This is a genomic window from Paenibacillus catalpae (assembly GCF_900112695.1).
Taxonomy (GTDB): Bacteria; Bacillota; Bacilli; order Paenibacillales; family Paenibacillaceae; genus Pristimantibacillus; species Pristimantibacillus catalpae.
In genome coordinates, this window is record NZ_FOMT01000004.1 from 288,357 (window position 1) to 403,699 (window position 115,343).

A 115,343-nucleotide genomic window follows, 5' to 3' on the forward strand; every position below is an offset into this window, starting at 1 on the left:
TTCCTGTCGACATTCACCTGAGAAGCATAGCTCGGATAATGATCCGGGTAGTAGTGATTGGATACGATATCAATGGCATCGTCAGTAAGAGAAGCGTCGTCGATGCCGTATTTGCCGTCGAGCACCAGATGGTTGCCGTCAATGCTTTTAATATAAGCTGCCATATCGTGCGTCCATGTCTTAGACTGCGGTACCAGCTCATTGCCGGTCTCCCAGGCGAGAATCGCAGGGTCATCCTTATAAGCAACCCCGGTGAACGTGTTCACGCGGTTAAGCGTGTAGTTAATGACCGATTTGAAATCGGCGATCAGCTGCGGATCGGTCCAGAACGCGTCTTTGCTTTTGCCGCGGAAGGCCGCATATTCCGTGATCCCGCCCTGCCATTGATATTGGTCAACAAACGGCAGCAGCAGCTTAATGCCGTATTCGCCGGCCAGCTCAATCATTTTATCGTAAGCGACAAACGCTTCTTCATTAAAGATCAGCTTATCATCGGAACCAACGCCCATAATGTGGCGCACCATGTCGGCAGGATCATCCGCTTTACGGACCGACAGGACATACGGCCTTGTTACCGTACCGCCCATCTGGACCAGCGTCTTGAATGCATCCTCCTGTTCCCACTCGCTTGGCGTCCGCCAGTAGATATCCTCTACCATCGACAAGGTTGGTACGTTAGCCGAAATAAATCGGAACTCCTGATCGCCGTCCATCAGCTTATCGCCGCTGCGCGTGATGAAAGAAGCCGCAGCCGCAGGGGCCGCAGCTTCCTCCGCATACGCCTTGGATCCCTGGATCCCCGGCATGCAGGCGGAAGCCGCGACGAGTACCGCGAGGCTCAGCGAGAGCATCTTCTTGCGTATTAACATAAGTCCACTCCTTCAAAGGTAATAGTGACTTTAGGTTATTTGACCGAACCGCTGACGATCCCCGAGAAGATGAATCGCTGCATGAAGAGATACAGGATAGTCGTCGGAATAAGGATGATGAGCAATGCCGCACATACCACATTCCACTGCGCGCTGTTGACGCCAACGAAATTCATGAGCCCCGTCGAGACAACCCGAAGCTTTTGCGATGGCATGTACAGATAAGGAATATACATATCGTTGTAGATCGAGATGCTCTTGAGAATTATCGCTGTCGCTGTTGCTGGTGCAAGCAAAGGGAATATAATCGAGCGGTAGATCCGGAAGAGCGAAGCGCCTTCGATCATGGCATTCTCGTCAAGATCGTATGGAATATGGCGGATAAACTGCAAATACAGGTAGATCTGAACGACGTCCGTTCCGATATACAGCAGCACCGGACCGTACAAGGAATTAAACAAACCAAGCTCTTTAATAATGCCAAAGGTAGCTACCTGGGTCGTGACGGATGGAATAAGCGTCGCTGCAACGTACGCGCCAAGAATCCATGATTTCAGCTTGAAATTAAACCGCCCGAGCGCAAACGCCACCATCGTGCCCATGAGCACATTGCCCAGAACGGACAAGACCAGAATGGTCCCCGTGTTCATAAAAGCGTTCAGCATATCCCCGCGTTGAAACACCGTCGAGAAGTTATCGAGATAAGCAAAGGAATGAGGGAACTCGAAGACACTGGATTTGGCGTATTCGTCATTTCCCTTAAATGCATTCAGGATGACCACATACGGCGGGAACAGAATGACAAAGACCGCTGCCAGCAGAACCGCGTATTTCAGTAGATTAGCCAAAGTACGGGACATATTTTACTCCTCCCCCCGTAAAATCAGCTTCCGCTGGATAAAGATAACTAACACTACGATTAACAGGAGTACCATCCCCATCGCGGAAGCAAGACCGTAATTGCTGAAGTTAAAAGCGGTCTCGACGGTCTGCGTTACAAAGGTCTGGCTGGCACCTGCCGGTCCGCCCTTGGTCATGACAAACGGCAGATCGAACACTTCAAGCGCGCCGCTGACCGTAAGCAGCATGCTTAGCTCTACAATCTTGATAATGCTCGGCCATGTAATGTAGAAGAACGACTGGAACGGACCTGCTCCGTCAATCTTTGCCGCCTCATACAGATCACCCGGGATTGATTGTAAAGCCCCTAAATAAATAACCATATTAAAGCCCATGAACTTCCACATCGAGATAAAAGCCAGCGAATAGTTAACAATGCCGGCGTCTCCAAGCCAGCTCTTAATCCACGATTCGAGTCCGACAGAAGTAAGCAGCGCATTAAGCGAGCCGTTCTGAGCGTCATAGACATAGGTAAACATATACGCAATCGCAACGCTGTTCATAATGTAAGGCAGGAAGAGCAGGGCACGGAACGTGTTGCGTCCTCTAAGCCGCGAATTCAGCAGCACCGCGAAAATCAGAGCTAGAATGTTCTGAACGATCCCGCCTATGAAGTATACGAAGTTATGGGAAAGCACCTTGAAAATATCCGCATTCGTAAAAATTTCCTTATAATTGCTGAAGCCTACCCAAGCTTTATCCGGGCTGTAGCCGTCCCACGAGGTAAAGCTCAGCCATGCGAGGTAAACGGCAGGATAGAAGGAAAATACCGCAAGCAGCAGCAGCGGAAGCGTAAGAAAAGAGAATAATATGACATAGCGCTGTACCTTGTAACTCATTGCAAACATCGGCAACCCTTCTTTACTCCTTGATAAGGAGGAAGAGAAAACGTTATCGATTCCGCCGATAAGCATCTTCTCTTCCCGTTAACCTGCTATTAACCTTATTTCCCTACTGCCGCCTTCGCGTCTTTCCACTTCTTGTTATAGGACTCGAACACGGTCTTCATGTCTTTGCCCATAATCGCATCTTGGGCAAAAGCACTTGTATCGAACTGCATTTTGTTCGCAATGGCCAGGTAATCATCGTTCTCGGCAGCCATCTCAATCACTTTTGGATTCGTAGCCATAAACTCGTTCAATTGAGCCAGCTTAGGCTGCTTATCTTTCAAGACAGGAATGAAGCCCGCATAATCGTCATAACCGGATTCTTCGATCAGGAATTTCAGGAATGCTTTTGCAGTGTCCGGATTGTCGCTGTTTTTATCAATACCATAGTAGTAGTCGGAAGCCAGAATGACCTTCGCTTCTCCGCTGTTGTCGAGCGGCAATGGGAAGAAGCCAACATCTTCCGCTGCTGCACCGTTATCCACCACTTGCGGCACAACCCAGTTGCCGAGGAGGAACATAGCGATTTTGCCGGAAGCTACGTCTTTCTTCGAACCTTCCCAGTTCGTTGACATCAGGTCTTTTTCCACATAACCGCTGTCTACCATCTTCTTCAGGATGGAGAACGCCTGCCAGTGAGGACCATCAACCGCAAATGGCTCATCTTGCGTCGCCATCGTGTTATGCAGGGCCGGGTCATTGGCGAAAATAAACGCCTCTTGGTCCCAGCCGTAAAGCGGCCATTTGTCTTTAAAGTTCGTTGCGAGCGGGATAATGCCCGCTGCTTTCAGCTTCTCGGCAGCTGCAAACAGCTCGTCGAGAGTTTTTGGAACCGCCGTAATACCCGCTGTTGCAAATGCTTTTTTGTTGTACGTTACGCCCATCGCGGCACTGCCGGAGGAGATCCCGTACAGCTTGCCGTCCTGGCTGCGGTTGTCTTTGAAATAGATGCGGTCGTTCAGACCCAGATCATCAAGCGGCATGTAGAAGTTCGGGAGATCCGAGTTTTTCACCGTGCCCGGAATGAGGCTGATGTCCGCTAGTTCATTTGATGCCATGCGGATTTTTGTCGTTTGGTCATAGTCTTTAATGGCTTCAATCTCTACCGTTGCATCCGGGTATTTCTCATGGAATTTATCCGCATAGTTCTTAAGCTCCGTATCCACCAGGTCCGTCCGGTTTGTGGTGAATACAACCTTGCCCGCAATCTTTGGAGCAGCCGGTTCCTCGCTTGCCACTGCGTTTGTCGCTGCTGCATTATCGTTTGTTGCCGCAGCGTTAGTAGCCTTGTTATTGCTTGCTGCCGTGCCATCGTTGTTGCCATTGTTCGAGCCGCAACCTGCTGTCATTGACATTGCCAGACCCAGAACAGCCATTGTGGAAAGTAACTGCTTTTTCTTCAAACCCGACTCCCCCTCGAATATGTGTTGAATGTGCTTGCTTACAAAATTGATTATAGAGAAAGCGCATTCATAATTTAATGTCACGGATTTTTGTTTATGGTCTTCTTTTTGGATAAAAACACTTTTTGGCCAAATATTTTTCATAAGAAATAAGTGGCCAAAAAGTTAAGCGTATGCTTCCGATGTACATTTCTGCAAACGACGCAGAAAAGTTAAGCTTATGCTTCCGAGGCACTGCGAAAAGTTATAGATTCCTATATTCCTTAGGAGTAACGCCTACCATTTTCTTGAACACCTTATTGAAATAGATAGAGTCCGGGTAGCCTACCTGCTCGCCAACCTCATAGACCTTCAGATCAAGCCGCTTCTTCAGCAGCTCCTTCGCCTTCATCATCCGCAGTTGAAGCACATACTGCGTAATCGTCTGTCCCATCTCCTGCTTGAAGAGCGTGCTGAGATAACTCGGATTAAGGAATACCTTCTCCGACAGCTCGGTCAGCTCGAGTTCTTTATCATAATCCTGCTGGATCAGCTGCTTTACCGTCTCAATAACACGATTGCCTTCCTTCCGCACGGAAGCCAGCCGGTACAGCGACAGTTCGAGCAAATGCAAGATTCGTTCCTTCATCTCCGTTAAGTTGAAAAAGTCAGCGACAGACTGATATACCCCCACGCCAGGCGGCGTCAGCTTCACCAGCTCATCAAGCAGTCCGTCCACCTTTTGCACTGCGGTATACAGCAGATTTGCCATAAACTGCACAAGATCCGCATAAGACGGTCTAACCCGCTCAATCTCCACGAACATATGCTGAACAGCCGTTCCGATTCCGTCCGCATCAAGCCGCTCCAATGCCCGGGAGAACTCCCCCTCCATCAAAGCCGTGAAGAAAGCCGGATCCGCCGGAGTATTTGGCCCCTCTTTTCCCGTTACGATCGCAAAAGCTTCCCTTTTGTAAATACCGGCATACGATAACGCCAGCGCTTCCTGATAGGCAGCAGCTGCCGCATCGCTTCCCTTAAACGTGCCGCCGATCCCAATGACAAACTTGCCCTTGGCGGCAAACTGCAGATCATTCATTAGGCATAGTGCGGTTTTATGAGCTAATCTGCCCGTCTCTTCCTCCTTCGGGGAAGGAACGAGCAGCGCGATAATTTGCGACTCCATCGCCACGCTCTCCAGACCCGTAGATGCCTTCGTTCTTCCCCATTCCAGCAGCTGTTCCTTCATGCCTTGATTCGAAGCCCGGACGGCCAGCACGGCATAGTATTGCTCAAATAAGAGAGGCATGGACAGGCTCTCCGATTCAACAGCTATCGGTGCATCTTTATCGCCGCCCAGCAGCCTGCGCAGCTGCTGTTCCCGCAGCAAGAGATCACTCATCTGTGCTTTTTTACTCAGCAGCTGCTCCTTTACTTTCTCCTGCTTGGCCGCTTTAATCTCCTCATGAATCTGTGCCAGGTTGGCAACCAGTTCTTCCTTGTCTACCGGCTTGATTAAGTAGTCCTTAACGCCATATTGCATAGCCGTACGCGCATAATCGAAATCATTGTAGCCGCTTAAGATCAGACAACGCGTGTCCGGCAGCCTGCGCCGAAGCTCTTCTATAAATTGCAGCCCGTCCATATAGGGCATCTTGATATCCGTAATAACCACGTCCGGTGCGAGACGGTCCAGCTCCTGCGAAGCTTCAAAGCCGTTTGAGAAACTGCCGACAACAACGTATTCCTCATTCAGCTTGGAAATAATCTTTTCCAGTCCGCGGCGGATCAGATCTTCATCGTCGATAATCATAATGCTCAGCATATGTCAGTCACCATGCCTTCTTGGAAGTTTTAGATAGACGGTTGTTCCTTCTCCCCACTTGCTTTCAATCTCCAGACCGTACATTTCTCCGTAATGCAGCTTAATCCGTTCATTCACATTTCGTAAGCCGACACCGGTCTTCGAGCCGGCCGCCTCCCTCGTACCGTTCATCGATTGACGAAGCAGATCCAGCGTCATCCCGTCCATACCCGCACCTTCGTCTTTAATAGAAAAGATAATCAGCTGCTCCTTCAGCTCGGCGGACAAGCGGATCGATACTTCATTGGGCTTCCCCTCCATGCCATGGAGAATCGCATTCTCGACAATCGGCTGGAATGTCAGCTTCATCACAGATAAAGCCATCAATTCCTGCGGAATATCAAAGGTAACGACAAAACGGTTGCTGAACCGGTAACGCAGCAGTTGAAGATAACGCTCCAAATGCTGAAGCTCCTCTCTCAGCTCGACCGTCTCCCGCCCCCGGTTAATGCTGTATCTGAGCAGCTTGCCAAGCGTGAAGGTCATTTCAGCCACTTCTTCATCATCATTAATCTCGGCCGTCATGCGGATTGTCTCTAAGGTGTTGTATATAAAGTGCGGATTAATCTGGCTCTGAAGCGCCTCCAGATCGGCTTCTTTTTTGCGCGACTGAATGACATAGATTTCGGAGATCAGCTCCTTCATCCGCCTGAGCATCCGGTTGAACTCGGTGCCTAGAATACCAACCTCGTCCTTCTGCTTCACATCGAAGCTGACGTCCATGTTACCACCGCGCACGGTACGCATCAGCTCCGTCATCTGGCGGAGAGATTTCGTCATCATAAAGGCCAATACAACCGAGACGAGCAGGGCAAAGCTGATAATCGCGATTGTTGTCGTCAGCGTCACATTCCTCGTCACCTCAGCATCGCGGTGCAAATAGTTAACGGGAATAAACGCGAATATTTTCCACCCGGTATCCTTGGACACCGAGTAACTACATATATAAGAAATGCCTTCTACCACGACATTAAAGCTGCCTTGATCGCCTATGGCTTTCTCGACAACCTCGTTGCCCGTAATATTCGTAGCGGTTAGAACATGATCACTGTCATACGTCACGTTGTTCTCGCCATCGATAATAAGCGTCTTCCCGTTTGTCACCGTATTGAGCTCCTGCACGACATCCTCAATGACCCGGATGTCCGCATCAACCGCCACAAAGCCGATATTCTCGAGCGTGCCGATATCCCGGATGCTGCGCAGCACCGTGAATAAATACTGTGGAGTCCCGTTCGCGCGCATGACCCGCTGGGTCGGAATAATAACAGGATCGCCATTGCCTGAAATCGCAAGCTCCTTCCAATGCCCGTAATGACTCATCATATCCTCGCGGATCGCATCGCTCTTAATCCGGTAGAACACGTTCCCGTAATTATCGTAAAGATACGCGGAATAAAGATCCTTCCTCATGCTGTCGAGCAGACCGATATAGAAGTCCATCTGGCGCTGCTTCTCCAGCGTCATCTCCTGATGGCTCATATATTGCTGCATGTCGACCGAATAAAGCGGGATCTTGCTGACCGTCTTCATATCTTCCAGGTGGCTGTCCAGATTCATCTGCATGTTGTTAATCAGCTCGGTGACATAGTTTTTCGTGTTCTTATTAATAGATTGGATATAGTTCTGGTAAGAAATAAATCCCGTTGCCGAGATAGGAATAATGATCAACACGACGAATACGATAATCAGCTTCTTCTGCATGGTCATGCTGCTAAAGCTGTTCATATGGAAAATCCCGCGTCCTATATTCATTTTGCGCCGGCCCCTGTTCACTCTAATATGTAAGCGTTTACTGTGATTCTGACACAGAGTTTGTCGAACTGGCAACCTTTTCTTCGTGTAAATGACAATGGCCTAAACAGAGTCCAATAAACCTAAAAATTAGCCAATAGTCAGCGGGTTGCTGATGGCGTTAGATTAATAGCACGCGGCATGCGTATTTGATGCGGGAAGGAGGTTAAGCGTTTACATTTTTGGAAAATGGCTTCGCGTGCCGAATTGCTAGAAACGGCATATGGCATGCCGTTAAGTAATCACAATTCTTTTAGGAGGTAATCATGTGATTAGATCAAAATTCCGAATGCTCTCCTACTCACTCGCTCTACTGCTCGCCTTTATGTCTTTATTGGCCGTTGTCGGCCCTCCGGCCAACAAAGCTTCCGCCGCCGTATCCGGCTTCGTTACCCGCTCCGGCAGCCAGCTTATGCTGAACGGTCAGCCTTTCCGCTACAGCGGACCTAACCTCTACTGGATCGCTCTCGATGAGAACCCTACTGAATTCCCGACTCCGTTCCGTGTGAACAACGCGCTTGAAACAGCCAAGGAAATGGGCGCTACCGTCGTCCGTTCCCATGCAGCCAATGCTTTCGGCTGCGCCAAATGTATTATGCCTACGCTTAATACATACAACGAGGAAGCCTTCCAAAAGCTTGATTACGCCATCAAGGCAGCTGGCGATCACGGACTCCGCCTCGTCCTGCCGCTAATTGACCAATACGATTACTATCACGGCGGCAAAAAATCATGGACCCGCTGGTTTGGCTATCCGGATGACGGAATCAGCTACACCGGCTACGAGTTCTACTACAAGCCGGAAATTATCAGCGCCTTCAAGCAGCATCTGAATGTCCTGCTCAACCGGACGAATACCCTTACGGGCATTAAGTACAAAGACGATCCAACCATTATGGCCTGGGAAACCGGAAATGAGCTGGGCTGGTATGACAACCCGACGGCCATGAAGAACTGGACGCAGGAAATTGCCGACTATCTGAAAAGCATAGACAGCAACCATCTCGTCATGGATGGTACTTACGGCGTCAAAGATGCCCATCTGACCATCTCCAGCGTTGACATTTACAGTGACCACTTCTACCAATGGCCTGCTGTTGGCGCTTGCTGCAAAGGCTTGTCGGTTACCCAATTAAATACGCAGGCGGACAAAGTGCAAGCCGCAGGCAAAGCGATGGTTGTCGGCGAATTCGCCTGGAACCTCGAGACTTACGGAACACTTGCCAACTTCCTGTCTGCAATCGAAGCCCATCCTGCGATTGCCGGAAGTGCCTATTGGGCACTGTTCGGACAAAAAGACGATTACGGCTACAAAGTTCATAACGACGGCTTTACGATCTACTATCCGGGCACTACGACAGATATGCGGGCCAAAGCCCAGCAACTGCGTAATCACGCCTATGCCATGCGCGGTATAGCCGTTCCTGCTGCAGGCATTCCTGGAGAACCGCTAATTACGGGTCATCAGGCCAGCAGCGGCAAGGTTCAGCTCAAATGGAGAGGTACGGCTGCAGCCGACAAATATACGGTAGAACGGGCAACCACGGCAAGCGGACCATGGACCGTCGTATGTAATCAATGCGCGACCGATAATGATACCCCTTGGACCGATCCGACTTCCATATCGGGTACAGCCTACTGGTACAAAGTGAAAGCGCATAACCTTGCAGGTGTTGCCGGAGCCTACTCTCCTGTCTATGCAACCGGCGGAACTGCGCTGCCAGCTCCGGGTGCTTTTACGCTGACCACGCCTGCAAGCGGTGCGACTAGTCAAAGCGTGCTGCCGACCTTTGCCTGGAATGCTTCCAGCAATGCAGCAAGCTATACCCTTGTTGTAGCGGATAACAGTTCTTATACGAGCCCTGTTATTAATGCCAGCGGACTGACATCAACCTCTTATACTCCGGGATCCGCCTTAGCCTATAACAAGACCTATTATTGGAAAGTAACAGCCGTTAACGGCACCGGCTCCACAACAGCGTCGAATGCCGGCCTTACCTTCACGACTGCTGCACAAGTGACGTCGCTGACGATTGACTCGTTCGACTCTTATGCTTCTGACAGCGCACTGCAAAGTGCCTATGTCCGCAATACGGACGGCGGGGCATTAACAGTCACTCGGGATACCACGAATAAAAACGGCGGCACTTACGGCATGAAGTTTGCCTATACAATCGCGGCATCCCCTGCCAACTTCGCAGGCGCAACCAGGCAGCTTGGCACTGCTGACTGGTCTGGCACAACCGGACTGTCGCTGTGGCTCAAGCCGGACGGCTCAAACCGTACCCTGACGATTCAGTTCAAGGAAACAAACGGTGAGATTTGGGAAACGTATTATTCCTTGTCCGGCACAACCGCAGGCGTCATTAATCTGCCGTTCAGCTCCTTTAACCATCCGGGCTGGTACAGCGGCGGCAACGGCGCGAAGGATTTAAACGCCATAAAGGAATATAGCCTTTACGTCAATCAGGGTTCAGGAACGACCGGCAGCAGCACCATCTACTTCGACTCCGTAACAGCGGGGCAGGTCGGCGGCGGCACACAGCCTCCAAGCGATGAGATCGACAGCTTTGACAGCTACGCTTCAAGCAGCGCGCTGCAGGCTGTCTATACCGCCAACTCTTCCGGCGGCACGATTACGCCAACACTCGATACTGTTGTGAAGAGCGATGGTGCGAATAGCATGAAATTAAGCTATAGTCTTACAACTTCAGTCAACTATGCCGGGGTCATCCATCCGCTCTCTGCGAATTGGACGGGTAAGACTGGCTTAACCTTGTGGGTGAAGCCCGACGGCTCGAACCGTACGCTGACCGTACAGTTCAAGGAGGCCGGCGGCGAGCCGTGGGAAACTACTTATGTGCTTTCCGGCACAACAGCAACAACCATTCAGGTTCCATTCAGCAGCTTTGTCCGCCCAAGCTGGTACAGCGGCGGCAACAGCACGCGTGATCTTGGCTCCATTGCCGAGATCAACTTCTACATCAATCAAGGCTCCGGCAGCACCGGCAGCAGTTCCATCAACATTGATGCGGTGAAGACGTATTAATCCTGTTTAATTGCAAAAGCCCCCTCAAATCACGGCTGCGAGCCGGTTTGAGGGGGCTTTTTTCCTAGGATACAGCTGCATATGTGAGCAGTGTCCCGATACTGCCGACCCATAACATGGGCACGCTGTTTGTAATAATGGCCGCCCGCTTGTAGCGTCTATGCAGAGCCCAGGCCACAACGGAGCAGCCGATCATAAAGACGGGGTAGACGGCTATCCCGAGTACAAACAGGATGTTCCATACGATGAAGCCGTCGTCAAAAGCTTAGAACGACATCCCAAACGTAAACACCCACGGAATCAAAAAGAGCAAATAGATGATCTGACAAATGACTAGAAACTTCTTCATTCTTTTCCCCCTGTAATCTACATGACCTTAATAATTCGTTAAGCGGAATAAATATCCTTTTGCTTGTCCGCAGGAATGTTCGCTACGGTATCCTCGTATATTTAGATGGCTATTGATTTAGACGCCTTTGCTTTCGATGCAAGAATCATCGCGAACAACTAATACGGGTTGTTTGTGTGATAATCTTTTTAGGAGGTAAATCTAATGAATGCATCGTACTCGGAACTGCGGGCCAGAGCAAGAGACAGCTTGAGAGGCAATTGGGGAAAAGCGATTGGGGGCTTTGTGCTGTCCATGCTGATGGCAGCCGTCGTTAGTCTGCTTAACTACTTGATCCCGATTCTCGGCAATCTGGTCGGCATCCTGATCAGCGGCTCCATCTCGCTTGGGCTGATCAGCTTCTTTCTGGGCATTGCGAGAAAAGAAAACCCGCCCGTATCGGAGGTCTTTAGCGGCTTCTCTCTCTTTATCAAAGCATTCTGCCTGTACTTTATGATCGGCTTATTCACCTTTTTATGGACGCTTCTGCTTATCATCCCGGGCATAATCGCTGCGCTCCGATACTCTCAAGCCTATTTTATCCTTCGCGATAACCCGGACATTGGCGTCATGGATGCCATTCGTGAAAGCAGACAGCTGATGATCGGCAACAAATGGCGCTACTTCGTGCTGCAGCTCACTTTCATCGGATGGGCCATTCTGGCCGCGATCCCTTTTGGCATCGGCTATCTATGGCTGTGTCCTTACATTAGTGTTACGCAAGCTCACTTCTATGATAATGTGACGGGCAGATCCCAGGCTCCAGCTCCTGATTCGTTCTGAAGATTATAGAAACAGAAGAGACAGCGGCACCCGCTGTCTCTTCCTGTTTGTTATGGCTATCCCTTGTACCATTTTCTAAGCAGATTAATATGAGCCTGATGATAACGACTATGATCCGCCATATGCCATAGCCCTTCCATTTTTCACCCCACCATTGGTGCGGTCTCGACATGCGTGCCTTCTACTTCGTTGCCCTCTTTGCGCCAGTACTCGATGCCGCCAAGCATCTCTTTTACTTTAAAGCCTAGACCGGACAAGCGCGCAGCCCCTTTGGTACCGCCGTTGCAGGCCGGGCTCCAGCAGTAAACGACGATCAGCTGCTCTTTCGAGAAGGCCGCGGTTGTCTCCGCTGTCATCTCTCTCGACGGCAGGTTAATGGCCCCGGGAATATGGCACTCGGCATAAGCCTTTGGACTGCGCACATCAATCAGCAGGAAATCGTTCAGTCCATGCTGCATATCGTAATGCACATCCGCGACATCCGTCTCAACGGACAGCTTGTTCATATAGTGGCGATGCGTAGCTTCAGGTGTTGCTGCAGGGGTTTCAAGAACGAGAGAAAAAGTTTTCATAATCATTGCCTCCAGTTAGGGGATTTGCCAAGTGCTTGGCTTGTTGAGAACAATGTAACACATCCCCTACTAACGGAGTTATCGATGGTTTTCGATCACTAACTTCAAAGATTCTGATGATTCCCTGCGCCAATCAAGTCCACGAAGCCAAGGAACGCTTTGGACTGCCACTTTTTCTTGGAGTAAATAAGCTGGGTATAGAACTTGCATTCCGGATGGGCAAAAGGCACCGCAATCAATTGCCGCTTCCGAATCTCGTCAGCTACCGCAATACGAGGCAATAAGGCAACGCCAAGACCATACACAACGCATTGCTTGATTGCTTCCAGATTGCCAAATTCGTATGAAGGCTTGAAGTCGATCTCGCTGCCACGAAGTACCTTAAGAAGCATCGCCCGGTACGTACAGCCATCCTCGGTCAGGATCAACGGTTCACCGGCCAGATCTTCGGCTTGAATCGCGTTCAGCCCTTTAAAGCGATGCTCAGGATTCGCGATAATAACTAGCTCCTCTTCCCGCAGCACATGCGTATGGAGCTCCGGGTCGGAGAATGGCGGATCCAGAATAATCCCCACATCAAGCGCCCCTTCTTTGACCTGTTCAATAATAATCGGCTCATTTCCCGGCTGAAGCATAATACTGATGTCCGGATACTGCTGACGGTAAGTCTGCAAATGCGGCGGCAAATAATAGGCAGCCAGTGTCTCGATGGTCCCGATGGATAGCGTACCCTTCGACTGCCTGGAGACTACTTCCTTCGATTCTTCATGCAGCCTGAGCACTTCCTTTGCATAAGGAAGCAGCGCTTCTCCGGCTATCGTCAGCCTCATGCTTCTGCCAAACCGTTCAACAAGCACTGCCCCGTAAGATTCTTCAAGACGCTGAATCTGCGTGGTAATGCTGGACTGGGCATAGCCCAGATACTCGGCGGCGCGGGTGAAGCTCCCATGCTTTGCGACTTCACAGAAGGTTCTCAAATAGGTTAGCTCCATGGCTGACACCTCCTCTCCCTAAGCTTGCTCAACCCGTTTGCGATATTGATTCGGGGGCAGACCCGTTGTTTTCTTAAATGCCGTGCTGAAATAATGCTGAGACTCGTAACCCGTCTTCTCCGCTATTTCATGGATAGCCAGATCCGTTTCATTCAGCAGCCGTATCGCTTCCTTCATCCGGGCTGTTGTCAGCATGCTGATAAAGGAAGCCCCCATCTCCTGCTTGAAAATCCGGCTCAAGTAAACCGACGACACGTTTAACTCGCCTGCGATTCCCTCAAGCGAAAGGTTCTGATCGTCATACCGGTCCGCAATGATTTCCTTCGTCCGGCGGACGAACGGACTTAGCCGGGTCTCCCGATTGACGCTGGCCCGCGCTTCCGCATAGAGCGACGGCACATTCCCGGACGAGCTTGGCTGGTAGCTGGCGACAATCTCAATCTTCAAATAACCGGCCACATCCGCTTCAATCCGTCGAAATACCGCTTCCTGCGGCTTGCCCCAGATGAGCACAACAATTAACCCTACTTTATCTCGGAAATGAACGGAAGTAAACGGCTCAAGATGCTCTTCCATAATATTCTCGATCGCGAACAATAGAAGCTGACGGTCCTTCTCGGAAAAGAACGCCTTACCCTTTGACTGCTCAGGCCATCTGATCACGCCAACATAATCCGGCTCCTCGGCCGGCATCCGAAGGAAAGACAGCTGCTCCTTGATCTCCGCTTCCCCCAGCTCTCCCTTGATCCATTCGAGGCAGAATCTTTCCCGCAGAAGCGCGAAGTTCTTATCGATCTGCTTGGAGGCCATTTGCAGCAGCTCTTCATTAACCGTTGTCTCCTCCAGCTTCTGAACGACCCGTGCCAGCACTTCCCCCAGCATCTCCGGATTAACCGGCTTCAGAATATAATCATCGACTTCCAGCTTGATTGCTTCGTAAGCATAATTAAATTCATCATGGCCGGTAATAATGACGATCTTGCACTTTGGAAGCTGTTCCCGAAGATGGCTGATCAAGGTGAGGCCGTTCATAATGGGCATGCTCAAATCGACGAGCAGAATTTGCGCCTGTTTCTCTACGGCAAGCTCCAGCGCCTCTTCCCCGTCCTCGGCTTCTCCAACGACTTCCAGCCGCAGTTCATCCCATGGTATGGAGCTGCGGATTCCTTCCCGGATTATCGACTCGTCATCCGCGATTAATACCTTCCATTTACGCGTCATGCGTGCTCTGCCCCTTCCGATGAATAATAGGATGCTTAATGACTACCGTAGTTCCGGCTTTCTCTTTGCTCTCAATGGTAATGCCGTACGTCTCGCCAAAGCTTAACCGGATCCGTTCCTGAACGTTCCTTAGTCCGTAGCTGGTCGTCTGCCCCTCCGAACGTTCTGCCGCAGCACGCTGCGCAGCATTTGTCTCGTTAACGGAGGGCACGGCGTCAAGCACAACGCGCAGTGCCTCAAGCCTGGCCTCCGTCATGCCTGCTCCGTCATCCTGGATGGCCAATTCCAGCATTTCCTCGCTAATAATCGCGCGAATGGTGATCATTCCCGGACCCCGGCGTTCCTTAATGCCGTGATAGATGGCGTTCTCCACAAGCGGCTGAAGAATCAGCTTCAGCACATAGAGGTCATCACCGTTTCCGGCTACATCGATGCTATAGTTCAGCTTATCCTTGTACCGGGTCTGCTGGATTTTCAAATAACTGCGGATATGCTCCATCTCGTCGGCAAGCGGAATCATCTCCTGCCCCTTGCTTAACCCGATCCGGAACAGCTTGGACAGAGCCTCGACCATCTCCGTTGCTTCCTTCGCGCCGTCCTTGCGGGCAAGCCATTGGATGGTATCAAGCGTGTTATACAGAAAATGCGGCTGAATATGAGCTTGCAGACTGCGCAGCTCCGCCTCACGCTTCAGGCGCTGCTCCGCCCATACCTGCGAGATGAGACGGGTCATCTGCGACAGCATCTTGTTAAAGCTGCGTCCGAGCAGGCCAATCTCATCCTCCCGCTCCTCCGGAATGCGGATGCTCATGTTGCCTTCCTCCACCTTGCGCATGAAGGAGGCCAGCTGCGAGATCGGCCGGGAGATCGAATGAGACAAGTAATACGAAGCGGCAATGCCAAGCATGCACACAATAAAGACGAAGGTGACCAGATATAAGTTAATGTCCTTAATCTCCTGCACGCTGTCCTGAACCGCAAAGACCCCTACGGTTGTCCAGTTCGTGAAGGACGATTTCTGATAAATAAATTGCAGCTTCTGGCTTTCTACGGTTTGGGAGAACATACCGGATGGCTGCTGCCCCATCATCGCCATATCCAAGCTCCCGAGCTTGGAGTTTCTTGGCGCATAGATGCTCTCGCCCTTGTCATTAATAACCATCAAGTAACCCGATTTCCCAAGCCTCACGTCGCGGACGGTTTCCGCAATCACTCGCAGCTTAAGATCGATAAGGACGACCCCTAACGTCTTCTGCGTGTCCGGATCCTGAATGGCGCGGACAACCGAGACAACCTCGTTGTCCTTGTAATTGGAGTGGGTCGTCACGTTCCGGTTAGCCGGATGACCGATGATTTTGAAGATCCCTTTGGCTCTGACAGCTTCCTGGTACCACGTCTCTTCCGTCAGACTTTCGCTTGTCCGGGCGTACATCTCATTGCTGAAGTAATCCCCGTTAGGCCGCACCACAATAATGCCCGCAACCTCCGAATAGAGCGTCGTAAAACTCTGCAGAAATTTGGACATGCGGTACTCCTCGTGGTCGTCATCAATGGCTGCTTTTCCCTCGCTTAAGAAAGCCTGGATTTCAGGATTCATCGATATAAAATAGGATATATTCTGAATATTGCCCGCGTAATAATCCAGGGACTTGTTCACATTGTCAATCAGCTGCATCGTATGGCCGTTGACCTGTTTCTCGACAATGCCGTTAACAATCCATCCCATTAACAGTCCAATAACAAGAGAAGGCAAAATGCTGATCAGCAAAAAATGCAGGATGAGCTTGTATCGGATTGACCAGTTGTTCAGTTGGAAGCTCTTCTGAAGCTGTTTGAATACCATCGTTAGCGCTCCCTTTTCCGTTACTTGGCATAGAACTGGTCTACATCTTCAGGGGTCACCACGGTAATGCCCGTATCGATATTCGTCGGCAAAGGCGGGATGCTTGAGCCCGCGTTATCCGACATCGGATTGACCATATGATTGCGGAGATGAAACAGCTGCATCAGCGACCAATACCCCATATTCCATGTGCCTTGCGCCAAAGTCGCCGAGATGGTACCGCTCTTGACCATATCGAGCGTTCCTTTATCCGTGTCAAAGCTGATAATCCGCACCTGATCAAGCTTGCCTAAGCGAAGAATCGCATTCCCTGCGCCTACGCCGCCATTTGCCTCCGTTACGAATATCCCGTTCAGATCCGGGAATCTCTTCAGCAGATCACGCACCTTCTGCTCCGAAATCATCTGATCTCCTTTACCGTCGGCAATTCCGACAAGCTGAAGGTCGGGGAATTCCTTCTCAAGCGTTTCTTCAAATCCTCTTGTCCGCTCCTGATGGTTTAGCTGCTTGGGCAGCGTCACTACGCCAACCTTGCCGATTCCCCCTGTCAGCTCCGCCATCTTGCGGGCCGCCGTTACGCCGGCGTTATAGTTATTGGTGCCAATGTAAGAATACGCTTTGCTGTTCGGAGCATCCGAGTCGAACATTACAACGGGAATGCCGGCTTCCACCGCTTTATTAATCGCCGAATTCAGAGCCTCGGAATCAATGGCGCTTACCGCTATTCCGGCGGGACTTCGCGCAATGACCTGCTCCAGCACCATCACTTCCTCCTGCACATCGTATTGCGTAGAGCCGCGGTACTCGACCGACACGCCAAGCGCTTCCGCAGCATCCTCGAAGCCCTTCAGTCCATTTTTCCAATAATCGATACCGGCCAGAAAATTCACCATTACATACTTCTCGTCGAGCGTACCGTGCAGCCCTTCCGGCTCATTCAACAGCCCGCTGTTGTCTTCTTTAACAAAAACCATATATAGATAAGCCATTAGCGTGCCGATCAGAACGATATATACGAGCAGTAGCTTTTTCAACCCGATCCCCCCGTCAACTTTCTCTATAAAACGCAAAAAATCGCTTTCATTAACATAGCAGTTAAGCGCGTCTAGACACAAGATGTGTTTAGACGCGCCGAAATACCGCTAAAGTTATTAAGCTGATTTGTTTTTGTTATAGAGGTCAAAAGCAACGGCAAGCAGCAGCACCAGGCCTTTGATGCCTTGCTGATAATCAATGCCGAGACCAATGAGCGACATGCCGTTGTTCATGACGCCCATGACAAGGCCGCCAATGATCGCCCCAATTACCGTACCGACGCCGCCGGTAGCCGATGCCCCGCCGATGAATACAGCCGCGATGGCATCCAGCTCAAAGTTCACGCCCGCCTTCGGAGTCGCCGCATTCAGCCTTGCTGCAAAGACAAGACCCGCAAGGGCAGCAAGCACGCCCATGTTGACGAATACCCAGAAGGTCATTTTTTTCGTCTTCACGCCTGACAGCCTTGCTGCCTTCTCGTTGCCGCCAAGCGCATAGATATGACGACCCATAACGGTTTTGCGCATGACGAAGGTGTACAGCGCAACCAGAACGAACAGCATGATCAGAATGTTCGGAAGACCTTTATACGAAGCAAGCACGTAAGTGAATAAATTGGTGATGATGACCACTGCCGCCAGCTTGATGAGGAAGAAGGGAACCGGCAGCAATTCAAGATTATACCGTTTCTGAACCAGGCGGCCGCGCCACTCCATAAAGATGTAGAGCACCGATAGAACGATGCCGATTAACACCGTTAGAAGATGAATGTCCCAGCCTCCGGGGAGATCAGGCAGAAATCCGGTACTCATGGAACGGAAGCCTTCCGGGAACGGAGCAACGGATTTGCCGTCCAGCACGAGCATGGTTAACCCGCGGAACAACAGCATCCCCGCCAGCGTTACGATAAAGGACGGAATCCGCACGTAGGCGACCCAAAAACCTTGCCAAGCTCCTACAATAGCTCCAAACAGAAGCGACAATACCATCGCAACCGGGAAAGACATCCCGTGCTTGACCATCATAATAGCGGAGACTGCCCCGACGAATGCCGCTATCGAACCGACCGACAGATCGATATGACCCGTAATAATGACAAGGAGCATACCGATGGCCAGAATGAGAATATAGCTGTTCTGAAGAATAAGATTCGTAATATTAAGTGGTTTCAATAAAATGCCGTCAGATAGAAACTGAAAGAGCAGCATGATTAATATTAAAGCAATGAACATGCCATACTGCCGGATATTGCTGCGAAATAATTTCAGCGCGGTTTCCATGCTGTCCTACCTCCTGCTTATCGTCATATACTTCATGAGCGTTTCCTGGCTGGCCTCGGCTCTTGGCACTTCTCCTGTGAAACGCCCTTCGCTCATGACATAAATGCGGTCGCACATGCCAAGCAGCTCCGGCAGCTCCGAGGAGATCATCAGAATGCCTTTTCCTTGCGCAGCCAGCTGATTAATAATCGTATAGATCTCGTATTTAGCCCCTACATCAATCCCACGGGTTGGTTCATCGAGAATAAGCAGATCCGGCCCGGTAAAAATCCATTTGCTCAGCACGACCTTCTGCTGATTTCCTCCGCTCAAATTGCCCGTTTGCTGATGGATGCTTGGCGTCTTAATGTTCAGCTTCTTGCGGAAGCCTTCCGCCTCGGTTATCTCTTTGTAGTCATCCACCACGAACCATTTGGAAATCGCCCGCAGGTTAGCAAGCATTGTATTCCGCTTAATATCATCCATCAAGATCAGCCCGTATTCCTTGCGGTCTTCGGTCACATAAGCAATGCCCTCGTCGATCGCTTTGCTGATGTCGGGCAGCTTCGTCTCACGGCCGTTCTTGAACAGCTGGCCGCTGATTTTTTTGCCGTAGGACTGGCCGAAGATACTCATCGCAAGCTCCGTGCGGCCCGCACCCATCAGCCCCGCAATGCCTACAATTTCGCCCCGGTTAACGTGGAAGCTGACATCATCGATCACCTTCCGTTCCGACTGCAGCGGATGATAGACGTTCCAGTTCTTCACCTCGAACAGCTTCTCGCCAATCTGAGGCTCCCGCTCCGGATAACGATGGGTTAGATCTCGTCCAACCATTCCTTTAATGATCCGGTCCTCGGTAATCTGATCTTCCTTCACTAGCAGCGTCTCGATCGTCTGGCCGTCCCGCAATATCGTTATCGAGTCGGCAACCTTCATAATCTCGTTAAGCTTGTGCGAAATAATAATGGACGTAAGGCCCTGCTCCTTGAAGGCCAGCATCAAATTCAGCAGATTCTCGCTGTCCTCTTCATTAAGCGCAGCGGTTGGTTCGTCCAGAATAAGCAGCTTTACTTCCTTCGATAACGCTTTGGCTATCTCGACAAGCTGCTGTTTGCCTACTCCCATCGTCCCTGCAAGGGTATTCGGAGACTCGGACAAACCTACCGTTTTGAGCAGCTCCCGCGTCTTCACGACGGTCTCGTTCCAGTTGATAATGCCGCGGCTTGCCTGCTCATTTCCAAGAAAAATATTCTCGGCTACGGATAGCTGCGGAATAAGCGCCAGCTCCTGGTGGATAATGACGATGCCGAGTTGTTCGCTGCTTCCGATATCTTTAAATTCGCAGGCATTGCCCTTGAATAAAATGTCGCCTTCATATGAACCATGCGGATATACGCCGGAGAGTACCTTCATCAGCGTTGATTTGCCCGCGCCGTTCTCTCCCATGAGCGCATGAATTTCGCCTTCTTTTACCTTCAAGTTGACATTCTCCAGCGCCTTAACGCCCGGAAAGGTTTTGGTGATTCCCCGCATTTCGAGCAGGATATCCGTCAAAGCTATCACCACGCCTTCAATTGATAATGGAAAATGATTTAGCAACGGCTTTGAGGCCGTCGCTAAACCATTTGGCTGCCGCAAATACTAGAGCTTGCTTATTTCAGTTCATCTTCGCTGTAGTAACCCGAATCTACCAATGTCTGCTTGTAATTTGCGCTGTCTACGGACACCGGCTCCAGCAGGAAGGAAGGAACAACCTTCACGCCGTTGTCGTAGGTTTTCGTATCGTTTACTTCAGCTTCTTTGCCTTCAATAACAGCCTGCGCCATGCCAACCGCAACCTTCGCAAGTTCACGGGTATCTTTAAAGATCGTGGAGGTTTGTTCGCCCGCAATGATCGATTTCACCGAAGCCAGCTCAGCATCTTGACCTGTAATGATTGGCATTGGCTTATCCGCCGTGCCGTAGCCTACGCCTTTGAGGGAAGAGATAATGCCGATACTGATGCCGTCATACGGAGACAATACCGCGTTTACCGTATCGCTTGCATAGTTCGCGCTCAGCAGGTTATCCATGCGGGATTGCGCGGTTGCGCCGTCCCAGCGGAGAGTCGCGACTTGTTCCATTTTCGTCTGGCCGCTTTTCACAACCAATTTGCCGTTATCGATGTAAGGCTGAAGGACAGACATTGCGCCGTCGAAGAAGAAGTACGCGTTGTTATCGTCCGGGGAACCGGCGAAAAGCTCAATGTTAAACGGCCCTTTGCCGTCTTTCAGACCAAGCTTCTCTTCGAGGTAGGAGGCTTGCAGCACGCCTACTTTGAAGTTATCGAAGGTTGCGTAATAGCTCACATGCTCGGTATTTTTAATCAGACGGTCATACGCAATTACTTTAATGTTCTCGTCCGCAGCTTTTTGCAGAACGTCTGTCAGGGACTCGCCGTCAATTGCTGCAATAACAAGCACTTTAACGCCCTTCGTTATCATGTTCTCGATTTGGGAAACCTGGTTCTCGATAACATCCTCGGCATACTGCAGATCTACCGTGTAGCCGAGCGTTTCGAATTCCTTCTTCATGTTGGCACCGTCGCCAACCCAACGCTCCGATGACTTCGTTGGCATCGAGATTCCGATTTTGCCTTTCTCCGTGCTGCCCGCATTCGTGCTTTCCGCACTGTTCGCGCCAGACGTGTTGTTCGCCGCTTTGTCATTTCCTCCGTTATTGCCGCTACTGCTGCTGTTCGCGCCGCAAGCTGCAAGCACAACGATTAATGCGCTTAACATCAGGATGGATAACATCTTTTTCATTTCTGTCTATCCCCTCTCAATGGGTTGAATGGAATGTTGATAGACAAATCATACAGGGGGTGAAGCTTCAAATCTTTGCACTTCGTCTACTCGTTTTTATAAAAAAACAAACAAAAAAGCTTAAACAGGTGAATGGTTCACCCACTTAAGCCTTATAAGGATCTTCTTGCTCTGCCTGTACTTCTTATTCAAACTATTATTAGTTAGTCCCGACCGTACGTTGGATTTCCTCCAATGAAATTAGGAAAAAAGAAAGGTCCTGGAAGCTACGTTGGATTCCATCCAGCATAAGCGCCCTCGCACAGGTCACTATCGTCCAAATTAGCGGATTATACTGTAGTCACTCCAATCTAGCTCAAGAGACCGGGCAAAAATGCTCCATTATGCTGCACAAAATCCAATGTAACTCTACATCGCTATAAATTAAGTAATCCCCTATCATTTGATTAGGACTCGCTTCCGGTGACAGAGCCAGGTATAGTAGAGATAGTTGGAAATATATTTCAGGAGGCTATTGCCATGTCACAGGAGATTTGGATCAACCTGCCGGTCAAGGATGTTCAAAGTTCGACTGCCTTTTTCAATCAGATTGGGTTTCAAGCGGAGAGCGCAAATAACGCAAGAGCAAAGCTTAGCATTGGGAATACAACGATATTGCTGTTCCCGAATGAAGTGCTTGAGAAATTTTCAGGTGCCAAAATAGCTGATACCTCTCAAAGTGCAGAAGTATTGTTTTCCCTAGGCGCTGAAAGCAAAGAAGAAGTTGATGAAATAATCCGAAAGGTAGAGCTTGCCGGCGGAACCATCTTTGGCAAACCGCAAGAAAGCCAAGGCTGGATGTATGGCGCAGGCTTTGCCGACCTGGATGGACACCGCTGGAATTTGCTGTACATGGACGAGAGCAAAATGCCGCAAGGCTAAGTTGAAAAATGACATGCCGGTAACCTGCTTTAAGGTCACCGGCATTTTTTACACCCCGTACAATCTCCTGTACGCTGTTGGCGTCATCCCTTCATGCTCCATAAACCGCTTGTTGAAATAGCTAACGCTGGGATACCCTGCTTCTTCCGCAATCTGCCCGATGTTATCGTCCTTCCTCTCAAGCAGCCATTGCTTCGCTGCTTGCAGGCGGCAGCGGGTAATGAAATCCATTGGCGTCATGCGCGTCGCGCTCCGGAACAGCTTGCAGAAGTAATAAGGCGTCACCCCTACCCGGTCTGCCCACTCCTCCAGGATAAAAGGCTTCACCGCCTCCTGCTGCATAAGCGGCAAAAGCTCCATAATCCGCTCGCTCGAAGTCCCGGTCTTGTTCCCTTGCAGCGCAACCGCGTGCTCAACAAAGATCGTCAGCAGCATATAGGTCAGCATCGACAGATGCGCAGGCCTCAGCATCCGGTGCGTCTCGGCTTCGTGTAGCAGCTCCTCATGAGCCTGTTCCCAGATTTGGGGCTGGCGAAGCTTCCATAACGGACTTTTATGAAAGCCTTGTTCGATCAGATAATCCCTCAAGCCCGTTCCTCCGTAAAAATGAAACCAGCGCACGTCCCAAGGTTCATCCTGGCTGCTGTAATAACGCTGCCTCTGCAGAGGAAAATAGAGCACCGCTTCCCCTGCCCGAAGCTCATGAACGACGCCGTCAATCTCGGCATAACCCTTGCCCGAGACGGCGTAATGAATATTGAAATTGTTAAGGGCTCCTGCCTCCCGCGTTGTGCTGTGGTCCGGATCAAACCGGTAATTGCCGACCGATTCGGGCATGCAGAAGTAAGGCATATTCGGAAGCGTAAGCAGCAGGCTTTGGCGTTTCATATCTGGCACCCCATATGACAATATTGTTCTAATGGTATACAAAATAATATCATTTTAATTTTAATTATCTTCTCCTATAATCGCAATATAGTCATAAAACAATTAGACGAAGCGAGGGTGAAGCATGAGCAAAAAGTTAAAATGGGGCATCCTGGGATGCGCCGGAATTGCAAAACGTGCGGTTATTCCAGGTCTTCATTTATCCGAGTTGAATGAAGCGGCCGCGATCGCGAGCCGCGACGGAGACAAAGCCAAACAAACGGCTGAAGAGCTTAATATTGGAGTTGCCTACGACAGCTACGAGGCACTGCTGGAAGACAGCTCGATTGACGTTATTTATATCCCGCTGCCGAACCATCTCCACAAAGAGTGGGCGATTCGGGCAGCCCAAGCAGGGAAACATATTTTGTGCGAGAAGCCTCTCGCGCTGAACGCGCACGAAGCTGCGGAGATGGCCGAAGCGGCAGATCAGGCGGGCGTCCTTCTGTCTGAAGCGTTTATGTACCGCTATCATCCGCGCTACCAGCAGATTAAAGAATTAATCGCATCCGGTGCTATCGGCGAGATTCGCGGAATCCGCAGCGCGTTTACCTTTAACAACCCGAATGACACCAAGAACGTTCGCTTCCGAAAGGAATGGGGCGGCGGCTCGATTTATGATGTAGGCTGTTACCCGCTGAACGCAGCCAGGCTGCTATTGGGTAAAGAACCGCAAGCCGTTACGGTTAACGCCTTCTTCTCCCCGCAGCATGATGATGTGGATATGATGGCGTCCGGACTTGTTGAGTTTGAAGGAGATGTAGCGCTCACGTTCGACTGCGGCATGTGGGCAGCCTTCCGCAACCCGCTGGAGGTTCTTGGTACGGACGGAATCATTGAGGTTCCTTCCGCCTTTGTTACGCCGACACCGGAAAGCAGCCATATTTATCTGACTGCAAACGGCGAGCGCCGCCAAATCGAAGTACCCTATGTCAATTCGTATACGGCACAAGCCGATTCTCTATACCACTCCATCACGAACGGAACGCCGCTAACGTTCCCGACGTCGGATGCCATCAGCAATATGAAAGTCATTGATGCTTGCTTGCTGTCTGCCCGTGAACGGACAAGAGTAACTTTATAATCTGAGGAGGTATTGCAAATGGAATTCTTAACGGTAAAAGGATTGGACAAACCGGTATCCCGCTTAATGAAAGGTACGGACTATTTCTACAACGATTCTTACGAGAAAGCTGCTGCCAACCTGGACGCTTACTTCGCTATCGGCGGCAACTGTATGGACTCTGCCCATATTTACTGCGGCGGGCAAAGCGAGGTCGTCATGGGACGATATCTGAAGGAGCGCGGCAATCGCGATCAGTGGGTTATTCTGACCAAAGGCGCCCATCATGATCAGAATGGCCCGCGCGTCAGCCGTGAAGCGATTCGCAGCGACCTGATGACCAGCCTCGAGCGTCTGCAAGTCGATTCAATTGATATGTACGGTCTTCACCGCGATGATCCAAACGTGCCTGCCGGTGAAGTGATTGAAATCCTGAATGAGCATATTAAATCCGGTGCGGTGCAAACGATCGGCGTGTCCAACTGGACCTGGCAGCGGATTCAAGAAGCCAATGATTATGCAGCGGCAAAAGGTCTCGTTGGCTTCTCGTTCAGCAGCCCTAACCTGAGCCTTGCCAAAGCAAACGAGCCGTTCTGGTCCGGCTGCGTATCTGCCGATGCAGAGACCATCGCCTGGCATGAAGCGAACCAGATGCCTCTGTTCTCCTGGTCCTCCCAGGCGCGCGGCTTCTTCACTGGCCGCTTTACTCCGGAGGATCGCAGCAATGCGGATCTGGTCCGCGTCTTCTACAGCGACGACAACTGGGAGCGATATGAACGCGCGAAGCAGCTGGCTGAGCAAAAAAACGTCACGCAGATTCAGATTGCGCTTGCTTACGTGCTTAACCAAGCCTTCCCGACCTGCGCCCTCATCGGCACTCAATCGCTCGAGGAGCTCCGCTCCTGCGACGAAGGCTCGCGAATCAAGCTGACCCGCGAAGAGATGGACTGGCTGGATTTGAGCTCGGATAAGAAGTAAGTTGATGCAAAAAGACGATGCAGGGAGTTTCTCGGCATCGTCTTTTTCTTTTTTAAGGCCTTTTATTCATAAATCTATCTGCATTTCTCCTGAACCCAAATTGCTCGTAAAGTCCATGAGCATCCAATGTACCTAACAATCCCGATAGCCCTTCATACTGCTTCACAATTAATCCAACTAGTTCCTTACCCAGCCCATGTCCTCTATGTTCCTCGTCGATAAACACATCCGCCAGATAATAGAAAGTAGCCCAGTCTGTAATCACTCGAGCGAAGCCAACCTGCTGCTCCTCCTGATAAATACCGTAACAAATTGAGTTTTGGATGGATTTTTTGATCGTCTCTATCGACCTTTGATTCGCCCAGTAGCTTCTGGCTAAGAAGGCACCAATTGTTTCTATGTTAAGCAGTGACTTATCATCGCTAATACGATAGTTTTTATACCATTGTTCCATACTTCAACCCCCATTTAATGTCTTCATAAAGGTAACCCGATGATAGCCTTTCGTAAAAAAGTCCTGCTCCTCATTAATCAAATCAAAGCCTATGTTCCGGTAAAAATCGATCGTGCCCTCATTCCCCGAATGACCCAGCGTGTGCAAAATCACTTTCTCCTCGTTTAGCTTTATCAATCTATCACAAATCGCACTAAGCAGCGCTCTTCCTACGCCCTTTCGGGCAGCACTACACCAACAATCTCGTATAGGCCAACCTCATCGTTGTAGATAAAACCTGTATGCCCACTGACTATGCCGTCCTCCTCCGCAACATAATACTCACTTTTGCGAGGAAGTTGTGAAGTATTTCCTCCACCTTACAGGATATCTGGCCACAACAAATGATGGGAATTGCAGTGGGTATTCCTCGAAAATATGAATAACATCCTGCTGATCGTTTTGCTGCAAGCGTTGGATAAGCAAAGGAATTCCTCCTAATAGGGACTGGCTATTGCTGCAATCAAATTATGAGTTAATAGAATATCACAATGGATTGTTATCCATATTTTACAAGTAACTTTCGTTAATCTCCATTACTTTCTGTAAGGCTGTTTCCGTCCAATCCACCATCTCCCCCGCCTCCGTACACCTTAACGATGTCGCACATCGTTAAGCTCATCCAAAAAAAAGCCGCCCCAGTTAAAGGGGCAGCCTTCTGAAAGTAACTCACTACATCAAATTAGAGTAAAACTATGTTACTTCGTAGTCCGCTCATACCAGTAACCTGGAATGCCGCGTTCAATCCGCATTAATGCTTCCAAATAGTAATAATCTCCCCAGATCATATAGTCATCCAGACCGTTATTCCCTCTGACATGATAGGATCCGTGCTTAAGCAAACCTTCTGCTTCTTCGCCAATTGTTGCGTACTTGCTCACAAGTGAATGCATCGTTTGATCCAATCCCTGCTTAATCCAGCTCCGATCGGCTTCGTCTTCTGGTAGAAGGTCAAGCAGCTCCAGCATCCCGCAGGCTGTGATCGCCGATGCCGAACTGTCACGACTAGTATCCGCTTCAATTGGTACATTGAAGTCCCAATAAGCGATATGGTCTTCTGGTAGATGTTCAAGGAAATATTTAAGCAGCCGTTTGGACGTTCGCAGGAAGGCGGGATCCTTCGTATAACGGTAAGAGAGTGCAAAGCCATAGATGCCCCAAGCCTGTCCGCGTGTCCATGTCGAGCCGTCTGTATAGCCTTGATGGGTACCGCCGCCAAGCGGGTCACCTGTCTCTTGGTTAAAATAAAAAGTATGGTAGGAAGAATCATCACCACGCACCAGATAACGTCTGGACAGCTCAGCCTGTTTGTAAGCAACCTCCGCATATCTCGGCTGCCCTGTCACTTCGGAAGCCCAATATAACAAGGGCAGGTTCAATAAACAGTCAATAATGATTCGGCCGCCATTCGTCTCATCTTTCTCCGGTCCCCAAGCTTGCAAGTAGCCGCCTTGCTCACGCCACCTGCCAAGCAAATGATCGGCTGCCTGCAGAGCAAGCTCACGAGCGCCGTCGTCCTTCTCCACAATCCATCCTGCTAGTGCAGACAACCCATACAGAAAACCGATGTCATGATGCTCCAAGCATACTTTCTCTTTCATTCGCCGTTTAAAATCTGCAATCTGCTGCTGAGCTTGTACTTGGAAAAAGGCATCTTGATTATATTCATAGCTCAGCCACGTAAGCCCGGTATGAAACCCTTCAATCCAGTCTTCATTCTCGGACCATGCGTAGCGCTTCTCATTCGTAATATGTGGATAAGCACCTTGATGCTGCTCCAAATTCCGGCGGATTTTGCCGATTGCGTCTTCGATTGCCTCACGCCACATTGCTGCCACCCTCTCCTACCTGTTGAGATCAAACTTATCCTGTGTGCGGTCTAACCAGCTTTGCAGTTCTTCTTCTAAAGCCATTAGCAGCTCCGTTTGCGGAAGTCCTTTCATGATAAGAGGATCGAGCTGATACGGATCTCTCTCATGATCATACAAGATGCGCTGCACCTCATCGCCTGGTGCATATCCTTGATGAACGACATAAGTATATTGCCTTGTTCGAATTCCACGCCATCCAAATCTCCGATTGTCCAAGCCCTTGGCAGCATAGCTCTCAATCGCTTCTTTTCTTCCTGGAAAAGCACTAAGAAAAGCAGAAGAAATTTCCGCATGACTCCTTCCGAGAATATCTCCGGATAAATCTAGTCCCTCAACGGCAGAAGGTACAGAAAGCCCTGCAAGTCCTAGCAAGGTAGGCATAATATCGACACTATTAAATAGCAACTCCGTACTACCCTGCCCGATCATACCTTTCCAGTTCATCAAACATGGGATGCCAATAGATTCCTCATGCCAGGAGTGCTTCGCCATTAAGCCATGCGAGCCCATCAGCTCACCGTGATCGGAAGAGAGGACAATTAATGTATTTTCCGAAAGCCCAAGCTTCTGAACCTCCTGCCAAATACGACCGAATTGCTCATCCATTCCCGACACCGCTGCGAAGTAATCCCGTGTATACCGAAGCAGTGCTTCATCCCCGCTTTCAAACGGTTCGCCTGTGTGCGCTGCAAGCTGCTCCGAGCTGATATTCGGACGCAGGCTCAGCTTCTGTCCACTGTACATCTCTTTGTACCGATCAGGTACAAGCTCGAAAGGGCTGTGAGGCGGATTCCAAGAAACAAATAAAGCAAATGGATCCTTGCTGTTATCGCTTTCTTTTGTCCGGATAAAATCCAGCGCCACATCAGTTTCATGCTCCAAGGACCACTGATCGACTTGTATCATTTCCGGAGTATCTTGCCAATAATGAGGCTTCAGATGATGATCATATGCCCCGTAGGAATACCAGAAATCAAAGCCATGCCTCTTAAGCCCAGGCGGTGTATAGGCATCCCACTCCCGTGCACCGGATTCCGGCTCCGGACAGCTATTCTGCTCAGGTAAGTCCAAATGCCATTTGCCGATATATCCCGTTTGATAGCCGGCCCCCTTCAGAACATCGCCAATACACACTTCATTTGGACTGAGCATAACATCTGCCCCATTCTTGCAGTTCGTATAAACACCAGTCGATTGCGGATACCTGCCTGTCATAAGCGCTGCTCGGTGTGGTGAGCATAACGGTGTACAAGAGAGCGCATGTTGAAACACCAGACTCTCTTGCGCGAATCGGTCGATATTGGGGGTGATAACAGGATCTTCTCCCATAAAGCCAGCAGCTTGCTTCCGCCATTGATCCGCAAATATATAAATGATATTTGGCTTCATCCTATACTCACCCTTTAACCGCTCCTGCGGAAATGCCTTCTACGAAATGATCCTGGGCCAAAAAGTAAATGAGAATGGTGGGAATAATGGCGCACACCGCTGCAGCCATTAACGGTCCATACTCCGTCGCATGCTCGGATTGGAAATGCTGCATGCCGAGCTGGAGTGTAAATAACACATCCGAATTTAAGTAGATTAACGGACCAAGGAAATCATTCCAGGAATGCATAAAGGTAAAAATCGTAAGACTTGCAATAGCAGGACGGATGAGCGGCATGATGATACGCATATAAACCCCAAACTCACTCAAACCATCAATTCTAGCAGCCTCCGACAGTTCTTCCGGTAAGGACATAAAGAACTGTCTGAACAGGAATACACCAAATGGATTAAAAGCTCCTAGTAAAATCAACGCCCAATGTGAATCGATTAAGCCGATTTTGTCGATTAAGACGAATTGCGGAATCATCATGACCTGATAGGGTACCATCATCGTTGCTACATATAAGAAGAACAGCTTATCCCGTTCTGGAAACTTCACTTTTGCAAATGCATAGGCGGCCGTCGAGCAAGTAATGATTTGCAGCAACGTGGTAAGCACAGCAATCTTGATCGTATTCAGGTAATAGGTGAAAAAGGGAAGCTCCGTCCATACCTTGCTGTAATTCGACCAGAAGAAGTGGCTCGGGATCCACTGAATCGGGAAGCTGAATATTTCCGCCTCCGACTTCACCGAAGCGGAAACCATCCAGAGGAAAGGAAGAACCATGGACAAGGCGACAACGGACACGACCACATATACCACCGTTTTTCTTACCCATTCTCCAAGCTGTGGACGTCTTTTTATCGTCATCATCTGACTTGCTTCTATTCGCGTACTCATGCTGGCTTCTCCTCTCTCACAACCCGTTAGGAATAGTTCACCCAACGTTTTTGTCCTCTAAATTGAATCAATGTAATGACAAGGATGATCGCGAACAGGACATAAGCCATCGCAGAAGCATAGCCATATTCGTAACGCTGGAAGGCCGTTTCATAAATATCGTACACAAGCATATGCGTTGAACGGCCCGGTCCTCCTCTAGTCAGAACAAACACCAGATCGAACACTTTAAACGAATTGATAATGCCCATAATAACCGTGAAGAAAATAACAGGCGACAGCATCGGCAATGTAATGTTGCGGAACTGTGAAACCTTGCCTGCGCCATCGATTTCCGCAGCTTCATAAAGATCCTTAGGAATCCCCTGCAGACCCGCCAAATACAGCACCATGTAATAACCGATTGAGTGCCAGATACTAACGACAATGACGGAAAACAGCGCCCACTCTGTAGATGCAAGCCAGGTTGGCGGATTATCAATCCCCAGACTCCTTAGAAATCCGTTGAGCGGTCCCATTGTTGGGTTATAGATGAGCTGCCACACGACAGCTACAGCAATAGTGGCTGTAATATGCGGCAAGAAAATCGCCGTTCGAAATATCTTAACGCCCTTCAGTCCTTTATTGAGGGCGACTGCTGCCAAGATTGCAAGGATTAACGTAGCCGGAACGGACACGGCCGTCATAATCAAACTGTTAAGCAGGGAGATCCGAAACGTTTCATCGCTCCATAAGCGAGTATAATTCGATAATCCGGCAAATTTAATCTCACCAAATCCGTTCCATTCCGTAAAGCTGATCAAGAAGGATGCACAGACCGGAAAGCAAATGAAAATCAGAAAACCAAGAATATTGGGAAGCAAGAATGTATACCCAGTCAAACGATTCCGCCGTAACGCTTTACTCTTCATATGCTTCACCTCTTTCGAAGCAGCCGGGCTTCACTTTTATTCCATGAAGCCCGCCCCTCTGTTCTGTCATTACTCTATTTGCCTGCCTTGTAATCGTTGGCATATTTCTCTGCCCATTCGGAGGCTACACGCTCACCGATCTTATCAATCGCTTGATCAACCGTTTCAGCGCCAGTTAAGGCCAATTCTCCTTCTTGCATATAAATGCTTTGCACCAAAATGTTTTTCACGCCCGGCAAGAGCGGATATTCCGGATACTCCTTTTGTTCTACGAAATAGTGAATATTTTTAGGCTTCAAGCTTCCATCACCAATGTAAGTCTTACGAATATCATCGTTCATATAACCTGTGAGGAAGCCTTTTGCCGCAAACTGCTTCGCACCTTTTGCACCGCTCATAAATTCAATCACTTTGAAAGCTTCTTCTTTATGCTTGGACTTGCTGTTGACCATGAGAGAAACTGGAGTGGCCAAGCTTGTATTGACGGCTACGCCATCTGGATGCGGAACTGGTACAACGTCCCAATCAAAATTTATTTTCTTCTCAGCTTCTGCTTGTCTTAGCTGCGCTACATGCCAGTCCCCGATCAGATTCATGGCCACATTTCCCTTTTGGAACGCGGAATTATAATGAGCAGAGGTCGTAATTTGTTCTGCCCAGCCCATCATGGAACCGTCCTTCTCCATATCCAATCGGAACTGAAGACCCGCCTTAAACGTGCTTAAGTCTTTATCAATAATCGAAGCGCCGGTCTGAACACCTTGCATATACCACGTTTGTGCCCATGGCTGCAGGAATGCACCATAAATTTTATCGACACCTTCGCCTTTGGTCATTTTCTTGGCCAAATCACGGAATTCATTCCAGGTCATATCATCACTTGGATATGGGACGCCAGCCTGGTCAAACAAATTTTTGTTGTAGTACAGCATCCAATTGGATTTTCGGTAGGGAAGTCCATATACCTTGCCATTCACTTTCAGCGAATCGTACAAAGGACCGTAGCCAGAGACGTCCACGCCGGCATTTTTAATCGAATCGTCCAGTGGTTCCAAGACACCTGTGTCCAAGAATACATCCATGTTACCGCCAAACAAATCAATATCATTTCCGGATGAGAGCTGCATGCGAAGCTTTTCATAATACTGCTTCTGAGGAATTGTCTCGAATTCTACTTCGATATTCGGGTTTTCTTTACTAAACTCAGCATAGGCGGTCTTGAACGTTTCCAAATCATCTGGAAGTACGGTTGCTTTCAAGTGAACCGGAGCCGCTTCCTCGCCCGAAGACGTTGTGTTTTTCTCTCCTGCCGTTTCCCCATTAGAGCCGCAGCCAGCCAGCAATCCCACCAACAATGAGCCTGTCATCGCAAGTTTTAAACTTTTTTTCATTGACACTCACCCTTTTTTTGATATGATTTGTGTGCGTTTTCTTAATTTGAATATTACGTAAAAGTAGAGCATGCCGATAGATGAATGTTTTATACCCCCATTTTGCTTCAGGATGAGGAAGTGACCTTATGCTATTCGTTATATTAGTGCTGCTCATTTTTACTATTTTGTTCACGTATCGAAAGCTGAATAATGCCTCAACCCGCTTCATGTACGGGATTATTATCGGCTGGGTGCTTTCTTTCGTAGCGTTCACCTTGTACCTCAGTAAATTCAATTACTACTTCAATGTCATTCATGGCTTCTTTGATTTCAGTCCCGGCACCTGGAATTATCTCGTGTTGACCAAATTCAACCCGGATTGGCTTATTCGTATGCTGAATGCTGGTGTTGGACTTTTCTACTGCTCTCTGCTTGGCTTCGCCATCGCCTTTACCCAAAGCCTCAACGCTTGGAGGAGGTTTGGCTATGGGTGTATCCTGCTCTTCTTTATCATTGAGACTATCTACTATGATCCTACTTTTCATATCGCTTTAAGTAACCAGATTGATAGCCAGCTATTCTTTCATGCTATGGGATTCCTATTAAAAAGCATTCGATATCTCATTCTTTTTGTTGCTTTTGGCCTGTTGCTCAATTATTATTTGAATTATCCGAAAATTAGGTTTATCAAAAACTTAACACTCTATCATGTACTTCTCTTTATTCCACTTGTCGTTATCCATCTCTTTATATTCTCATGGGCTCCGAAAGTATTGGTGAGAGAAACCTATTTGAAAGGATATTTCAACTATTTGCAGCCTCCTCTTGGCTATCAATCCATCCTTCTTCCTGTGTTTCCATACGCCATTTATCTGACCCTATTTCTGATGATTTACCTGGTTTACAAGTTTAACTCGATTGAGAATTACCGCAAAAACCGCGATATTCAAATCAATAAAAGTATCGATACAGCCACTCTTGGTACACGTGCTTTTACACATGCCCTCAAGAATCATTTGATTGGTATTCAATCTGAGGCAGCCTATCTCAAAGAACGCCACCAGGCTGACAACGAATCCATATATAGTCTTGACCTCATCTTGAAGTCGTCAGAGTCAGCGCTCAATAGTATTAACGAGGCCGCTGATAAATTAAAAAATATCAACCTGAATTTGCAGCCTATGTCGATCGACCTTCCTGTCCAGCAGGCGGTTGCCCGGCTTAGCGAGCTGAATGTCCGCTGCCAAGTCGACGTTATATCAAGCTCATCCTCTGCTAATGGCTATATCGATTCCAGTCATTTGAACGAGGCGATCTATAACCTGCTTCTTAATGCCAGCGAATCCTTACAATTCCGGGATGACGGGCGAATCGTTGTCGAACGCAGTCAGCAGAACGGCTGGGCGGTCATCCGTATTTCCGATAACGGACCCGGCGTCGCCGAGGAGCATTTGGAGGCGATCTTTGATCCTTTTTTCACCACCAAAGCTTCGGTTAATAACTGGGGAATTGGCTTGTCCTACTGTCATAAGATCATCCTTGGGCATGATGGCAAGATTGTAGTAGACAGTAAACAAGAGGTTGGAACGACCTTTACTGTGTTCCTGCCGATGATTTAAAGCCATAGACGAAAGGGGGCCCGTACAATGACACAACAACCGATTCGTATTCTGATCGCCGATGACATGGAAGCCCATCTTCGAAGGCTGGAACGAACATTCGCTGCACATGCTGATTTCTCCTGTGTGGCACGCGCTTCCTCCGGTCATGATGCAGTAATTCAAGCAGCGCTGCATCAACCTGATGTAATTCTCATGGATATCGAGATGGAGTCCCAATTTGCGGGTATTCAAGCTGCGAAGGTCATTAACGACAAATATCCGCTCATGAAAATTATCGTCCTCACGGTTCACAAGGATGAGAATTTCATCTTTGCAGCCTTCCAGACCGGCATTATCGACTATTTGTTAAAAAACGCTGCTGACATCGAAGTTATGGAAGCAGTACGCTCGGCCTACCTAAATGCCTCCCCCATCCGCCCGATGATTGCCGAGAAAATTCGGGAAGAATTTGCACGTGTGAAACGAGCGGAGAACAGTCTGATTAATATTATCCAGATTATTTCCGAACTTACACCAAGCGAATTGCAGGTGCTTCGTCTGCTGTGCGAAGGCAAGAAGCGGAAGCAGATCGCCATAGAGCGCTGCGTGGAATACGAAACAATCAAGAAGCAAATCAATTCCATTCTAAAAAAGTTCCAAATGCCCGATTCGGCGATGGTCATTCAAACGATTAACGATCTCCGCATATTCGAAGTGATGAGGAAGCTCTAACAAAAACAAGCTGATGCCCGGTCGTGAGACCGTCATCAGCTTGTGTTATTTTATAAGGCCTGCAGCAGCTTGAAGCCTTGTTTGAAATTGTCATGCGTCCATCTGATATGGTCCTGATTCTCATACTTACGGTAGGTGCATTCAATAACGAGAATAAGATCCAGATAGAAATCGTACAGCACCCGTCTTCTGCGCTCGGCTTCGGTTAGACCGTTAATACCGTAGCCAGCGTAAAATGCCTTCGACGACGCCTGCGTGAGCCGCCCGAAATAAAATTCGCATAACGGATCGCCCCAGAATGCCCGTTCGAAATCGATAAGACCGGAGATGCCCCCGTCCTTCACGAATATATTGCCATCCCACAAATCCCAATGAACGAGTGAGGCTTCTTTCACCTCCGTCAGAAGTTCACTCGACCGGGCAATCTCCTTCTCGATCTCCCCATAGGATGCAGGCAGCGTGACATCCGCGTCCTTCCCGTCGGCCAGCACATCCTCCAGCATGCCCCCGAACGTTTCCGCCCAACTATCGCCTCTCCTGCCATCAGGTTGAAGCGAGCCGAAGAAGCCGTTCTTATAGTCATTGATCATCCGGTTGTAGCCTCCAAGCTGGCGCGCGATGGCGTCCCGCTCTTCCGGTGCAAGGGCGTCTCTTATTTGATTTAACGCGGTTCCTTCTACATATTCCATGAAGAAATACTCCGCCCGGATCAGCTCACAAGTCGAATCGTACGTATAAATGCGGGGGACCGGCAAAACCGGATTGTCTGCGACAAGCCTCATCGACTCTACTTCCGTCTTCATAATATTGTTCTCATACCGCATCATCAGCTTGTCTGGAGAAGGAGCAATCTTCAGTACGGTTTTCCGGCCATCCTCCAGCACGATGGAATAAGCCATATTCGCCCAACCGTCAGTAAGCTCACTTGCAGAGGCATAGCCTTGTCCAAAGGCCTCCCGTACAATCGTTCCGATCTCCTGGTTACTAAGCCTGTATTTATTCTCGTTTTCCATATCCGCACAACAACCTCCGGTCCTTGGAATTGATGTTACCGGTGAAGCTTGTATACGCCCGCTTTGCTCAAGCGGCGGATGAGCTGCACATCTTCCTCCGTTAATGCCGGAATATCGGCGGCTGCGATATTTTGCAAAAGCTGTTCGCGGGAGCTTGCTCCCGGAATCGCCACGGCTACAGCAGGATGACTAAGAGAGTATCGGATCGCCAGCTGCGAGAGGCTCCGCCCCTCACTCGTCAGCTGCTCCAGCTGCCCGCGAAGCTGCAGCAGCTCTTCCAGCTCATAATCCGGCACAGCCTTGGACGGCTGCCTGTTGGCCGCAAGCGCACCGCTCGCAACTGGCCCACGCACGATCATGCTGATCCCCTTCTCCTCCAAGAGCGGAAGTACCGTTTCCTCCGCTCGCCGGTCCACAATACTGTATTGATTCATAACGCTTACGATCGACGATTTGGATGCATATTCCCGAATCACATTCGGACGGATCGAGGATATCCCGTATTCGCGGATAACGCCCTCCTGCTTTAATTGCTCGAACGCTTCAATCGTCTCATCAATCGGATCCTCCAGCGTACCGCCATGAAGCTGGTACAGATCAATGTAATCGGTACCCAGCCTTCTGAGGCTCTCTTTTACCGCGGATAAAATATATGCCTTCGACGGATCCCAGCCCCAGCCCTCTTGACCGGGAATTCTCCGGTTTCCGACCTTGGTCGCCAGCACAACCTGCTCGCGGCGTCCGCGAATCGCTTTGCCGACAAGCTCTTCATTCCGCCCGCTGTCATACAGATCCGCTGTATCCAGCAGAGTGACGCCCCGCTCCAGTGCTTCGTGAATAAGAGCTGTCGCTTTCTCCTCATCCGTTCCAAGCGACATGCAGCCAAGACCGATCTCCCCGACATGCAGCTCCGAACCGCCTAATCTGTTTTGCTTCATTCCTATCTCTCCTTTATTTGAAAGACGCCTTATGCGAATAGAGCCTTATTATCTTTACATCTTCTTCATCATAATAGGAATCTCCGTGCTTTTCCATAACCTAGCAAATATAAAAAGCCGCAAACACCATGGTTTGCAGCCTTCATGACTATCCATGCAGCTTAAGTTCGTTTACCTTCTTCTGCATCCTCCAGCACCCATATCCTAATACGCCAAACAGACCAACATAGAGGGTCATCATCGGAATCCCAATCGTCCACAACCGCTCTGTAAAGAAGGTATTCAGGTTAACCATGTTAATAATCATGATGAAGAGATTGAGAAACAGCATAGCCCCCATAACCCGCTGCAGCCTTTTATACAGCATCATTAACGACTCACGGTCCGTGTAGAGCTGAGGCTGTTCTCCCGGCTCCCATACTTTTCGGAAGTAATGCCATGTTGAACCGTAGGAACTGACATATTCCCAGCCTGCATCCTGATACAAATCAAGATACTCCTGGAATTTGCTGTTCCCAATCGTCTGACCCGTCTGGTAATCCAAGCGATACGTATACTGGACCGATTCATCCCGTGCGAAGAAACTGCTTATCATGCTGGCCTTCTTGAAATGCAACCCTTGGCGGGACTGATCGTTAAGCCATTGCTCTTCCTTCTCGAAATTCCAGCTCATCGTCAGCCGGCGGCGCTTGATTAACTTATCTCCCAATTGTCTCACCTCTTATTCGTGATCAGGGCTTGCCGCCCTACCTGCACAAGCTCCTCCAGCCTAGCTACCTCCGCCTCCACAACCTGCTTGCCCATTTCCGTAATGGCATACATTTTGCGCCTTGCATCAGTGCCTTCAGGGACGGGATAAAGTTCAATGAGCCCTTTATTGAGCAAAGTGTTAAGCGCCGTATATAACGTGCCCGCGCCAATCTTCACCCGCCCGCCACTCCTCTTCTCGGTATCCTGCATAATCCCGTATCCATGGGATGGCTCCGTATACAGAACAATCAGGATATAATAAAAAGCCTCCGTCAGCGGCAGCATCTCTTTCACAGCATTCAGTCCTTCCCTGTCTTCCCATATATATCGGATGTCGATATATCTTATGGCTATATATTAATACTCGATATATCGACTGTCAATATATATTTTGGCATTTTTTACATATCCGTACCCATGCAAAAGAGGGACATGCTGGAATATCCAACATGTCCCTCGTGTCATGGTCTTCCCATCCGACAGGCTATACGAACTCATGCTTTACTTTCGGACAACCGCCGCAGAAGCTTTCTTCCCCCGGTGTCGTCTGGTAATAGTAGCAGCAGGTTTTCCTTATGCGAAACGGGTCCTCATGGGCTTTTGTCCGCCTCTTCTCGGTATAGAAACGGGTTAATGGATTATGGCGTGCTTCGCCAAACAAACGGGCCGGCGCCTCTTGCACCAAGTATCGGAAGTCTTCTTCCATGCGCGCCTTCTGCTCGGCTGTCGCCCCTTCGCCCATCCGCTTCTCATAGAGCCAGAAGATATAGATCGCGGCATTTTCCCATAATACAGCAGATGAGACCGGCACGAGCTTCATTAAGGAGCGCAGAACCTTCGAAATATTGTCCGCAAAAAGCCGCTCTATAATCCAATCACGCCATTCCTCCCGCTTGCCTTCTTCAGGCTGGGAGACCGCTGCATCGGATAGTCTCAGCTTGGGAAGCCATGTATCTCCCTTATGAAAGGACTCCAGATGGCTGTTCGCCACGGAGCAATCCAGCCCTTTATTCAAGAGGCTCATCGCATATAAAACAGGAGCGGCTGTAAGAAAGCCGTATCTCTTTACAAACATCGATACGGAAGCTGTACTTAAGGAGGTGCGGAAGATCGGAGCTACACGCTCCATGTACATCCGGCTTTTCTCAGGGTCAAGCAAATCCATAACCGGCAGAGACCATTCTCGGTCCTCGGACGGTTCTACGGTCATGCGGTAATCATTTGTTAGCGTATGAATGTCATTCTGGCTAAGCACCAAGGTCATCATGCTTCTCTCCAGTACTTGTTTAGTTAATGAAAGTGAATATCATTTTCAAGTATAGGGGAGAGATGACCGGATTGACAAGAGCTGTTTGCTTATTTTCTCCGGTGCAGAATCGGGCACATTCAGGAAAAATGAGTGGATCAGGAACTCCCGGAATGGGAACGATATCAGGCTTCGGGCAGTCATGAATGGTATAAGCCGGCTTCACGCGCAAGAAGCAAGAGATAATTTATAGAAACAATTAACCCCAATATATCGTCTGATACTCTGGATTGTTTTGGCAGACTCGTATAATAAGGATGGATATCTATGAAGATGAAGCTAAAGAGATGGCAGACCATAAGCGCGGGACTACTGGTGTTGGCCGTCATTGCCGGCGTCCTGGAATTTAAGGGCATCATCTGGCATAACAGCCTGTTCGCTGCCAAGTATAAAGTAAGAGGGATTGACGTATCGCACTATCAGGGGAAGATTAATTGGCAGAAGGTTGCAAGCCGTGGCAAATGGCGCTTCGCCTATATCAAAGCAACGGAAGGAAAAGATATGACGGATGCTTACTTCAGCTCGAACTGGGAGCAGGCTCGGAATGAGGGGATGCTGATTGGCGCCTATCATTTCTTCACCACGCAAAGCACCGGGGCTGAACAAGCTGCGCATTTCATAGAAGTAGTTCCGAACGCTGCCTCCACTCTTCCGCCTGTTATCGATATTGAGATCAGTCTCGACAAAGAGGTCCGGCATATTCAGCAAGAGCTAACCGCCTTAGCCGGTCAATTAGAGCAGCATTACAAACAGCGGCCTATTCTGTACGTGACCTACGATACCTTTAATACCTATATTGCAGGCAGCTTCGAGGATTACGAAATTTGGATCAGAGACATAGTCAGGCACCCGGGACTGCGGAATGACCGCCCCTGGATCTTCTGGCAGTATAATAACCGCGGCCATATATCCGGCATTGATGCTTATGTCGATTTTAACGTCTTTAACGGAGACGAAGCCGAATTTAACGCGAGGTTTAAGAGCTGAAACGAGGAAAGGCCGATAAGCAACGGCCTTATTCATCCAGCCTTTTCCAATAATGCAAATCAGCTAATCGTTGGACAAGGCTTCCTCAATAGCCAGCTCCAGGTCTGTCGGCTGCGTCGTTGGCTCGAATCGGGCGATTACTTGTCCCTTCCGGTTAATGAGAAACTTGGAGAAGTTCCATTTTACACCGTCGCCGTCATAGAGGTCCGGGTGATTCTGCTGGAGGAAATCCTTCATCCACATCTCGCCGGAATCATCCGGATTATAACCTTGGAAAGGCGCCTGCTCCGTCAGATATTGAAAGAGCGGATGGACGTGTTGTCCCCGCAGCTCCACCTTTTCAAATAACGAGAAGGTTACCCCGACATTTCGCCGGCAATGCTCTTCAACTTCCGAATGGCTGCCGGGCTCTTTGCCATTGAACTGATTGCACGGAAACGCCAGTATTTCAAAGCCATGCATCCAATATTTTTCGTACAGCTGCTGAAGCCCCTCGAACTGCTTGGAATAACCGCATTGGCTTGCTGTGTTCACGATCAGAAGAACCCTGCCACTAAACGCAGACAGATGAATAGGCTCCCCATTAATCTCATTAACCTGAAAGTCATAGATGGACTTGTTCATCTTTATTCCTCTCTCCCTGTTTTTATTTAATCCATCATATAACCCAGAAGCCTATTTGAATAATATATAAAAACAATAATCTTCATAGGCATTTTCAATAATGTATATATTGGAAAAAAGGCTTATGAAAAACCCTCTCCCATCAGCAATTTTGCTGCTTCTTTCAGTATGATTTGATCGCGCATCAGCATAAAAAGCTTGGAATGATTACCGTCATTGTCGCTCACTGCTTTTTCCATAACATCCATTGCTTGTGTAATGGTCAGCCACTGAACGGACATGCCGAGCTGCCGCTCAGCTTCCGTAAGCGACGCCATCCCCATGCCGGGACGTGCTTTGGCAAGAAAACAGTAGGAATATTGGAGAAATCCGTTACGGTTCTTATGCTCCTCCACATAACCAAGCTCTTTAATCACCTCCGCTTCATAGCCGGTCTCCTCCCGGATCTCCCGCAGGAAGGCCGCCTCAGCCAGCTCTCCATCTTCCATTCCGCCGCCCGGCAGCTTGTAAAGATCCACTTCGGACATGAACATCATCGCAACTTGATTATCGTTATTAACCAATACTCCCCTTGCGGCATAACGGGAAACCGTATCCAGATACTCCGGACTTCCTCCAATAAATTCACTGTCGGTTAATCTTCTATTTAACGTCATGAGTTATCTCCTTTTTAACGGTAGCTTCCTATATTCGATGGGGTAATCATTTAGTGACCAGTTCTTTTCACGGGCACGTCTCCGTTTAAATAAATAATGAACTCCAGCCGCCAGCAACCCCATACTGAAGGCGGAAATGAGGCTTTCCATTAACTTATCCGGATTAAAGTGCTTTACAGATACATAAATTCCATCGCACAAATAGATCAGTAAAATAACAAACAATAACCATTTCATCCATGCAGCTAGCTTTTTAAGTCGGTTAAAGCTTAATAATGTGAAATAGATCGCCGCTACGAGAATAGCTATGATCATCAACATCCGCTTTCGCCCCCTGCCTGAACCTTCTCATAAACAACTATATTAAAAATATCCATAGCTTAAGGTAATGAAATCGATTAATATATTATCGTTATTGAAAATGCCATATTTTACATATGAAGTCACTTTCAAGGGGGTTACTATGCTTCAGGCTTATTGGTACATAACAAAGATGAAGCTGCTTACCAATCTGACTTACCGGTTTGAAGTGTTCACTTCCGTAGCAACAAATCTTATTCTGATGCTGGCCTCCGTATTCTTATGGCAGACGGCTTACAAAGGCGGTGCCGGAGCCGCAGAGGCACTTAGTCTGCAGGATATAACCACCTACACCATTCTCTCGATCACGATCTCCACCATCTTCGTCTGCGATGTGCAAAACACGATCTATTACAAAATACGGGAAGGACAGATCGTCACCGACTTCTATCGCCCGATCCCCCTTCTTGCCTGCTACTTGGCCGAAGATATCGGAGAGATGTTCAGCGCCTTATTAAACAGAGCTCTCCCGCTTGTTGTATTTGCTTCCCTCTTTTTCGGAGTTCCATGGCCCGCTTCCTTCCGGAACTTCCTGCTTTTCCTCCCAAGCTGCCTGTTAAGCTACGCGATTCTATGGCTGCTCAGCGCGCTTGTTGGACTAATTGCCTTTTGGGTGATGGAGCTTGGCAACATGGGCAATGTCAAAGACAGCATCGTCCGCATATTGTCCGGCAGTATCGTTCCGCTGTGGTTTTTCCCGGAATCCGTCCAGACCGTCTCGAAGTTCCTGCCTTTCCAGTACACCTATCAGACTCCGCTTGGCATTTATATCGGCAATACAAGTACATCCGAAGCCTTTACTTCCATGGCCGTCCAGGCAGCGTGGATTGGAATACTGTATCTCATCCTGGCAGCAGGATGGGCACGCACGAAGAAAAAAACTCTAATCCAGGGAGGCTGATGACGCCCTTATGGTTTCCACGATCAAGCATTATGTATCTGTCGCTTCCTGCTGGGCGCGCCTGGCCGTGCAGCGTCAGCTCGAATATCCGCTGTTTCTGTTCAGCTGGCTGCTTATGATCCCGATTCAATATTTCTCCGGCATCTGGATGCTCAAGATTATCGTCGACCGCTTCCAGGCGCTTAACGGCTGGGACTTCCCCCAATTGACCTTTCTCTACGGACTTGGACTAATCAGCCATGGCATCTTTGTCGTCTTCTTCATCAATACATGGAGCATGGACCATATGGTCATTAACGGAGGTTTTGACCGTCTTCTGCTTCGCCCGATGAACGTCTTCTTCCAGCTCGTTGCAAGCTACGTGAACTTCATCGGTCTAATCGATTGTATTCCGGGAGTCATCATCTTTCTCTACGGGGCGGAGATCGCCGGCTTCGACTGGTCGCTCGCCAATGTCGGCAAGCTGATTCTCGTGCTGATCGGCGGTATCCTGATTCGTGCGGCATTGTTCACCAGCCTTGGCACGATTGCTTTCTGGACGAAGCGCAACGGCTCTATGGTTGGCTTCGCCCTGACAATGCTGGAGAGAGCAACGATGTATCCGCTCAGCATGTACCCTTATTTCCTGCAAGCCCTGTTCACCTTTATCATCCCGATCGGGTTCATCAGCTTCTACCCTGCTGCGGAGTTTCTTCATGCGGACAGCGGCGGATTTGACCTTCCGCTAAGCTTTGCACTATGGACCCCGGTTGTTGGAATTATCTGCTTCCTGCTTGCGGGCGGCATCTTCAAATTCGGCATGAAAAATTACGAGAGCGCAGGCTCTTAACATTGGGGGATCTGACAAGAATGGATGCTGTTATCGAGGTTAAGGATCTCATGAAAGAATACATTATCGTAAAGAAAGAAAGCGGTCTGCGCGGATCGATCAAAAGTCTGCTGTTTCCCAAGAAAACGAAATTTAACGGCGTAAACGGCATCAGCTTCTCCATCGCTCCAGGCGAAATTGTCGGCTATATCGGACCAAACGGCGCCGGTAAAAGCACCACCATCAAGATGCTGACCGGCATTCTTCATCCCACTGCAGGCTCCATCAAAGTATGCGGCATCTCTCCGCAAGCTGACCGGAAAGCCGTTGTCCGCAAGCTTGGCGTTGTATTCGGACAACGTACGCAGCTGTACTGGGATTTGCGGCTTGGGGAATCCTTCGAGCTGCTTCGCCGGATCTACCAGATTGATCAGGCAGCGTATGAGGAAAATCTCGCGATATTGACCGATGTCCTCAAGCTGCAGGATTTCATGAATACGCCCGTTCGCCAGCTTTCGCTTGGCCAGCGTATGCGCGGCGATATCGCGGCGTCGATGCTGCATTCGCCTTCTGTCTTATTCCTCGATGAACCTACGATAGGGCTTGATGCGGACGCCAAGCATGCCATCCGTAATTTCATTAAGGAGATTAATCGGACTCGGAACGTTACCGTTATTCTGACAACCCACGATCTTGACGATGTGGAGCAGCTGTGCAGCCGGATTATTGTCGTTAATAACGGCAAAATCGTAGAGGATGGGCCAATCGGCTCCATCATTCATAAGCTTACTCCTCACCGCATGCTTGTCGTGGAGCTGCAGAAGCCTTGTCAGGATCTCACCACTCCACATGCTACGGTCGTCAAACAAGAGGGGCTTAAAATTTGGTACCAGTTCGAGAAAGAGAGCATCTCCGCCTCGGAGCTCATCGCGGCGCTTTCACAGAAACTCCCCATTCAGGATATTAGCGTCAAGGAGCCCAACGTAGAAGATGCGATTAGGGAAGTCTATAAAACAACAGCAACCGTATAAGCCAGAATAAACAAAAGCCGGGCTGCCCTTCACTTGAAGGGCGACCCGGCTTTTGTTGTTATTCAGAAATGGCCAGATCACTCGGACCAGCCAAAATCTTATTCACGACTTCATACGTCTCTCCGTCAATGACAGCTATGCCATCTTGTACAGCCACATAAATCCGGTTTGTTCTTGTGTTCACGGCAACGGCCTTTGGACAATCACCAACCGGAATCGTCTCTACAACCTTATGACTGGCTGCATCAATAACCGAGACGCTGTCGCTGCCGGAGTTGGATACGTACACCAGATTAGCGAAGGTATCTACTCCCGCAGCATAAGGATTATGGCCGATTCCTTCTGTAATGGTTGCTATTACTGTATTCGCCGCGCCATTAATAACGGTCACGCTATTGCTCTTGAAATTCGGAACGTATAAGAGATTCGCTTCCGGATGAATGGCAGCAAGACCCGGCTCGCTGCCAACCGGTATGTCCGGGAACAGTCTTGTATTGGTCCTTCCGTCTATAACAGAAAGATCATAGTCCGGTTTACCGTTAGCTACATAAATCCGGTTGGTCTCGGCATGAACCGCTATCCCGGCAGGAAGATTGCCTACTCCTACCGATGCAATAATGTGGTTGGCCTCCCCGTCCAGAACATCGACCGAATTCATCAGTGAGCTTGTAATATAGACGCGGTTGGTCTTCGCATTCACGGCTGCTAGTGACGGAAATGGACTAACCTGCACAACGGCTATAACTTCCTTGGTGCTCCCGTCCAGAACGGAAAGCTGATGCCTGCTGCTGTTAACGGCATAAATCCGGTTCGTCACCGGATTAAGCGCAATTCCCTTAACAGAACCGATAGAAGGTAAGGCAATCGTATCGACGACAGTCTCCGTCTCACCGTCTATAACCCGGATCAGATTCTCGTCATGCGAAGAGGCATAAATCAGATTCCCTCTCATCGGAGCTGAAGCCGGCTTGATTACAGAAGCTCCGGCTGGCAGCGGAGCCTTCACTTCAGCCGGAGCTTGATTGATTACGGGAACAGGAGAAGAAATACTTTTGGACACCGCTTTTGGTTCAGGTTCGAATACAGCCTTAGCTTTCGGTTTTGGTTCAGGTGCAAGTGTAGGTGCATACACATACTCATCCTCCAGCCTATCCAGCCATCCCGATACTTCCCGCCCTCTCAGCTTCCGTAACGGCTGTTTTTTATAACGTTGCTGCGGGACCATGACATTTGACTTCGTTGCAGCGGATTTCGCGGGTTTCTGCTGCTTCTTCCTGGTTTTCGCCGCCTGCTCGATGCGGCCAGGGGGACATAGAAACCCCGACAGCTTCTGAGGCAAGTACAGCAGCAGCGGTGCGGATTCTTTTTTGCCCCGGCTATACAATTTCACACGTATCTCCTCCCCAAACCTCCAACATAACAGCTTATTTATTATAAGTAGGTACGTATGGAATGGCTTGGGCACAGGCTACAACTTCATTCGGCTTCTCACCATCAAGGCGGCTCCCGTTACAACCGCGTCTTCTTTCAATTGGCCCATCGAAAATTCCGGCAAATAAGCTTCGCTGTAGTACGACTTCTTAACAGCCACATCCGTCGCCACCCGATAATACATCGGGTTTGCATTAATTAAGGCTCCTCCAAGAATGATAAGCTCCGGGTGGAACATGTTAATCAGATTCGCCAGCCCCACCCCGAAGTAGGAAGCGGATTGATGAAACATCTCTGTGATAAAGGGATCACCGGCATTGAGACCGGATGTAATTGTGTCCAGATTAACTTGCTCCGGAGCAACAGAGGAATGATTGGGCAGCAAACTTCCGCCCAGCTTTAATCGGGTCCGCACTTGTCTCTCCAAGGCCTGAACGGAAGCGAAGGTTTCAAGAGAACCGTAATTCCCCGAATCACCCAGCCTCGGGCCGTCAACATCAATGATCATTTGCCCGATGGAGCCCTCCGTATCTACCTTTCCGTATACGATCCGTCCATAGGACATCATGGCTGAGCGCAGGCTGACGCCGGCGGAGACGTATAGCGCATGCTCCACATTCTCGTGGCGAATGGACCAATGCTCCCCTACAAGCGCCGTATTAGCCCCATTCTCCAGCATGGTTGGCAGTTGAATGGCTTCTTCGAACATCAAGCATATCGGTACTTGCTCCCAGTCTTTAGCGGGAAAATATTTCGGATTAATAATAACGCCGCTGCCGGGATCGAGCGGCCCAACTGCTCCAATGCCGAGGCCCAGAACACGCTCTGGCGCAATCGCATGATCCTTCATAAAAGCAAGCATCATGCCGACGGCATGATCAACCAGGCGTTCAGGCGTCATCGTCACGTCCATCCGCCAGCGGACGACCGATTTCTGGTTCATGTTCATATCGAATAAACCCAACGTGGACGTGAATCTGGATATTTCGAGTCCAAATATATACCGGTGATCAGGATTAACCTGATAGAGCAGCGGCTTTCTTCCGCCTTTCGACGGACCTAAGCCGGTAACGAGTATAAGGCCCTCCTTGGCCATTTCATCCAATAAACGAGTCATCGTGCTGCTGGTTATATCATGGGCTTCCAGCAATTCCGCTTTCGCGACGGGTCCCAGATTAGCGATGCAATCGTAAATCAGCTGTTTATGAGAGGGGACGGAACGCGGAGAATAACTCATCGTTTCATCCTTTCCAATAGATTGACGTTCGTTTTTTATATCTGCAATTATACCCCAGATGATAAATAGGGGCTATGACGAACAATCCCATCCCACTTTATTTAACATTGAAATAAACCTAACAAAGTTCAACTGGAATTCCACCCGATTTTATTGGTATAAACAATTCTTATAAAGAAAAATCCCATACTTTAATTCAAATTGAAATAAAGTTGCTATAATAGCTTTGTTATCTTTAAAAGGAGTGTAAGCAATGAAGACAAATTGGAGAGAGCGTCTCTATATATCAGCCCAGCTATTCTGGATGTTTGTCCGGATTGGGCCTTCCACCTTTGGCGGCGGTTATGCCATGATGCCCGTCATTGAACGCGAGGTTGTTAAGAAGCGCAAATGGATTGGCGAGAAGGATCTCGCGGACGTCGTATCCTTAGCGGGTTCAGCACCCGGCGGCGTTGGAGTAAACGCGGCAGCCTTCATCGGGTACCGGAAAGCCGGCATTCCCGGAGCGGCTATGGCGGTTATCGGCGTTACCCTGCCAACCTTTATCATTGTCATTGTACTTAGTCTGTTCTATCTGAAGTTTCAAGACAATCCCAAGCTCCAGGCTGCCTTGAAAGGCGTACATGGCGCCGTTGTTGCGTTAATCGTAATGGCCGCCTACCGGATGGCCAAAGCCGCTATTTTCGATAAAGCAACCGCCGCCCTGTCGATTTTGGCGCTTCTGTCTCTGCTTGTGCTTCCTGTTACGCCGCTCATTGTCGTGGCTGCCGGTATCGTAATCGGCATCTTCCTGATCCGGGCCAAGGCGAGGGCAGGCAAGAAAGCCGATACGGAGAAGCCTTCCTCCAGCCATCCGGGTCAGGAGCTCATGTATCCGGAGTATTATATTTGATCTGTATGAGGGAGAGTTAAGCATGATCTGGGACTTGTTCCTTACTTTCTTCAAAATTGGATTTATCTCATTTGGCGGCGGTTATACCGTTATTCCGATGATACAAAATAAAGTTGTCTTACATGACTGGATGACAATCGCGGGATTTCAGAAAGCCGTCTCGCTCGCCGGCATGGCGCCGGGACCAATCGCCACCAATGCCGTCACGTTAATCGGCTACGATACAGCGGGAATACTCGGCGCTGTAGCAGCATGTGCCGGGATTGTCCTCCCTTCCCTGATCGTCGTTATTGTGCTGTCCGCCTTTTTCTTCCCGCTCCAGCATAACAAGACGATCAAGTCTGTCTTCTATGGCCTTCGGCCCGTCATCACGGGGCTCATCGCCTATGCCGCCATTCACTTCGGCGGCTTTGATAAGCCGGGTCATTATAACACGATGACCTTGTTTACTTTATTGATCTGTGCAGGCTGCTTGTGGCTGCTGGTCAAATATAAATGGCATCCCTTGACGGTTATTGCTGCAGCAGGAGTAGCCGGTATCGTCTTTCTCTAGTCCCTTTTGAATCCTGCCTGGCGATCTGTTAATCTGAGAGTGCTAACCCTAGCATGACCCGGTTACATACCAACAGGAAGGCGGGGATTTTGTTATTATGCTGGCCACCATTTCGCAAGAAAGCACAGGTTATACCGTAACTTTCGAACGCATACTCCATCATTCCAGGGAAGAAGTATGGTCTTATTTTACCGATAATGAAAAGCTTCCGAAATGGTTCTCCGAGCTGCGCGCGGAGGATCTGCGGGAAGGCGGGCAGCTCAGCTTTAATATGGGCGACGGCACCTATGAGACCATGATGATCACCGCATACGAGCTGCAATCTGTGCTTGCCTTTACTTGGGGAGATGATATGGCCGTTCGGTTCGAATTCCATGAGGTAGCCGGGGGCTGCCGGCTTCTGTTAATCGAAAGCATCTATAAACCGTCCGAGCATACGCCGAAAGATCTCGCCGGCTGGCATGTCTGCCTCGAGGTCATTGCGTCCTTGCTGGATAACGGGCGTCCTCTGGCTAACCGCCGGGAGGATTGGAAGCACTGGTATCCAAAATATGCCGATGCCCTGCAGCAGCTCAAATCGTATGTCGTTGAAGTCTCAACCGATCTGGAACAGCCGATTGCAGCGGTGTGGCGTGCAATTACCGAGGCCGAAGCTTTATCGCAATGGTATTCTCCGGGCTCCCCGTGGGAGATTACTGCATTAAGGGAAGGTGCAACCGCCCTCTTCCATCATTCGCCAAGCAAGTATCACGCCGGGACAGAAGTGACTACGCTGCAGGCTCTGATTACGGCTTATGAACCGCCAGAACGCTTTGCCTTAAGATGGGATTATACGGGAGTGAACGACGTCCCTGTCACCACTACCTTCCGGCTACATGAGCATAAGGGCAGAACAACCGTAACCATGTCGGAATCCGGTTATGAGAATGCGGAGCAGGCCGAGCCCGTCAAGCGGGGCTATACGATGTCGCTCGCGAATTTGAAAGCCTATCTGGAAGGCAAACCTCTGCCTTACTGACCCATAAGAAAAGGACGGGCTGACCCGTCCTTTTTTGTGCTTATTTCACATCCCTTTCGATCCCTTTGATGGCCGGAATTAGCTCATAAAGCTCATTCACCGAACAGCCCACCGTATCCGCAATGGAGATCGCCGTCTTTAACGGCATTAACCGCTTATTCTCGATATAATCGGCAAGCCGCTCCGGCTTATAGAGCAATGCCCCGGCCAAGGCTTCCCGGCTCATTCCCCGCTCCTCCAGTCTTTCCTGCAGCAGGCAACGCCCCAATTCAAATTTCATGTCGTTAATCTCCCTTGGATCAGGTCCCGCAGAATGTACGGTAAGGACGAGGCGACTCTTCCGGCAGCAAAGCATAATCCTCTTGCTCATCGGAATAAGCAAACGGATTCGTGAGCGCCGCAAGCAGATTATCCATCACGCATAGATTCCCTTGCTCTGCCGCTTCCAATGCTTCCTCTACCCGGTGGTTGCGAGGGATAACAGACGGATTGCTTCTCCGCATCAGCTTCAGCGAATCCTCTTTGGACTCCTCTTGCCTGCCGAGTCTCGCGTGCCATTGCTCCTGCCACTCCGCAAATTCCGGTGTCCCGCCTAGCACGGTAGCTTCAGGCTTATCCATCGATAAAGCCCGGAAGGTATTCGTATAATCCGCCTTGTTCCTTTGCATCAGCAGCAGAAACGCTTCGATCAGCGCCTCGTCCTGCGGCTCCTCGCTAAAGAGTCCAAGCTTCGCCCGCATGCCTTGAAGCCAATGCTCATGATACAGCTCACCGAAATCAGACAATGCGTCTTGAGCCAGCTCGATGGCCCCTTCTTCATCCTCATCCATAAGCGGCAATAAGGCCTCCGCCAAGCGGGCCAGATTCCATGAGCCGATATACGGCTGATTGCCGTAAGCATAACGGCCTTCCCGGTCGATGGAGCTGAAGACCGTAGCCGGGTCATACGCATCCATAAAGGCGCATGGTCCGTAATCGATGGTTTCTCCGCTTATTGTCATATTATCCGTATTCATTACGCCATGGATAAAACCGACCAGCTGCCACTTGGCGATGAGCGCTGCCTGACGCTTGATTACTTCCTTCAGGAAGCTGACATAGCGGTTCTCTCCATCCTCCATCTCAGGGTAATGCCTCTTAATGGTGTAATCCGCAAGAGCTTGAAGCTCCTCCAGCGTCCCCCACTGCGCAGCAAATTGGAAGGTGCCGACACGGATATGGCTAGCGGCAACCCGGGTCAGAATCGCGCCCGGCAGCAGGCTTTCGCGAACAATTTCTTCCCCTGTCGATACCACCGCGAGACTGCGGGTAGTCGGGATACCAAGCGCATGCATCGCCTCGCTGATGATATATTCCCGAAGCATAGGGCCAAGCGCCGCCCGGCCGTCTCCCCCGCGGGAATAGGGCGTCCTTCCGGAGCCCTTCAGCTGAATATCGAATCGCTCTCCCTGCGGAGTGATTTGCTCGCCAAGCAGAACGGCCCGGCCATCTCCCAGCTTGTTGAAATACGCGAATTGATGCCCGGCATAAGCCTGCGCAAGGGGTTCTGCCCCCTCCGGAATTTGATTGCCCGCAAATACCTGGATGCCATCATTGCTGCGCAGCGCATCAGCATCAAGCCCAAGCTCGGCGGCAAGCGGTTCATTCATCTTGATTAACCCGGGGGCACGTACAGGAACAGGATTTTGTTTCGCGAAAAATAAGTCCGGCAAACCAGCGTAGCTGTTCTCGAGGTTCCACCCCGCTATCGATTTATGTTCAGTCATCTCGTTCTCCATTCCTTTTTTATCTTATTATACCCTTTTCTCCCGTTCCTTCACCCAAACAAAAAAAGCCCGCCAGCCAATATTGGCCAGCGGATCTTATCCATTATTCGGTGTACATGGCTTTCAGTTTCGCGCGCTCTGCTTTCGTAATGCCAAGACCTTTTTCAAGGAAAGCGTCGATCGAGCCGTATTTGCTCTTCATCTCGTCAATTGCCGCTTGCAGGAATTCCTTCTGGACGCCCATCATTGCCGTAATCGCAGCAACAACGTTCTCGTCGTTCACTTGAGCTTTGACAGCCTCAATCGCTTTTTTGTTAGCTTCTTCACGGTATACGTTGCTCAGGAGGTAGTCGTCCATTACCGTTTTCTCATCTACGCCAAGAGCCAGGAGAATGATTGCGGAACCAAGGCCTGTGCGGTCTTTACCCGCTGTACAGTGCTGGAGAAGTCCGATATGGTTCGGATCATTAAGCAATTCCATCAGCTGGACATAGAATTTCGGACTATCCACCATTTGCTTGTTGAAGCCGGCCATCATGGCAACCGCGCTAGCTTCGTCCTTCATCATGCCGGAAGCGATCATGGAGTTCAGATCTGCCGTAGAACCGGCATTGCCTGCATCGGTACGGATATTAGTGATGCCCGGGATAACCGGATCCGGCATAGCTTTCACTTCAGCATCGGTACGGTAGTCAACGTTTGTTTTGATACCCATTTCCTGAAGAATCTTGATATCCGCATCCGTCAGATGCCCGAGCTCTTCACCGCGGAACAGCTTGCCCCATTTTACCGTTTTGCCGTCCGTTGTTTTGTAACCGCCAAGATCGCGGATGTTAAAGGCGCCTTGCAGATTTACTTTGCGCTCTGCAACCGTAACAGTCGCGCCGCTGCTTGTCTTAATGTAGAAGTACAAGTGGGAGCCCGGCTTCGGATCAGCTGTTACATAACCGTTATAGCTGGCGTTAATACGTTTCAGCTGTTTGCCGTTTTTCGCGATATTGTCAGGCGAAGTGCTCCACAGGATTTTCGCAGCGCCAAGATCCGCATTCGAGTTCCAGTGAATTTTCAGCTTGCCGTCAGCCGTACGTTCAACGCTTGCTTGCGTGAACATGCCTTGTTCTTTCTTCTGCGATACGGCAACTGGTGCTGCGAAGCTTGCTGCCGGTGCAGCTACCGCGCCAAGCGCGAGAGATGCTGCCAATACGGTTGCTGCGTAAACTTTAGAACCTTTAATCATAATGTGCCCCCTACAATTTTTGGCTGTGTTTTGGTTGTGTTTTAGTTGTATACCGGTTGTATATGACCTTATTATAGGGGGGCTTTATAATGGGAATTTTAAAATTTGGTTAAGAGTTTGTAAAAGCATAAGCCCGCATAATTGCAAGCAGTTCCAACCATATTATGGATATGCCTGTTGAATAACGGAGAGGATCTGTACTTATGTGGAACAAATCAAGGAACTGGATGGGCAAGCGTTCACCCGCTCAAGTTATCTCCGGCTACTATATCCTGGCCGTGTTATCATCTATTCTTCTGTTCAGCATTCCCGCGGTCCATAAGCCTGGAGTGGAAGTCTCATTCTTCGATACGGTCTTTACAGCCGTCAGCGTCGTGAGCGATACCGGGCTTAGCGTATTCAATGTGGCGGAAACCTACAGCGTATTTGGCTACTTCGTCATTATGATTGTCCTTCAATTCGGAGGCATCGGCATTATGGCGATGAGTACTTTCTTCTGGCTCCTGATCGGGCGCAAAATCGGCCTGCGCGAGCGCCGTCTGATTATGGTCGATAATAACCAATTTGCCCTATCCGGTCTGGTCCAGCTCGTCAAAGAAATATTGCAGATTACCCTTCTCACCGAGCTGATAGGAGCGGTGATCTTCGGCCTGCGTTTCCTGCGTTACTTCCCCACCTGGCAGGAGGCCTTTCTGCAAGGCTTGTTTGCCTCCGTCAGCGCAACGACCAACGCCGGGATGGACATTACCGGACAATCGCTTATCCCGTTCAAAGATGATTATTTCGTGCAGCTGGTCACGATTCTGCTTATTATTTTCGGCGCAATCGGGTTTCCCGTATTAATCGAATTGAAGGCGTTCCTATCCAGAGGCAAGCTTGATCTGAACTACCCCTTCCGATTCTCGCTATTCACGAAGCTGACGACCTTTACTTACTTCGCTCTGCTCGCGGTTGGCACGTTACTGATTCTGCTTTTCGAATCACAGCATTATTTCAAGGGCTTATCCTGGCATGAAAGCTTCTTCTATGCCTTTTTCCAGGCGGCTACGACCCGAAGCGCAGGACTTACGACGATGGATATTACCCATCTGACGCTGCCAACTCTCCTGCTCATGTGCGTCTATATGTTTATCGGGGGATCGCCCAACTCGGTAGGGGGCGGGATCCGGACAACCACCTTCGCGCTGAACATGCTGTTTATATACCACTTTGCCAGAGGACGCCGGGATTTCAAGGTCTTCAAGCGCGAGCTTCATCAGGACGATATTATGAAATCTCTGGCCATCTCCATGCTTGCCATTGTGATGTGCTCCTTCTCCGTCATCGCCATCAGCTTCTCCGACAAGCAGCATCAGCTTGCTGCGATTATACTGGAGGTGTGCTCGGCATTCGGTACAGTTGGTCTGTCGACAGGCATTACGCCGGACTTAAGCATCTTCGCCAAATGCATTCTCATGCTGCTCATGTTTATTGGAAGAATCGGACTGACGTCCTTCCTCTATATTATCGGCGGTCAGCAGACCTTCTCGAAATACCGCTATCCGGTTGAAAGAGTCATGACGGGGTAGCTGGCGTCAAAATAATACGATCGTAGTCTTGCCCTAATCCCTTGATCGCGTTATGCTGGGTGTAATCATATGGGATAGGAACTTTATAATCTATGACGATCGGTATTTTCGACTCCGGACTCGGAGGACTAACAGTACTGGCAGAAGCGCTGAAGCGTCTTCCTGCCGAGAATTATCTTTATATGGCTGACACGCTTCATGTACCTTACGGCACGAAGTCCGAGGAGGAAGTACGCTTCTTCGTGCTTCAGACCGTTGAGGAGATGGTGGCGCAGGGGATTGACGCGCTTGTTGTCGCCTGCAATACGGCGACCAGCATCGCGATCAACGAGCTGAGGGAACGGTATTCTTTTCCCATTATCGGGATGGAGCCGGCCGTTAAGCCTGCTGTTGAGATGAACCGCGCTACGGGGAAAAAGGTACTCGTCTGGGCAACCCCTCTGACGCTCCGGATGCCGAAATATTACGCACTGGTCTCCCGCGTGGATGAAGAAGGAATCGTCGATTCCCTTCCAATGCCCGAGCTGGTGCAATATTGCGAATCGCTTCAATTTGATCCGGACGTGCTGAAGGATTATTTTCTCATGAAGCTGGCTCCATACGATCTGAACGAATACGGCATACTGGTGCTGGGCTGCACGCATTTCCCGTTCTACACGTCCATCCTCCAGGACATTCTGCCATCGCATATCCAGATCGTGAACGGCAACACGGGAACGATACGGCGCTTATCCGCCATGCTGAACCGTTACGGGATCGAAACCGGACGCCGCAGCGGCCATGTGCGTTTCATGTGCACGGGCGGAGAACCCGCATATATCGAGAAAATGCAATCTGCATTAGCTTATTTGAAAGAACAGGATATGTAATAGAAGACCGGTGCCGCTGATACAGCGGTGCCGGTTTTTTGTTTGGAGCATGCGATTCATAGAATCGCACATGTTCATCGTAGGAATACCTCTTCAGCAAGACCGGCAACTGCATTATGCTATGCTCATAAGTTCGGACCACGAGAATCACGCTTTTTGTGTGACAATTCTTAAGTAAATGCTTACTATGCAAGAATTATCACGAAAAGCAAGAATCACGCTTTTTGTGTGACAATTCTTAAGCAAATGCTTACGATGCAAGAATTATCACGAAAAGCAAGAATCACGCTTTTTGTGTGACAATTCTTTAGCAAATGCTTACGATGCAAGAATTATCACGAAAAGCAAGAATCACGCTTTTTGTGTGACAATTCTTTTTAGGAGGTGATCGAATGTAGCTTTGTGCCAAAATGTAAGCGCATTAATTATAAGCCCGCAACATATCTGACTAGCTTCGAAGCAAGAATCATCACAAACGTCATAATCCTGACTGTTTTGTGTGATCATTCTTTTTAGGAGGTTTTTTATGTTCGCATTAAGTAAAAGGCTGCACCGCAATCCGTTTCTAATGTTCTCTTTAGCACTCGCCATTTTGTTATCCCAGCTGACGCTCTACCCTTCTACCTCATCCGCGGCAGGCGGTTCCAACCTTGCTATAGGCAAAACCGTAACAGCCAGCGGCTATTCCGATGTCTACGTCGCAGGTCATGTAGCTGACGGTAATCAGGCTACATATTGGGAGAGCGTGAACAACGCCTTCCCGCAATGGATTCAAGTCGATCTTGGCGCCAGCACCAGCATTGATCAGGTCGTTCTGAAGCTGCCTGCCGGCTGGGGCACACGCACCCAAACCCTTGCCGTACAAGGAAGCACCAACGGCTCTTCTTTTACCAACCTTGTTGGCTCGGCAAGCTATGTCTTTAATCCTACCGTGAACAACAACTCGGTAACGATTAATTTCGCAGCTGCGAGCACCCGTTACGTTCGACTGAACATAACAGCCAATACAGGCTGGCAGGCGGGACAAATCTCCGAGTTCGAAATCTATGGTGCAACCGTTACTCCACCTCCATCGGGAACTTACCAAGCTGAAAGCGCAGCGCTGTCGGGCGGCGCCAAAGTAAACACCGACCACACGGGCTACTCCGGTTCCGGCTTTGTTGACGGCTACTGGACACAAGGTGCTGCAACAACGTTTACGGTCAATGTTGCTTCGGCTGGCAGCTATGATGTCTCCCTCAAATACGCAAACGCCCAAGGCGCTTCACGCACGCTAAGCGTATACGTCAACGGTACCAAGATCCGTCAGACAACGCTGAACAACCTGACAAATTGGGATACATGGGCAACCAAATCAGAGACGCTGACCCTTAATGCCGGCAATAATACAATTGCTTACAAATATGATGCGACTGATTCAGGCAACATTAACCTGGACCAAATTTTGGTGACAGCCGCGGCGATACCAACGCCTACTCCAACGCCAACGCCTACACCAACACCTACACCTACGCCTACACCTACACCTACACCTACACCAACGCCTACTCCAACACCAACACCTACACCAACGCCTACACCAACGCCTACACCTCCTGCCAGCTCGAACGTAGCATTAGGCAAGACGATATCCGCATCTTCTTCGACCTTTACGTATGTAGCCGCTAACGGCAATGACGGCAGCACGGGAACCTATTGGGAAGGCGGCGGCAGCCCGAGTCAATTGACCGTTGATCTTGGCGCCAACCATAATATTACCTCGATCGTAGTGAAGCTGAACCCGGCAACCGAATGGAGCACCCGTACACAAACGATTCAAGTGCTGGGCGCTAACCAGAACACTACAGCCTTCAGCAATCTGGTATCCGCGCAGTCCTATACGTTTAACCCGGCTTCCGGCAACTCGGTTACTATTCCGGTCACCGCTACGGCCAGTAAGGTTCAACTAAACATTACGGCCAACTCCGGAGCACCGGCCGGTCAGGTAGCCGAATTCGAGATTTACGGAACACCGGCTCCGAACCCGGATCTGACGATTACAGGCATGACCTGGACGCCATCCGCTCCTGTAGAGACAGATGCCATTACTCTTAGTGCAACGGTGAAAAATATCGGCAACGCCAGCTCGCCGGCCTCCTCGGTCAACTTCTACCTGGGCAGCGAACTTGTTGGATCCGCTCCTGTTGCAGCACTAGCCGCAAATGCTTCTGCTACCGTGTCGGTGAATGCCGGAGCAAGAAATGCCGGCAATTATCCGGTCAGCGCAAAAGTGGATGAGAGCAATACGGTTATTGAACAGAACAATAATAACAACAGCTACGGCAATTCGGCAGGCATTACGGTCGCAGCGGTGCAAAGCTCCGACTTGATCGTCTCGACGACTTGGAATCCAAGCAATCCAAGCGCGGGCAACTCCGTTACTTTTACAACCAATTTGAAAAACCAGGGCAATATCGCTTCGGCCGGCGGCGCTCATCCCATTACCGTGACGCTGAAAAACGCGGCTGGAGCAACGATACAGACATGGAATGGATCGTATAACGGTGCTCTTGCAGCAGGCCAGTCCGTTAATGTTACGATAGGCAGCTGGACGGCTGTAAACGGCAGCTATTCGGTAACGACTTCGGTTGCCGCGGACACCAGCGAAGTGAGCACCAAACAAACGAATAATTCCAATACCGTAAGCCTGTATTCGGGCCGGGGAGCAAACATGCCGTTTACGATTATTGAGGCAGAATCCTCCTCCAACTCTACAAACGGCACCAAATTAGCTCCAAACTTCAAGCCTGGCGATTATGCCGGCGAAGCCTCCGGCCGTTCGGCTGTTCAGCTTGATGCTACGGGAGAATATGTCGAGTTCACCCTTACTTCTCCGGCAAATGCTTTTGTACTCCGCAACGCCGTTGCCGAGAACACAACCGGAACGATCAGCATCTATGCGGACGGGGTAAGCAAAGGAAAATTCAACGTCTCTTCCAAGTTCTCTTACCTGTATGCCACACCTAGCACCCTTGGCCGCCTCGGCTATGATAATGCGCCTGGCGCTGGTTTAACGGCTTACTGGCTTTATGAGGATGCGCAGCTGATGCTGGATCAGGTGTATCCGGCCGGAACAAAGATCAAGATTCAGAAGGATGCAGGAGATGTGCCTTGGATCTATGTCGATATGCTGGAGACCGAGAATGTAGCACCTCCTCAGGCGAATCCTGATCCAACCAAATATGTTCAGGTTTCTTTATCAAAGTCCATTGAACAGGCTTTGAACGAATTCAGACAAGACAATACGAAGAAAGGCATCTACATCCCTGCCGGCCAATGGACGATTAACAGCAAGATCTTCCTCTACGGCCGCGCAACGGAAATTGTAGGCGCTGGTCCTTGGCACACCAAGCTGGTCGCGCCTCAGGATCAGTCCAATACGGATGTTGGCTTCAACATTGGCTCGGCGGCAAACGGCTCGACCATCCGCGACCTGTCGGCATGGGGCAACTACATTTACCGCGTGGACGGACCGGGCAAATTCATTGACGGCAACGGCATGCAGAACGTAACGGTTCAGAACGTTTGGGTCGAGCATTTTATCTGCCTCTATTGGGGTGTGAACTCCTCCAACAATACGTTCAAGAACAACCGGATCAAAAACACGTTTGCAGACGGGATTAACATGACGAACGGTTCTTCCTACAACGTCATCGATAACAACTATGCACGCGGTACCGGGGACGACTCCTTCGCCCTGTTCAGCGCTGTCGATGCAGGCGGATCCTACAACGTAGGCAACAAGTACACGAACCTGACAGCTACAAACGTAAGACGCGCGGCTGCCTTTGCCGTGTACGGCGGTTCGGATAACCTGTTCCAGAACCTGTACGGAGCAGATACGTTAACGTATCCGGGCATCACGATCAGCAGCTACAGCTTCGGCTACAACACGCTTGGCTTTGGCGATAAGGATACCGTCATTGACGGGGCAACGCTGGACCGCACGGGCGGAGACTTCTGGACCAGCGTTGGCGCCGATGACAAGATTAACGACTATCAGAATTTTGGCGCGATCTGGATTTACGGCGGAGACAGGGCAATCAAGAACATTCTGATCAAAAATGTAGACATCAACAATCCGGTCTATTTCGGCCTCATGTTCCAGTCCATGGCGCCTAACAATCTGGCGATGCAAAATATCCGCGTCGAGAACGTCAACATCAACAACCCGACACGCTACGGCATCAAGCTTGTCGTCCGTGCCGAGCAAGGCCAAGGTCCGGCTTACGGCGGAGCAAGCTTCACCAATGTGAAGGTTAACAATCCGGGCGTCTCCGCCATCTACGGCGAAGCCGCTAGTCCGAACTTCACCGTCACGCGAGTATCGGGAAATAACTGGTAGAATACAAAAAGAGCTTGCCCGGGAACCCGGGTAAGCTCTTTTGTTATTTTTGCTCTTTGTTAGGTTGAAAAGTAAAGGCAATAATCTGGTCAACTTTCTTGATGACCTCATTAGAGCCAAACCCGACCAGAAAACCAAATCCTATCTGGAAATATAAAGCCTGTATGCTTACCGCTGTACTCGTAATACCCTCGCCTTGAGACAAAGACATAAATCCCGCATTCAACAAGGCTAATGTCATGATGGACAATGCCCCTCCCATCAAGGGCTTATAAACAAAAGTGGACAGCCAAAGTTTAATTCGAAAGGAATCACTTAGTTCTTTGTTGGTAGTGTCTACCGGTTTAGTCAATTTCGTATATATTCTTCGCAATCCATATATACTGCTGCCCAAAACCCCTGCTACAAAGACATTAAAGAAATAGTAATGTAAAGAAGAAGTATCCGTCACCTTCTCGACATCAAAGCCTGTTACCCGTAAACTAACTTCAGGGAATAAAAATATTGTACAGAGTACAACCATTAAGGACAGATAGGTTTTTATGCCAATGATCCAGCCATAATCACTCTTAGTAAACTGTTCATAAATATTACGATTAGGTACATTTTCCACTTGTTCTTGTGTCATAGTATCCGGTGTCATCTTTATCCCCCCGACTTATCTCTTTGCGCTTAATCATTCATAATAAAGGAGCTGATTTAATGAGCTTAGTGGACATTGCTATTGAATTTGCGGCAACCGCCCATCAATCCCAGTACCGCAAAGGAACACATACACCTTATATTTCACATCCGTTTGCTGTAGCCATGCTCTTATCCTCGTACAACTGCAGCGAGAAGGCTATAATTGCCGCGCTACTCCATGATGTTCTTGAGGATACTGATATTGCCGAGCAGCAAATTACGGATCAGTTTGGCCCTGAAGTCACTTCCATAGTAAAGGCCTGCTCCGAACCAGATAAATCATTAAGCTGGGAAGAACGCAAGACTCATACTATCGAGAGCATTCCCTCTTCACCGCTCGAAGTTCGCCTGGTTGCCTGCGCAGACAAACTACATAACCTGCGGAGCATGAAACGAGATTACGAAGCATTCGGCCCTTCTTTCTGGTCTCGGTTTAAAAGAGGTGAGAAAGAGCAAGCCTGGTATTATAAGGGTTTGGCTTCTGCCTTTGCTAGAGCCAAAGACGGCTCTCAGCATCCGTTATTTGCTAAATTCATTTATGAAGTGAATGAATTCTTTTGTTAATCATAATTAAGAGTATGTCATGGAGGACATACTCTTTATTTTTAACTTAGGCCGGTTCATCTTCTTCAAAATCTTCTAATTCAAATTCAATATCTTCATCCTCAAAAAAATCCGTATCCGTAAAGATTTTAACCCCATACTTTTTCAGAATGTTTTCTATATCACTGACATCAATACTTTTCAAATAATCTAAATACTCCTCTTCAATACCTGTCCAATTTTTATTCCAAGCTTGTTTAAAATACTTTTCAGCGTCATTAATAATCATTATATGTCTTAGGAGCCCAATGAAATTGGTGGAAAAATGTAGATATACTTCTAATTTTCGCGTGATTAATGCATTTAGTTCGGATAACCTTGTAATTCCGTAAGCATTAAGTTCCTCTATAATTCTTGCATCACCTTGATTAAAATGAGACTCCAGCTGGTAATCCTCAATAAAATCCTTAAATTTAAGAGACAGAAAATTACTTAAAGAAGTAGAGTTGATATCTATATCTAATTCATCCCTGCTTGTTTTATCTTTAACTTCTTTTTGATATTCGCTTATTTCTTGTGAGATCGAATTAAATTCCCGGTCAACAAGTTCAAGAGTCGCGGCAGCTAAAGCAAATCTTCGTTTGATATCGTTATCAGGAGGCAAAACTCCGTTAAATTTATAGTTCTTAGTATGGGAAATATCCGCCCACGCATGTTCTAAAATTGTTCTAATTTGAATTTCAAATTGAAGGTCTTTAAAGATCTTGTACTCAGGGAGATTTAGTCGCTCATCCGTCAGTTTAGCCACATAATGCAGAGACCTGTAGCCGACCTTGTCATCTCCGAGCTCTTTACTTTTATCCGTGCTATGCTCTGGATCTATATCAAATAGCGGTTGAATAATCTCTGAACAGATATCTATTTCCGATTTTACGAAAGTAATCACTCTTACCCCAGCTAAATCCTTTATTTCTTTAATAGGATCCTTATATTTATTATCTGAAGCCTTGCTAATAAAACTGTCTATCTCTTTGGCTCTACTGGTAACTGTGTAATAAGATACATCAGCAGAGTCAAGTACTTCTCGTATAATTGACTCTAACTTCCCCGCTAATTTTTCAAAAACAGGTCTATTTTTTACATACCATTTCGTAATTTCATCCATATTTTTCTTCATCTCGTTAACCTTCTTCATCCGTGATAGTCTAGAAGAATAAAATCCCAATTATTACTTGAATATACCATGACATATGGCCTATGTATAGAAACTAAAAAAAGAGAAGTGCGACCAGCGCACTCCTCTTCACTTAGACTTTTATACTATTCCCTTTCCACGTGCCCGCCAAAGCGGAGGAAGCTGCGGCACGATCATGCCCACCAGCATAAACAAGCAGCCGAATCCGCCGCGGACGCCCAGCACTTCGTCGAGCAGCAGGAAGCCGCCAATTGCCGCAAACACCGTCTCAAGGCTTAAAATAATGGCTGCCTGCGTGGGATGCGCATTTTTTTGGCCAACGATCTGAAGCGTATAAGCAATGCCGACCGAGCAAATCCCGCCGTACAGCAACGGAATAATGGCATCGTACAGCCCGGATAGCTCAATCTTTTCCGTAGAAAAAGCTACAATAAAGCTTAGCAGCGAACAGGTTACGATCTGCACCAGCGACAGCTTAAGCACATCCGTCCTGCGGGAAAACCTGTCGATCATCAGAATGTGGGCGGACCAGAATAATGCCCCTATAAGCTCGTACAAGTCACCTTTTCCCAACGTCATATTATCCGTCATACATAATAAATACAGGCCGATGACAGCCAGCACGGCACCTATGCCGCTGTTCAAGCTAAGGCGCTGCTTCAGGAACAACCCGATGAAAGGCACGATAACAATATAGAGCCCCGTAACGAAGGCTGCTTTTCCCGCGGTCGTGTATAAGAGTCCGATTTGCTGCAAGGATGCGCCGGCAAATAAGATAAGCCCCGTGCAAAGCCCATAGACGGAGGCACTCCGGAAGGAAGTGCGAATCTGCTGCTTCGTCTGGCCGGATTTGCGATCCATGATCCAGATCAGCGGAATGAGAGAAATAGCTCCAAGCACGAACCTCACCGCATTAAAAGTAAACGGCCCCGTGTGCTCCATCCCTTGCCGCTGCGCCACGAAAGCAAATCCCCATATAAAGGCCGCGATTAATAAAAATAAACTGGATTTCAATTGCGATTGTTGTCCCATATTCTGTCTTCTCTCCTACTAGCTGACTAACTGTTGAAAAGACCATTATACAAAAAATAAAGCACAGCGGTAACCCGCTATGCTTTATCTGTTAACCTTCGCTATCCATATCTGATACCCGGCAAGCGACTTGATCCACTTCCATCCCCATTGTTGACGATTGCTCGATTAAGCTGCGCAACGGCACTTCAATCTCTTGATCCGGCTCGGCAAGCGAATAAATGCGGGCTGTGCCCTTTTCTTCATCCACATGCTGAATGTAGACTTGAGTCCCGTTATACTTCACGTCCTCCATAATCGGAGAAGCGGCAATTTCCTTGGCACGATTAATATCCAATGCATATTCCTCCTCTGCTTTTAAACTCATTACAGTATGAGCGGAGGGGGATTGGAATATGCATCCAAATGTACGGTTAGGAATCTGCTTCCCCTGTAACCAACCGTTCATAGTTATACCGAAGCAGTTCTAAGGCATGGGCAATGTCTTCTTCCTTGATCAAATAAACCGAAACCCAGCCCGACTCCGGCAAAATATGATGGACCTTGGCTTTGCCGGTGCTCACCGCCTCATCCCGCTTAGCCTTCGGCAATAGCAGATCCACGAGCTGATTTCCATGAAGATGTCCGATCTCCTTGCCGTTCACCATAAACTCAATCCCTCCGAACCGGTGAGGGCCGGTCGTCACTCCAGACCAGGACAGCAATTCATCGGTCAGAACAGCTTTGTTATCCATGGGTCTCCCCCTTCATTCTAATGTTCTAATTATCGCTTGATCACCTGGTCACGTCTTGGTCCTACGGATATAGCCTCGATTGAAACTCCAATTTCAGACTCCATGAATGAAATATATTGTCTGGCTGCAGCCGGCAATTCATCATATCGTTTAATTTCAGAAATATTACACATCCAGCCAGGCATTTGCTTATATACGGGTTTTATTCCTTCTAACTTTGATGTGTCTGGGAAATGTTCAATGATTCCGTTAGCGGTCTCGTAGCCGATACATACAGGAATCTCCTCCAAATAACCCAAGACATCGAGGTTAGTTAATACAACGGAGGTTGCTCCCTGCAAATGACAGCCATAGCGGGTTGCCACGGAATCGAACCAGCCCACACGTCTCGGCCGTCCCGTTGTCACCCCGTATTCCCCGGCATCTCCACCCCGTTTCCGTAGTTCCTCCCCTTCAACCCCATGCAGTTCAGTCACAAATGGCCCTGCTCCGACACAACTGGAATAAGCTTTTGTCACCGCAATAACATTCTGAATGGCATACGGAGGTAGTCCGGCACCAACCGTTGCATAGCCCGCAAGCGTTGAGGATGACGTAGTGAACGGATAAATGCCATGATCCGGATCTCGAAGAGCCCCTAATTGTCCCTCAAGTAAAATGTTGTCTCCATCGTGATAAGCCTTGCGAAGTAATGAGGTTGTATCCCCTATATACGGTGTTAAAATTTCGGCTTGCTCAAGCAGCTCAGGCATCCAATCTTCGACCTGAATCGATGGCTGACCATAATAATGCTGCAGAAGCACATTTTTAGTTTCAAGCATACGCTCAATACGATCGCGTAACCGGGCAGGATCAAGCAAATCGGCAGCCTGAATCCCAAGCTTTGTATACTTATCTGCATAAAAAGGGGCAATTCCGCGTCTCGTCGAACCAAAGCTGTTGTTCCCAAGCCGTTCTTCTTCAAGCTCATCGAACAACCGATGTACGGGCAATACAATTTGGGCTCTGTCGGAAATTATTAATTTAGGACTTGGAACTCCACGTGCCGATAAAGCTTTCAGTTCATTTAACAAAACACCAATATCCAGCGCTGTGCCCGGCCCTATAATATTCGTAACTTTTGGATTGAATACGCCCGAAGGAAGCATATGCAGCGCAAACTTGCCAAAATCATTAATAATCGTATGCCCTGCATTGCTCCCTCCTTGGAAACGTACGACATAGGAAGACTGTACGGCTAATACATCCGTCATTTTCCCTTTTCCTTCGTCTCCCCAATTTGCACCTACGATTGCCGTTACTGTCATCATCATGACCTCCGCTTTATCGATTCGCTTACAAAAATAATGATAAAGCCACGGAAGTATATTAGAATAATTCATATAACTAATATCTGATATAAATGTGAGGAATACCTATGGAAGTGAACCTGGAGTGGTACCGCGTCTTTTATTGGATTGCGAAGACAGGAAGTTTATCCAAAGCTGCCGAGCAGCTGCACATTACTCAACCCGCAGTGAGCCACACGGTGAAACAACTGGAGGGCACGCTTGGAGGACAGCTATTCTTCCGAACGCCAAAGGGAGTTACGTTAACCACGGAAGGTGCCGTATTGCTCCAATATATCGAGCAAGCCCTCCAATCTGTTCAGATCGGAGAAAAAGCAATAGCGGAAATGAATCATTTAAATACCGGAGAAATTGCTATAGGAGCCAGCGACACGCTGTGCAAGCATTATTTACTCCCTTATCTGGAGCAATTCCATGAGCAGCATCCCGGCGTCCGTGTCCGCGTTACGAATCGAACGACTCCTGAAACGCTTGGACTTCTTAAAGAAGGCAAGATTGACTTTGGTATCGTCAGCTTGCCCGTAATCGATAAACAGATTGATATCCGTGAAAGCACGCCTCTTCGAGACTGTTTTGTTGGGGGAAAAAGCTATCAATCCCTTGCGGGTGGCCCACCACTTTCCTTAGAGCAATTAAGTCAGAATCCGCTGCTCTTACTTGAAGCAGGAAGCAACACGAGACGTTATCTGGATGACTATGCTGCATCGCATGAGATTACATTCACACCAGAATTCGAGCTTGGCAGCGTGGACCTTCTTGTTCAATTCGCCAGAAGCGGATTTGGCTTAGCCCTGGTCATCCGTAATTATGTCTTGGAAGAACTAGAACGAGGAGACCTGTTCGAAATCCCTCTCATTCAGCCCTTACCCGGCCGCCATATCGGAATAGCAACTTTACGAGGAATCCCTTTATCCGCTGCTACGAAATCATTCCTCTCCTTATTGCCATAGAAAAAAAGCACCATAGCCAGCTTTTACGCCTTATTTCACCGATGCCTTGCCTGGACGAACCGCCTTCACTTCATACATATTGACCGTGGTGCTGATCATATACTCCGGCGGCGTGTTGTTCTTCTTCTCCCGATGGCCTTGAATATGCTCCGGGCTTTTCTCCCACGCTTTCCATGCCTCTTCCGACTCCCAGCGGATCATCGCAACGACTTCGTCGTGATCCTTGGTGCGCTTGTTCACCATGACGCTGACATCAAGAAGTCCTTCTCTCTCGTCCAGAATACCCGGCTGGCTGAAACGCTCAACCACCTTGTCGCCGCTGCCCTTTTCTACAACCATTGTTCTGATTTGAACAAACATGGTATCGTCTCCTCCTTAAACACTTCTATTATTGAACCGCTTGTGCCGCTTCCTTCACCATTGCCAGCTCTGACTGGAGTCCGCCGCCCGACAGGTACCAGAAATCCGGGCTCAGATAAATAATTTTGCCGTTCTTATAAGCATTTGTTTTCTTCACAAGATCATTCTCGATTACTTCTTTGGCCGGTTTAGCTCCATCTCCGCCTGCAATTACATCACGGTCAACAACAAACAGGATGTCCGGATTTTTCTCCGCAATGTATTCGCTCGAGATACTTTGGCCGTGCGTGGAGGATTCGATTTTGTCATCCGCCGGTACAAAGCCGTAGCCGTCATGGATAACACCAAAGCGCGAGCCTGAACCATAAGCGCTGATCTTGCCGCCAGTTGTCAGGACGACCAAGGCTTTCCCGGCATTTGCTGCTTTTGTTTTCAGGTCGGCTTTAGCCGCTTCAATCTCAGCAACAAGTGCTTCCGTCTCCGCCTGCTTCGAGAAGATCTCGGCATACCAATTCGTATTTTTTGCAAAAGATTCCGCATAGTTCGCGTAGTCTAACGATACTTGGATCGTTGGGGCAATCTTGTTCAGCTCTTCGTAAGCCTCAGACGTACGTCCGCCGATAAAGATCACATCCGGCTTCAGCGCGGCAAGCTTCTCGAAGTCCGGCTCGAACAACGTGCCGACATCGGTATATTTATCATCCTGGTACTTGGACAGATAGCCTGGCAAAGAGCCTTTCGGCAGCGCCGCGATTTCTACACCCAGCTTATCGAGCGTATCGATTGCGCCGTAATCAAAAGCAACGACCTTCTCAGGGTTTGTTTTAACCGTTGCCGTTCCCAGCTCATGCGTGATTGTCACTTCCGTTGGGGCAGCGGATTCTGCTCCCGCAGCATTCGAATTCGTTGCAGCGCCTGCTGAATTGGACGCAGGCGCATTCGATGCCGACGCATTCGCGTTCGAAGCCTCCTCCTTATTGCTTCCGCATGCGGACAGAACCGTGACGGAAAGGGCTAGCACAAGAGCATAAGAACCGATTTTTTTAAACACGTGAACACCACTCCTCATTGATTGTTTATATAGTTAATTAACGAAAATACAAGCAAACCTTCCGGCCATCCACGTTATGCACCGGAATGTCGATGTCGTAAATCTCTTTGAGCACAACCGGATCCATCATGTCATCCACACTCCCGTGCCGAATAACCCGGCCTTCCTTAAGCGCAACGATCGAATCCGAATACGCCGCCGCAAAGTTAATGTCATGAAGGACAAGCACAATCGTCTTGCCAAGCTCGTCCGTCAGCCTGCGCAGCACCTTCATCATCTGTACCGAATGCTTTAGATCGAGGTTATTTAACGGCTCATCGAGCAGAATGTAGTCGGTATCCTGGGCAAGCACCATGGCGATAAAAGCCCGCTGCCGCTGCCCGCCGCTGAGCTGATCAATGAATTTGCCGCGCAGCTCCTCGAGCTCCATGTAGCGGATAGCCTCGTCTACGCTTCGATGGTCCTCCGCGCTCAGCCTGCCGGACGAGTGAGGGAACCGCCCGAATTCGACGAGCTCGCCAACCTTCAGCTTCACGTTCAGCTGATTGGACTGCTTCAGAATCGAGATGACCCGAGCAAGCCCGCGGCTGTCCGCCTTGCTCACATCTGCTCCGGCAATCTGCACCTGTCCCTCATCCATCGGGATGAGGCGGCTGATCAAGGATAAGAGCGTACTTTTGCCTGCCCCGTTAGGTCCTATAAAGGAGGTTACCGCTCCCTTGGCTATGGTCAGCGAGATATCGTGAATGCCTTGCCCGCCGCCGTAACGTTTGGATAACCCGCGGACTTCAATCATGTTCGTTCCTCCTTCAGCAGCAAATATAAGAAGTATAGGCCGCCGGCAAAATTCAGAATAACGCTGAGCGAGGTCGAGAACGTAAAGACGCGCTCGGCGATCAGCTGCCCGCCAATAAGTGCTGCAAAGCTGATCAGCGAAGCTGCCGGCAGGACAACTGCGCTGCGGAACGAGCTCATGAGCCGATAAGCGACATTCGAGACCAGGAAGCCCAGGAAGGTAATCGGACCAACAAGCGCAGTAGAGACGGATACGAGCAGGGCGACAAAGACGAGCAGCCGTTTCGTAATCCGGTCATAAGGAACACCCAGGTTAACCGCATGCTCCCTTCCCAGCGCCATCACGTCCAGATACTTCAGATCCTTGCAGAAATACAGAGCCGACAGCACCGCAATAGCCGTTGCGAGAACCATAACCTCGCTGTTCACGTTATTGAAGCTGGCGAACATCTTGTCCTGCACAACGAGGAATTCGTTCGGATCCAGCAGCATCTGCAGAAAGCTCGAGATACTCGAGAAAAACGAGCCGCAGATGATGCCGACCAGCAGCAGGAAATAGATCGCGCGTCCGTCCTTCCGCAGGAACAGGAGCTTATACAGCACGCCGCAGAACGGAATCATAACGGCCGCCGACAGGAAGAACTGAACGTTTTTGCTCATCGCGGTCAAAGTATCGGCACCCAGCATAAATACGATAGCCGTCTGAAGCAGCAGGTAGAGAGAGTCCAGCCCAATCAGGCTTGGCGTCAGGATCTTATTGTTCGTCAACGTCTGGAATACAACGGTCGAAACGGAGATGGCCATTCCGGTAAGCAGCATCGCTGCAATCTTCTTCGATCTCCTTGGCAGGATATAATCCCAGTTGCCGTAAGAATGGATCGTCATAAATACGGCTATCAGAGCAATCACCACGATGGCGAGGATCAGCAGCTTTCGTTTGTCAGTCATGAGCAGCCCTCCTCCTAAGCAGCAGGTAGAGGAAAATGCCGCTTCCCAGCACGCCTACAACCAGACCTATCGGTACCTCGAACGGATAAATAACGATTCGCCCGAGAATGTCGCAGCCAAGTACAAAGATCGCGCCAAGCAGAGCCGTATGCGCCAGACTGCTTCGCAGATGATCGCCTTTATACAAGGAGACCAGATTCGGTATGATGAGCCCAAGAAAAGGCAAGGATCCGACGGTCAGCAATATAACAGCGGACACCAGCGCAACAATGGCAAGACCAATCCGCATGACCTGCCGGTAATTCAGGCCAAGGTTAACAGCGAATGATTCTCCCATCCCCGCAATCGTGAAACGGTCCGCGAACAAGTAAGCCAGAAGGATCAGCGGGATGCTGATGTACAGCATCTCGTAACGGCCTTTCAGAATGCTCGAGAAATCCCCGTTCAGCCAGCTGCCTACGCTTTGCATCAAGTTGTACTTGAGTGCAAGAAATGTCGTCGCCGAGCCAACTATACTGCCGAACATCAGTCCGACGAGGGCAACGAGTATCGGATCGCGGTAGCGCAGCCGTTCCATGATTCGGATCATCACCAGCGTGCCAGCCATAGCGAACGCGAATGCGATGACGATCTTGACGAGCGGTGAAGCGCCGGGAATTATAATCATCGCCATAAGGACGCCGAGACTCGCGGAATCGGTTGTGCCTGCCGTCGTTGGCGAGACGAACTTATTCCTTGTCAGCTGCTGCATGATGAGGCCGATCACGCTCATGCCTACTCCCGCGATAATAATGCTGATCAGGCGCGGGATTCGGCTGATTCGCATGATCTCCGCCTGATCCTCCGTCAGCTGGAACAACTCCCATGGACGGATATCCGATACGCCTACAAACAAAGAAGTGAAAGAAAGAATGAGCAGCACCGGAAACAAATAACGGAGTTTCAAGCGAATCCCTTCCTTTGATATTGATTCTCATTTGCATTTCTTCCATCATTTTAGCGGCAAAAAAAAGAAACCGGAATGGATTTTCCGGTTCCCTCATGGACTTTTCTGCACGACCTCGTTCTCGGTATGCAGATGATAAACAATTTGTTCAAGCAACGTTTCATGCATCGTTGCATTGTAGTTGAAAGGCTCGTCCAGCCGGATGCAGAAGCTGTGCTTTGGTCTCCCGTCGGCCTTCAGCATCCCCCACTCTTCCTCCAGACGCCGGCATTCTTCCTCCGATGCGGGATATTCCATCAGGAAAAGAACATGATCACATTCCAGCTTCGCAACCTCGCAAAGCGTCTTGGCATCCATAAAGCCGATCCGGGAAGCAGCCGGCGGCGCTTGAAAACCTATTTCATCATAGAGCAAATCGGCAAGCTTCTTGACCTGTGTTCCAAAAACCCTGAAATTCCCCTTCCGCACGCCAACAAGCAGAAACGGAGTGTCTGCGCAACGCTCCCGTAACAAGGCGCGGGCGTTCGCGCTCTTGCTGTCAAAGTCGGAGAGCCATTGCTCCGCTATACCCGAGAGACCAAACAGCTCCCCGAACTGAGCGAGCCGCTTCTTCCAGGAATAACGATGCCAGTCGTACTCCCGCACCGGTGCTATCGCAGACAACGCAAGACGCAGTTCTTCCGGTATCGGTCCGGATAGGATCACCTCCGGATTGGCAAGGCGAAGCTGCTCCATAACCCCTTCTCTTCCCGCTATGTCCTTATCCCAATTCTTCTTGAGTCTGATGCATGGCGTCATGCCCAAAGCTTCCAGGTCTCCTGCAAAAACACCGCAGAGAACTGCCGCCCTCGTTCTTGCCTTCGCCGCATATTCCGTTGGCGCTATCCCCATTCGTTTCTTAAACAGCCGGCTGAAATAGAACTCATCGCTATACCCAACCGAGTGGGCGGCTTTGGTCACGGAGACACCCGGATCGGCAAGAAGCCGCAGGGACGCCTGGAGGCGCGCCTTCGTCAGAAATTGATGGGGACTAAGCCCCGTATGCTCGCGGAATACGCGGTAGAAGCGGCTTGAGCCTGAGCTTCGCGCAAGGCTTTCCATCTCCAAGGTCAAATCAAACTGCTCCAGCATCCGCCGGCGTATATGAAGGACGAATCGGGCAAGCTCCGGCTTCTCCTCTTCCTCCGTCTTTTCCGCCTTCAAGCAGGCCGAGACGATGGTAAACAGATGCGACTGCATTCTGCAGTGCTCCGCAAGCTCACTGTTCTCGTCAATCTGCTGAAGCTCAGGCAACCAATTCCGAATTTGCGGCAGCCTGAAAATAACCGGATGGGCCAGTCCCTTAAGCGCCTCTGCCACTCTGCCCCCGGCCTGAAAGGATAGAATCGCCGCTTTCACTTCCATCCCTGCGGATAATAAGTAAGAGCAGCCCGCTGGCAAGAAAGTTAACTCCCCTGTTTTGAGACTATATTTTCTCTTCCCGTTTATACTAATCTGCAGCTTTTCCTGCAGGCAGACGATGAACCGAAACCAATCATCAGACGGCTGCTTAAACACATTACCCGGAGGAAGTTCAATCGCTTCCGTCCGAATATAATGCAGACCATTCCCTCGAAGCGTCATGCCCAGCACCTCCCCTAACATGCTTTTATTTTAGTTGATAATCATTCTCATTGTCAATGAAATGGGATTAATTGGGCCCGAAGAAGCACAAAGGCCGGAGTTCTCCCCAAGGAGGCCCCGGCCTATCATATCCGAAGATGCTCAGCCCTGTCTGTCGGCTGGCGGACTGCTGCATCTAAGATTTTTTATAATTTACCTTTCAAGTCCATGAGATACTTCAGGAGCACAGCGAGTGCGCCCAAGTAATAGCCGACCAGAACTAGCCAGCCGGTTACATCCATTGCAGCAAGACCTGCAAGAAGGAGCAGCGGGAGCACATAGTAAACCATGTCTTTCAGATAGCCTAACACGAAGTCAGTCGAGAATTTGCCTCCTGTTACCATTTTGAACAAATCAACCAATAAGTTGGCAGCCATTGAACCCATTACGACCCACATTGCAACTTCCATCCAAAGTGTAAATGATCCTAGCACTTTTCATCACCTCCGAATCAGAGGATTGTGATACGCTTTCATTTTATGCAAGGAGCTTGCAAGTTGTCTCCTTCAATAGCCTGTATATCTATAAAAATAGAGCGCATGGCGAATAGCCTACATAATCGTCAAACAGCAGAACCAAAATACGAGGTAATCCCGGAACCTAGGAGGGTTGACCTAATCTTTTGCAAATCGCTTCTTCCAACCGTTTCCTGCATCCTGATATAATTGCAAGTAATGGATATTCTTCTCGTCAGGCTGGTGACAACTATAAGCATACTGCTGGATTCTACAACCATTATCCTTTTTCTTGGAATAGGATATTTATTAACCTTTATTCTAATAAGCGCCTACTGGCGTGATGTGATCAGGGCTCTTACGGTCAGAACCTTCTTTCTGGGTAAACTCGCGCAATCCGTCTCTTGGTTTTGCGTCATATTACGCGGTGATATCCCCGATTTCCTCTCCATCTCCATTGCGAATTCGCTTATGTTTGTCGGAGTGTCCCTGGAAATCATCTCTTTGTTAAGCTTAAGAAACGAATGGCGTGCAGGATTCAGGAAACTGTATCTATGGGGCATATGGCTTGGCATCATCGGGTTTCAGCTAGTCATCCTCATTCATAACGAGGAGGATTTGCGGATCGTATACGGCTCCTTTGTCCTTGCGTTTCTTCAAGCACCTGCATACCGGTTGCTTCGCGGTTCTTCCTTGTTAATGAAAGTAATAGGGTATTTCTATCTGTTTGTTGCTGCGGCCAATGTCTTCCGAGGGGCAACCGCACTGTTAACCGATACATCCGTCAGCTTTTTCACCCCGGGAATCTATCAATTGATTTATCTGCTGGCCGTTTATCTGCTTACGGTATTAAGCATTATGGCATTTTTGCTGCTGTGGAAGGAGAAGATCAATCAGGAGCTGCTGCATTACGCCAGTTATGACGATCTGACCGGTACTTTGAATCGGAGAATGTTTACTGCAAATGCCAAAGCTTCTCTCGATCGCTACGCCAGGAAAAAAGAAGCCGTATCCTATCTGCTGTTTGATATCGACTGCTTTAAGGACATTAATGATACCTACGGCCATCATGTAGGAGATCTCGTGCTTAAGGACGTTACGAATCGAATTAAGCAGCAATTAGGCGAGAACGATCTGTTTGTGCGTTATGGCGGGGACGAGTTTGGCATTCTTTTACCTGGCAAAAACGAGCTGGAATCAAGTACATTGGCCGAGCGCATCAAGAACATGCTGGAAACCGCTCCAAGCAGCCTGCCTGTCTCCTATACCGTTAGCATTGGAGTGCTCACCGTCGTCCCCGATCAGCACACCCTTCTGGAAGCCATGTACAAGAGATGTGATCAGGCACTGTACAATGCCAAAAGAAACGGTAGAAACAGCATCTTCCGAAGCCAGTTCAGCCAGTAACACTCCTCCTGTGCTTGGCGAATAACCCGAAAGGCCGGGAATCTCCCGCATTGGGAGATTCCCGGCCTTTCCTGTGTCTAACGGCTGACATCATACTCATCTCTTGCCTTCTTCACGTCATCGTAATGATCAACAGCCCAGAGCTTAAGCATATTCATAAGGGGCAGAAGCGATTCCCCGAGCGGCGTCAGCGAGTATTCGGTAATCGGCGGAACCGAAGGGATAAGCTTGCGGTTGGCTACGCCATCCCGCTCCAATTGCTTCAAGGTTTGGGTTAACATTTTCTGCGAAATGCCTTCAATGCGCCTCTTCATCTCCCCGTAACGAATGGTTCCGTCTTCCATCGCATAAATGGCCAGTGCCGTCCACTTGTTCGAGATAATCTCCAGCACATGGCTGTACCTGCACAATTCCAGAGATATATCCGGCAGCTTTCTCATTGCTGTTCCTCCCTCGTACGCACCTTAACGTTCGTAATCCACTTAAAAGTGCCGTGTTACTAAATTTTATGGCGTGCGCTATATTATGTCTATATTTTACAAAGGAGTGTGCTGAAAATGAAAGCATTTGTGCTGCATGGCGGATTTGGACTGGACAATGTAAAAGAGGTTGATCTCCCTGTTCCTTCCCCTGGACCCGGTCAGGTTCTGATTCAAATACAAGCGGTATCTCTGAACTCACGTGATATGGGGGTTATTGACGGATTCTACGAACCCAACCGGACTGAGCCGCTTATCCCTGTCTCGGATGGAGTCGGTACGATTATAGCCTTAGGGGATGGCGCGGCGAAGTTCCAAGTCGGAGAACGCGTGAGCGGGATCTTCACGCAAAGCTGGGTATCTGGGGAGCCTGCACAGGAGAACTGGGTATCCACGCTGGGCAGTCCGCTGGACGGGATGCTTGCCGAGTATGTGGTATTGCCGGAGGAAGGACTCGTCCGTATTCCGGAACATTTAACGAATGAGGAAGCGGCAACCTTGGCCTGTGCGGGTGTTACCGCATGGCATGCCATTGCGGTGGAGGGACAAGTCAAGGCCGGTGACGTCGTTGTTGTGCAAGGAACCGGCGGCGTATCATTATTTGCTCTGCAGTTCGCCAAGCTTCTAGGTGCCCGTGTCATCATCACATCCAGCAGCGATGAGAAGCTGGAACGGGCGAGGGCGCTTGGGGCCGATTACGGCATCAATTACAGAACAAACCCTGAATGGGATCAGGCTGTTCTTGCCTATACCCAAGGCCGCGGAGCTGACCACATCGTAGATCTGGGAGGCGCCTCTACGCTGAATCGCTCGATATCCGCCCTGAAGGTTGGCGGACAGGTCAGCATCGTTGGCATTTTGTCAGGAGCAGCGGTTGAGGATTTCGCCATCGTTCCCGCCATCATCCGTAAAGCCAGGCTTCAAGCGATCAATGTCGGCAGCCGGGAAATGTTCGAAAGCATGAATCGCGCCATCGCGCAGCATGCCCTGCATCCTGTCATCGATAGAACCTTCCCATTCGCCAGGTCCCTCGATGCATTCCGGTACCTGTCGCAAGGATCTGCATTCGGGAAGATCAGCATTGTTTTCTAAAAGATAGAATTCTGACATGCGGAAATACACCGTTAACGTCCCTAAGGACCTCGCGGTGTATTTCGTTCCCTTGCCTTAAATGAGTCTTATAGATGCGACCCGCCGCTTACATCCATGCATTGCCCCGTAATCCAGCGGCTGTCTGAGGAAGCAAGAAATGCCGCGACATCCGCGATATCCGTAGGATCTCCCCATCTGCCGAAGCTTGAATATTCAGCGCCAAATTTATACCCTGACTCATCCTGCAGCAACGCCTTATTCATATCTGTGGCGATAAAACCGGGCTGGAGAGCATTAACGGTAATCCCGCGTGGAGCAAGCTGCGTAGATAAAGATAACGTAAGCGTATTGATGGCCCCTTTGGTCATACTGTAAGCCGCAACCCCGGGCAGGGAAATCCTCGTTGTAGCAGAGGACAAGTTTATAATCCTGCCGTTGTCTCTTAGGCGGGGCAACGCTTGCTGAATGAGGAAGAAAGGAGCCTTTACGTTGGTATTCATCACATGGTCGAAGGCATCCTCTGTTGTCTCCTCGATAGCAGCAACAAGCCCCACGCCTGCATTATTAACGAGAATATCAAATTGCCTCTCGCCCGTGCGCTGCTCCAAGGCCAGATCCAATTCCTCATACAGCTTAGCGGCGCTGGCAGCCGTTCCAAGCTCCTGCCAAATTGAAAAAGCTTTCCCTCCGTGCTGCTCGATTTGCCGTACAACATCAGCCGCCGCATCCGGATTAGCACCATAGTGAACCGCTACCAAAGCTCCCTCCGTGGCAAGTCTCAGCGCAATAGCACGGCCAATCCCCCTGCTTGCACCCGTAACCAACGCAATTTTCCCATTTAATCTACTCATGCTCTGTTCAACTCCTCCTGTTTTTTACACTTTTAGTTGTATCATAGGAGCAGTTTTGTAATGTTGCTGTCTCATTTTTATACGCTCGGAATAACGCCTGATTATGGAAATAGACAGGAGTTTCTGTCTCGGCCAGCGAATCTATACAAAATCAACCAAAACTATAGATTGGAGCCCATCATGTCATTTCCCGTCTGGATTAATCTTGGTTTTGTTAAGCTGCATCCGCATGCGGTATTTGAAACACTCGCTTATTTTATCGGCTTCCGGGTGTACCTCTACACAAGGAGCAAGGATAAAATTCCGATCGTGCAGGGCATGTGGGTAATCGTTGGCGCCATACTGGGTGCTGCTGTCGGGTCCAAGCTGCTGTACTGGTTCGAGGATCCTCGGCTGACACTTGAGAACTGGAACAGCTACACCTATCTCATGGAGGGCAAAACAATCGTCGGCGGACTGCTGGGCGGACTAATTGGCGTTGAATGGACGAAGAAACGGATCGGCTATTCCCGCTCCACGGGTGATGATATGGCATTGCCCCTTATCGTCGGCATGGTGATCGGACGGATCGGCTGCTTCCTGACCGGCCTTGACGATCATACCTACGGCGTGGCGACAACCTGGATGACGGGGATTGATTTCGGCGACGGCGTCCTGCGCCATCCGACACAGCTGTATGAGATTGCGTTCCTGCTTCTGCTTGGGGGCCTCCTCTACCGTTGGAAGTCAACGGGCAGCTTGCCTGACGGGGCGATATTCCAGATGTTTATGACTGGTTATCTGTTGTTCCGTTTCGCCATTGATTTCATCAAGCCAACACCGCACTTCTATCTCGGGCTGAACAATATTCAGCTCGCCTGTATCGCCGGCCTGATCTATTACTTTGTTCTTATATCCAAGTGGCTGGTGTTGCCGCAACGCTCACATAGAAAGGAACGATAACGATGACAACCAAAAACAGACCCTATATTTTCTACGAGCTGACGAACAGTGTATGCTCCAAATGTTTGCGCAAGGTTGAAGCGAAGGTCATCATTGAAGATAATCAGGTATTCCTTTTGAAATATTGCGGACAGCACGGACGGGAAAAAGTATTGATCGCAAGCGATGCGGACTATTACAAAAAATGCCGGGAGTTTCTAAAGCCTGCCGAAATGCCGGAGGTTTGGAACACCCCGATCCGATACGGCTGTCCCTACGATTGCGGACTATGCCCCGACCATGAGCAGCACAGCTGCCTGACGCTGCTGGAGATTACGGAACGCTGCAACCTGCAATGCCCGATCTGCTACGCGGAGTCCTCCCCTCATGCAGGCTCCTACCGGTCCCTTGAGCAGATCGAGTTCATGCTGGATGCCATCGTCCGCAACGAAGGCGAGCCGGACATCGTCCAGATCAGCGGCGGCGAGCCAACAATCCACCCGCAGTTCTTTGAAATTCTGGATCTTGTCAAAAGCAAGCCGATCAAGCATGTCATGGTCAACACGAATGGCCTGCGTATAGCCCAGGACCGAAAATTTGCCGAGCGGCTGGCCTCCTATATGCCGGGATTTGAAATCTATCTGCAGTTCGACAGCTTCGAGGAAGAGACGCTTAAGGAGCTTCGGGGAGTTGATCTGCGTGACGTGCGCCGCCGGGCGCTGGAGCATTTGAACGAGTTCAATATATCGACCACACTGGTCGTTACCCTCAAGAAAGGCCTCAACGATCATGAGATTGGCGACATTATTCAGTTCGGTCTGAAGCAGCGTGCGGTGCGAGGCGTAACGTTCCAGCCGATCCAGGCAGCGGGAAGACTGGAGGATTTCGACCCCGCCAAAGATCGTCTGACTCTTAGCGAGGTACGCCAGAGCATCATTGATCAGTCGGGTATTTTCCGTCCGGAAGATATGATACCGGTACCTTGCCATCCGGATTGCCTTGCGATGGGCTACGCGCTGAAGCTTGGCGGACAGGCCATCCCGTTAACCGGGTTAATTGATCCTCAGATTCTGCTCGACGGCGGCCGCAATACGATCGTGTTCGAGCAGGATGAGACGCTGAAGTCGCGTATCTTCGAGCTGTTCTCGACAGCGCATTCTCCAGCCTCCTCGGCCCTTTCACTGAAGAGCCTGCTGTGCTGCCTGCCGCTCGTTTCCGTGCCGGAGCATATCAGCTACGATAATGTCTTCCGGGTCATCATCATGCAGTTCCTTGACCCGTACAACTTCGATGTACGCTCCGTCAAGAAATCCTGCGTGCACATTGCGCATCCGGACGGAAGAATTATTCCATTCGATACATACAATATGTTCTACCGGACAGCAGAGCAGGAGAAGAAGCTGGCCGAGCTGAGAGAAGAATTCGATAAACATCCGGGAGGGAAGGTTTATGACTGGAGTCAATAACGGGGATAACAACCAGCCAAGCAGCCGGAACAAGTCGCCATACGAAAAATCGCCGCATCATGTAAGGCAGGTCTTTCTCGGAATCGGGTTATTGGCCGTGCTGCATTGCCTGCTGTTTCTTTTTCCAATCGGCTTCTTCTTGATTGGCATCGCGCAGATTGTCTATCTGCTTCCGGCCATCCTGATTTTCAATAAAAAAACCGGCATCGTGCAAGGCCTCCTGATCGGGGCGGGCATTACCTTTCTCGTTAACGCAGCGTGCTTTGGTCTCCTCGTCAGCGGCAATTTGTCGTTGTAAGTGACATTTACCTATATGCCGAATAGCTTAACGTAAGAGGCATTATTCATGACGAGGAGAATGTGACAAGGCACCAGCTTCCTAAGACGCCATGTTCGGCAGCCACCGCTGCTCCTGCGGAATAGCTTATAATCATGCGAATTTATTACATTAAAAGAAAGGCCGGGAACCTCCGCATAGGAGATTCCCGGCCTTTGTTGATAACAAACGCTTATCCTTAAGACCTTGCTGCAAGGGTGCTAATGCGTTCATCAATCTCGCCGTCAATATGGCAGCTTTATAATAAATGTCGTTCCCTGATGAAGCTGACTTTCCACCTCAATCGTACCCCCGTGAGACAGTACGAACTGCTTCGCAATGGCGAGTCCCAGGCCCGTTCCTCCGCCGTCTCTTGTCCGGGCTTCATCGGTGCGGTAGAACCGGTCGAATAAATGCGGCAGATGCTCGGGAGAAATACCTGTACCTGAATCCTGCACAATCATAGATAGATATTGGCGGCTGTCATTTTGCATACGGACGCTTATCGTTCCATGACTTGGCGTATGCCGGATAGCATTCGTAAGCAAATTCATAAGAACCTGCTTGATGCGGTCAGGATCAACCTGCAAGGTCGTCTGATCCGCGTTGACCTCCAATTGGAGTGAAATTTCTTTATCCTCGGCTAACGGTTCTATTGCCTGACAAATCCGCTTCGAAAGCTCGGCCAGATCCACTTCTGTTTGATTTAATTGCAATTTGCCTGCTTCCGCTAAGGATAAGGTTCTTAAATCTTCGACTAATTGATTCAATCGGATAAGTTCATCTTGAATCGGCAGGAACGTCTCCGGGGGAACCGGCTGACCCTGCTGCTGCAAATGATCCAGCTTCCCGCTAACGATCGTAAGAGGAGTTCTTAGCTCATGGGCAATATCCGCCGTAAGATTCCGACGCACCTCCTCTGCCTTCTCCAGCTTCACCGACATCTCATTGAAGGCATCCGCTATTTCCCCGTATTCATCCTGTGCCTTCACATGAGCCTGTACGCCAAGCTCACCTTTCCCTAACTGTTCTATCGCCGGAAGCAGTACTCTTAAAGGAGAAGAGAGCCACCTGGATAATTGATAGGCAATAACAAGAGAAATAAGAATAAGCAGCGTTCCGCTTCCGATTAAGACAAAGATGACGGAGATCGGAATGCCAATCATAATTTTATTAAAATTCGCCACATCCGGGTCGTAATAATACAATTGCCCTACGGTGTTGCCGTCTATCGCAATAGATCTTTTCACACCCAGACGGGTGATCAGCCTTTCTTGCATATCCCCTTGCTTCAAGACAACCTGCTTATCTTTACTCCTGATGAGGATCCCCGGGCTTTCCCGGTCAATATCCTTCAAAAGATCGGTTTGAGCGAGGCCATCCCAGGATTGTTCATGGTCCAAATAATAGTTCGTTAATTGGCTCATGAGAGAAGCAACCTCCTTCTGCCGCGCTTCATGAATCCCGGCATCGATGGCTTTTGTCACCACAAAATGAGTCATCGAGATAAATATAAGGCTAATCCCCGTTATAGCTAAAGCCATCGTGAGGAAAATTTTTCGGTGGAACCTCATGACTGCCCCCCGAACCGGTATCCAAACCCGTAAACCGTCTGAATATATTTCGGATTCGATATATCGTCCTCTATCTTTTTCCGGAGCCGGCTGATATGGGCATCTACCGTTCTCTCCACATTCAGAAAGTCATCATCGAGCGCAGCCTTCAACAGCTGAAGACGGCTGTAGACGATGCCCGGCTTCACCGCGAGCGTCAGTAAAAGCTTGAATTCGGTAGGCGTCATACTGATCTCTGCCCCTTGCTTCCAGACCCGGCATTGTGAGCTGGAGATCACCAGATCATCCCTCACCAACTGCTCATCCGCTGCAGGACTCCCCTGCAATCTTCGTAAAACAGAGCGAATCCGGGCAAGCAATTCCCTTAACGAGAATGGCTTGGTCATGTAATCATCCGCACCTACTTCAAGCCCGATAATCTTGTCCATCTCGTCTGTTTTCGCGGTAACCATAATAATGCCCACCTGGCTTCTTTTCCGTAATTCTCGGCATACATCCAGTCCGTTCATCTCTGGCATCATCCAGTCCAGCACCACTAATGCCGGTTTTACAGCAACCGCTTTCGATAATGCCTCCTGCCCGTTCCTTGCCGTAAACACCTGAAAGCCTTCATGAATTAGAAACGAACTCATAAATTCAAGAACCTTTTCTTCATCATCCACTAATAATAGGGTTTCAGCCACTGCTTTGCTGCCTCCTCTTCTCCTTTTCACCAACCATCATAACGACATTATATCCGGAAAATCTCATCCGAATTGCAATCGTACCGTAATCGCAAAGCATCGTCACAAGATCACAACATTTCTTTGCTAATGTAGAGCTTGCCGGTTCGTATTGCAGATTCAAAGCTGCGGACTAGGCGGAATTTTCAAGGCGGAGGGCAGATATTTAATGGCATATAGACTTAGTCAAAAGAAGAAACAATTATTAGTCGCTATACATGTGATTGCGGTTGCGTCGTGGATTGGCGGAACGCTGGGGATGCTGCTGCTAGGCCTTTATTTGAAAAGCGCCGTAAACGGAGAGCAGCTTGCTTATACCTTAAGCAGTATGGAGGTGATCGACGAGAACCTGCTGAAATATCCGGCATTGTTGACTCTGCTGACCGGCATCCTGTTATCGGTATGGACGCAGTGGGGTCTCGTGAAGCATTACTGGGTGACAATCAAGCTGGGCCTCACTATCGTCACCATTATGATTGGCATCTTGTTTCTGGACAATTGGACCGCGTCTTTGGCGGACATGATCTCGGAGATGGGCTTTGCAACCTTGCAGAACGAAACCTTCCAGACGACCTGGCTGTCCATCATTATCACGGCTAGTTTTAATTTATTATGTCTTCTCCTCATGGTTTTCATTACTTATTTCAAACCATTCGGGAAGATCAAGCGGAGACAAATCAAACCGGAGAGGAACTGATTACTCGTGCTGCATGGATGATGATCGTCCTGATCAAAAAAGTCCCGAGCCCTGTTACGATTCTTGTCTTTGCGGGCTTAAGTTATGCCTTGTTCGCTATTGTGCTAAGCGGTATCCTGTACCCTATTCTTGACGGCGAATTACGCGGCCCTCAGACGAATCCGCTGGCGGTTGTCAGCGTCTTTGCAACAAATGCAATATGGGGTCTCCTTGTTGGAGCAATAGCTAAAGCGCTTAGCCGCAGCAGTTAGCACAAAGAAACGACCACTTCTAGAGAGTGGCCGTTTCTTTGCCGCGCTTAGTCCCAAGTCTGTTCCAGCTTATCCGAGTAAAATAAAATGGCCTTTTTGTACATCTGAATACCATTGTCGCTGCTTGTCTCCGCTAGCTGCTTCAGTAAGATTTCCATCGCATCGCAATAGGCTTGCTGATTAAATCGGACCATCGCATAGAACACTTGGAATTCCCTTCGTTCGGGAAATTCTCTAATGGCTTCTATGAAGATCGATTGTGCCTCCTCATACATGCCTAGAGTCCGATAGGTGCTGCCTAAACCAAGTAAGGCCCCTTGCCGTTCCTCCCCTGGTAAGCCTAACTCCAGAGCTTTCTTATAATAAGGTACCGCTTCCCTTTCCAATCCCATAGCATCATGAACCCAAGCGCACTGATACCATACCGATGAATGATTCGGATCCAGCTTAACTAGCTGAAGTAATAAAGCTTTGGCTTCTTCGTATTGTCCCGATTCCCTTAATTGGATGGCTTTATCAAGCACGTAATCATTCCGCCCTTCGTACAGGCAAACCTGCAACGTCCAGCTTAACGCGGAACAAAGCGCCGGCAAGCGGCTGCTGGCTTAACTGCTGCTCGTCATTGCCTATTCTGGCTGTCGTAATGTACAGCTCGTCCAGATTCTCACCGCCAAACGCACATGAGGTAACATTTCGAACGGGGATCGGAATTGTCGCCAGCTTATCGCCGGTTAGAGGATTCCACCGTCCAATCTGCCAGCCGCCCCAATGTCCGATCCACAGCATCCCTTCCGAGTCGATGCTCATGCCGTCAGGACTTCCTTCCCCTTCAGGGAACGTGATGACGATGCGCTTGTTCGCGATCTGACCGGTTGCGGAATCGTAATCGAAAGCATAGACGAAATTCTCGAAGGTATCGATATAGTACATCACGGTACCTTCAGCAGTCCAAGCCAGCCCGTTGGAGCAGCCGATCTCAGACAGCCGCTTCGTCAGCTTGCCGTCCTCCAGAACATACAGATGACCGTTGCGATTCTCCCAGGAGCTCATCGTTCCTGCCCAGAACCGTCCTGCAGGATCACATTTCCCGTCATTCAAACGGTTGGTTGCCGTCTCTTCTTCGGTATGCGCGATTAAGGTTGTGCTTCCTGTCTCGAGGTCGAATCGATAAAACCCGTCTGCAAGAGCCATTAACCAAGTCCCATCCTCCGACGGAACAACCGCGCTAATCTTCTGCTCCATCTGATACTGCATTTTTCTGCCGTCACTTGGACGATAACGTTGTAATCGGCGGCCTTCCACATCCACCCACAAAAGCTCCTGCAGCCGATCATCCCATACCGGACCTTCTCCCAGTTCATTCCGTTCCTCCAATAGGCATTCCGGCCTAAACATCTTCAAAATTAACCCTCCTCCCATATCTCAGAAACACAAGAAATTTCCGATATACTCAGTATGAGCCCAAAATACTGGGTTTTGCAATGCGTTGTCGTCATGACATCCCTTGCATTCTAAAGAGAAAGGAATAAAGATGATGAAAAAGAAAATCGCAGGCATTGCGTTAGCTATACTTCTTTGCTCTTACGCATCACTTAGCTTTGCCAGCACAAAGACATCCGCGGATTTTACTGATCTTAAGGATTTGGATGCGGCAACTAAAGCCAAGTTCGATGCCATGATCAGCGCGGGAATCTTCGACGGCGTCTCGGACACCAGCTTTGGTCTGAAGGAGGAAATGAACCGCGCCCAGTTCGCGAAGGTCGCTTCACTCGTCATGGCCCTCAAGACGGACGATTCATTGAAGACATCCAGCTTCAAGGATGTGAAAGCTGATGATGCGGCTAACGGCTACGCCCTTCCGTACATTGAAGCGCTTAAAGCCGCAGGAGTTACGGAGGGCTACGGAGCAGGCGTTTACGATCCGGCAGGCAAAGTAACGAAGGAACAGCTTGCCACGTTCCTGGTCAGAGTTCTAGGCAAGGATGCTGATGCAAAAGCCAAGGACGGCACGGATACAACCGTATCGGATTGGGCGCAGGGTTATGTCGCGCTGGCCCTTGAGTTAAAGCTGCTGAATAATGGCGATGACGGAAAATTTGGCGGAAAAACCAATGCAACACGTGACTTGCTGCTAACAGGTTCGTACGAAACGAAGCAGCAATATGTACCGCCAACACCAAGCCCAACTCCTACACCAACACCGGTATATACATCGCCGCCGGTGAATACTGAGCAGCCGAGCGTATCTCCAAGTGACGACACTAGTGGTGAAAATGGTAGCGAAAACGGCGGTGATAACGGTGGCGAGCAGCCAGGCGATGGCTCCGGCGAGCAACCGGGCGACGGCTCCGGCGAGCAGCCGGGCGACGGCTCCGGCGAGCAGCCAGGCGACGGCTCCGGCGAGCAGCCAGGCGACGGCTCCGGCGAGCAACCGGGCGACGGCTCCGGCGAGCAGCCGGGCGACGGCTCCGGCGAGCAACCGTGCGACGGCTCCGGCGAGCAGCCGGGCGACGGCTCCGGCGAAATCCCTGGCAGCGGCAATGGCGACGATTTGCCGATAACCGATCCTACCGGAGGTTGTCAGGCAATTGGTTGTGAGGTTATTATCCCTCCTGGTTGGGGTGGTTAAAAAAACAACGGTGCTAATCGCACCGTTGTTTTTGCTTTAGCCCTCCCGATAGTACGACAGTACCCAGCACACACCGTTCCGGTCTGTCACGATTGCCAAATAACCATTAAACGGTGCTTCATACATCTCGGCCTGAATCGTTCCGCTCCCCGCAAACTCATCATATATCCTTCTGAATGTTTCTTCCGTGTCGATCTTCAAAAATACTCTAACGTAATCGCCCTTCAAGGCAGGCTTCGCTGCTTGGGTATCCGCAAACTTAAGAGATGTTCCCTCTACATGAAGATCCGCATTAAGAACCACGTCCCCCTGCTGGCGCAGAATTACGATTTCACCGCCAAAGACACTTTGATAATACTTTATTTCCTCTTTGCAATTGTCCACTGCGATAAACGGCTGTGCAATCATGCTAACCATCCTCCCTTAGTCCGTCAAATTATGAAGGACATTCTTTAACAGCGTTAACAATAAGCTATACTCTTCGTCGCTAATCCCTCTCCGGGTCTTGCTCTTGATCCGGTTCAGCGCTTCCTGCACCTTCGGTACCACTTCATGGCCCGCTTCTGTCAAATAAAGCAGATGGTAACGGTTATCCGCCGGATCCGGCTCCCTGCGCACATACCCTTCCGCTTCCAGCTTGGCGACAGCCTTGGCCGTTGTCGTCTTGTCAATAAGCAGCTTCTCGCTTAATGCCTTCTGCGTAACCGGCTGCCGAGAGGCAATCGCCATCAGAAAAATATACTGGCCGCTTCCGATCCGATATGGCGCCAGCTCGGCTGAAATGAGTACCTGCATATGTCGGTAGATTGCCGAGATGTATTGTCCGTGCGATTCCGATGCATGCTCATGCCCTTTATTCCAATGCCCGCTCAGAGGATCCCTCCTCGAAAATAGAATGTTATTGCAACTAATTTAATCTCATCATATGCCAAATAGAATGTTATTGCAACTAATTTTATGCAACATTTTCCACATTCTAAAAAGAGGCCGTTACATCTTCCCTCTGCGTCCTGAACGAATCAACACGTACAGCGCAAACACCAGAAGCACAGCAGCAAGTACATAAGCTGACCGGGCGATAACAGGATGATCTCCATTATTGATCCCGATCGCAATAAACGCCCAAACGAACACCGCCGTATAGGCCCAGTCCCGATAACGGATGCCAACACGAAAGGCAAGCAAGGCTGCCGCCGCCAGCATGATAAATGTCCACGCCTCTTCAGAGAGACCCAAGCGGTTCCAATCTGAGGCGTAAAGAGCAACTGAAATGTTCACGATACTGGCGACGCAGATCCAGCCCAAGTAAAGGCTGAACGGCAGTCTTACCCACAAACGGTCTGCCAGCGATATGGAGTTCTTGGAGACATGCTGAATCCCGAGATATAGGATGATCAGCGACACCAGCAGAGCAAGCATAATCGTCACGCTGCTTGCCAGCTTTTCCAAATGCCACACCACAAGCCAAGCTGCATTAAACAAACAACTTTGAGACTTGCCTTCCCTCTTGCGGTGAACGAGTATATAACAAAGCCAAGCAGCAACGCGTAAATAACCGACCATATGCCAAACGCATAACCCGCCGGTTGAATCAGTACGGGATACCGGGCTGCAATCTCCCCTGTTGTTTGACCTCCAATCGGGATACTTTCCGAGAGAAAATTCATAATAAGTACAAGGCTTAGTCCAATGGCATTTATCCAGCGCATCGATCGATTCATCAAGCAATCCTCCATTCAGCCTTCAACCTAATAAGGATATACACCATATTATTGGACATCCCGTGCCTTTATTAATCTATTTTGTTTTTCTCCACTAAGAATGATCAGTAAAAAATAATTCTTTACCGATCGTTCTCAATATGGTATTCTTGTTTTCGAAAGGAGGCGTGAACACTTGGCCAGAAACAAAGAGTTTGATGAAGATGCTGTCCTGCTGAAGGCAATGAAGCTATTCTGGGCGCAAGGCTACGAGAAAACCTCCATGCAGGATCTCGTCGATCATATGGGCATTCACAGACGGAGCATTTACGACACTTTCGGCGATAAGCATGCTTTATATATACGGGCTTTGAAACGTTATAGCGATACGGTCTGGAAGTCCATTGAACAACGGGCGAACAATTCCTTCACAGCCAAAGCTGCCATCCGTTCTCTGATGGAAGCAGCGATAGCACAACATGAGGAGCGTCCGCAAGGCTGCTTGATGGTCAATACAGCCGTGGAACTGGCCGTGCATGACAACGAGCTTGAAGCATATGTCAGCCAAAGCTGGGCAGTTACAGAAGAACTGATACACGATCTGATTGTAAAAGGCCAGCAGGCTGGAGAGCTGTCTGCAGCACTTGATGCGAATGTTTTAGCCTCCTACTTCAACAATGCACTGACAGGACTTCGGGTAATGGTCAAGACCCCATACAATAGAGACAAATTACAACAAATTATTGAAACAACGATTTCTATTCTAGATTAATTTTTTTTGAATATTCTAGAACAATCATTCCCATAATAAAATTAAAGGAGCAGTGATTACAATGGGTAAATTAAACGGAAAAGTAGCTTTGATTACAGGCGGCAGCAGCGGAATCGGGCTGGCAACGGCTAAAAGATTTATCGAAGAAGGCGCAAAAGTCGTTATTACAGGCCGGAATCAGGATTCTTTAACAGCAGCAGTAAATGAGCTTGGCAAAGAGCATGCACGGGCTGTTCAGGCGGAGGCAGCAGATCCGGCCGGTTCAGAGAAGGCCGTTGCAGCAGCCATTGAACAATTTGGCAGACTGGACATCGTCTTTGCGAATGCCGGTGTTGCAGGCGGTACGCCGCTTGGAGATACGAAGCTGGAAGACTTTGAACACATTTTGAAGGTTAACGTGACCGGTGTCTTCTTCACCGTGCAGGCCGCTGTTCCTTATTTACAAGCAGGCGCTTCGGTTATTCTTGTTGGCTCCGTCCTTGCCACAACCGGCGGATTGACCCGAGCAGCTTATGCCGCCAGCAAGGGCGCTGTGACCAGCATGGCAAGAGTGTTCGCCTCCGAGCTGTCTCCGCGCGGCATCCGGGTAAATACCGTTGTGCCAGGGGCAACAAAAACCCCGATCTGGGGAGCTTCAGGCGCTGAGCAAATGGCTAAGCTGGAAGCAGGTCTCTCCAAATCCATTCCGCTCGGCCGTCTCGGGGAACCCGAGGAAATCGCGAATGCCGTATTGTTCCTGGCTTCGGATGAATCCTCCTTCGTTCAGGCAGCCGAGCTGCAAGTCGACGGCGGTGCCGACGGAGCACCGTTTGGCGCTCCGATCTATCGCCAATAATCATCTCATTGAGGATGAAGAGTAAAAAAATAGAGCAACGGCGCTTCCCACGCCGTTGCTCTATTTACTGTTCCTATTCCTATTTATCCGTAATAAGTCCCTTCGTAATCGTCACTAGGATAAGCCCGGCGACCAGAATAACGGCCCATGCCGCAAAAGATGCCCAGCCTTCCGGGAGCAGCCCCAGGAATTGATACTTCAGCGGCTTGCCAAAGAGCGCTCGAATAAGCGGCTGTGCAAGGGTAGCAATACCTACCATACTCAGGACAATCCCAGCAATTTGCAATCCGTCGTTTTTAATTTTCCTCATGTCCCTCACTCCTTGTCGCAATGGTAAACGTCCGGATGGTTTCCTTGATGGTTCCATCAAGATCATCCATTGCATTCATCGCAATACGCCCACTTAACTGATCTATAGCACTGCTAACAAGCATCGCCATTAGCTCAGGCCGAAAAATCCTGAAGCTTTTCTCTTCATATTGACCATATTGAAAAATTTCAATAAGCGGCTGGTAAATTTGGTTATCCTTGTCCGAGAAAGTCAGCTCGCCATCCTTATTTCGGTGGTTAGCGATAATGTGTATGATGGCCAAAGTCCCAAGCCGATTCTCGGCCACATAGCGCAGATTGCTATCGATATAGCTTTCCAACGCTTCGGGTGCTGTTTTATCAATGACCATATGTCTGGCCATATACTCCGCTGCATCATGAAAGTAGCCTTCCACAAGCTGATTAAAAATAAGATCCTTTTGCGGAAAATGGTACGTTACCACGCCTTTGCTGATGTTCAAATGTTCGGCGATCACACCAAGCGAAAAGCCGGCGTAGCCGAATTTGGCTATAAGCTCTTGTGACGCCTGCAGTATCTTTTCCCGTGTTCCCTTCATGCTCTTTCATCCTCGCGATTCACTGAGATCAGTTGATATTAATTACTTTAGTACGATCGAGCTAATTTTGCAACCAAATTTCGTACGATCGAGCGAATTCATTCCAACGAAATGCAATAAGTAAAAAAGAAAACCGTGTCCCTCCATGAGGAACACGGTTGTTCACGATGACAGCCCGGAGCGCACCCATTCTATAAAGGCCGCTGCCGCCGGCCGGAGCTGCTTGCCCTTCAGGTAAATAAAGCCTTGATGAACGGGCTGTGGCACAGGGAAATCAATCGCAATCAGCTTCCCTGACCTTAACTCCTCCTCCACATTCACTTTTGGAAGCAAAGATATGCCAAACCCCGATTGAACCATACGTTTAATCAGCTCGACGCTCGGGAAGCTTCTGCGATCATGTACCGCATACCCTGCTTCACGGAGGGAAGACTCGCCAAGCTCGTGATACAAGCAGGCATTCCCGTAGCTGATGTAGACCTGCTTCCCGCCTGCCCTTCCACCCGGGGCTCCTACCCAGACTAATTCTTCAACGAGAAGCGGCTCAAATACGAGACTTTCGTGCTCTGGATCGCGGGGAACAATCCCCAGGTCATCCTTCTGCTCAAGTACATGGCTGCAAATATCCTCCATAAACCCCGTCGAGAGCTGCAGCTCAACATCCGGGTATTGCTCTGCATAGGAGGCAAGCAGATCCGGCAGCCTGGTCACGCAATAGGCTTCTAATGCCCGAACCTTCAGCACCCCGCGCGGCTGCTCCGTACGAAGAAGATCCTCCTCCAAGGCCAGGCTTAATGCCGCAAATTGCCTCGCAAACCGGGCCAATGCAGCTCCCGCTTCCGTAGGCTCAACACCGCGAGGCAGACGGTCAAACAGCTTCTTGCCGCTTGCTTTCTCCAGCTGAGCAATATGAGTGGTCACGGTGGACTGTACATAGCCCAATTTATCGGCTGCCCGGCTGAAATTCTTCTCTTCCATGACCGTGAGAAACGTACGAAGCGATCTTCCGTCCCATTGATCCAGCACTATACCGCCTCCTATGGTATTTCATTTTAAAATGATAACAATCATATATATTCATTTTTAAAATAGTTAAGCTCATGATACCATCGAAGCATTCGATCGTAAAGGAGAGCTGATGCTTCATGTTTGACCGCATAATCCGCTTCCTATGGCCCGCTATAGGTGCTTTTGCTGCCGTCTTACTCTTATTCCTGTTTGAAAACACGACTGGACTTGCGCTGTTAATGGCTCCATTCGGTGCCTCCTGCGTCATTGTATTCGCCCTTCCGGATAGTCCTCTGGCTAAGCCCCGCAATGTAATCGGGGGCCATTTCATCAGCACATTGACCGGTCTCGTTTTCCTGCACGCGTTTGGCCATCATGCTTGGACCTTGGCCGCAGCGGCATCGTTATCGATTGTCTTCATGCAGTTAACCAAGACCCTTCATCCGCCGGCCGGCGCTGACCCGCTTGTCGTTATCCTGTCCGGGGCAGACTGGTCTTTCCTGGTCACCCCGGTCTTGGCCGGATCGCTGCTCCTTGTCGGATTAAGCGCTGTGTACCGCCTTTTTCAGAGGTTATCGCAAGATCAACAAGCCAAAGCGAGGGTTGTTCCAAATAAAGGAGTGAAACCTCAATAGCCTTTTTTACGTAGAACATGTAAGGCTCATTTCTCGCATAAGCTCAGTCATGGCATAGCAGATCGAATAATGAAGGGAGGCGTCATTCATGAGAACAACACATTCTGCAGGTCGTTTGACGCTGCTCCTCTTCCTGCTTGGAGCATTTATTCTATTCAGCATGCCAACCATGATGCTCGGCAACTTTGATGCCTCGAAATCAAGCAGAGCCCACATCGAGCACAGCCTCCCGAACAGCATGAAAGCAGTTAAACGGGTCACCGTGTCTCCTGCCAGCAAGCTGCTCCTGATGGCTGCACTGCTGGCTGTGATTTACAGCTGGATTAGTTACCCTCGCCTGTTTCCGCAGGTCAAGCGTGTTTTTCTGCTCCCCTTCTTGTTCTTGCAGCGGCTCAAACGCCTGCTCATGCCCCTCAAGCTGACGACATCCTATTCGATCGTTTAAGGACAATTCGCGCATGTCTTCCGTTGATCCATAAAGCGGAGGTCTGGTTTGTGTTGCCCGTCAAACTGACGAATGGAATTTCGATCATACTCGAGGAGGTACTTTCCTATGAATATCCGTGAAATCGACTTGCCCGGCATCGGGAAAAAATTTCAAATGAACACCCGCAGCGGCGATCAGCTTGTGATCATCGTTCATAACGACGGCCGCCGGGAATGCTATCATTTCCACCACGACAACCCGGAATCCAGCATCTCCATGATTACCCTTGATGACGACGAAGCCCGTATGGCTGCCGCCATGATTGGCGGCATGACCTATAAACCCAAGATGCTCGAGACCATCGAGGTCGCACTCGACGAGCTCATTATTGAGTGGTACAAACTTGAGGCTCATTATGCCTGCATCGGCAAGACCATCGGAGAGCTTAATATCCGCAAAAATACAGGAACAACCGTTATTGCCCTGCTCGCCCCAAATCATGCCAAACAGATCAATCCGGGGCCAGAGGTTGTGCTGGCCGCTGATCATACCATCGTTGTTGCCGGAGAACGGGCGCAGCATAAAGAACTGAAAAAAATCCTCATGAATGGATGTGATTAATCGCCATGGATCACATCATATTAGAGGTTGGCCTCGCTATTGCCCTTATCGCCGTGGCTGGTTTGCTGTCGGCAAAAATCAGGTTTTCCGTCATTCCGTTCTATATTTTGATCGGGATGGCCGTTGGTCCTCACTCGGTTGAGCTGTGGCATTTCGACTTCCGTTTTATCGAAAGCGCTCCTCTCATCGAGTTCATGGGCAGACTTGGCGTCCTGTTCCTGCTCTTCTATCTTGGACTGGAATTCTCCGTCGGACGCCTGATCAAGTCCGGCCGCTCTATCGCGGTCGGCGGAACGATCTATATCGCCATCAACTTTACTCTCGGCCTGCTGTTCGGATGGATGAGCGGCTTTCCTTTTCAAGAGACTCTCGTTATTGCCGGAATCACAACCATTTCCTCCAGTGCAATCGTCGCTAAAGTGTTGGTTGATCTGAAACGCACAGCCAATCCGGAGACGGAAATGATCCTTGGGATCATTATGTTTGAGGATGTATTCCTGGCTGTCTATATCTCGGTTCTGTCCGGCCTCGTCCTAAGCGGTTCGACCTCAATAGGCGGCATCGTGTTATCCACTGTAATCGCCCTTGTCTTCATGCTTGCCCTGCTTACCCTTGGCCGCAAGGCAGCACCGATGCTGAACAAGCTGCTCAATATCCGGTCCAATGAGCTGTTTGCGCTTGTGATATTCGCCGGACTATTCCTGGTTGCGGGCCTCTCCGAGACGATTCATGTCGCAGAAGCCATTGGCGCCTTGTTGTTTGGCCTCGTGCTTGCCGAGACCGAGCATATGAAGCGGATCGAGAAGCTGATTCTCCCCTTCCGGGATTTCTTCGGCGCCGTCTTCTTCTTCAGCTTTGGCCTGACGATTGATCCAACCGCCTTAGGCGGAGCCGTATGGCTGTCATTGGCTGCCGTTGCCGTCACGCTGATCGGCAATTTGACGGCCGGGATGCTTGCCGGGCGCAGCGCGGGACTGTCTCCCAAAGCTTCGGTCAATATCGGACTGACCATCGTATCACGCGGGGAGTTTTCCATCATTATGGCTAATCTCGCCAAGGCAGGCGCACTTATGGCCGTGATCCAGCCTTTCGCAGCCTTGTATGTCCTTATTCTCGCCATTCTGGGACCGCTCCTCACGAAGGAGAACAAAGCGATATTTAACATGCTGAACCGTCTATTCCGATGGGAACGCAAACAGGCGAGCCCTTCATCATCTGCAAAGTAACAGAAAGGGAGCAGTCCAATGCGGACTGCTCCCTTTTCGTAGACTGATCCTTAACGATCCAAAGATTTTCTGGCCTTAAACAGGCCGCTGATCCCGTCCCATACCATAGAGAGCGTGATGAATGCGGCAAGACCGTAGCTGCTTTTATCCCATATACTCTCGAGTGAATCGGAATCCGCTTTAACCCCAAGCGCGAATTTCTCAATAAAAGCATCGGTAAATAAATCGCCATTAAGAAAAAAAGCACAGATAAAGACGATGATGCACACATCAAACAGGACATTCATCCAGGCTGTACGCATAGACCACTTTTGTTGAATCAGCTTAAGCACCGCGATAACGATGCCAAACACGGATAAAGCCAGAACAAATGGTACGTAAGCCCTTAGCACCTCCGCGTTAAACAGCGGGGTAATATCCCATTCACCATCTGCCTTACTATACCAGCCCAGCAAATCCGGATAAAAGCAAATGACGATAGCGAAGAAGACACTGATCACAATCGAGAAAATCGGTTCGGTCTTGTCAATGGACCGGGAGTTCATGACCTGGACCGCTTCCAAGTCTTTAATTGTCCAAGGCTTTCCCGTATAAGGCCATTGCGAATACTTCGTATCCACGCGTTCCAGGAGGGCAAAGATCAGAGTAACGCAACCAAATACGACAAACACCGCTTGAAATGCCATCACAATCGTCTGAACGATCATCCGGACGAGAAGATCGATTGGGCTATCCCCCTGAGCGTCCGTAAGAACGGTCACAATCGCAGCAAAAGGAATGACGATTGCGGCTACAATCGAAACAATCTTCAAAACGTACATGTAATTGGCATAGCGTTCGGGGCTGATAAGGTAACGCTTCGGCTCGTAATATTGTGCCGCCAAGTCAGCAGGATTGCCAAGCGATAACAACACCTGATGAACGTCTGCTTCCTCATATTCGTCGGGCAGCATGTCTTGAATGTTCACACGCAGTTCCCGTTCCACTTCCGCCCTTGATTTCTCCGGCAGCCTCTTGACCACAGCGGATACATAACGGTCAATGATCTCCATTGTCTTCCCCTCCTAAGAGTTGTTCGATTTGGCGGGTCATACTCCGCCAGTTGTCGCTCAGCTTCTTGAAAATTTCATTGCCGGTCGCGCTAAGCGTGTAGTACTTCCGGGGACGGCTTTCTGCCGTATCCCAATCGCTCGTCAAGATGCCTTGCTTCTCCAAACGCCGCAGCAGCGGATACAATGTGCCCGCTTCGATGTCGACATGCTTATCGACCAAGTCCTGGAGAAGAGAGTAGCCGTATTTGGGTGTCTGCAATTGGCTTAGAACGGCCAGTGTGAGAGTTCCGCGCTTCAACTCCACTTCGAGAGCAGCTAGTAGTTCATCATAGGGAGCCATTTAATCACCTCTTGAGCTCATTATACTGTACGACATACAATATTGCCACAATTATAATAAAATAAAGTTTATAATATTTTGCTTTTAAAGCTGAATCCATTTAAAAAGCCGTTAAGCCTATAAAAAATTAACCGCATAACAAATAAGACCGCATTCCCTAGGACGGGGAATACGGTCTATTATTCAGGTGGGCCAGTTAAACGGCCGGTCTCCCCGCTCATTCGTTGCGAAAAATGGTAGCTCCAAGCACATCCAGCGCTTCAGATATCCGCGCCACTTCTTCATCGGACGCATGCTCAATCTGCTGCAGAAACAGCTTTCTCATATGCTCGAATGCCAAGCCCATCCTCTCCTCACCAAGCGAAGAAAGCCGGATGTACTGTTTTCTGCGATCCTCCCCGTCCCCGGTCTTCTCGCATAAGCCTTTTTCCGTCAGTTTGCGGATCTCGCGGCTGGTATTGGGCATCGAGATCCCTTTGCATTCGCTGATCTCGCTTAAAGTGATCGGCTGCTTGACCGATAGAAACTCCAATATCTCGTATTGAAGAGGGGTTATATCGTCCATCGGCAAATCTTTCGTCATATCGTAATGCAGTTGGTGGGAGGCCGCAATGTGGGAGATCATTTGCCGGAACACCGTATCCTTTGAAACCATAGTAGACATCTCCTTATTAACCGTGCTCAAACTTCAAAGTTATTATCAAATAATAATTGTCTATTGACAACAATTTACGGAACATGATACCTTCTTATCAAATGATAACAAAGAAGGTGTCCTATGAAAACCCTTATTGTCTACACGCATCCGAATCATCATAGTCTCAGCTACTCTTTTCTGCAGAAAACGATTCAAGGCCTGCAAGAAAACACTCAGGTAGAGGAAATCCAGGTGCTGGACCTGTACGCCGAATCGTTTGATCCGCTGCTTGTGTTCAACGAACAGAAGCGAAGACGCGATATGCATGCAGATCCGGAGCTCGAAAAACACCGCAATCAGCTGCTATGGGCGGAGAAGATCGTTTTTGTCTATCCGATCTGGTGGGGACGGCCGCCGGCTATGCTGCTTGGTTATATTGACCGGATGTTCGCTTCGAATTTTGCCTACCGCGATAATGGAAGCCTCCTGCCGGAAGGCCTCCTGAAGGGTAAGTCGGTCGTCTGCGTCTCGACAATGAAAGGCCCGTCGCTGTATCCGCTGTTCTGGCTGAACAATGCCCATAAAGTATTAATGCGTAAAGCACTCTTCCGTTATGTAGGAATCAAGAAAGTGAAGTTTTTTGAATTCGGGGGCATGGAGAAAGCGCAAGGCAAGCAGGAGCAGAAGCTGGAACGGATTTATCGTTATTTTAAGGCGGTTGCGCAATAATTCAAAAAAGGCAGCATGCGATGAAACCCATCGCAGCTGCCTTTCAATCTAAAAGGGTTCAGAGCCCAAGGCTCCGTTACACATCGTACTCCAGTTCCTTCCGCGCCCTGGCGATCCACTCCAGAGGGGTTGGCGTTTCTTCCGGATTGTACTCATAAGCACCCATCTTAAGGTTTAGCTCAAAACGGTTGCGGCTGGACCTCTCCGACTCGTTTATCTCAACAAGCCTGCTGCGCAGCCTATTCATCACAATATCGGCTCCGCCCCGGTCCGTGAACAGCAGAAGCCCCCAAGTCGGGTTATCCTGGCTCAGCATGTAGAGCGAATCATTGGCCCGAATGCTGGTCTGGCTAATCGTTGTAATGTTGTAGACAGCAGCATTCAGCTGCTCCTCGCCGATCATGCGTCTGAGCTCATGCCAGTACTTGACGTTCAGGACGAGCAAGGTCAATGGAATCTTATACCGATCGGACAACGCCATAAATACCGTTGTATCCTTTTGGAAGGACAACATATTTTTCAAATTCGTATTCTCATCCATCGTTGCCAGAGAAGCATTCTTCTTCGTCAGCATATCGTTCTGCTCCTGCAGCTGTTTGCTCGCCTGAGTGAACATCCAGGTGACGGCAGTGAACACCGGAGTCATGAAGAGCCAGAAATAGCTTTGAACCGTTACGACATCTCCCTGCACAACCGTCCGATAGATGGTGAACGTACCGTAGCCGAACACGAACAAAATGTTCAGGATAAGCCCGGTCGTGATCGTTGTGAAATAGGTGATGATCGCGATAAGGAAGGCCACATTCAAGAAAATAATGTTATACAAATAAAGATTCGGATCTCGCGCCGTAAACAGGATGCTGACAAAGCACGCGATGAACAGAAGCAGGAAGCCCCCGTCCGAAATCAGGCTTGAGTTACGCCTCATCATTCCTACCCCCTCCTCCGCTTCGTCTTCCGATGCTTGCGAACGAGAAGGACAAGCGATACGAGCACGAGGACAAGCACAAGCATTATCGCGATCATAAAGCCGACAACGTCGCTCCGGTCAAGCACTTGGGTGAGTACAGCCGGCTCTTTGGGCTCCGCTTCCTTCTTGAACCGGAAAGCGTTAACCTGTCCATCCTTATCGACCATTGCCCCGTCACCGAAAATTTTATATAAGTTGGCCGAGTTGCCGACCAGCTTCGATGCTAAATAGACGTATTCGGAGCTGCTCCCCGTTATTGCCAGGAACCCATGCCCCTTGCCGTACGGCGAGTCGATAAGCTGAAGCGTCCCGACTCTCTTCCCGTAACCTTCTTCAATGCTGATCTTCTCATTAGACTGGAAGCCTTCGCCCGTCCCGTCATATCGGAAATACAGCTTGTCGTTGTTATCCCGGATGTAGCGGTTATCGGCATAGGAGCCAATCGCGATAATTTGCCGGTCCTTCAGCTCGCTTTCCGCTACCTCATCCGTATAGAAGCGGATTTCGCCGGTATTGGAGGCTGCGAATTGACCCATCAGATTAAACAGATTGGAAATCGCCGCATACGTATAGTTGTCGCGGGCTTGCGGCAGCACAACGGCAACCCGGTTAAAGCTGCCGTCCCGCAGGAACGGATAAGGATAGTTGTTGAACAGCATATCCGTGCGGTCTTTCGTGTTCAGCTGGAGCACCGAATCTTTGGAGACGAATGCCCATGGCATTTGATCCTGATTCCCGGTACACACCGCATTCTTGATCTCCAAATCGAAAGCCGTCGTGATCGTGAAGTTACCCGAAATCCCCAGGTTCTTCGGAATGGTCAGCTCGAGGTTATCGCCTCCCGCACGTTCGGCGGTCAGCTTCTTGCTGCCGATTGGAACATTGTTCACAAGCACCGTAATCATCGAACGGTCAAAGTCCAAATTCGTCGCATATCGGAAATCAAGACTTAGCTTGCTCGCTTCTGCAATAGAGCGGTTGCTTGGCAGCGTGATGAAATAGTTTTTCTCCCGATGCGATGGACCGGTCAGCTTGTCCCCCGAACCCGTCAATGGGAAGTACCGACTGATGTTTAAGGCCGGCGTATTGACCTCTGTCGTCTCGCTCACAAGCTTCGACGATCCTTGCAATTGCTCCATTAACGCCGAATTGCCAATGAACCGTCCGGCCTTCTTCAGCAATTCCGCATTGTCCGACGTTGCCACCAGCAGAGAGGAAGTGCCGCTTTGGATAAGCTGAATCAAAGCCTTATCCTGCAGTGAGGTTTCATTCAGCTTCGCGCGCAGGTCTGACGGAAGATTTTTCGTTAGTCCAACGAGAATGCCAAGCGGTTTGTTCTTCACATTATCCGCACGGTAGGGCAAGAGAGGAATGATCCGCGAGGTATTCCCGCTTACTCCGGTCAATCCGGACAACGCGTATACGGCAGCTTCCGTTTCATTCAGATCTCCTGCTTCCGGTACGAATACCGCGGCATGTCCATCCTGGAGCGTATCCATGCCTATGAAGTGGCGGTTGAAATCGCTGATGCTCGCACCAACGGGCTTTACCCCATACTTTACGTCAACACCGGAGCTGTCGAAAATTTGCAGCCAGCTTCCTTGATCCTGCGTCGGGACACACATCTGGTCCGCGTTATTTTTGGTCTGGATAACCCCTTCAATCGTCAGCTCGTTAACACCGCTCTTGAGGTACTCAAGCGGGAGCCCGATCGTCCGCGTCACCTTCTGGTTCGTCTCGGTCCCCGGTCTTAACGTGTAGAACGGCTTGCCGTTTAGCTTTAGCGTAACGACCGATAAATCATTAACCGTAAGCTGCGATACTTTATAATCCAGCCGGAACGAGGCGCTTTCGACGTTCCAGTAATTCGGCACCTGAAAAAACTGCTGTGCATACGCATTGGTACCCATAAGCGATGTTTCCGGCATGGGAGTTTCATAAATCTTCTGCACCTGGTTAGCCGCTGCAGACAGCGTGCCTGCACCAGGTATAAGCAGCGCGACAACCAAGGCGATAACCCATGCCGCAAATCCAGCTCTTCTCTCCATACATTCACTTCCTTCTCAAAACCGTTCCGTTTTGTACCATTTGGCTTCACGTTTAAAAATAACGTCCTTGATATATTGATACAGCCCGTTAGCAGCGACGAGCATCCACAGCTGGCAGTAACTGACGTACATCAGCAGGATGATGCCGAGATTCGAAGGGCGCATTTCTCCTTTTTCCGTAATGAGAGTGACAAACGTCCCCACCACAAACAGCGTGACAGCAAGCATCCACAGATAGAGGCTTAGCCCGGAAATGGTCGTATGGACGTAGCCTAAAGCATGCAGAATGAGCAGCAAATCCGACGTTAAGAGCGAGGTAACAAGCAAGAAATAAATGGCCAGGAAATACAGAATGTCAAAGCGGATTCTGCGCGCCTCCGGCCTGAAGAGCAGCGGAATGTTCTTGACGATTACGTATATATTCCCCTTCGCCCAACGCGTACGCTGCTTGAACCATACCTTAATCGTCTGCGGCTCCTGCTCCCAGGTAACCGACTTGGGCTGGAACTTGATCCGGTACCCCATCATGTAAATGCGGAAGCTGATCTCGGTATCTTCGGCGATCGCCTTCGTATCCCAGCCGCCGATAGCCTCAACAATCGATCGGCGCATGATGAAGTTGGTGCCCGGTATCGTGCAGAGCTTGAACAGCTTCCACCTGCCGGCTTGAGCCATCCACTGAAACGATAAGGTCTCGATGTTAATAAACCGGGTGAGCAGATTCTGATCCCGGTTTCTTGTCCGGAATTTGCCTATGACCGCTCCAAGCTTGGGATCATTCACAATTTCGGCGACAAGATAGCGAAGCGCTGTCCGCTCCGGAGTATTGTCGGCATCGTAAATGGCGATCAACTCCCCTTTGCTGCGGGTGAAGCCGATATTCAGGGCGTTCGATTTCCCTTTGCCTCCGATTACGTTGTCGGTATTAATGATAATCAGATTGCGGCCCTTGTATTTCTCCTGCAATTGACCAAGCAGAACGCTGCTGTTATCTGAAGAATTATCATTAATGACGATAATTTCATACCGGTCATGCGGATAATCGAGCGCAAGCAGAGACTCTACGGTTTTGGTAATCACCATGCCTTCATTATGAGCCGGTACCATAATCGACACGAAAGGCTCTTCCCCCACCAGCTCAGGCGGCTTCTCATTTTCCAGCTTCATGTAATAGAAGTAGCCGGCGATGATCAGCACAATATTCACGAGCAGCAAGGACCAGATACATAACACGCATATGACCATTAATATATCCGGTATTGTCATAAGCTCCCCCCCGACTTGTAATATTTTCTCTTATAAAAACGGTATCCGACCGTGAGGAAAACGGCGAACAGCATTAAGGTTGTAACAATCAGTACAATCAAGACCCTGCTCTGTACCGAAAACAATAACTGAAAGCTCTCCTTTTGTGCGGGCGGCTGAAGTTGAAGAGCATCCTCTGCCGGATTCGACCGGTCCTGCAGGTCAGCCGACTTACCGTCGAGGAGCAGTGCCCCCTGCAAGGATTCGGCCTTGTGCAAGCTGCTGCTCAGGCTATGCTCACCGGACTTGAAATCGGCGAACGGCAGCCAGCTTCCTGCGACGGATGGAATAACCTCTTCCTGCCTGACGTCAATCTCAGACCAATCAAGCGTAACTGCCATATCGACAGGAAAGGCTGGCCAGATCTTGTCCTCACGGCTAATCTGGAGAAGCACATCTGCCGGCAGGCTGTATGGCGAAGAGGCAAAAGGCAGCACAGTCTCCGATTGGAAGGGGAATGCCGCTTCATTCGGGAACAAAACAGTCGTACCCGAGAACGCAAAGCCCGCTTCGCGCCCAGCCTTCTCCTGCGCTCTCTTCACCTCTCCCGTCATTCCGAGAGGGGCGATGCCCGCTTCGGCCAAATGATTCAGGAATCCGTCCATCTGCTCCTTCAACACCGTATGATCCTGCCCCGCGGATGTTGGCGGCGGAACGTTGACAAGCACGCTCCCGTTATAGGACTGCACGGTTTGCAGAGCGGCCATGTATCGCTTCATTGCCGGGTAATCCGTATTGTTGAACAGCGGGCTTACGCTGACCAGAAACGGAATTCCCGCGTCATACAGCTGCTCCGAGAGCGCCTCCAGTCTATCGAGGTCGATGAACGGCGTAACATCCCGAATAAGTAAATACGATTGTGCCGATGCCTCTATACCGAGCCATGACCGCAGAACATACGCGAGCGCCATTTCGCTCAAATTGCCCGGCTCAAAATAAGGGACATACGCGTAGCCGCCGGCCTTTATACCAAATGGAGCATCAAACGTGCCCTCGGAGGAAGTCATTTGGCCGAAAGTCTCTCCCTGTCCCTCCCTAATCAAGGCTAGATGGTCAACGAAGACATGGTCCTCTGAGAGTCCGCCAACCGACAGTTTGAGCGACTGCCTCGATGCGGTCTCTGTCTGCAAAGCAAGCTTCCCGCGAAGAGCATTGGGGGGATTTGGCCCGATATGCAGCCAGTCCCCTGTGTATCCATCCGCCTCATGCGCGATTGAGCTGCACAAATCCTCCGTGTTGCAAACCGTAATCAGCTTCCGGGATTCCCCTGCCATCCCGGGCTCGTAGGCGTCAGACGCAATCGTCCTTACCGTCATCCCAAGCGAGAGAAGCAGGCGCTGCAAGGTTTCTACGTTACCGGCTGCAGGAGTGTCAAGCGCGAGGCTGTCATAGATAAGCAGCACATTAGCGGAGGACTTGGCTTCCTCTTGTGCGGCCGCGGGGATCGGGATCAGCAAAGCCGCCGGCAAGCAGAGACACAGTGAAAATAACAACCAAAACTTTACTCCTGCCCGTCTGCTCATAGATGTCCCCCCTGCTGCTGCCCGAGCGATAGCTCGTCTTCTTCCTCACCCGCATTTTTCTGCGCATTTGGCCCCCATAACCGCCGGCATACGCAGTCGGCAATCGTCCAGAAGGTAACCAGATCAAACGCCGCCGCGAATAAAAACTCATGCTTTGCAATGTCCGCATCTCCGGCGCCAATGACGGCTACCCCCATTGCACATAACCCAGACGCCATCATCATCAGGATGATGGGGAGCCGAAGGGCTCTCCGAAGCGCACGCGCCTTAACCGCCTTATAGAACGAAGGCGCGTACAGCCCGGCGATCACAACCATCCATAACACGACAAAACCGGACGTCTTCGGGGCAGCCAGTTCTTTCAAATAACTGTATCCGGAAAAGGCCAGCGTACGCTTTCCAAATGGTTTGCCCGTCGTCTTCTCGTAGTTGCCGAGCTTCGTCCGGTTTGAAAAAGCATTACGCGCAGCGGTCTCAAAAATCTTGCTCGCCGCACCGGGATGGGTCAGATAATACCGTGCGATGGAAGGAAAGCCGTACTTGTCCAGGAACTGGACCTGCATCTCCTCCGATTCGACGGGAATTGGCGAGAACTGATCATAATAAATCGCGCCGGTAAGCACCGCAAACTGCTTGTCTATGCCGAAAAAATCCAGCGCCTCCTCCGGATTATCCGCCGTCATCAGGACGCCCCTCGTCATTGCGTGGTATTTGTTTATGTTTACGAATTGCTCCGGAATGAGGGCATATGTACCTACTGCCGTAAGCAGCAGGACAAGGGCCTGCACGCCGGCTAACGTGCGGAATACCCTCCCCCGCCGCAGGAAAACGAACAATACCGCGACGATAGCGACAATCAGGCCAATCGGTGCATTTTGCTGCTTACTCGTCGTGAGGATTAACGCACTGGCACCAAACAGGAAGAGCAGAAAATAATCGTTGTACTGCCGCTGGTACAGCAGCATACACGCGCTGAACAATAACAGCAGCATAATCAGCACAACGCTCTCACTGTAGAACGAGTTGAAATACGCCAAATATCCGATGTCTCCGAACACAAAAACCGCCGCAGCCGCCAGCCCGTACCCCGCACGGCGCGAAGCCTTCCAGGCTGCGGCCTTCACAAACAAATACACGGCACCGATGTACAGCACGCTGTAAAGCGCTGCCTGAATCCGGATATCGAACTGCTGATCATATCCAAGCCACTTACTGATCGCAAGCGACAGGCGGACAAACAAGGTCTGCGAAGACCATAACAGCGCACTATTCTCATTGTAGTATTGGAAAATTCCGAAAGTTTTGACAAAATATCCGAGCGTTTGGCTCGTGTAATCCGGTACGTTAAAGTACAAGCCATTGCTGTACAAAATCCGGTAATAGTCTCCGTTATCAGCCATGCCGATATAAGGCGGAATAAAAAGCTCGATCAGCAAAACAAGCGCTACACCAAACGCCGCCAGCGAGGCCGGAGATATGTACTTTTCCAATACCGTTATCGTTTGTTTAAGCAGCTTTATCATGCCATGCCCCTTTCCGCATACATTCCTATGAAGTCTTAATAGGCATAAGCCAATAAAGCCGTCAAATTATCGAACGAATAAACTTCTTCAGCAGCCGCATTCCCATAGCTCCCGTTAAGCGGGCTTGCCACATCATCGATGCGGAATTGCTCCATGCGGCGAACGCTGCTCTCATAGAGCTCCCGGTCGCCAATCACCGAACCAATCATCGCAGCAATGGCATAGGCAGCCGTAGACTGGATATCCGTAACGGGCTTGCCCTTCCGGTCGTAACGGCCGTAAAGCTTACCCGCATCCACTGCCTGCTTCAGGTATGTAATGCTTGCGCTACGCTCCTTGCCGATTTCAGCAAGTGACAACACCGTAAGCAGCGACTCGATTGTACTTATTTCACCCTCGTGGTCACCGTACTTGCCGGTCGTGTAATTATAGCGGGTCTCATAGAACGGGAACCCCTCGGACAAATACCCGCCAGAGACGATTTCAAACAGTCTCTCTTCCAAATTCCGCTTATCCTTTGACGGAACCTCCAACAAGCGAATCGATTGGAAATCGGTATAGCACAAAGTTAAGAAATCATTGGTCTTCCTGTATGTGCTATCATAGAAATCAAACAGTCTGTCCTTCCGGACATTATGCTTATACAACAAATCGCCGTAATGAGCGGCATCCCGGCCGTATTCTTCTCCAAAGGCCGTCTCTGCTTCATGTAACGCGCGGATAATCCGCAGATCGTCGACGACGGCATTAACCATATATTTCTTGCCCTGCAAAGGGCTGTATCTGTAACTAAAACCGAAGTTCGTTGCCAGCGTCTTTTTGGCCTGCGACCAAACGGCATCGAAAGCTTCCTTTTGCCCGGTTAGGGCGTAATAACGCATGAGCAAGCCGGCAGATTCGCTCAGCGTCTCATGGCCAGTAGCTGCTTCCGCGGCTTCATTGGTTTCCTTGTAATTGGTGTAAACGCCAGCCTCGCCCGTAAGCTTCTGCTCAATGAACCGTTGCAGCTCCAGACGATGCGGCTTAAAGCCAAGCGTATCACCATAGTTAGAAGGGACTGCCGTGCCGCCATCTTCCCCGCTGTCTCCATTGCCGTTAACAAACCAGAACAGCGCCAGCAGAACGGCTGTCAGGGCGGCCAGCAAACCTATTCGTTTTTTCACCGTAACCAACCTCATTTATAAGATCCGCCACTCTACCATTTGGGATAATCATACCTGTAAATTTACGGGTAAGACGAGTAGCAATTATAGGAAACAACAAGAGTCCTTCTCGTGCTTATTCAAGCATAACCGATAAATGTTGCTAAAATATGAGAAAAATTGACTAAATTTTGAGCTTTGACCGGGTTAAACGCTGTTATTTCATTCGGACTTGCGGTCTATTTCAAATCATAAAACAGAAGTGGAAAAAAGCGGAAATCAGTTCCCGGCAGGGAATTGATTTCCGCTTTTTTTCTGGTTTGTTTATCCGATCAGGAATTTAGTGTATCGATATAGCCGGCCAGCTGATCGAGCGATTGTTCCCATCGCTTCTTCATCTGTGCTCTTGTCTGCTGATTACCCAGATTTTCCTGATGGAAGGATACGGTCGTCCGCCCCTCTGTTGCGTCAATCAAACGAATCTGGATGGTCGACGGCTTATCCCAGCCCTCTGGCTGCCAAGTCAGACGAATCTGCTCATTCGGCTTTACAACCCGAACCTCGCCAACCGCTCCATCCTCGCTCCGATATTTCATCTTTGGTGCAAGGTCCAGCTCATTCATCTTGCCTAGCCAGATACCCAGCCCGGCGGGTGACATCAAATAAGACCATATTAGCCCCTTCTCCGCGGCTAACGTTTTCCTAACGCCTACCTGAAAACCTGCTGCTTGCGTTAGGCCAACCGGTTTTGCTTCCATGCCTTTGCACTTCCTTCCCCAATTGATAAGCTCAGCTCTTGAATATCCGATCCAAGTGACGGGAAACAACCATCTGCATCTCTCCCGCTTCAATCCGCTCCGGAACCATTACCCGATGCACAACCAAACCGTCGACAATGGCGTGCAAGGTTTTCGTCTCCTCTTCGGGGTCAATCTCATCCTTCGCTAGATTAAGCTTTATTAAGCTGTCGATCATGCTGCGGAAACCGGCATACAGCTCGTCATGCACTTCAAGGCTTAACTCGCGTATGGCAGGATCGGAAATCGCCTTCCCGGCAAACACGAGCCACAGCTCTGCTTCAGCCGTACGCTCCTCATCCAGCGGCAGCAGCTCTGCGATAACCAGCTCCATATTGCGCCGCATGTCTTCGGTAAAAGTTAATTGCTGAATGCGTTCATTCACCCGCTTCGACAGAAGGCGCATCGAGAAGGTCAAGAGCTCGGCCTGCGTCTCGAAATAATGCCTCAGCGATCCAAGGGATATACCCGCTTCATCCGCAACGCGGCGCACGGAGAGCTTATCCAGGCCTTCCCGGCGGATCACCTTCCAGGCTGCTTCCGCCAGCTGTTCCTTGCGTATTTGATGATCTACAATTTTAGGCATAGCTCTATTATAATCCTTCGGCATTTTTTAGCACAACTGTGTTATAATCTTATTAATACGATTGTACTAAAAAAGGAGTTGATTTGCACCTCTATGGTCATCTCAGTGATTATTGGCTGCGAAATCGCGTTCTGGGTGTTTGTGCTTGCGGGTTTGGCATGCCGATACCTGCTGCGGCGCAAGAGATTGGGAGCTGTCCTTCTGGCCTGCACGCCTGTTGTTGATCTGGTTCTGCTTGCGGCGACTGCGATTGACTTGCATCAGGGCGGGGAAGCCAGCTTCGTCCATGGCCTCGCGGCCATCTATATCGGCGTCTCGATTGCATTCGGAAGCCGGATGATCCGCTGGGCGGATGTACGCTTCGCTCACCGGTTTGCCGGAGGTCCTCCACCCGCGCCAAAGGTAAAGACCGGCAAGGAACATGCGCGTAACGAGAGGACGGGATGGCTCCTCCACTTGCTCGCCTGGTTTATCGGATGCGCTTTGCTGTATGGCATTATTTTATGGATTAACGACGAGAACCGAACGGCCAGTCTGCTGTCCGTTATTCAAAAGTGGTCCATCATTCTCGCCATCGATTTCCTGATCAGCTTCAGCTACACGATGTGGCCCCGCAAGCCAAAAAATGCAGACAAAAAAGAGCACAGCCATTAAGCCATGCTCCTTCCTTAATACCATTCGCATCATTAGTTAACGACGCTTTAAGTCGCACCTATGGCAGCACACCGGCTATTTGCAGAACCGTCAGAACGACCTCGATAATAATCAGAATAACGATAATCCATTCGACGAATAGACCCCGTATGGAATGACTGATCGTCGAGAAGCCCTCCATGATGTGGTGCAGAAACTCTGTTTTGCTTTTTAATATTTTATACCGGTCGTTAAGCTCGAAAAATTCCAGCATACTGTCGTAAAACTCTCCGGCATGGCTGCTGCTCCATGTAATATCGGGCTTATCCAAAATCATGATATAACCAAGGGTGTTATACTCGTAACGAAGGATAATGGCCGTTGTCCTGGCCAGCTCCTTGTTGCCGATTCTCAGCTTTCCTTTCTCCAGCCGTTCGATCATGTTCTCAAGCTTGTCATGAATTTTCCCGAGCTGCTCCTCTACCTTCTCAAGCGCCACCGATTTTGCAAGAACGGTAGATATGAGTTCCGGGTGGAACGCCTCAAATTCCGGCACTTCCACATATTCATCCGTCAGCTCCAGCGTATCTTTCTCTCCGTAACGAAGGCAGTAATCATCGGAGTACCGGTCTGCATTCCCGATGTCGATATCCGGCTCGAAAGTCTGTACGTATCTGAGAAAGGCTATGATGTCCTGCGGACGCGAGTTATTAACGAAGACAATGCTGCCAAAGGAAAACACAAGCACCTGCAGGGAATGATCTACCTGCTGCTGAAGAATAGACTCCAGAATGTCGCCTCTCAAGATGAGAGGCTGCTCCCAGGTATACTTCTTGGGAATGCCGCAATGGATGGCAATTTGGTTCAAATCAATTTCATTGGTAATGGCAAAAGCTTTAAAAGTAACTTCCTTCATCTCTATCACTCTTCTCAGTCATACTGAAATTTTAGGTGTATTACCACATTATTCCCTGTCCCCTTTTCTTATAACCAGAACGAACCGTTTCAGAAACGCAAATAGGGCTGTAACAGGTTACTTGCTCATAACCTGTTACAGCCCTCTCATCTGCGTCTTGCGCTGTATTATCTCTGGCTCTGCATGGCCCACGCTTCTACATCCCATGTTTTGGTTGCCCAATCTTCATAGAAGTCCGGCTCATGGGAGACAAGAACTATTGTACCCTTGTAGGCTTTCAGCGCACGCTTCAGTTCGGCCTTGGCGACAATGTCCAAATGGTTCGTCGGCTCATCGAACAGGATCCAGTTGCTCTCCCGCAGCATCAGCTTGCAAAGACGAACCTTCGCCTGCTCTCCACCGCTAAGCTGGTTAAGAGGGCGGGTAATATGCTCATTTTTCAACCCGCAGCGGGCAAGAGCAGCCCGAACCTCATGCTGGTTCATGAAAGAAAACTCATCCCACACGTCCTCCAGCGGAGTCATCGTTGGAGCCTTCGCTTCCTGCTCGAAGTAAGCAGGCGATAAATAATCGCCAAGGTAGGTCTTGCCATCGAGCGGCGGAATAACGCCAAGAATCGACTTCAGAAGGGTGGATTTACCCACGCCGTTGCAGCCTACAATCGCAATCTTGTCGCCGCGCTCAATGACCATATCCATCTTGGGCAGGAGGGGTTTGTTATAGCCGATGACCATTCCTTGTGCTTCAAATACAGTCTTGCCGCTTGTTCTCGACTCCTTGAAGGTAAAGGTTGGTTTGGCCGCTTCCTCCGGCTTATCGATACGATCGATGCGGTCGAGCTGCTTCTCGCGGCTCTTCGCACGCCCGGAGGTCGATGCGCGCGCCTTGTTTTTCTGAATAAACTCTTCTTGTTTCTTGATATAATCCTGCTGCTTCGCGTAAGCATCAATATGCTGCGCCTTGTTCAGCTCGGCCATCTCGAGGAACTTCTCATAATTGGCGGTATAACGCGTCAGTCTCGTGAATTCAAGATGATAAATCACGTTAACGACCTGATTCATAAAGGCGGTCTCATGGGAAATTAGAACAAAAGCATGCGGATAATTCTTCAAATAATTCGTCAGCCAGTTAATATGCTCTTCATCCAAATAGTTGGTAGGCTCATCAAGCAATAAGACGCCCGGCTTCTCAAGCAGCAGCTTGGCAAGCAGAACCTTCGTCCGTTGTCCGCCGCTAAGCGCCGTCACGTCACGGTCAAGTCCGATTGCGTTAAGACCCAAACCATTGGCCATTTCGTCGACCTTCACGTCGATCAGATAGAAATCGCCAATCTCAAGCTCCTCTTGAATTTCTCCCATCCGCACTAACAGCTGCTCCAGCGTATCCGGATCGGCATCGCCCATTTGCGCAGCAATATCGTTAAGCTCTTCTTCTAATACAAGCAAAGGCAGGAACGCATCCTTAAGCACGTCCCGGATCGTCTTCCCCGCTTCAAGCTTGGTGTGCTGGTCCAAATAACCGTAACGAACGCGGGGCGTCCATTCCACCTTGCCCTCGTCCTTCAGCAGCTTGCCCGTCAAAATATTCATAAGTGTCGATTTCCCTGTACCATTCGCACCAACCAGGCCGATATGCTCGCCTTCAAGCAAACGGAAGGACACATCCTTAAACAAGACCCGGTCGCCAAACGTATGCGATAACTGCTCAACTGTTAACAAACTCATTGTTCTTTATCTCCATTCATTTATATACCATAATTAGTACTTGCCCAAATCTCTCGAATTGATCGATTCATTGTACCACACATCCGTCAATCCAACTCCCGACATTAGCGGATAAAGCTAAGAATTCCCTAAGGGAATTGATGCCACTATGTTTTAACCATAAAAGAGCCGGAATCCTCAGCGGATTTCCGGCTCTATTTGTCTATTTAAGCATTTAGCGATATCTTTGTCTTCTCATCCATTGGGTAGCTACCCATTTCTCTCCGGCTGCTACGGGATGACCTGCATGCAGCGTTAATTCATTCAGGCGGGGATCGTTATAGAAATATTCAAAGTAAACCGCGCTGCCTTTCTTGGGCGTTACCGAAAAGCGAAGAGAAGGAAAATACGTCTCGCCGCCTTCTTCCACATCATTTAAATACATGACCAGCGTGCTTATCCGATTATTAACGTCATTGCCTTTTGTGAAATAGTCAAAATGAGGATGATATTGTTCTCCCGGTTGATACCGCAGAACCTGCAGCGGTTCTGCATGAGCGACAGGGATATTCATCAGTTCAGCAATTCGGGACTCCACTTGCACAATGCTTTCGTTTTCGCTTTCTTCAAAGAACATGCTGCTGCTTGTTCTAACGTCACTGACATCGTGAGAGTTCCCTATTTTGGCGCGTTGCATTCTAGCCGTAGCCAAGTCAATCAACAAGTCGCATTCTGCGTGACTTAATACATCTTCCAGGATCAAAATAAGCGGTTCATCCATTTTTCCAACGATACGAATCTCTTTATCCTTGGTTACGATTTTGTTTCCCGTAGACGTTACGATCGTCTGCTCTTTAATGGTCATCGGCTCGTTCCTCCAATATAGAATACTGAGGACGTATTCGATTAGGCATTATATCAGTCACTTAAGTAATTCCCCGTCTAATCGGGAATACCTTTAATAGCAACCATATTCAGGAGCAGTCGTGTTACAATTCACTGAGTTGATCATAAAGGAGAACGATAGGAATGAAAGAAACGGTGAAATGGAAAACTGGCGCTCACGGGCATAAATTCATAGCTTCTTTTAGCGGGGGCAAAGATAGCGTCCTCGCGCTGTATAAATCCATGAAGGTTGGAGAACCAATCGGACTTATCGTCATGATGGAGGAGGAAGGGAAACGTTCCAGATCCCACGGAATGCCCCCGGAGCTTATCAGCGCCCAAGCTGAATCTATCGGCTTGCCCGTTTTTACTGCGGCTGCAAGCTGGGACGATTATGAAGCCAAATTTATAACCCTTCTAGAACAAGCCAAACGTCAAGGAGCGGAAGTGTTAGTCACGGGAGACTTGGATATGCCTGTCCAGGATTGCTGGCATGACAAGGTTACCCAAATAGCCGGCCTAAAGCTTGGAATGCCGCTATGGGAAATGGATCATCATGAGGTTGTCAAAGAATTTATAGATCTCGGATTCATATCCGTTCTGGTCACAGTGAATGTAACGCTTGGGATGCGGGAAGAAGATTTGGGACGAACGTTAACTCACGACTACGTGAAGGAATTGCAAGCTCGTGGCATTGACCCGTGTGGAGAAGGCGGCGAGTTCCATACCACCGTAATCGATGGCCCGCTCTTCAAGCACCCTATTCCTGTTCGCAAAGGCAACATAGTCAAGAACGGGGATTACGCCTTTTTGCCGTTGGAGCTGCTAGAACAATAAGCGGCGGCATGACAAGCGCAAGCACCCTGCAAACCAGAGTCTGCAGGGTGCTTTTCTAGACGGATCGGAGATCATCCCGGGGACTCACACCGTTAAATACTTCTTAATCACTTCGTCACTTAAGTCCTCAAAGCCGCCTTCCCAAGCGATCGCGCCCTTTTCCAGCACATAGAAATAATCGCCGACGCTCTTCACGAAATCAAGGCTCTGCTCCACGAGCAGAATCGACGTCTTGCCGTCTGCCTTGATGGATCGAATCACGTCACGGATATCGTCGACGATCGAAGGCTGGATGCCTTCGCATGGCTCATCCAGCAGCAGCAGATCCGGCTTTGAAGCGAGTGCCCTTGCGAACGCGAGCTGCTGCTGCTGTCCGCCGCTCAGGTCACCGCCGCGCCGGCTGTACATCGCGGGAAGCACCGGGAATTTGGCGATGGCCTCCTCCGGAATCGACCGCACTGCCTTCTTCTCGCGTGAAGCTTCAAGTCCGACCAATATATTCTCATATACGGTTAACTGTCCGAATATTTCACGCCCTTGCGGCACATAACCAATCCCGCTCCTTGCACGGCGGCCCGGCGCAGCCTTCGTAAGCTCATGCCCATTGTAGGCGACAGCTCCTCTTCGTGCCTTGAGCAAGCCCATAATGCTCTTCATCAGCGTCGTCTTCCCTACGCCATTGCGCCCGAGCAGGCAGACGACCTGCCCCGGCTCCACCCGCAGCGTCACATTGCGCAGAATGACGCTTTCCCCGTAACCGGCTTCAAGCTGTTGAACGGCTAGCATCCGCATCCCGCCTTTTTCCCAAATAAACCTCAGCTACGCGGTCATCCCGCTGCACTTCTTCCATCGAGCCTTCCTTCAGCAGCCTTCCTTCATGCATAACCGTCACTTTGCTCGCAAAATTACGGACAAACTCCATATCATGCTCCACCACAACGATCGAACGATGCCGGGCAATCTCGATCAAGAGCTCGCCCGTTTTATCCGTTTCCTTATCGGTCATCCCCGCTACAGGCTCATCCAGCAGCAATACCTCCGGCTCTTGAAGCAGCATCATGCCAATCTCAAGCCATTGCTTCTCGCCATGCGACAAGCCGCCTGCCCGCCAATCGGCCTTATCCTGCAGCCCGATCATAACAAGCTGCTGCTCAATACGTTCCCGCTCCTCCGCCTTCATCCGGGCAAACATCACCGTAAACACGCTACGCCGTTGGCGCATGGCAATCTCCAGATTCTCGAACACCGTCATCGATGGAAAAATCGACGGCGCTTGGAACTTACGTCCGATGCCAAGCTCGGCAATCTGATGCTCTTTTTTCTTTGCAATATCAATGGATTGCTTGAAGGTAACTGAACCAGTTGTGGGCTTTACCTTGCCGCAGATAACGTCCAGCATCGTTGTTTTACCAGCACCGTTTGGTCCGATTAAAAAACGAAGCTCCTCTTTCTGCAAATGCAGGCTCATGCCCTGAATCGCTTTGAACCCATCAAACGCAACGGTCACCTCATCACACTGCAGGATGCTCGATTCCGTCATGCTCGGCCTCACTCCTAACCTCTCTTGTTTTGCTGAGCTTGAGCTTACTGGCCAGACCCGCCAGCCCGTTTGGCAGAAAGACAACTACAAGGATAAACACGCCACCGAGGAAATACGTCCACCCTTGCGGATATGTCGTGCTGAATTCGCTTTTCGCCCAGTTCATCAGCACAGCGCCAAGTGCCGCGCCTATCAACGTACCGCGGCCACCAATGGCAACCCACAGCACCATCTCAATCGAAGGCACGATCCCCATCATGGAAGGCGAAATAATGCCAACATGGAGCACGAACAACATCCCAGCAATCCCCGCAATAGCGGCCGACATTGTGAAAATAACCATCTGATAAACCGCCGGATTATAACCGATAAATCTCACGCGGTTCTCTCCGTCACGGATTGCGCGGAGCACTTTGCCAAACCTGCTCTTCACGACGTACCGGCAAACAATAAACACCGCCACCAGAACAGCTGCTGTTACCCAATACAGCATCCGCTTCGTATCGGGCGAAGCAATGGATTCACCTAGTATATCGTTGTAACCCGTAACGCCGTTTGTCCCGCCGGTATACGCCTGTTGACCAACAAGCAGCGTGGCTGTAATAATAACGAGCGCCTGCGTAAGAATCGTAAAATAAACGCCGCGAATCCGGTTGCGGAAGGTGAAAAAGCCTAGAAACAGCGCCAAAACCGCAGGTATGAGTATTCCCATCAGCACTGCAAAGCCAAAGCTCTCGAACGGCTTCCAGAAGAACGGCAGCTCGCTAAGCCCGCTCCACCCCATAAAATCCGGAAGCCTTCCGCCGCTTGCCTCAAGCTTCAAGTACATCGCCATCGCATAAGCGCCAAGGCCAAAGAAAATGCCATGCCCCAGGCTAAGAATGCCGGTGTAGCCCCAGATGAGATCGAGCCCTAACGCCACAATCGCAAACGCCAAAAACTTGGCCAACAAATTTAACCGGAAGTCGCTTAAAAATAGCGGAGCCGAGAATAGCGCTGCTGCCGCCGCTGCATATCCGGCGAGCAGCCATAACCGCTGGGGAGATAATTTTCGCACGGTCAACATTTGCTTCTCCACCTCTCTCTATGAATCAAGCGAACGCGAGCGCATTGCGACGAATCCCATCGGTCTCCATTGCAGGAAAGCAACGATACAGAGGAATACCAGCACTTTGCCAAGCGACGCATTCGTCCAATATTCGAACATTGTATTGAATACGCCAATTCCTAGCGCGCCCAGCACGGTACCTACCAGCTTGCCAACACCGCCAAGGACCACAACCATAAAGGCATCTACTATATAATAAGTGCCAAGCGATGGTCCGATTGGACCAAGCAGCGTAAGCGCGCATCCCGCAATGCCGCCAATACCCGAACCAATCGCAAACGTCATTGCATCTACGCGACGCGTCGATACGCCAAGGCATGCCGCCATGTCGCGATTTTGCATAACCGCCCGCATTCTCCGCCCTTCAAGGCTCCGGTAAATATAGAAGTACATCGCAAGCAGCGTGAGAGCGACAAGCCCGATGATAAACAGCCTTTTGTAAGGAAGAACCGCGCCAAGGAAAGTAACGCCCCCATCAAGCCAGGACGGACTCGTTACCGCAACGTTTGGCGCACCGAAGATTGATCTTGCAAGCTGTTGCAGCACCAGACCAACACCCCATGTTGCCAGCAGACTGTCGAGCGGTCTTCCGTACAGAAACCGGATGAGACTCATTTCAAGGATAAGGCCAAACAGGAAAGCAATAAGGAAGCTGACAGGTATGGAGAGCGCGAAATACCAGTCGAACATCGATTTCGGCAAATAGTCGTTGAAAATATTTTGCGTCAGGTACGTGGAGTAGGCGCCGATCATGATGAGCTCCCCGTGCGCCATATTGATGACCTTCATCAACCCAAACGTAATCGCCAAGCCAAGCGCAATCAGCAGCAGAATCGAGCTGACGCTCAGCCCGTTAAACAACTGCAGCGTTATGACCTCCATATGTCTTCAACTCCTTTATGGTTAACGCGATTAACCTTGGACTGCTTATAAGGAAAGGGAGTATCCGAAGCAATAATCTGTCGAATACTCCCCCATCCTTTTGCCGTATCACCGGTTGCAGACTACTGCCGCTTAACTTATCTCCGCCTGATCAGTCAGTCGGCTTGATGCTCGCTGCCCAGTCGTAGCCTTTCAGGAACGGATCCGGCATAACCGCATCACCCGAGTTCCATAGCTCTTTAAACTGTCCGTCTGACTGCACCTCGCCAATCCGAACCGTTTTGTAAATATGCTGGTTTTCTCCGTCAATCTTTACTTTGCCCTCCGGAGCATCCCACTCAAGATCCTTTGCCGCCGCTTTTACTTTATCGACGTCGGTCGAGCCCGCCTTCTCTACGGCAGCCTTCCACAGGTACACCGCCGTGTAGCCCGCTTCGATCGGGTCAGCCGTTACGCGGTCTTCGCCGTACTTCTTCTTATAATTCTCCACGAACGTCTTGTTCGCAGGTGTGTCCGTCGTTTGATAGTAGTTCCATGCAGCCAGATGGCCTTGGAGCACATCTACGCCGATACCGCGGATTTCTTCTTCCGCCACCGATACGGACAGCGTTGTTATATCTTGAGCCGATATACCTGCATCCTTCAGCTGCTTGAAAAAAGCCACGTTACTGTCGCCGTTCAGCGTATTGAACACGACGTCCGGCTTCGCTTCTTTGATTTTACTGATAATCGTGCTGTAGTCGGTATGGCCGAGCGGCGTATATTCCTCTCCAACCATTTCTCCGCCTTTCGCTTTCAATTGCTCTTTGATAATCAGATTTGCTGTACGGGGAAAGACGTAATCCGAGCCAAGCAGATAGAACCTCTTGCCGCGGTTCTCGAGCAGCCAATCGACCGCCGGAACAATCTGCTGATTCGTTGTTGCGCCTGTATAGAAAATGTTAGGGGAGGCTTCGAGGCCTTCGTATTGAACCGGATACCAGAGCAGCCCGTTCAATTCTTCGAACACCGGCTTCATTGCTTTGCGGCTGGAGGACGTCCACCCCCCGAACACCGTTGCCACTTTGTCTTCAGAGATGAGCTTGCGCGCTTTCTCGGCGAAGGTCGGCCAGTCGGATGCGCCATCCTCTTGAACCGCTTCGATCTTCTTGCCAAGCACGCCGCCGGCTGCGTTGATTTCTTCAATGGCCATCATCTCCGCATCACGAACGGATACCTCGCTGATTGCCATCGTGCCGCTTAAGGAATGTAATACCCCAACTTTGATAACATCGCCGGATGCGGCTCCCGAACCGCTCTCTGTTGTCGTGGATGCCGGTTCCTCATTGTTGGCGCAGGCTGCAAGCAGTAAACTAAGCACAACTGCAACAAGCCCCGACTGATAAAACCATTTCTTTTTCATCTCTCCACTCCCCAGTTCCTTTTTTCTATATACGAACATTAAATTGGATTGCATTTCCAACGTTCGCATCCTCATTATAGGGGCGGGCATTTTTGACGTCAATATACATGACATTAAAATTGAAAAGTGAGGAAATTCGTCTCACTAATTAGGGAATTTAGGACATAATTCGATAAAATGCGCCACAACTTCCTGCTCATCATCCCGTTTAAATATTAATTTATATCATTAAGTTAACATTTAATGTTATATTAATGATATTAAGCTTTCAAATAAATAAAAAAAGATGACCCCTGTATCGCACAGGAGTCATCTTCATATTCCGTCTAACCGAGCTACTGTTCCGCTTGTAACACCGACTTGCCCGCTTCAAGCAATCGTTTGTTGCCAACAAAGAACATAGTTAAGACAAGGATTAACAAACCGGTGCCAACGAGCAGCCATTCAAT

Annotated in this window: 116 protein-coding genes and 1 pseudogene (2 of these 117 cut by a window edge); 36 read left to right on the forward strand and 81 right to left on the reverse strand. The window is 49.7% G+C overall.

The genetic code is table 11. The annotated features are described in order from the left end of the window. From BM200_RS19030 to BM200_RS19055, 6 genes are all read right to left on the reverse strand, one after another. Positions 1–869: the beginning of a CIA30 family protein gene (locus BM200_RS19030; protein WP_091188239.1), read on the reverse strand. It extends 4,756 nt beyond the left edge of the window; the window shows 869 of its 5,625 coding nt (coding positions 1–869); its start codon is at positions 867–869; its stop codon lies beyond the left edge, outside the window. Positions 870–904: 35 nt separating this feature from the next. Next, entirely contained in the window at positions 905–1,729 is an 825-nt protein-coding gene (locus BM200_RS19035) for a carbohydrate ABC transporter permease (protein ID WP_091188240.1), read from the reverse strand. Between the two features lie 3 nt (positions 1,730–1,732). After that, entirely contained in the window at positions 1,733–2,617 is an 885-nt protein-coding gene (locus BM200_RS19040; protein ID WP_091188656.1) for a carbohydrate ABC transporter permease, read from the reverse strand. A gap of 95 nt (positions 2,618–2,712) precedes the next feature. Then, positions 2,713–4,059 carry an ABC transporter substrate-binding protein gene (locus tag BM200_RS19045; protein ID WP_091188241.1) on the reverse strand — a complete coding sequence of 449 codons (1,347 nt, stop codon included), beginning with the start codon at positions 4,057–4,059 and terminating at the stop codon, positions 2,713–2,715. A gap of 244 nt (positions 4,060–4,303) precedes the next feature. Next, a complete protein-coding gene (locus BM200_RS19050) occupies positions 4,304–5,863 on the reverse strand; it encodes a response regulator (protein ID WP_091188242.1) in 1,560 nt (519 codons plus the stop codon). Positions 5,864–5,866: 3 nt separating this feature from the next. Continuing rightward, entirely contained in the window at positions 5,867–7,657 is a 1,791-nt protein-coding gene (locus tag BM200_RS19055) for a cache domain-containing sensor histidine kinase (protein ID WP_091188243.1), read from the reverse strand. Between the two features lie 307 nt (positions 7,658–7,964). Between BM200_RS19055 and BM200_RS19060 the strand changes: the two genes are divergently transcribed. Continuing rightward, a complete protein-coding gene (locus BM200_RS19060) occupies positions 7,965–10,745 on the forward strand; it encodes a carbohydrate binding domain-containing protein (protein ID WP_139230810.1) in 2,781 nt (926 codons plus the stop codon). 553 nt (positions 10,746–11,298) lie between these two features. Then, positions 11,299–11,916 (forward strand): DUF975 family protein, encoded by a 618-nt coding sequence (locus BM200_RS19070; RefSeq protein ID WP_091188245.1) that lies wholly within the window; start codon positions 11,299–11,301, stop codon positions 11,914–11,916. Positions 11,917–12,059: 143 nt separating this feature from the next. Here BM200_RS19070 and BM200_RS19075 read toward each other — a convergent pair whose 3' ends face one another. The 8 genes from BM200_RS19075 to chvE all read right to left on the reverse strand — a co-directional run bounded on the left by BM200_RS19075 (position 12,060) and on the right by chvE (position 21,645). After that, positions 12,060–12,488: a rhodanese-like domain-containing protein gene (locus BM200_RS19075; RefSeq protein WP_342716424.1), complete on the reverse strand. Its 429-nt coding sequence runs from the start codon at positions 12,486–12,488 to the stop codon at positions 12,060–12,062. Between the two features lie 104 nt (positions 12,489–12,592). Then, the gene (locus BM200_RS19080) at positions 12,593–13,480 is read right to left on the reverse strand and encodes a LysR family transcriptional regulator (protein ID WP_091188247.1); all 888 of its coding nucleotides are present in this window, start codon (positions 13,478–13,480) and stop codon (positions 12,593–12,595) included. Between the two features lie 18 nt (positions 13,481–13,498). Further along, positions 13,499–14,701: a response regulator transcription factor gene (locus BM200_RS19085; protein ID WP_091188248.1), complete on the reverse strand. Its 1,203-nt coding sequence runs from the start codon at positions 14,699–14,701 to the stop codon at positions 13,499–13,501. Then, positions 14,691–16,544, reverse strand: coding sequence for a cache domain-containing sensor histidine kinase (locus BM200_RS19090; RefSeq protein ID WP_091188249.1), 1,854 nt, complete (start codon positions 16,542–16,544; stop codon positions 14,691–14,693). Before BM200_RS19090 ends, BM200_RS19085 begins: the two co-directional genes overlap by 11 nt. Positions 16,545–16,564: 20 nt before the next feature. Then, positions 16,565–17,578, reverse strand: coding sequence for a substrate-binding domain-containing protein (locus BM200_RS19095; protein WP_091188250.1), 1,014 nt, complete (start codon positions 17,576–17,578; stop codon positions 16,565–16,567). 117 nt (positions 17,579–17,695) lie between these two features. Then, a complete protein-coding gene (mmsB, locus tag BM200_RS19100; RefSeq protein WP_091188251.1) occupies positions 17,696–18,859 on the reverse strand; it encodes a multiple monosaccharide ABC transporter permease in 1,164 nt (387 codons plus the stop codon). 6 nt (positions 18,860–18,865) lie between these two features. Then, complete coding sequence (gene mmsA, locus BM200_RS19105; protein ID WP_425434593.1) at positions 18,866–20,374, reverse strand: multiple monosaccharide ABC transporter ATP-binding protein; 1,509 nt, start codon at positions 20,372–20,374, stop codon at positions 18,866–18,868. A gap of 119 nt (positions 20,375–20,493) precedes the next feature. Then, a complete protein-coding gene (gene chvE, locus BM200_RS19110; protein WP_091188253.1) occupies positions 20,494–21,645 on the reverse strand; it encodes a multiple monosaccharide ABC transporter substrate-binding protein in 1,152 nt (383 codons plus the stop codon). A gap of 519 nt (positions 21,646–22,164) precedes the next feature. Here chvE and BM200_RS19115 point away from each other — a divergent pair. Further along, entirely contained in the window at positions 22,165–22,566 is a 402-nt protein-coding gene (locus BM200_RS19115) for a VOC family protein (RefSeq protein ID WP_091188254.1), read from the forward strand. A 48-nt stretch (positions 22,567–22,614) separates the two neighbouring features. Here BM200_RS19115 and BM200_RS19120 read toward each other — a convergent pair whose 3' ends face one another. Then, the gene (locus BM200_RS19120; protein WP_091188255.1) at positions 22,615–23,454 is read right to left on the reverse strand and encodes an AraC family transcriptional regulator; all 840 of its coding nucleotides are present in this window, start codon (positions 23,452–23,454) and stop codon (positions 22,615–22,617) included. 124 nt (positions 23,455–23,578) lie between these two features. On the opposite strand from BM200_RS19120, the gene BM200_RS19125 reads away from it, so the two are divergent. Both BM200_RS19125 and BM200_RS19130 read left to right on the forward strand, forming a co-directional pair. Continuing rightward, positions 23,579–24,577, forward strand: a complete 999-nt coding sequence (locus tag BM200_RS19125; RefSeq protein ID WP_091188256.1) for a Gfo/Idh/MocA family protein — start codon at positions 23,579–23,581, stop codon at positions 24,575–24,577. A gap of 18 nt (positions 24,578–24,595) precedes the next feature. After that, positions 24,596–25,534: an aldo/keto reductase gene (locus BM200_RS19130; protein WP_091188257.1), complete on the forward strand. Its 939-nt coding sequence runs from the start codon at positions 24,596–24,598 to the stop codon at positions 25,532–25,534. Between the two features lie 52 nt (positions 25,535–25,586). Here the strand turns inward: BM200_RS19130 and BM200_RS19135 are convergent, their stop codons facing one another. The 7 genes from BM200_RS19135 to BM200_RS19165 all read right to left on the reverse strand — a co-directional run bounded on the left by BM200_RS19135 (position 25,587) and on the right by BM200_RS19165 (position 32,472). Beyond that, the gene (locus BM200_RS19135; protein ID WP_091188258.1) at positions 25,587–25,988 is read right to left on the reverse strand and encodes a GNAT family N-acetyltransferase; all 402 of its coding nucleotides are present in this window, start codon (positions 25,986–25,988) and stop codon (positions 25,587–25,589) included. A 3-nt stretch (positions 25,989–25,991) separates the two neighbouring features. Continuing rightward, a complete protein-coding gene (locus BM200_RS30445) occupies positions 25,992–26,237 on the reverse strand; it encodes a GNAT family N-acetyltransferase (protein WP_281248414.1) in 246 nt (81 codons plus the stop codon). 488 nt (positions 26,238–26,725) lie between these two features. Further along, on the reverse strand, positions 26,726–27,856 hold the full coding sequence (locus BM200_RS19145) for a glycoside hydrolase family 88 protein (protein WP_091188259.1): 1,131 nt from the start codon (positions 27,854–27,856) through the stop codon (positions 26,726–26,728). Positions 27,857–27,871: 15 nt separating this feature from the next. After that, on the reverse strand, positions 27,872–29,287 hold the full coding sequence (locus BM200_RS19150) for a sulfatase family protein (RefSeq protein WP_091188260.1): 1,416 nt from the start codon (positions 29,285–29,287) through the stop codon (positions 27,872–27,874). Positions 29,288–29,294: 7 nt separating this feature from the next. Then, entirely contained in the window at positions 29,295–30,170 is an 876-nt protein-coding gene (locus tag BM200_RS19155) for a carbohydrate ABC transporter permease (RefSeq protein WP_217649574.1), read from the reverse strand. A 26-nt stretch (positions 30,171–30,196) separates the two neighbouring features. Further along, positions 30,197–31,081, reverse strand: coding sequence for a carbohydrate ABC transporter permease (locus tag BM200_RS19160; protein ID WP_091188261.1), 885 nt, complete (start codon positions 31,079–31,081; stop codon positions 30,197–30,199). Between the two features lie 74 nt (positions 31,082–31,155). Next, entirely contained in the window at positions 31,156–32,472 is a 1,317-nt protein-coding gene (locus BM200_RS19165) for an ABC transporter substrate-binding protein (protein WP_245773091.1), read from the reverse strand. 128 nt (positions 32,473–32,600) lie between these two features. Here BM200_RS19165 and BM200_RS19170 point away from each other — a divergent pair, with 128 nt between their 5' ends. Together BM200_RS19170 and BM200_RS19175 are read left to right on the forward strand one after the other, a co-directional pair. Then, complete coding sequence (locus BM200_RS19170; RefSeq protein ID WP_091188262.1) at positions 32,601–34,073, forward strand: sensor histidine kinase; 1,473 nt, start codon at positions 32,601–32,603, stop codon at positions 34,071–34,073. Between the two features lie 27 nt (positions 34,074–34,100). Then, positions 34,101–34,787 (forward strand): response regulator transcription factor, encoded by a 687-nt coding sequence (locus tag BM200_RS19175; protein WP_091188263.1) that lies wholly within the window; start codon positions 34,101–34,103, stop codon positions 34,785–34,787. Positions 34,788–34,837: 50 nt separating this feature from the next. On the opposite strand, the gene BM200_RS19180 is transcribed toward BM200_RS19175, so the two are convergent. The 5 genes from BM200_RS19180 to BM200_RS19200 all read right to left on the reverse strand — a co-directional run bounded on the left by BM200_RS19180 (position 34,838) and on the right by BM200_RS19200 (position 38,755). Continuing rightward, entirely contained in the window at positions 34,838–35,800 is a 963-nt protein-coding gene (locus tag BM200_RS19180) for a phosphotransferase family protein (RefSeq protein ID WP_091188264.1), read from the reverse strand. Positions 35,801–35,835: 35 nt separating this feature from the next. Then, a complete protein-coding gene (locus BM200_RS19185; protein WP_091188265.1) occupies positions 35,836–36,738 on the reverse strand; it encodes an aldo/keto reductase in 903 nt (300 codons plus the stop codon). A 148-nt stretch (positions 36,739–36,886) separates the two neighbouring features. Then, the gene (locus BM200_RS19190; protein WP_091188266.1) at positions 36,887–37,447 is read right to left on the reverse strand and encodes a DUF2812 domain-containing protein; all 561 of its coding nucleotides are present in this window, start codon (positions 37,445–37,447) and stop codon (positions 36,887–36,889) included. A 5-nt stretch (positions 37,448–37,452) separates the two neighbouring features. Then, positions 37,453–37,773 (reverse strand): PadR family transcriptional regulator, encoded by a 321-nt coding sequence (locus BM200_RS19195; RefSeq protein WP_091188659.1) that lies wholly within the window; start codon positions 37,771–37,773, stop codon positions 37,453–37,455. A 199-nt stretch (positions 37,774–37,972) separates the two neighbouring features. Beyond that, positions 37,973–38,755 (reverse strand): IucA/IucC family C-terminal-domain containing protein, encoded by a 783-nt coding sequence (locus BM200_RS19200; RefSeq protein ID WP_091188660.1) that lies wholly within the window; start codon positions 38,753–38,755, stop codon positions 37,973–37,975. 306 nt (positions 38,756–39,061) lie between these two features. On the opposite strand from BM200_RS19200, the gene BM200_RS19205 reads away from it, so the two are divergent. Further along, positions 39,062–39,781, forward strand: coding sequence for a glycoside hydrolase family 25 protein (locus BM200_RS19205; RefSeq protein WP_091188267.1), 720 nt, complete (start codon positions 39,062–39,064; stop codon positions 39,779–39,781). A gap of 63 nt (positions 39,782–39,844) precedes the next feature. Here BM200_RS19205 and BM200_RS19210 read toward each other — a convergent pair whose 3' ends face one another. From BM200_RS19210 to BM200_RS19220, 3 genes are all read right to left on the reverse strand, one after another. Next, positions 39,845–40,405 carry a glutathione peroxidase gene (locus BM200_RS19210; protein WP_091188268.1) on the reverse strand — a complete coding sequence of 187 codons (561 nt, stop codon included), beginning with the start codon at positions 40,403–40,405 and terminating at the stop codon, positions 39,845–39,847. 122 nt (positions 40,406–40,527) lie between these two features. Beyond that, complete coding sequence (locus BM200_RS19215; protein WP_091188269.1) at positions 40,528–41,061, reverse strand: NUDIX hydrolase; 534 nt, start codon at positions 41,059–41,061, stop codon at positions 40,528–40,530. A 3-nt stretch (positions 41,062–41,064) separates the two neighbouring features. Continuing rightward, entirely contained in the window at positions 41,065–41,382 is a 318-nt protein-coding gene (locus tag BM200_RS19220) for a hypothetical protein (protein WP_091188270.1), read from the reverse strand. Positions 41,383–41,524: 142 nt separating this feature from the next. Here BM200_RS19220 and BM200_RS19225 point away from each other — a divergent pair, with 142 nt between their 5' ends. Genes BM200_RS19225 through BM200_RS19235 form a run of 3 tightly spaced genes read left to right on the forward strand, consistent with a single transcriptional unit; the run spans position 41,525 to position 44,161 of the window. After that, positions 41,525–42,322 carry an ABC transporter permease gene (locus BM200_RS19225; RefSeq protein WP_175532927.1) on the forward strand — a complete coding sequence of 266 codons (798 nt, stop codon included), beginning with the start codon at positions 41,525–41,527 and terminating at the stop codon, positions 42,320–42,322. A 10-nt stretch (positions 42,323–42,332) separates the two neighbouring features. Continuing rightward, complete coding sequence (locus BM200_RS19230; RefSeq protein WP_091188272.1) at positions 42,333–43,151, forward strand: ABC transporter permease; 819 nt, start codon at positions 42,333–42,335, stop codon at positions 43,149–43,151. A gap of 20 nt (positions 43,152–43,171) precedes the next feature. After that, positions 43,172–44,161: an ABC transporter ATP-binding protein gene (locus tag BM200_RS19235; RefSeq protein WP_091188273.1), complete on the forward strand. Its 990-nt coding sequence runs from the start codon at positions 43,172–43,174 to the stop codon at positions 44,159–44,161. Positions 44,162–44,219: 58 nt separating this feature from the next. On the opposite strand, the gene BM200_RS19240 is transcribed toward BM200_RS19235, so the two are convergent. Both BM200_RS19240 and BM200_RS19245 read right to left on the reverse strand, forming a co-directional pair. Then, positions 44,220–45,551 carry a YncE family protein gene (locus BM200_RS19240; protein ID WP_091188274.1) on the reverse strand — a complete coding sequence of 444 codons (1,332 nt, stop codon included), beginning with the start codon at positions 45,549–45,551 and terminating at the stop codon, positions 44,220–44,222. Between the two features lie 78 nt (positions 45,552–45,629). Further along, positions 45,630–46,829 (reverse strand): ROK family transcriptional regulator, encoded by a 1,200-nt coding sequence (locus BM200_RS19245; RefSeq protein ID WP_091188275.1) that lies wholly within the window; start codon positions 46,827–46,829, stop codon positions 45,630–45,632. A 253-nt stretch (positions 46,830–47,082) separates the two neighbouring features. Here BM200_RS19245 and BM200_RS19250 point away from each other — a divergent pair, with 253 nt between their 5' ends. The 3 genes from BM200_RS19250 (at position 47,083) to BM200_RS30745 (ending at position 49,292) form a co-directional block, all read left to right on the forward strand. Next, positions 47,083–47,721: a chromate transporter gene (locus BM200_RS19250; protein ID WP_091188276.1), complete on the forward strand. Its 639-nt coding sequence runs from the start codon at positions 47,083–47,085 to the stop codon at positions 47,719–47,721. Between the two features lie 22 nt (positions 47,722–47,743). Next, positions 47,744–48,274: a chromate transporter gene (locus BM200_RS19255; RefSeq protein WP_091188277.1), complete on the forward strand. Its 531-nt coding sequence runs from the start codon at positions 47,744–47,746 to the stop codon at positions 48,272–48,274. A 97-nt stretch (positions 48,275–48,371) separates the two neighbouring features. Beyond that, the gene (locus tag BM200_RS30745; RefSeq protein ID WP_175532928.1) at positions 48,372–49,292 is read left to right on the forward strand and encodes an SRPBCC family protein; all 921 of its coding nucleotides are present in this window, start codon (positions 48,372–48,374) and stop codon (positions 49,290–49,292) included. A 40-nt stretch (positions 49,293–49,332) separates the two neighbouring features. On the opposite strand, the gene BM200_RS19265 is transcribed toward BM200_RS30745, so the two are convergent. The 3 genes from BM200_RS19265 to BM200_RS19275 form a co-directional block, all read right to left on the reverse strand. Next, entirely contained in the window at positions 49,333–49,572 is a 240-nt protein-coding gene (locus tag BM200_RS19265; protein WP_091188278.1) for a helix-turn-helix domain-containing protein, read from the reverse strand. A gap of 19 nt (positions 49,573–49,591) precedes the next feature. Beyond that, positions 49,592–51,058 (reverse strand): protein adenylyltransferase SelO, encoded by a 1,467-nt coding sequence (locus BM200_RS19270; protein ID WP_091188661.1) that lies wholly within the window; start codon positions 51,056–51,058, stop codon positions 49,592–49,594. A gap of 103 nt (positions 51,059–51,161) precedes the next feature. Next, the gene (locus BM200_RS19275; RefSeq protein ID WP_245773092.1) at positions 51,162–52,295 is read right to left on the reverse strand and encodes a tyrosine-protein phosphatase; all 1,134 of its coding nucleotides are present in this window, start codon (positions 52,293–52,295) and stop codon (positions 51,162–51,164) included. Positions 52,296–52,498: 203 nt separating this feature from the next. On the opposite strand from BM200_RS19275, the gene BM200_RS19280 reads away from it, so the two are divergent. The 3 genes from BM200_RS19280 to BM200_RS19290 all read left to right on the forward strand — a co-directional run bounded on the left by BM200_RS19280 (position 52,499) and on the right by BM200_RS19290 (position 59,116). Further along, entirely contained in the window at positions 52,499–53,863 is a 1,365-nt protein-coding gene (locus BM200_RS19280; protein WP_091188279.1) for a TrkH family potassium uptake protein, read from the forward strand. Between the two features lie 92 nt (positions 53,864–53,955). Continuing rightward, complete coding sequence (murI, locus tag BM200_RS19285) at positions 53,956–54,732, forward strand: glutamate racemase (protein WP_091188280.1); 777 nt, start codon at positions 53,956–53,958, stop codon at positions 54,730–54,732. A gap of 526 nt (positions 54,733–55,258) precedes the next feature. After that, the gene (locus BM200_RS19290; RefSeq protein WP_091188281.1) at positions 55,259–59,116 is read left to right on the forward strand and encodes a galactose-binding domain-containing protein; all 3,858 of its coding nucleotides are present in this window, start codon (positions 55,259–55,261) and stop codon (positions 59,114–59,116) included. Positions 59,117–59,159: 43 nt separating this feature from the next. Here BM200_RS19290 and BM200_RS19295 read toward each other — a convergent pair whose 3' ends face one another. Beyond that, positions 59,160–59,759 (reverse strand): hypothetical protein, encoded by a 600-nt coding sequence (locus BM200_RS19295; protein WP_091188282.1) that lies wholly within the window; start codon positions 59,757–59,759, stop codon positions 59,160–59,162. A gap of 59 nt (positions 59,760–59,818) precedes the next feature. Between BM200_RS19295 and BM200_RS19300 the strand changes: the two genes are divergently transcribed. Beyond that, the gene (locus BM200_RS19300) at positions 59,819–60,364 is read left to right on the forward strand and encodes an HD domain-containing protein (RefSeq protein WP_091188283.1); all 546 of its coding nucleotides are present in this window, start codon (positions 59,819–59,821) and stop codon (positions 60,362–60,364) included. A 46-nt stretch (positions 60,365–60,410) separates the two neighbouring features. On the opposite strand, the gene BM200_RS19305 is transcribed toward BM200_RS19300, so the two are convergent. The 5 genes and pseudogenes from BM200_RS19305 to BM200_RS19325 form a co-directional block, all read right to left on the reverse strand. Further along, on the reverse strand, positions 60,411–61,520 hold the full coding sequence (locus BM200_RS19305; RefSeq protein WP_091188284.1) for a GTP pyrophosphokinase: 1,110 nt from the start codon (positions 61,518–61,520) through the stop codon (positions 60,411–60,413). A 138-nt stretch (positions 61,521–61,658) separates the two neighbouring features. Further along, positions 61,659–62,570, reverse strand: coding sequence for a DMT family transporter (locus BM200_RS19310; protein ID WP_091188285.1), 912 nt, complete (start codon positions 62,568–62,570; stop codon positions 61,659–61,661). Positions 62,571–62,730: 160 nt separating this feature from the next. After that, positions 62,731–62,907 (reverse strand): annotated as a pseudogene (locus BM200_RS19315) (H-type small acid-soluble spore protein); the annotation flags it as partial. Positions 62,908–62,983: 76 nt separating this feature from the next. Further along, positions 62,984–63,304, reverse strand: a complete 321-nt coding sequence (locus tag BM200_RS19320) for a luciferase domain-containing protein (RefSeq protein WP_091188287.1) — start codon at positions 63,302–63,304, stop codon at positions 62,984–62,986. Between the two features lie 29 nt (positions 63,305–63,333). After that, complete coding sequence (locus tag BM200_RS19325; RefSeq protein WP_091188288.1) at positions 63,334–64,611, reverse strand: adenylosuccinate synthase; 1,278 nt, start codon at positions 64,609–64,611, stop codon at positions 63,334–63,336. 110 nt (positions 64,612–64,721) lie between these two features. On the opposite strand from BM200_RS19325, the gene BM200_RS19330 reads away from it, so the two are divergent. Further along, positions 64,722–65,603: a LysR family transcriptional regulator gene (locus BM200_RS19330; RefSeq protein WP_091188289.1), complete on the forward strand. Its 882-nt coding sequence runs from the start codon at positions 64,722–64,724 to the stop codon at positions 65,601–65,603. A 30-nt stretch (positions 65,604–65,633) separates the two neighbouring features. Here BM200_RS19330 and BM200_RS19335 read toward each other — a convergent pair whose 3' ends face one another. The 7 genes from BM200_RS19335 to BM200_RS19365 form a co-directional block, all read right to left on the reverse strand. Further along, entirely contained in the window at positions 65,634–65,963 is a 330-nt protein-coding gene (locus BM200_RS19335; RefSeq protein WP_091188290.1) for an antibiotic biosynthesis monooxygenase, read from the reverse strand. Positions 65,964–65,991: 28 nt separating this feature from the next. After that, the gene (locus BM200_RS19340; protein ID WP_245773093.1) at positions 65,992–67,014 is read right to left on the reverse strand and encodes a siderophore ABC transporter substrate-binding protein; all 1,023 of its coding nucleotides are present in this window, start codon (positions 67,012–67,014) and stop codon (positions 65,992–65,994) included. 37 nt (positions 67,015–67,051) lie between these two features. Further along, a complete protein-coding gene (locus tag BM200_RS19345; protein WP_091188292.1) occupies positions 67,052–67,810 on the reverse strand; it encodes an iron ABC transporter ATP-binding protein in 759 nt (252 codons plus the stop codon). Beyond that, positions 67,807–68,757 (reverse strand): iron chelate uptake ABC transporter family permease subunit, encoded by a 951-nt coding sequence (locus BM200_RS19350; RefSeq protein ID WP_091188293.1) that lies wholly within the window; start codon positions 68,755–68,757, stop codon positions 67,807–67,809. Before BM200_RS19350 ends, BM200_RS19345 begins: the two co-directional genes overlap by 4 nt. After that, complete coding sequence (locus BM200_RS19355) at positions 68,750–69,703, reverse strand: ABC transporter permease (protein WP_091188294.1); 954 nt, start codon at positions 69,701–69,703, stop codon at positions 68,750–68,752. Before BM200_RS19355 ends, BM200_RS19350 begins: the two co-directional genes overlap by 8 nt. 93 nt (positions 69,704–69,796) lie before the next feature. Further along, positions 69,797–71,326 carry a helix-turn-helix domain-containing protein gene (locus BM200_RS19360; protein WP_175532929.1) on the reverse strand — a complete coding sequence of 510 codons (1,530 nt, stop codon included), beginning with the start codon at positions 71,324–71,326 and terminating at the stop codon, positions 69,797–69,799. Between the two features lie 185 nt (positions 71,327–71,511). Beyond that, positions 71,512–71,799, reverse strand: a complete 288-nt coding sequence (locus BM200_RS19365; protein WP_091188296.1) for a hypothetical protein — start codon at positions 71,797–71,799, stop codon at positions 71,512–71,514. Between the two features lie 264 nt (positions 71,800–72,063). On the opposite strand from BM200_RS19365, the gene BM200_RS19370 reads away from it, so the two are divergent. Next, positions 72,064–73,227 (forward strand): GGDEF domain-containing protein, encoded by a 1,164-nt coding sequence (locus BM200_RS19370; RefSeq protein WP_217649575.1) that lies wholly within the window; start codon positions 72,064–72,066, stop codon positions 73,225–73,227. 77 nt (positions 73,228–73,304) lie between these two features. On the opposite strand, the gene BM200_RS19375 is transcribed toward BM200_RS19370, so the two are convergent. Next, positions 73,305–73,667: a winged helix-turn-helix transcriptional regulator gene (locus BM200_RS19375; RefSeq protein WP_091188298.1), complete on the reverse strand. Its 363-nt coding sequence runs from the start codon at positions 73,665–73,667 to the stop codon at positions 73,305–73,307. Positions 73,668–73,784: 117 nt separating this feature from the next. On the opposite strand from BM200_RS19375, the gene BM200_RS19380 reads away from it, so the two are divergent. Next, positions 73,785–74,798: a zinc-dependent alcohol dehydrogenase family protein gene (locus BM200_RS19380; protein ID WP_091188299.1), complete on the forward strand. Its 1,014-nt coding sequence runs from the start codon at positions 73,785–73,787 to the stop codon at positions 74,796–74,798. A gap of 86 nt (positions 74,799–74,884) precedes the next feature. On the opposite strand, the gene BM200_RS19385 is transcribed toward BM200_RS19380, so the two are convergent. Beyond that, positions 74,885–75,649 (reverse strand): SDR family oxidoreductase, encoded by a 765-nt coding sequence (locus BM200_RS19385; protein WP_091188300.1) that lies wholly within the window; start codon positions 75,647–75,649, stop codon positions 74,885–74,887. A 180-nt stretch (positions 75,650–75,829) separates the two neighbouring features. Here BM200_RS19385 and BM200_RS19390 point away from each other — a divergent pair, with 180 nt between their 5' ends. Genes BM200_RS19390 through BM200_RS19400 form a run of 3 tightly spaced genes read left to right on the forward strand, consistent with a single transcriptional unit; the run spans position 75,830 to position 78,334 of the window. Beyond that, positions 75,830–76,591: a prolipoprotein diacylglyceryl transferase gene (locus BM200_RS19390; protein WP_091188663.1), complete on the forward strand. Its 762-nt coding sequence runs from the start codon at positions 75,830–75,832 to the stop codon at positions 76,589–76,591. A 2-nt stretch (positions 76,592–76,593) separates the two neighbouring features. Beyond that, positions 76,594–78,036: a radical SAM protein gene (locus tag BM200_RS19395; protein WP_091188301.1), complete on the forward strand. Its 1,443-nt coding sequence runs from the start codon at positions 76,594–76,596 to the stop codon at positions 78,034–78,036. Continuing rightward, entirely contained in the window at positions 78,020–78,334 is a 315-nt protein-coding gene (locus tag BM200_RS19400) for a hypothetical protein (protein ID WP_091188302.1), read from the forward strand. Before BM200_RS19395 ends, BM200_RS19400 begins: the two co-directional genes overlap by 17 nt. 263 nt (positions 78,335–78,597) lie before the next feature. Here BM200_RS19400 and BM200_RS19405 read toward each other — a convergent pair whose 3' ends face one another. Together BM200_RS19405 and BM200_RS19410 are read right to left on the reverse strand one after the other, a co-directional pair. Continuing rightward, positions 78,598–79,926, reverse strand: a complete 1,329-nt coding sequence (locus tag BM200_RS19405) for a sensor histidine kinase (protein ID WP_091188303.1) — start codon at positions 79,924–79,926, stop codon at positions 78,598–78,600. Beyond that, a complete protein-coding gene (locus BM200_RS19410; protein WP_091188304.1) occupies positions 79,923–80,609 on the reverse strand; it encodes a response regulator transcription factor in 687 nt (228 codons plus the stop codon). Before BM200_RS19410 ends, BM200_RS19405 begins: the two co-directional genes overlap by 4 nt. 208 nt (positions 80,610–80,817) lie before the next feature. Between BM200_RS19410 and BM200_RS19415 the strand changes: the two genes are divergently transcribed. Beyond that, complete coding sequence (locus BM200_RS19415) at positions 80,818–81,345, forward strand: hypothetical protein (protein ID WP_091188305.1); 528 nt, start codon at positions 80,818–80,820, stop codon at positions 81,343–81,345. A 17-nt stretch (positions 81,346–81,362) separates the two neighbouring features. Next, positions 81,363–81,596 (forward strand): hypothetical protein, encoded by a 234-nt coding sequence (locus BM200_RS19420; protein ID WP_091188306.1) that lies wholly within the window; start codon positions 81,363–81,365, stop codon positions 81,594–81,596. Between the two features lie 47 nt (positions 81,597–81,643). On the opposite strand, the gene BM200_RS19425 is transcribed toward BM200_RS19420, so the two are convergent. Next, a complete protein-coding gene (locus tag BM200_RS19425; protein ID WP_091188307.1) occupies positions 81,644–82,120 on the reverse strand; it encodes a tetratricopeptide repeat protein in 477 nt (158 codons plus the stop codon). 4 nt (positions 82,121–82,124) lie between these two features. Next, the gene (locus BM200_RS19430) at positions 82,125–82,991 is read right to left on the reverse strand and encodes an SMP-30/gluconolactonase/LRE family protein (protein WP_091188664.1); all 867 of its coding nucleotides are present in this window, start codon (positions 82,989–82,991) and stop codon (positions 82,125–82,127) included. A gap of 136 nt (positions 82,992–83,127) precedes the next feature. On the opposite strand from BM200_RS19430, the gene BM200_RS30460 reads away from it, so the two are divergent. After that, on the forward strand, positions 83,128–84,225 hold the full coding sequence (locus BM200_RS30460; RefSeq protein WP_245773094.1) for an S-layer homology domain-containing protein: 1,098 nt from the start codon (positions 83,128–83,130) through the stop codon (positions 84,223–84,225). A gap of 36 nt (positions 84,226–84,261) precedes the next feature. Here BM200_RS30460 and BM200_RS19445 read toward each other — a convergent pair whose 3' ends face one another. The 4 genes from BM200_RS19445 to BM200_RS19460 form a co-directional block, all read right to left on the reverse strand. Continuing rightward, entirely contained in the window at positions 84,262–84,633 is a 372-nt protein-coding gene (locus tag BM200_RS19445; protein ID WP_091188308.1) for a VOC family protein, read from the reverse strand. A gap of 15 nt (positions 84,634–84,648) precedes the next feature. After that, a complete protein-coding gene (locus BM200_RS19450; RefSeq protein WP_245773095.1) occupies positions 84,649–85,020 on the reverse strand; it encodes a MarR family winged helix-turn-helix transcriptional regulator in 372 nt (123 codons plus the stop codon). Positions 85,021–85,215: 195 nt separating this feature from the next. Next, on the reverse strand, positions 85,216–85,674 hold the full coding sequence (locus BM200_RS19455; protein ID WP_091188310.1) for a hypothetical protein: 459 nt from the start codon (positions 85,672–85,674) through the stop codon (positions 85,216–85,218). After that, complete coding sequence (locus tag BM200_RS19460; protein WP_091188311.1) at positions 85,650–85,946, reverse strand: hypothetical protein; 297 nt, start codon at positions 85,944–85,946, stop codon at positions 85,650–85,652. The genes BM200_RS19455 and BM200_RS19460 overlap by 25 nt, the downstream gene beginning before the upstream one ends. Before the next feature lie 175 nt (positions 85,947–86,121). Here BM200_RS19460 and BM200_RS19465 point away from each other — a divergent pair, with 175 nt between their 5' ends. Both BM200_RS19465 and BM200_RS19470 read left to right on the forward strand, forming a co-directional pair. Next, positions 86,122–86,697: a TetR/AcrR family transcriptional regulator gene (locus BM200_RS19465; RefSeq protein WP_091188312.1), complete on the forward strand. Its 576-nt coding sequence runs from the start codon at positions 86,122–86,124 to the stop codon at positions 86,695–86,697. Positions 86,698–86,758: 61 nt separating this feature from the next. After that, complete coding sequence (locus BM200_RS19470) at positions 86,759–87,532, forward strand: SDR family NAD(P)-dependent oxidoreductase (RefSeq protein WP_091188313.1); 774 nt, start codon at positions 86,759–86,761, stop codon at positions 87,530–87,532. A gap of 79 nt (positions 87,533–87,611) precedes the next feature. Here BM200_RS19470 and BM200_RS19475 read toward each other — a convergent pair whose 3' ends face one another. The 3 genes from BM200_RS19475 to BM200_RS19485 form a co-directional block, all read right to left on the reverse strand. Beyond that, positions 87,612–87,842 carry a hypothetical protein gene (locus BM200_RS19475; protein WP_091188314.1) on the reverse strand — a complete coding sequence of 77 codons (231 nt, stop codon included), beginning with the start codon at positions 87,840–87,842 and terminating at the stop codon, positions 87,612–87,614. Beyond that, a complete protein-coding gene (locus BM200_RS19480) occupies positions 87,829–88,419 on the reverse strand; it encodes a TetR/AcrR family transcriptional regulator (RefSeq protein WP_091188315.1) in 591 nt (196 codons plus the stop codon). The genes BM200_RS19475 and BM200_RS19480 overlap by 14 nt, the downstream gene beginning before the upstream one ends. Positions 88,420–88,581: 162 nt before the next feature. Beyond that, the gene (locus tag BM200_RS19485) at positions 88,582–89,445 is read right to left on the reverse strand and encodes a LysR family transcriptional regulator (protein WP_091188316.1); all 864 of its coding nucleotides are present in this window, start codon (positions 89,443–89,445) and stop codon (positions 88,582–88,584) included. A 119-nt stretch (positions 89,446–89,564) separates the two neighbouring features. Here BM200_RS19485 and BM200_RS19490 point away from each other — a divergent pair, with 119 nt between their 5' ends. The 4 genes from BM200_RS19490 (at position 89,565) to BM200_RS19505 (ending at position 92,336) form a co-directional block, all read left to right on the forward strand. After that, positions 89,565–90,062, forward strand: a complete 498-nt coding sequence (locus BM200_RS19490; RefSeq protein WP_091188317.1) for an HPP family protein — start codon at positions 89,565–89,567, stop codon at positions 90,060–90,062. A gap of 88 nt (positions 90,063–90,150) precedes the next feature. Further along, the gene (locus BM200_RS19495) at positions 90,151–90,507 is read left to right on the forward strand and encodes a hypothetical protein (RefSeq protein WP_091188318.1); all 357 of its coding nucleotides are present in this window, start codon (positions 90,151–90,153) and stop codon (positions 90,505–90,507) included. 108 nt (positions 90,508–90,615) lie between these two features. Next, complete coding sequence (locus BM200_RS19500) at positions 90,616–91,110, forward strand: cation:proton antiporter regulatory subunit (protein ID WP_091188319.1); 495 nt, start codon at positions 90,616–90,618, stop codon at positions 91,108–91,110. Between the two features lie 5 nt (positions 91,111–91,115). Continuing rightward, entirely contained in the window at positions 91,116–92,336 is a 1,221-nt protein-coding gene (locus tag BM200_RS19505) for a cation:proton antiporter (RefSeq protein ID WP_091188320.1), read from the forward strand. Positions 92,337–92,386: 50 nt separating this feature from the next. Here the strand turns inward: BM200_RS19505 and BM200_RS19510 are convergent, their stop codons facing one another. The 3 genes from BM200_RS19510 to BM200_RS19520 form a co-directional block, all read right to left on the reverse strand. Further along, positions 92,387–93,388, reverse strand: a complete 1,002-nt coding sequence (locus BM200_RS19510; RefSeq protein ID WP_091188321.1) for a hypothetical protein — start codon at positions 93,386–93,388, stop codon at positions 92,387–92,389. Beyond that, positions 93,375–93,728 (reverse strand): PadR family transcriptional regulator, encoded by a 354-nt coding sequence (locus tag BM200_RS19515; protein ID WP_091188322.1) that lies wholly within the window; start codon positions 93,726–93,728, stop codon positions 93,375–93,377. Before BM200_RS19515 ends, BM200_RS19510 begins: the two co-directional genes overlap by 14 nt. Before the next feature lie 217 nt (positions 93,729–93,945). Next, positions 93,946–94,383: a MarR family winged helix-turn-helix transcriptional regulator gene (locus tag BM200_RS19520; protein ID WP_091188323.1), complete on the reverse strand. Its 438-nt coding sequence runs from the start codon at positions 94,381–94,383 to the stop codon at positions 93,946–93,948. A gap of 123 nt (positions 94,384–94,506) precedes the next feature. Here BM200_RS19520 and BM200_RS19525 point away from each other — a divergent pair, with 123 nt between their 5' ends. Then, positions 94,507–95,094: an NAD(P)H-dependent oxidoreductase gene (locus BM200_RS19525; protein WP_091188324.1), complete on the forward strand. Its 588-nt coding sequence runs from the start codon at positions 94,507–94,509 to the stop codon at positions 95,092–95,094. Positions 95,095–95,170: 76 nt separating this feature from the next. On the opposite strand, the gene BM200_RS19530 is transcribed toward BM200_RS19525, so the two are convergent. The 8 genes from BM200_RS19530 to BM200_RS19565 all read right to left on the reverse strand — a co-directional run bounded on the left by BM200_RS19530 (position 95,171) and on the right by BM200_RS19565 (position 104,988). Further along, the gene (locus tag BM200_RS19530; protein WP_245773096.1) at positions 95,171–96,025 is read right to left on the reverse strand and encodes a diguanylate cyclase domain-containing protein; all 855 of its coding nucleotides are present in this window, start codon (positions 96,023–96,025) and stop codon (positions 95,171–95,173) included. A 2-nt stretch (positions 96,026–96,027) separates the two neighbouring features. Further along, positions 96,028–98,112 carry a cellulose biosynthesis cyclic di-GMP-binding regulatory protein BcsB gene (locus BM200_RS19535; protein WP_091188325.1) on the reverse strand — a complete coding sequence of 695 codons (2,085 nt, stop codon included), beginning with the start codon at positions 98,110–98,112 and terminating at the stop codon, positions 96,028–96,030. 15 nt (positions 98,113–98,127) lie between these two features. After that, complete coding sequence (locus BM200_RS19540; protein ID WP_091188326.1) at positions 98,128–99,378, reverse strand: glycosyltransferase family 2 protein; 1,251 nt, start codon at positions 99,376–99,378, stop codon at positions 98,128–98,130. Beyond that, positions 99,375–100,940, reverse strand: a complete 1,566-nt coding sequence (locus BM200_RS19545; protein ID WP_091188327.1) for a hypothetical protein — start codon at positions 100,938–100,940, stop codon at positions 99,375–99,377. Before BM200_RS19545 ends, BM200_RS19540 begins: the two co-directional genes overlap by 4 nt. Continuing rightward, positions 100,937–102,463 (reverse strand): glycan biosynthesis hexose transferase WsfD, encoded by a 1,527-nt coding sequence (wsfD, locus tag BM200_RS19550; protein WP_091188328.1) that lies wholly within the window; start codon positions 102,461–102,463, stop codon positions 100,937–100,939. Before wsfD ends, BM200_RS19545 begins: the two co-directional genes overlap by 4 nt. Before the next feature lie 35 nt (positions 102,464–102,498). Further along, positions 102,499–103,626 (reverse strand): hypothetical protein, encoded by a 1,128-nt coding sequence (locus BM200_RS19555; protein WP_139230812.1) that lies wholly within the window; start codon positions 103,624–103,626, stop codon positions 102,499–102,501. A 311-nt stretch (positions 103,627–103,937) separates the two neighbouring features. After that, positions 103,938–104,363, reverse strand: a complete 426-nt coding sequence (locus tag BM200_RS19560) for an SRPBCC family protein (protein WP_091188330.1) — start codon at positions 104,361–104,363, stop codon at positions 103,938–103,940. A gap of 31 nt (positions 104,364–104,394) precedes the next feature. After that, positions 104,395–104,988 carry a TetR/AcrR family transcriptional regulator gene (locus BM200_RS19565; RefSeq protein WP_091188331.1) on the reverse strand — a complete coding sequence of 198 codons (594 nt, stop codon included), beginning with the start codon at positions 104,986–104,988 and terminating at the stop codon, positions 104,395–104,397. 93 nt (positions 104,989–105,081) lie between these two features. On the opposite strand from BM200_RS19565, the gene BM200_RS19570 reads away from it, so the two are divergent. Then, positions 105,082–105,642 (forward strand): hypothetical protein, encoded by a 561-nt coding sequence (locus BM200_RS19570; protein ID WP_091188332.1) that lies wholly within the window; start codon positions 105,082–105,084, stop codon positions 105,640–105,642. Between the two features lie 58 nt (positions 105,643–105,700). Here the strand turns inward: BM200_RS19570 and BM200_RS19575 are convergent, their stop codons facing one another. From BM200_RS19575 to BM200_RS19585, 3 genes are all read right to left on the reverse strand, one after another. Next, positions 105,701–106,537, reverse strand: coding sequence for an RMD1 family protein (locus tag BM200_RS19575; RefSeq protein ID WP_091188333.1), 837 nt, complete (start codon positions 106,535–106,537; stop codon positions 105,701–105,703). Between the two features lie 167 nt (positions 106,538–106,704). Next, positions 106,705–108,261, reverse strand: coding sequence for an ABC-F family ATP-binding cassette domain-containing protein (locus BM200_RS19580; RefSeq protein ID WP_091188334.1), 1,557 nt, complete (start codon positions 108,259–108,261; stop codon positions 106,705–106,707). Positions 108,262–108,475: 214 nt separating this feature from the next. Continuing rightward, the gene (locus BM200_RS19585; RefSeq protein ID WP_091188335.1) at positions 108,476–109,105 is read right to left on the reverse strand and encodes a 2OG-Fe(II) oxygenase; all 630 of its coding nucleotides are present in this window, start codon (positions 109,103–109,105) and stop codon (positions 108,476–108,478) included. 164 nt (positions 109,106–109,269) lie between these two features. Between BM200_RS19585 and BM200_RS19590 the strand changes: the two genes are divergently transcribed. Continuing rightward, positions 109,270–109,962 carry a Dph6-related ATP pyrophosphatase gene (locus BM200_RS19590; protein WP_091188336.1) on the forward strand — a complete coding sequence of 231 codons (693 nt, stop codon included), beginning with the start codon at positions 109,270–109,272 and terminating at the stop codon, positions 109,960–109,962. Positions 109,963–110,046: 84 nt separating this feature from the next. On the opposite strand, the gene urtE is transcribed toward BM200_RS19590, so the two are convergent. The 6 genes from urtE to BM200_RS19620 all read right to left on the reverse strand — a co-directional run. Continuing rightward, positions 110,047–110,748, reverse strand: coding sequence for an urea ABC transporter ATP-binding subunit UrtE (gene urtE / locus BM200_RS19595; RefSeq protein WP_091188337.1), 702 nt, complete (start codon positions 110,746–110,748; stop codon positions 110,047–110,049). After that, a complete protein-coding gene (urtD, locus tag BM200_RS19600; RefSeq protein WP_091188338.1) occupies positions 110,726–111,502 on the reverse strand; it encodes an urea ABC transporter ATP-binding protein UrtD in 777 nt (258 codons plus the stop codon). The genes urtE and urtD overlap by 23 nt, the downstream gene beginning before the upstream one ends. Then, on the reverse strand, positions 111,474–112,568 hold the full coding sequence (gene urtC, locus BM200_RS19605; protein ID WP_091188339.1) for an urea ABC transporter permease subunit UrtC: 1,095 nt from the start codon (positions 112,566–112,568) through the stop codon (positions 111,474–111,476). Before urtC ends, urtD begins: the two co-directional genes overlap by 29 nt. A gap of 18 nt (positions 112,569–112,586) precedes the next feature. Beyond that, positions 112,587–113,492 carry an urea ABC transporter permease subunit UrtB gene (gene urtB / locus BM200_RS19610; RefSeq protein ID WP_091188340.1) on the reverse strand — a complete coding sequence of 302 codons (906 nt, stop codon included), beginning with the start codon at positions 113,490–113,492 and terminating at the stop codon, positions 112,587–112,589. Between the two features lie 151 nt (positions 113,493–113,643). Beyond that, complete coding sequence (gene urtA, locus BM200_RS19615; RefSeq protein WP_091188341.1) at positions 113,644–114,894, reverse strand: urea ABC transporter substrate-binding protein; 1,251 nt, start codon at positions 114,892–114,894, stop codon at positions 113,644–113,646. A 335-nt stretch (positions 114,895–115,229) separates the two neighbouring features. Further along, positions 115,230–115,343, reverse strand: partial view of an MFS transporter gene (locus BM200_RS19620; RefSeq protein WP_091188342.1) — the end only. Its footprint extends 1,128 nt past the window's final position; only the last 114 of its 1,242 coding nucleotides appear in the window; its start codon lies beyond the right edge, outside the window; the stop codon is at positions 115,230–115,232.

Bases quoted from the DNA above. Each gene is read 5' to 3' on its own strand.
- BM200_RS19035 (WP_091188240.1), bottom strand. From the start codon at position 1,729: ATGTCCCGTACTTTGGCTAATCTACTGAAATACGCGGTTCTGCTGGCA.
- BM200_RS19040 (WP_091188656.1), bottom strand. From the start codon at position 2,617: ATGTTTGCAATGAGTTACAAGGTACAGCGCTATGTCATATTATTCTCT.
- BM200_RS19050 (WP_091188242.1), bottom strand. From the start codon at position 5,863: ATGCTGAGCATTATGATTATCGACGATGAAGATCTGATCCGCCGCGGA.
- BM200_RS19055 (WP_091188243.1), bottom strand. From the start codon at position 7,657: ATGAATATAGGACGCGGGATTTTCCATATGAACAGCTTTAGCAGCATG.
- BM200_RS19070 (WP_091188245.1), top strand. From the start codon at position 11,299: ATGAATGCATCGTACTCGGAACTGCGGGCCAGAGCAAGAGACAGCTTG.
- BM200_RS19075 (WP_342716424.1), bottom strand. From the start codon at position 12,488: ATGAAAACTTTTTCTCTCGTTCTTGAAACCCCTGCAGCAACACCTGAA.
- BM200_RS19080 (WP_091188247.1), bottom strand. From the start codon at position 13,480: ATGGAGCTAACCTATTTGAGAACCTTCTGTGAAGTCGCAAAGCATGGG.
- BM200_RS19085 (WP_091188248.1), bottom strand. From the start codon at position 14,701: ATGACGCGTAAATGGAAGGTATTAATCGCGGATGACGAGTCGATAATC.
- BM200_RS19090 (WP_091188249.1), bottom strand. From the start codon at position 16,544: ATGGTATTCAAACAGCTTCAGAAGAGCTTCCAACTGAACAACTGGTCA.
- mmsB (WP_091188251.1), bottom strand. From the start codon at position 18,859: ATGGAAACCGCGCTGAAATTATTTCGCAGCAATATCCGGCAGTATGGC.
- mmsA (WP_425434593.1), bottom strand. From the start codon at position 20,374: ATGCGGGGAATCACCAAAACCTTTCCGGGCGTTAAGGCGCTGGAGAAT.
- chvE (WP_091188253.1), bottom strand. From the start codon at position 21,645: ATGAAAAAGATGTTATCCATCCTGATGTTAAGCGCATTAATCGTTGTG.
- BM200_RS19115 (WP_091188254.1), top strand. From the start codon at position 22,165: ATGTCACAGGAGATTTGGATCAACCTGCCGGTCAAGGATGTTCAAAGT.
- BM200_RS19120 (WP_091188255.1), bottom strand. From the start codon at position 23,454: ATGAAACGCCAAAGCCTGCTGCTTACGCTTCCGAATATGCCTTACTTC.
- BM200_RS19125 (WP_091188256.1), top strand. From the start codon at position 23,579: ATGAGCAAAAAGTTAAAATGGGGCATCCTGGGATGCGCCGGAATTGCA.
- BM200_RS19130 (WP_091188257.1), top strand. From the start codon at position 24,596: ATGGAATTCTTAACGGTAAAAGGATTGGACAAACCGGTATCCCGCTTA.
- BM200_RS19135 (WP_091188258.1), bottom strand. From the start codon at position 25,988: ATGGAACAATGGTATAAAAACTATCGTATTAGCGATGATAAGTCACTG.
- BM200_RS19145 (WP_091188259.1), bottom strand. From the start codon at position 27,856: ATGTGGCGTGAGGCAATCGAAGACGCAATCGGCAAAATCCGCCGGAAT.
- BM200_RS19150 (WP_091188260.1), bottom strand. From the start codon at position 29,287: ATGAAGCCAAATATCATTTATATATTTGCGGATCAATGGCGGAAGCAA.
- BM200_RS19155 (WP_217649574.1), bottom strand. From the start codon at position 30,170: ATGAGTACGCGAATAGAAGCAAGTCAGATGATGACGATAAAAAGACGT.
- BM200_RS19160 (WP_091188261.1), bottom strand. From the start codon at position 31,081: ATGAAGAGTAAAGCGTTACGGCGGAATCGTTTGACTGGGTATACATTC.
- BM200_RS19165 (WP_245773091.1), bottom strand. From the start codon at position 32,472: ATGAAAAAAAGTTTAAAACTTGCGATGACAGGCTCATTGTTGGTGGGA.
- BM200_RS19170 (WP_091188262.1), top strand. From the start codon at position 32,601: ATGCTATTCGTTATATTAGTGCTGCTCATTTTTACTATTTTGTTCACG.
- BM200_RS19175 (WP_091188263.1), top strand. From the start codon at position 34,101: ATGACACAACAACCGATTCGTATTCTGATCGCCGATGACATGGAAGCC.
- BM200_RS19180 (WP_091188264.1), bottom strand. From the start codon at position 35,800: ATGGAAAACGAGAATAAATACAGGCTTAGTAACCAGGAGATCGGAACG.
- BM200_RS19185 (WP_091188265.1), bottom strand. From the start codon at position 36,738: ATGAAGCAAAACAGATTAGGCGGTTCGGAGCTGCATGTCGGGGAGATC.
- BM200_RS19195 (WP_091188659.1), bottom strand. From the start codon at position 37,773: ATGCTGCCGCTGACGGAGGCTTTTTATTATATCCTGATTGTTCTGTAT.
- BM200_RS19200 (WP_091188660.1), bottom strand. From the start codon at position 38,755: ATGATGACCTTGGTGCTTAGCCAGAATGACATTCATACGCTAACAAAT.
- BM200_RS19205 (WP_091188267.1), top strand. From the start codon at position 39,062: ATGAAGATGAAGCTAAAGAGATGGCAGACCATAAGCGCGGGACTACTG.
- BM200_RS19210 (WP_091188268.1), bottom strand. From the start codon at position 40,405: ATGAACAAGTCCATCTATGACTTTCAGGTTAATGAGATTAATGGGGAG.
- BM200_RS19215 (WP_091188269.1), bottom strand. From the start codon at position 41,061: ATGACGTTAAATAGAAGATTAACCGACAGTGAATTTATTGGAGGAAGT.
- BM200_RS19220 (WP_091188270.1), bottom strand. From the start codon at position 41,382: ATGTTGATGATCATAGCTATTCTCGTAGCGGCGATCTATTTCACATTA.
- BM200_RS19225 (WP_175532927.1), top strand. From the start codon at position 41,525: ATGCTTCAGGCTTATTGGTACATAACAAAGATGAAGCTGCTTACCAAT.
- BM200_RS19230 (WP_091188272.1), top strand. From the start codon at position 42,333: ATGGTTTCCACGATCAAGCATTATGTATCTGTCGCTTCCTGCTGGGCG.
- BM200_RS19235 (WP_091188273.1), top strand. From the start codon at position 43,172: ATGGATGCTGTTATCGAGGTTAAGGATCTCATGAAAGAATACATTATC.
- BM200_RS19245 (WP_091188275.1), bottom strand. From the start codon at position 46,829: ATGAGTTATTCTCCGCGTTCCGTCCCCTCTCATAAACAGCTGATTTAC.
- BM200_RS19250 (WP_091188276.1), top strand. From the start codon at position 47,083: ATGAAGACAAATTGGAGAGAGCGTCTCTATATATCAGCCCAGCTATTC.
- BM200_RS19255 (WP_091188277.1), top strand. From the start codon at position 47,744: ATGATCTGGGACTTGTTCCTTACTTTCTTCAAAATTGGATTTATCTCA.
- BM200_RS30745 (WP_175532928.1), top strand. From the start codon at position 48,372: ATGCTGGCCACCATTTCGCAAGAAAGCACAGGTTATACCGTAACTTTC.
- BM200_RS19265 (WP_091188278.1), bottom strand. From the start codon at position 49,572: ATGAAATTTGAATTGGGGCGTTGCCTGCTGCAGGAAAGACTGGAGGAG.
- BM200_RS19270 (WP_091188661.1), bottom strand. From the start codon at position 51,058: ATGACTGAACATAAATCGATAGCGGGGTGGAACCTCGAGAACAGCTAC.
- BM200_RS19275 (WP_245773092.1), bottom strand. From the start codon at position 52,295: ATGATTAAAGGTTCTAAAGTTTACGCAGCAACCGTATTGGCAGCATCT.
- BM200_RS19280 (WP_091188279.1), top strand. From the start codon at position 52,499: ATGTGGAACAAATCAAGGAACTGGATGGGCAAGCGTTCACCCGCTCAA.
- murI (WP_091188280.1), top strand. From the start codon at position 53,956: ATGACGATCGGTATTTTCGACTCCGGACTCGGAGGACTAACAGTACTG.
- BM200_RS19290 (WP_091188281.1), top strand. From the start codon at position 55,259: ATGTTCGCATTAAGTAAAAGGCTGCACCGCAATCCGTTTCTAATGTTC.
- BM200_RS19295 (WP_091188282.1), bottom strand. From the start codon at position 59,759: ATGACACCGGATACTATGACACAAGAACAAGTGGAAAATGTACCTAAT.
- BM200_RS19300 (WP_091188283.1), top strand. From the start codon at position 59,819: ATGAGCTTAGTGGACATTGCTATTGAATTTGCGGCAACCGCCCATCAA.
- BM200_RS19305 (WP_091188284.1), bottom strand. From the start codon at position 61,520: ATGAAGAAAAATATGGATGAAATTACGAAATGGTATGTAAAAAATAGA.
- BM200_RS19310 (WP_091188285.1), bottom strand. From the start codon at position 62,570: ATGGGACAACAATCGCAATTGAAATCCAGTTTATTTTTATTAATCGCG.
- BM200_RS19320 (WP_091188287.1), bottom strand. From the start codon at position 63,304: ATGGATAACAAAGCTGTTCTGACCGATGAATTGCTGTCCTGGTCTGGA.
- BM200_RS19325 (WP_091188288.1), bottom strand. From the start codon at position 64,611: ATGACAGTAACGGCAATCGTAGGTGCAAATTGGGGAGACGAAGGAAAA.
- BM200_RS19330 (WP_091188289.1), top strand. From the start codon at position 64,722: ATGGAAGTGAACCTGGAGTGGTACCGCGTCTTTTATTGGATTGCGAAG.
- BM200_RS19335 (WP_091188290.1), bottom strand. From the start codon at position 65,963: ATGTTTGTTCAAATCAGAACAATGGTTGTAGAAAAGGGCAGCGGCGAC.
- BM200_RS19345 (WP_091188292.1), bottom strand. From the start codon at position 67,810: ATGATTGAAGTCCGCGGGTTATCCAAACGTTACGGCGGCGGGCAAGGC.
- BM200_RS19350 (WP_091188293.1), bottom strand. From the start codon at position 68,757: ATGACTGACAAACGAAAGCTGCTGATCCTCGCCATCGTGGTGATTGCT.
- BM200_RS19360 (WP_175532929.1), bottom strand. From the start codon at position 71,326: ATGACGCTTCGAGGGAATGGTCTGCATTATATTCGGACGGAAGCGATT.
- BM200_RS19375 (WP_091188298.1), bottom strand. From the start codon at position 73,667: ATGAGAAAGCTGCCGGATATATCTCTGGAATTGTGCAGGTACAGCCAT.
- BM200_RS19380 (WP_091188299.1), top strand. From the start codon at position 73,785: ATGAAAGCATTTGTGCTGCATGGCGGATTTGGACTGGACAATGTAAAA.
- BM200_RS19385 (WP_091188300.1), bottom strand. From the start codon at position 75,649: ATGAGTAGATTAAATGGGAAAATTGCGTTGGTTACGGGTGCAAGCAGG.
- BM200_RS19390 (WP_091188663.1), top strand. From the start codon at position 75,830: ATGTCATTTCCCGTCTGGATTAATCTTGGTTTTGTTAAGCTGCATCCG.
- BM200_RS19395 (WP_091188301.1), top strand. From the start codon at position 76,594: ATGACAACCAAAAACAGACCCTATATTTTCTACGAGCTGACGAACAGT.
- BM200_RS19400 (WP_091188302.1), top strand. From the start codon at position 78,020: ATGACTGGAGTCAATAACGGGGATAACAACCAGCCAAGCAGCCGGAAC.
- BM200_RS19405 (WP_091188303.1), bottom strand. From the start codon at position 79,926: ATGAGGTTCCACCGAAAAATTTTCCTCACGATGGCTTTAGCTATAACG.
- BM200_RS19415 (WP_091188305.1), top strand. From the start codon at position 80,818: ATGGCATATAGACTTAGTCAAAAGAAGAAACAATTATTAGTCGCTATA.
- BM200_RS19420 (WP_091188306.1), top strand. From the start codon at position 81,363: ATGATGATCGTCCTGATCAAAAAAGTCCCGAGCCCTGTTACGATTCTT.
- BM200_RS19430 (WP_091188664.1), bottom strand. From the start codon at position 82,991: ATGTTTAGGCCGGAATGCCTATTGGAGGAACGGAATGAACTGGGAGAA.
- BM200_RS30460 (WP_245773094.1), top strand. From the start codon at position 83,128: ATGATGAAAAAGAAAATCGCAGGCATTGCGTTAGCTATACTTCTTTGC.
- BM200_RS19445 (WP_091188308.1), bottom strand. From the start codon at position 84,633: ATGATTGCACAGCCGTTTATCGCAGTGGACAATTGCAAAGAGGAAATA.
- BM200_RS19450 (WP_245773095.1), bottom strand. From the start codon at position 85,020: ATGCAGGTACTCATTTCAGCCGAGCTGGCGCCATATCGGATCGGAAGC.
- BM200_RS19460 (WP_091188311.1), bottom strand. From the start codon at position 85,946: ATGAATCGATCGATGCGCTGGATAAATGCCATTGGACTAAGCCTTGTA.
- BM200_RS19470 (WP_091188313.1), top strand. From the start codon at position 86,759: ATGGGTAAATTAAACGGAAAAGTAGCTTTGATTACAGGCGGCAGCAGC.
- BM200_RS19475 (WP_091188314.1), bottom strand. From the start codon at position 87,842: ATGAGGAAAATTAAAAACGACGGATTGCAAATTGCTGGGATTGTCCTG.
- BM200_RS19480 (WP_091188315.1), bottom strand. From the start codon at position 88,419: ATGAAGGGAACACGGGAAAAGATACTGCAGGCGTCACAAGAGCTTATA.
- BM200_RS19490 (WP_091188317.1), top strand. From the start codon at position 89,565: ATGTTTGACCGCATAATCCGCTTCCTATGGCCCGCTATAGGTGCTTTT.
- BM200_RS19495 (WP_091188318.1), top strand. From the start codon at position 90,151: ATGAGAACAACACATTCTGCAGGTCGTTTGACGCTGCTCCTCTTCCTG.
- BM200_RS19500 (WP_091188319.1), top strand. From the start codon at position 90,616: ATGAATATCCGTGAAATCGACTTGCCCGGCATCGGGAAAAAATTTCAA.
- BM200_RS19505 (WP_091188320.1), top strand. From the start codon at position 91,116: ATGGATCACATCATATTAGAGGTTGGCCTCGCTATTGCCCTTATCGCC.
- BM200_RS19510 (WP_091188321.1), bottom strand. From the start codon at position 93,388: ATGGAGATCATTGACCGTTATGTATCCGCTGTGGTCAAGAGGCTGCCG.
- BM200_RS19515 (WP_091188322.1), bottom strand. From the start codon at position 93,728: ATGGCTCCCTATGATGAACTACTAGCTGCTCTCGAAGTGGAGTTGAAG.
- BM200_RS19520 (WP_091188323.1), bottom strand. From the start codon at position 94,383: ATGGTTTCAAAGGATACGGTGTTCCGGCAAATGATCTCCCACATTGCG.
- BM200_RS19525 (WP_091188324.1), top strand. From the start codon at position 94,507: ATGAAAACCCTTATTGTCTACACGCATCCGAATCATCATAGTCTCAGC.
- BM200_RS19530 (WP_245773096.1), bottom strand. From the start codon at position 96,025: ATGATGAGGCGTAACTCAAGCCTGATTTCGGACGGGGGCTTCCTGCTT.
- BM200_RS19535 (WP_091188325.1), bottom strand. From the start codon at position 98,112: ATGGAGAGAAGAGCTGGATTTGCGGCATGGGTTATCGCCTTGGTTGTC.
- BM200_RS19540 (WP_091188326.1), bottom strand. From the start codon at position 99,378: ATGACAATACCGGATATATTAATGGTCATATGCGTGTTATGTATCTGG.
- BM200_RS19545 (WP_091188327.1), bottom strand. From the start codon at position 100,940: ATGAGCAGACGGGCAGGAGTAAAGTTTTGGTTGTTATTTTCACTGTGT.
- wsfD (WP_091188328.1), bottom strand. From the start codon at position 102,463: ATGATAAAGCTGCTTAAACAAACGATAACGGTATTGGAAAAGTACATA.
- BM200_RS19560 (WP_091188330.1), bottom strand. From the start codon at position 104,363: ATGGAAGCAAAACCGGTTGGCCTAACGCAAGCAGCAGGTTTTCAGGTA.
- BM200_RS19565 (WP_091188331.1), bottom strand. From the start codon at position 104,988: ATGCCTAAAATTGTAGATCATCAAATACGCAAGGAACAGCTGGCGGAA.
- BM200_RS19570 (WP_091188332.1), top strand. From the start codon at position 105,082: ATGGTCATCTCAGTGATTATTGGCTGCGAAATCGCGTTCTGGGTGTTT.
- BM200_RS19575 (WP_091188333.1), bottom strand. From the start codon at position 106,537: ATGAAGGAAGTTACTTTTAAAGCTTTTGCCATTACCAATGAAATTGAT.
- BM200_RS19580 (WP_091188334.1), bottom strand. From the start codon at position 108,261: ATGAGTTTGTTAACAGTTGAGCAGTTATCGCATACGTTTGGCGACCGG.
- BM200_RS19585 (WP_091188335.1), bottom strand. From the start codon at position 109,105: ATGACCATTAAAGAGCAGACGATCGTAACGTCTACGGGAAACAAAATC.
- BM200_RS19590 (WP_091188336.1), top strand. From the start codon at position 109,270: ATGAAAGAAACGGTGAAATGGAAAACTGGCGCTCACGGGCATAAATTC.
- urtE (WP_091188337.1), bottom strand. From the start codon at position 110,748: ATGCTAGCCGTTCAACAGCTTGAAGCCGGTTACGGGGAAAGCGTCATT.
- urtD (WP_091188338.1), bottom strand. From the start codon at position 111,502: ATGACGGAATCGAGCATCCTGCAGTGTGATGAGGTGACCGTTGCGTTT.
- urtC (WP_091188339.1), bottom strand. From the start codon at position 112,568: ATGTTGACCGTGCGAAAATTATCTCCCCAGCGGTTATGGCTGCTCGCC.
- urtB (WP_091188340.1), bottom strand. From the start codon at position 113,492: ATGGAGGTCATAACGCTGCAGTTGTTTAACGGGCTGAGCGTCAGCTCG.
- urtA (WP_091188341.1), bottom strand. From the start codon at position 114,894: ATGAAAAAGAAATGGTTTTATCAGTCGGGGCTTGTTGCAGTTGTGCTT.